This is a genomic window from Mucilaginibacter aquariorum (assembly GCF_024498135.1).
In the GTDB taxonomy this organism is placed as follows: Bacteria; Bacteroidota; Bacteroidia; order Sphingobacteriales; family Sphingobacteriaceae; genus Mucilaginibacter; species Mucilaginibacter aquariorum.
The window spans coordinates 1-115,343 of the sequence record NZ_JANHOH010000007.1; the positions used below are offsets into that span (position 1 = coordinate 1).

93 protein-coding genes (1 of these 93 running past the window's edge) are annotated in these 115,343 nt (G+C 43.2%); 52 read left to right on the forward strand and 41 right to left on the reverse strand.

Annotated features, from left to right (window positions below; genetic code table 11):
- Both NPE20_RS19970 and ffh read right to left on the reverse strand, forming a co-directional pair.
- Positions 1 to 175: helix-turn-helix domain-containing protein (locus NPE20_RS19970; protein ID WP_256540661.1), on the reverse strand; the 175-nt coding region annotated here is incomplete at its 3' end.
- Positions 176 to 275: 100 nt separating this feature from the next.
- The gene (ffh, locus tag NPE20_RS19975; RefSeq protein ID WP_256540470.1) at positions 276 to 1,604 is read right to left on the reverse strand and encodes a signal recognition particle protein; all 1,329 of its coding nucleotides are present in this window, start codon (positions 1,602 to 1,604) and stop codon (positions 276 to 278) included.
- A 173-nt stretch (positions 1,605 to 1,777) separates the two neighbouring features.
- Between ffh and NPE20_RS19980 the strand changes: the two genes are divergently transcribed.
- Positions 1,778 to 4,228: a DUF5916 domain-containing protein gene (locus tag NPE20_RS19980; protein WP_256540471.1), complete on the forward strand. Its 2,451-nt coding sequence runs from the start codon at positions 1,778 to 1,780 to the stop codon at positions 4,226 to 4,228.
- A 3-nt stretch (positions 4,229 to 4,231) separates the two neighbouring features.
- Here the strand turns inward: NPE20_RS19980 and NPE20_RS19985 are convergent, their stop codons facing one another.
- Complete coding sequence (locus tag NPE20_RS19985; protein WP_256540472.1) at positions 4,232 to 5,020, reverse strand: LytR/AlgR family response regulator transcription factor; 789 nt, start codon at positions 5,018 to 5,020, stop codon at positions 4,232 to 4,234.
- A gap of 275 nt (positions 5,021 to 5,295) precedes the next feature.
- On the opposite strand from NPE20_RS19985, the gene NPE20_RS19990 reads away from it, so the two are divergent.
- The 6 genes from NPE20_RS19990 (at position 5,296) to NPE20_RS20015 (ending at position 10,841) form a co-directional block, all read left to right on the forward strand.
- On the forward strand, positions 5,296 to 6,870 hold the full coding sequence (locus NPE20_RS19990) for a M1 family metallopeptidase (RefSeq protein WP_256540473.1): 1,575 nt from the start codon (positions 5,296 to 5,298) through the stop codon (positions 6,868 to 6,870).
- 250 nt (positions 6,871 to 7,120) lie between these two features.
- Positions 7,121 to 7,498 (forward strand): hypothetical protein, encoded by a 378-nt coding sequence (locus NPE20_RS19995; RefSeq protein WP_256540474.1) that lies wholly within the window; start codon positions 7,121 to 7,123, stop codon positions 7,496 to 7,498.
- A gap of 181 nt (positions 7,499 to 7,679) precedes the next feature.
- Positions 7,680 to 8,159, forward strand: coding sequence for a SecDF P1 head subdomain-containing protein (locus NPE20_RS20000; protein WP_256540475.1), 480 nt, complete (start codon positions 7,680 to 7,682; stop codon positions 8,157 to 8,159).
- Positions 8,160 to 8,358: 199 nt separating this feature from the next.
- The gene (locus NPE20_RS20005) at positions 8,359 to 9,900 is read left to right on the forward strand and encodes a YifB family Mg chelatase-like AAA ATPase (RefSeq protein ID WP_256540476.1); all 1,542 of its coding nucleotides are present in this window, start codon (positions 8,359 to 8,361) and stop codon (positions 9,898 to 9,900) included.
- The gene (locus tag NPE20_RS20010) at positions 9,900 to 10,322 is read left to right on the forward strand and encodes a hypothetical protein (protein ID WP_256540477.1); all 423 of its coding nucleotides are present in this window, start codon (positions 9,900 to 9,902) and stop codon (positions 10,320 to 10,322) included. Before NPE20_RS20005 ends, NPE20_RS20010 begins: the two co-directional genes overlap by 1 nt.
- A gap of 144 nt (positions 10,323 to 10,466) precedes the next feature.
- Entirely contained in the window at positions 10,467 to 10,841 is a 375-nt protein-coding gene (locus NPE20_RS20015; RefSeq protein ID WP_256540478.1) for a response regulator, read from the forward strand.
- A gap of 67 nt (positions 10,842 to 10,908) precedes the next feature.
- On the opposite strand, the gene NPE20_RS20020 is transcribed toward NPE20_RS20015, so the two are convergent.
- On the reverse strand, positions 10,909 to 13,887 hold the full coding sequence (locus tag NPE20_RS20020) for an outer membrane beta-barrel protein (RefSeq protein ID WP_256540479.1): 2,979 nt from the start codon (positions 13,885 to 13,887) through the stop codon (positions 10,909 to 10,911).
- A gap of 226 nt (positions 13,888 to 14,113) precedes the next feature.
- Positions 14,114 to 14,857 (reverse strand): collagen-like domain-containing protein, encoded by a 744-nt coding sequence (locus NPE20_RS20025; protein ID WP_256540480.1) that lies wholly within the window; start codon positions 14,855 to 14,857, stop codon positions 14,114 to 14,116.
- Between the two features lie 203 nt (positions 14,858 to 15,060).
- On the opposite strand from NPE20_RS20025, the gene NPE20_RS20030 reads away from it, so the two are divergent.
- Positions 15,061 to 15,333, forward strand: coding sequence for a hypothetical protein (locus tag NPE20_RS20030; protein WP_256540481.1), 273 nt, complete (start codon positions 15,061 to 15,063; stop codon positions 15,331 to 15,333).
- 92 nt (positions 15,334 to 15,425) lie between these two features.
- On the opposite strand, the gene NPE20_RS20035 is transcribed toward NPE20_RS20030, so the two are convergent.
- The 3 genes from NPE20_RS20035 to NPE20_RS20045 all read right to left on the reverse strand — a co-directional run bounded on the left by NPE20_RS20035 (position 15,426) and on the right by NPE20_RS20045 (position 20,536).
- Positions 15,426 to 18,038 (reverse strand): zinc-dependent metalloprotease, encoded by a 2,613-nt coding sequence (locus tag NPE20_RS20035; protein ID WP_256540482.1) that lies wholly within the window; start codon positions 18,036 to 18,038, stop codon positions 15,426 to 15,428.
- A 94-nt stretch (positions 18,039 to 18,132) separates the two neighbouring features.
- On the reverse strand, positions 18,133 to 19,371 hold the full coding sequence (locus tag NPE20_RS20040; protein ID WP_256540483.1) for an aspartyl protease family protein: 1,239 nt from the start codon (positions 19,369 to 19,371) through the stop codon (positions 18,133 to 18,135).
- Positions 19,372 to 19,516: 145 nt separating this feature from the next.
- Complete coding sequence (locus NPE20_RS20045; RefSeq protein ID WP_256540484.1) at positions 19,517 to 20,536, reverse strand: YihY/virulence factor BrkB family protein; 1,020 nt, start codon at positions 20,534 to 20,536, stop codon at positions 19,517 to 19,519.
- Between the two features lie 58 nt (positions 20,537 to 20,594).
- Between NPE20_RS20045 and NPE20_RS20050 the strand changes: the two genes are divergently transcribed.
- Positions 20,595 to 21,209, forward strand: a complete 615-nt coding sequence (locus tag NPE20_RS20050; RefSeq protein WP_256540485.1) for a phosphoglycerate mutase family protein — start codon at positions 20,595 to 20,597, stop codon at positions 21,207 to 21,209.
- Here the strand turns inward: NPE20_RS20050 and NPE20_RS20055 are convergent.
- The 3 genes from NPE20_RS20055 to porX all read right to left on the reverse strand — a co-directional run bounded on the left by NPE20_RS20055 (position 21,206) and on the right by porX (position 24,598).
- The gene (locus tag NPE20_RS20055) at positions 21,206 to 22,432 is read right to left on the reverse strand and encodes an alanine dehydrogenase (protein ID WP_256540486.1); all 1,227 of its coding nucleotides are present in this window, start codon (positions 22,430 to 22,432) and stop codon (positions 21,206 to 21,208) included. The two genes, NPE20_RS20050 and NPE20_RS20055, sit on opposite strands and share 4 nt — an antisense overlap.
- Before the next feature lie 50 nt (positions 22,433 to 22,482).
- Complete coding sequence (tsaE, locus tag NPE20_RS20060; RefSeq protein ID WP_256540487.1) at positions 22,483 to 22,902, reverse strand: tRNA (adenosine(37)-N6)-threonylcarbamoyltransferase complex ATPase subunit type 1 TsaE; 420 nt, start codon at positions 22,900 to 22,902, stop codon at positions 22,483 to 22,485.
- A gap of 142 nt (positions 22,903 to 23,044) precedes the next feature.
- Positions 23,045 to 24,598, reverse strand: coding sequence for a T9SS response regulator signal transducer PorX (porX, locus tag NPE20_RS20065; RefSeq protein WP_256540488.1), 1,554 nt, complete (start codon positions 24,596 to 24,598; stop codon positions 23,045 to 23,047).
- Positions 24,599 to 24,737: 139 nt separating this feature from the next.
- Here porX and NPE20_RS20070 point away from each other — a divergent pair, with 139 nt between their 5' ends.
- The 6 genes from NPE20_RS20070 to efp all read left to right on the forward strand — a co-directional run bounded on the left by NPE20_RS20070 (position 24,738) and on the right by efp (position 30,818).
- Positions 24,738 to 25,964: an HD domain-containing protein gene (locus tag NPE20_RS20070; protein WP_256540489.1), complete on the forward strand. Its 1,227-nt coding sequence runs from the start codon at positions 24,738 to 24,740 to the stop codon at positions 25,962 to 25,964.
- Positions 25,965 to 26,081: 117 nt separating this feature from the next.
- On the forward strand, positions 26,082 to 27,125 hold the full coding sequence (gene lpxD, locus NPE20_RS20075) for a UDP-3-O-(3-hydroxymyristoyl)glucosamine N-acyltransferase (protein ID WP_256540490.1): 1,044 nt from the start codon (positions 26,082 to 26,084) through the stop codon (positions 27,123 to 27,125).
- Positions 27,126 to 27,217: 92 nt separating this feature from the next.
- On the forward strand, positions 27,218 to 28,615 hold the full coding sequence (locus tag NPE20_RS20080; RefSeq protein WP_256540491.1) for a bifunctional UDP-3-O-[3-hydroxymyristoyl] N-acetylglucosamine deacetylase/3-hydroxyacyl-ACP dehydratase: 1,398 nt from the start codon (positions 27,218 to 27,220) through the stop codon (positions 28,613 to 28,615).
- 1 nt (position 28,616) lies between these two features.
- Entirely contained in the window at positions 28,617 to 29,402 is a 786-nt protein-coding gene (gene lpxA / locus NPE20_RS20085; protein ID WP_256540492.1) for an acyl-ACP--UDP-N-acetylglucosamine O-acyltransferase, read from the forward strand.
- A gap of 99 nt (positions 29,403 to 29,501) precedes the next feature.
- Positions 29,502 to 30,122: an ABC transporter ATP-binding protein gene (locus NPE20_RS20090; RefSeq protein ID WP_256540493.1), complete on the forward strand. Its 621-nt coding sequence runs from the start codon at positions 29,502 to 29,504 to the stop codon at positions 30,120 to 30,122.
- A 132-nt stretch (positions 30,123 to 30,254) separates the two neighbouring features.
- Complete coding sequence (gene efp, locus NPE20_RS20095) at positions 30,255 to 30,818, forward strand: elongation factor P (RefSeq protein ID WP_256540494.1); 564 nt, start codon at positions 30,255 to 30,257, stop codon at positions 30,816 to 30,818.
- Between the two features lie 187 nt (positions 30,819 to 31,005).
- Here efp and NPE20_RS20100 read toward each other — a convergent pair whose 3' ends face one another.
- From NPE20_RS20100 to NPE20_RS20110, 3 genes are all read right to left on the reverse strand, one after another.
- The gene (locus tag NPE20_RS20100) at positions 31,006 to 31,773 is read right to left on the reverse strand and encodes an exodeoxyribonuclease III (protein ID WP_256540495.1); all 768 of its coding nucleotides are present in this window, start codon (positions 31,771 to 31,773) and stop codon (positions 31,006 to 31,008) included.
- A gap of 89 nt (positions 31,774 to 31,862) precedes the next feature.
- Positions 31,863 to 32,573 carry a peptidylprolyl isomerase gene (locus NPE20_RS20105; protein WP_256540496.1) on the reverse strand — a complete coding sequence of 237 codons (711 nt, stop codon included), beginning with the start codon at positions 32,571 to 32,573 and terminating at the stop codon, positions 31,863 to 31,865.
- 35 nt (positions 32,574 to 32,608) lie between these two features.
- The gene (locus tag NPE20_RS20110; RefSeq protein WP_256540497.1) at positions 32,609 to 32,962 is read right to left on the reverse strand and encodes a hypothetical protein; all 354 of its coding nucleotides are present in this window, start codon (positions 32,960 to 32,962) and stop codon (positions 32,609 to 32,611) included.
- A gap of 525 nt (positions 32,963 to 33,487) precedes the next feature.
- On the opposite strand from NPE20_RS20110, the gene NPE20_RS20115 reads away from it, so the two are divergent.
- A complete protein-coding gene (locus tag NPE20_RS20115) occupies positions 33,488 to 35,788 on the forward strand; it encodes a TonB-dependent receptor (RefSeq protein WP_256540498.1) in 2,301 nt (766 codons plus the stop codon).
- A gap of 165 nt (positions 35,789 to 35,953) precedes the next feature.
- Here NPE20_RS20115 and NPE20_RS20120 read toward each other — a convergent pair whose 3' ends face one another.
- From NPE20_RS20120 to thrA, 5 genes are all read right to left on the reverse strand, one after another.
- A complete protein-coding gene (locus NPE20_RS20120; RefSeq protein WP_256540499.1) occupies positions 35,954 to 36,559 on the reverse strand; it encodes an HAD family hydrolase in 606 nt (201 codons plus the stop codon).
- Complete coding sequence (locus tag NPE20_RS20125; RefSeq protein WP_256540500.1) at positions 36,556 to 36,936, reverse strand: hypothetical protein; 381 nt, start codon at positions 36,934 to 36,936, stop codon at positions 36,556 to 36,558. The genes NPE20_RS20120 and NPE20_RS20125 overlap by 4 nt, the downstream gene beginning before the upstream one ends.
- Before the next feature lie 49 nt (positions 36,937 to 36,985).
- On the reverse strand, positions 36,986 to 38,296 hold the full coding sequence (gene thrC, locus NPE20_RS20130) for a threonine synthase (RefSeq protein ID WP_256540501.1): 1,311 nt from the start codon (positions 38,294 to 38,296) through the stop codon (positions 36,986 to 36,988).
- 142 nt (positions 38,297 to 38,438) lie between these two features.
- Positions 38,439 to 39,425 carry a homoserine kinase gene (locus NPE20_RS20135; RefSeq protein ID WP_256540502.1) on the reverse strand — a complete coding sequence of 329 codons (987 nt, stop codon included), beginning with the start codon at positions 39,423 to 39,425 and terminating at the stop codon, positions 38,439 to 38,441.
- 103 nt (positions 39,426 to 39,528) lie between these two features.
- Positions 39,529 to 41,979 (reverse strand): bifunctional aspartate kinase/homoserine dehydrogenase I, encoded by a 2,451-nt coding sequence (gene thrA, locus NPE20_RS20140; RefSeq protein ID WP_256540503.1) that lies wholly within the window; start codon positions 41,977 to 41,979, stop codon positions 39,529 to 39,531.
- Between the two features lie 347 nt (positions 41,980 to 42,326).
- Here thrA and rsgA point away from each other — a divergent pair, with 347 nt between their 5' ends.
- Both rsgA and dtd read left to right on the forward strand, forming a co-directional pair.
- Entirely contained in the window at positions 42,327 to 43,244 is a 918-nt protein-coding gene (gene rsgA, locus NPE20_RS20145) for a ribosome small subunit-dependent GTPase A (protein ID WP_256540504.1), read from the forward strand.
- 107 nt (positions 43,245 to 43,351) lie between these two features.
- The gene (gene dtd, locus NPE20_RS20150; RefSeq protein ID WP_256540505.1) at positions 43,352 to 43,804 is read left to right on the forward strand and encodes a D-aminoacyl-tRNA deacylase; all 453 of its coding nucleotides are present in this window, start codon (positions 43,352 to 43,354) and stop codon (positions 43,802 to 43,804) included.
- A 651-nt stretch (positions 43,805 to 44,455) separates the two neighbouring features.
- On the opposite strand, the gene NPE20_RS20155 is transcribed toward dtd, so the two are convergent.
- Entirely contained in the window at positions 44,456 to 45,988 is a 1,533-nt protein-coding gene (locus tag NPE20_RS20155; protein WP_256540506.1) for a Do family serine endopeptidase, read from the reverse strand.
- A gap of 182 nt (positions 45,989 to 46,170) precedes the next feature.
- Here NPE20_RS20155 and dapF point away from each other — a divergent pair, with 182 nt between their 5' ends.
- On the forward strand, positions 46,171 to 46,956 hold the full coding sequence (gene dapF, locus NPE20_RS20160) for a diaminopimelate epimerase (RefSeq protein WP_256540507.1): 786 nt from the start codon (positions 46,171 to 46,173) through the stop codon (positions 46,954 to 46,956).
- Between the two features lie 199 nt (positions 46,957 to 47,155).
- Positions 47,156 to 50,050 carry a DEAD/DEAH box helicase gene (locus tag NPE20_RS20165; protein WP_256540508.1) on the forward strand — a complete coding sequence of 965 codons (2,895 nt, stop codon included), beginning with the start codon at positions 47,156 to 47,158 and terminating at the stop codon, positions 50,048 to 50,050.
- A gap of 59 nt (positions 50,051 to 50,109) precedes the next feature.
- Here the strand turns inward: NPE20_RS20165 and NPE20_RS20170 are convergent, their stop codons facing one another.
- Positions 50,110 to 51,333 (reverse strand): PQQ-dependent sugar dehydrogenase, encoded by a 1,224-nt coding sequence (locus tag NPE20_RS20170; RefSeq protein WP_256540509.1) that lies wholly within the window; start codon positions 51,331 to 51,333, stop codon positions 50,110 to 50,112.
- 262 nt (positions 51,334 to 51,595) lie between these two features.
- Here NPE20_RS20170 and NPE20_RS20175 point away from each other — a divergent pair, with 262 nt between their 5' ends.
- The 3 genes from NPE20_RS20175 to NPE20_RS20185 all read left to right on the forward strand — a co-directional run bounded on the left by NPE20_RS20175 (position 51,596) and on the right by NPE20_RS20185 (position 55,012).
- Positions 51,596 to 52,570, forward strand: a complete 975-nt coding sequence (locus tag NPE20_RS20175; RefSeq protein ID WP_256540510.1) for a lysylphosphatidylglycerol synthase domain-containing protein — start codon at positions 51,596 to 51,598, stop codon at positions 52,568 to 52,570.
- Positions 52,554 to 53,684 (forward strand): glycosyltransferase family 2 protein, encoded by a 1,131-nt coding sequence (locus NPE20_RS20180; RefSeq protein WP_256540511.1) that lies wholly within the window; start codon positions 52,554 to 52,556, stop codon positions 53,682 to 53,684. Before NPE20_RS20175 ends, NPE20_RS20180 begins: the two co-directional genes overlap by 17 nt.
- A gap of 89 nt (positions 53,685 to 53,773) precedes the next feature.
- Entirely contained in the window at positions 53,774 to 55,012 is a 1,239-nt protein-coding gene (locus tag NPE20_RS20185) for a PP2C family protein-serine/threonine phosphatase (RefSeq protein WP_256540512.1), read from the forward strand.
- 122 nt (positions 55,013 to 55,134) lie between these two features.
- Here the strand turns inward: NPE20_RS20185 and radA are convergent, their stop codons facing one another.
- The 5 genes from radA to NPE20_RS20215 all read right to left on the reverse strand — a co-directional run bounded on the left by radA (position 55,135) and on the right by NPE20_RS20215 (position 60,044).
- Positions 55,135 to 56,580 (reverse strand): DNA repair protein RadA, encoded by a 1,446-nt coding sequence (gene radA / locus NPE20_RS20190; protein ID WP_256540513.1) that lies wholly within the window; start codon positions 56,578 to 56,580, stop codon positions 55,135 to 55,137.
- Between the two features lie 95 nt (positions 56,581 to 56,675).
- Positions 56,676 to 57,008, reverse strand: coding sequence for a DUF4359 domain-containing protein (locus NPE20_RS20195; RefSeq protein WP_256540514.1), 333 nt, complete (start codon positions 57,006 to 57,008; stop codon positions 56,676 to 56,678).
- A gap of 102 nt (positions 57,009 to 57,110) precedes the next feature.
- Positions 57,111 to 58,661 (reverse strand): Rne/Rng family ribonuclease, encoded by a 1,551-nt coding sequence (locus NPE20_RS20200; protein WP_256540515.1) that lies wholly within the window; start codon positions 58,659 to 58,661, stop codon positions 57,111 to 57,113.
- A 226-nt stretch (positions 58,662 to 58,887) separates the two neighbouring features.
- Entirely contained in the window at positions 58,888 to 59,736 is an 849-nt protein-coding gene (locus NPE20_RS20210; RefSeq protein ID WP_256540516.1) for a tetratricopeptide repeat protein, read from the reverse strand.
- Between the two features lie 5 nt (positions 59,737 to 59,741).
- Complete coding sequence (locus NPE20_RS20215; protein ID WP_256540517.1) at positions 59,742 to 60,044, reverse strand: HU family DNA-binding protein; 303 nt, start codon at positions 60,042 to 60,044, stop codon at positions 59,742 to 59,744.
- 174 nt (positions 60,045 to 60,218) lie between these two features.
- Here NPE20_RS20215 and mutY point away from each other — a divergent pair, with 174 nt between their 5' ends.
- Together mutY and NPE20_RS20225 are read left to right on the forward strand one after the other, a co-directional pair.
- Positions 60,219 to 61,262 carry an A/G-specific adenine glycosylase gene (gene mutY, locus NPE20_RS20220; protein WP_256540518.1) on the forward strand — a complete coding sequence of 348 codons (1,044 nt, stop codon included), beginning with the start codon at positions 60,219 to 60,221 and terminating at the stop codon, positions 61,260 to 61,262.
- Between the two features lie 23 nt (positions 61,263 to 61,285).
- Positions 61,286 to 61,711, forward strand: a complete 426-nt coding sequence (locus NPE20_RS20225) for a single-stranded DNA-binding protein (protein ID WP_256540519.1) — start codon at positions 61,286 to 61,288, stop codon at positions 61,709 to 61,711.
- 102 nt (positions 61,712 to 61,813) lie between these two features.
- On the opposite strand, the gene NPE20_RS20230 is transcribed toward NPE20_RS20225, so the two are convergent.
- Entirely contained in the window at positions 61,814 to 64,039 is a 2,226-nt protein-coding gene (locus NPE20_RS20230; protein WP_256540520.1) for a S9 family peptidase, read from the reverse strand.
- A 103-nt stretch (positions 64,040 to 64,142) separates the two neighbouring features.
- Here NPE20_RS20230 and NPE20_RS20235 point away from each other — a divergent pair, with 103 nt between their 5' ends.
- On the forward strand, positions 64,143 to 65,678 hold the full coding sequence (locus tag NPE20_RS20235) for a serine hydrolase (RefSeq protein ID WP_256540521.1): 1,536 nt from the start codon (positions 64,143 to 64,145) through the stop codon (positions 65,676 to 65,678).
- 284 nt (positions 65,679 to 65,962) lie between these two features.
- Here the strand turns inward: NPE20_RS20235 and NPE20_RS20240 are convergent, their stop codons facing one another.
- The gene (locus tag NPE20_RS20240; protein WP_256540522.1) at positions 65,963 to 66,277 is read right to left on the reverse strand and encodes a low molecular weight protein tyrosine phosphatase family protein; all 315 of its coding nucleotides are present in this window, start codon (positions 66,275 to 66,277) and stop codon (positions 65,963 to 65,965) included.
- A 3-nt stretch (positions 66,278 to 66,280) separates the two neighbouring features.
- The gene (locus tag NPE20_RS20245) at positions 66,281 to 67,588 is read right to left on the reverse strand and encodes an amidohydrolase (protein WP_256540523.1); all 1,308 of its coding nucleotides are present in this window, start codon (positions 67,586 to 67,588) and stop codon (positions 66,281 to 66,283) included.
- Between the two features lie 141 nt (positions 67,589 to 67,729).
- On the opposite strand from NPE20_RS20245, the gene NPE20_RS20250 reads away from it, so the two are divergent.
- The 3 genes from NPE20_RS20250 to NPE20_RS20260 are packed head-to-tail and all read left to right on the forward strand — an operon-like array spanning position 67,730 to position 71,399.
- Positions 67,730 to 69,220 (forward strand): sensor histidine kinase, encoded by a 1,491-nt coding sequence (locus NPE20_RS20250; protein ID WP_256540524.1) that lies wholly within the window; start codon positions 67,730 to 67,732, stop codon positions 69,218 to 69,220.
- Entirely contained in the window at positions 69,217 to 70,716 is a 1,500-nt protein-coding gene (locus NPE20_RS20255) for a TlpA family protein disulfide reductase (protein WP_256540525.1), read from the forward strand. Before NPE20_RS20250 ends, NPE20_RS20255 begins: the two co-directional genes overlap by 4 nt.
- Positions 70,713 to 71,399, forward strand: a complete 687-nt coding sequence (locus NPE20_RS20260) for a LytR/AlgR family response regulator transcription factor (protein ID WP_256540526.1) — start codon at positions 70,713 to 70,715, stop codon at positions 71,397 to 71,399. Before NPE20_RS20255 ends, NPE20_RS20260 begins: the two co-directional genes overlap by 4 nt.
- 56 nt (positions 71,400 to 71,455) lie before the next feature.
- Here NPE20_RS20260 and NPE20_RS20265 read toward each other — a convergent pair whose 3' ends face one another.
- The 3 genes from NPE20_RS20265 to aspS are packed head-to-tail and all read right to left on the reverse strand — an operon-like array spanning position 71,456 to position 74,231.
- Positions 71,456 to 71,953 (reverse strand): FKBP-type peptidyl-prolyl cis-trans isomerase, encoded by a 498-nt coding sequence (locus tag NPE20_RS20265; RefSeq protein ID WP_256540527.1) that lies wholly within the window; start codon positions 71,951 to 71,953, stop codon positions 71,456 to 71,458.
- A 34-nt stretch (positions 71,954 to 71,987) separates the two neighbouring features.
- A complete protein-coding gene (locus tag NPE20_RS20270) occupies positions 71,988 to 72,455 on the reverse strand; it encodes an FKBP-type peptidyl-prolyl cis-trans isomerase (protein WP_256540528.1) in 468 nt (155 codons plus the stop codon).
- Positions 72,456 to 72,476: 21 nt separating this feature from the next.
- Positions 72,477 to 74,231 (reverse strand): aspartate--tRNA ligase, encoded by a 1,755-nt coding sequence (gene aspS / locus NPE20_RS20275; protein WP_256540529.1) that lies wholly within the window; start codon positions 74,229 to 74,231, stop codon positions 72,477 to 72,479.
- 432 nt (positions 74,232 to 74,663) lie between these two features.
- On the opposite strand from aspS, the gene NPE20_RS20280 reads away from it, so the two are divergent.
- The 5 genes from NPE20_RS20280 to NPE20_RS20300 all read left to right on the forward strand — a co-directional run bounded on the left by NPE20_RS20280 (position 74,664) and on the right by NPE20_RS20300 (position 81,380).
- Positions 74,664 to 77,129 (forward strand): TonB-dependent receptor, encoded by a 2,466-nt coding sequence (locus tag NPE20_RS20280; protein WP_256540530.1) that lies wholly within the window; start codon positions 74,664 to 74,666, stop codon positions 77,127 to 77,129.
- A 9-nt stretch (positions 77,130 to 77,138) separates the two neighbouring features.
- On the forward strand, positions 77,139 to 77,780 hold the full coding sequence (pnuC, locus tag NPE20_RS20285; RefSeq protein WP_256540531.1) for a nicotinamide riboside transporter PnuC: 642 nt from the start codon (positions 77,139 to 77,141) through the stop codon (positions 77,778 to 77,780).
- Positions 77,777 to 78,871, forward strand: a complete 1,095-nt coding sequence (locus NPE20_RS20290; RefSeq protein ID WP_256540532.1) for an acyl-CoA dehydrogenase family protein — start codon at positions 77,777 to 77,779, stop codon at positions 78,869 to 78,871. The genes pnuC and NPE20_RS20290 overlap by 4 nt, the downstream gene beginning before the upstream one ends.
- Before the next feature lie 89 nt (positions 78,872 to 78,960).
- Positions 78,961 to 80,616, forward strand: coding sequence for an alkaline phosphatase PafA (pafA, locus tag NPE20_RS20295; RefSeq protein WP_256540533.1), 1,656 nt, complete (start codon positions 78,961 to 78,963; stop codon positions 80,614 to 80,616).
- A 140-nt stretch (positions 80,617 to 80,756) separates the two neighbouring features.
- Positions 80,757 to 81,380, forward strand: coding sequence for a thiamine phosphate synthase (locus tag NPE20_RS20300; protein ID WP_256540534.1), 624 nt, complete (start codon positions 80,757 to 80,759; stop codon positions 81,378 to 81,380).
- A gap of 118 nt (positions 81,381 to 81,498) precedes the next feature.
- On the opposite strand, the gene NPE20_RS20305 is transcribed toward NPE20_RS20300, so the two are convergent.
- The gene (locus NPE20_RS20305; RefSeq protein WP_256540535.1) at positions 81,499 to 82,017 is read right to left on the reverse strand and encodes a GNAT family N-acetyltransferase; all 519 of its coding nucleotides are present in this window, start codon (positions 82,015 to 82,017) and stop codon (positions 81,499 to 81,501) included.
- 75 nt (positions 82,018 to 82,092) lie between these two features.
- Between NPE20_RS20305 and NPE20_RS20310 the strand changes: the two genes are divergently transcribed.
- The 5 genes from NPE20_RS20310 to infB all read left to right on the forward strand — a co-directional run bounded on the left by NPE20_RS20310 (position 82,093) and on the right by infB (position 89,936).
- The gene (locus NPE20_RS20310; RefSeq protein WP_256540536.1) at positions 82,093 to 84,462 is read left to right on the forward strand and encodes a S9 family peptidase; all 2,370 of its coding nucleotides are present in this window, start codon (positions 82,093 to 82,095) and stop codon (positions 84,460 to 84,462) included.
- A gap of 109 nt (positions 84,463 to 84,571) precedes the next feature.
- Positions 84,572 to 84,994, forward strand: a complete 423-nt coding sequence (locus tag NPE20_RS20315) for a hypothetical protein (RefSeq protein WP_256540537.1) — start codon at positions 84,572 to 84,574, stop codon at positions 84,992 to 84,994.
- 137 nt (positions 84,995 to 85,131) lie between these two features.
- A complete protein-coding gene (rimP, locus tag NPE20_RS20320; protein WP_256540538.1) occupies positions 85,132 to 85,596 on the forward strand; it encodes a ribosome assembly cofactor RimP in 465 nt (154 codons plus the stop codon).
- A gap of 3 nt (positions 85,597 to 85,599) precedes the next feature.
- A complete protein-coding gene (gene nusA, locus NPE20_RS20325; protein ID WP_256540539.1) occupies positions 85,600 to 86,835 on the forward strand; it encodes a transcription termination factor NusA in 1,236 nt (411 codons plus the stop codon).
- A 59-nt stretch (positions 86,836 to 86,894) separates the two neighbouring features.
- Positions 86,895 to 89,936: a translation initiation factor IF-2 gene (infB, locus tag NPE20_RS20330; protein ID WP_256540540.1), complete on the forward strand. Its 3,042-nt coding sequence runs from the start codon at positions 86,895 to 86,897 to the stop codon at positions 89,934 to 89,936.
- Positions 89,937 to 90,138: 202 nt separating this feature from the next.
- Here the strand turns inward: infB and NPE20_RS20335 are convergent, their stop codons facing one another.
- Positions 90,139 to 92,727, reverse strand: a complete 2,589-nt coding sequence (locus NPE20_RS20335) for a ligase-associated DNA damage response DEXH box helicase (protein WP_256540541.1) — start codon at positions 92,725 to 92,727, stop codon at positions 90,139 to 90,141.
- 71 nt (positions 92,728 to 92,798) lie between these two features.
- Here NPE20_RS20335 and NPE20_RS20340 point away from each other — a divergent pair, with 71 nt between their 5' ends.
- Positions 92,799 to 93,467, forward strand: coding sequence for a hypothetical protein (locus tag NPE20_RS20340; protein WP_256540542.1), 669 nt, complete (start codon positions 92,799 to 92,801; stop codon positions 93,465 to 93,467).
- 51 nt (positions 93,468 to 93,518) lie between these two features.
- On the opposite strand, the gene NPE20_RS20345 is transcribed toward NPE20_RS20340, so the two are convergent.
- The 4 genes from NPE20_RS20345 to nagB all read right to left on the reverse strand — a co-directional run bounded on the left by NPE20_RS20345 (position 93,519) and on the right by nagB (position 99,303).
- Positions 93,519 to 96,383: a M16 family metallopeptidase gene (locus NPE20_RS20345; RefSeq protein WP_256540543.1), complete on the reverse strand. Its 2,865-nt coding sequence runs from the start codon at positions 96,381 to 96,383 to the stop codon at positions 93,519 to 93,521.
- A gap of 61 nt (positions 96,384 to 96,444) precedes the next feature.
- The gene (locus tag NPE20_RS20350) at positions 96,445 to 96,909 is read right to left on the reverse strand and encodes a DUF2059 domain-containing protein (protein WP_256540544.1); all 465 of its coding nucleotides are present in this window, start codon (positions 96,907 to 96,909) and stop codon (positions 96,445 to 96,447) included.
- A complete protein-coding gene (locus NPE20_RS20355) occupies positions 96,899 to 97,315 on the reverse strand; it encodes a DUF4279 domain-containing protein (protein ID WP_256540545.1) in 417 nt (138 codons plus the stop codon). The genes NPE20_RS20350 and NPE20_RS20355 overlap by 11 nt, the downstream gene beginning before the upstream one ends.
- Before the next feature lie 11 nt (positions 97,316 to 97,326).
- The gene (nagB, locus tag NPE20_RS20360) at positions 97,327 to 99,303 is read right to left on the reverse strand and encodes a glucosamine-6-phosphate deaminase (protein WP_256540546.1); all 1,977 of its coding nucleotides are present in this window, start codon (positions 99,301 to 99,303) and stop codon (positions 97,327 to 97,329) included.
- 55 nt (positions 99,304 to 99,358) lie between these two features.
- On the opposite strand from nagB, the gene NPE20_RS20365 reads away from it, so the two are divergent.
- The 7 genes from NPE20_RS20365 (at position 99,359) to hflX (ending at position 107,259) form a co-directional block, all read left to right on the forward strand.
- Positions 99,359 to 100,552, forward strand: a complete 1,194-nt coding sequence (locus tag NPE20_RS20365) for an anhydro-N-acetylmuramic acid kinase (RefSeq protein WP_354003281.1) — start codon at positions 99,359 to 99,361, stop codon at positions 100,550 to 100,552.
- A gap of 173 nt (positions 100,553 to 100,725) precedes the next feature.
- Positions 100,726 to 101,187, forward strand: coding sequence for a cytochrome B (locus NPE20_RS20370; protein WP_256540547.1), 462 nt, complete (start codon positions 100,726 to 100,728; stop codon positions 101,185 to 101,187).
- 221 nt (positions 101,188 to 101,408) lie between these two features.
- Positions 101,409 to 102,818, forward strand: coding sequence for an anthranilate synthase component I family protein (locus tag NPE20_RS20375; RefSeq protein ID WP_256540548.1), 1,410 nt, complete (start codon positions 101,409 to 101,411; stop codon positions 102,816 to 102,818).
- A gap of 90 nt (positions 102,819 to 102,908) precedes the next feature.
- A complete protein-coding gene (locus NPE20_RS20380) occupies positions 102,909 to 103,478 on the forward strand; it encodes an anthranilate synthase component II (RefSeq protein WP_256540549.1) in 570 nt (189 codons plus the stop codon).
- Between the two features lie 130 nt (positions 103,479 to 103,608).
- On the forward strand, positions 103,609 to 104,394 hold the full coding sequence (gene trpC, locus NPE20_RS20385) for an indole-3-glycerol phosphate synthase TrpC (protein WP_256540550.1): 786 nt from the start codon (positions 103,609 to 103,611) through the stop codon (positions 104,392 to 104,394).
- A 196-nt stretch (positions 104,395 to 104,590) separates the two neighbouring features.
- Positions 104,591 to 106,000: an ATP-dependent DNA helicase gene (locus NPE20_RS20390; protein ID WP_256540551.1), complete on the forward strand. Its 1,410-nt coding sequence runs from the start codon at positions 104,591 to 104,593 to the stop codon at positions 105,998 to 106,000.
- A gap of 74 nt (positions 106,001 to 106,074) precedes the next feature.
- Positions 106,075 to 107,259 (forward strand): GTPase HflX, encoded by a 1,185-nt coding sequence (hflX, locus tag NPE20_RS20395; protein WP_256540552.1) that lies wholly within the window; start codon positions 106,075 to 106,077, stop codon positions 107,257 to 107,259.
- Between the two features lie 112 nt (positions 107,260 to 107,371).
- Here hflX and pepT read toward each other — a convergent pair whose 3' ends face one another.
- A complete protein-coding gene (pepT, locus tag NPE20_RS20400; protein ID WP_256540553.1) occupies positions 107,372 to 108,625 on the reverse strand; it encodes a peptidase T in 1,254 nt (417 codons plus the stop codon).
- 80 nt (positions 108,626 to 108,705) lie between these two features.
- Between pepT and NPE20_RS20405 the strand changes: the two genes are divergently transcribed.
- The 4 genes from NPE20_RS20405 to NPE20_RS20420 are packed head-to-tail and all read left to right on the forward strand — an operon-like array spanning position 108,706 to position 112,127.
- Entirely contained in the window at positions 108,706 to 109,425 is a 720-nt protein-coding gene (locus tag NPE20_RS20405) for an outer membrane beta-barrel protein (RefSeq protein WP_256540554.1), read from the forward strand.
- The gene (locus NPE20_RS20410) at positions 109,425 to 109,778 is read left to right on the forward strand and encodes an MmcQ/YjbR family DNA-binding protein (protein ID WP_256540555.1); all 354 of its coding nucleotides are present in this window, start codon (positions 109,425 to 109,427) and stop codon (positions 109,776 to 109,778) included. The genes NPE20_RS20405 and NPE20_RS20410 overlap by 1 nt, the downstream gene beginning before the upstream one ends.
- A gap of 4 nt (positions 109,779 to 109,782) precedes the next feature.
- Positions 109,783 to 111,525: a M14 family zinc carboxypeptidase gene (locus tag NPE20_RS20415; protein ID WP_256540556.1), complete on the forward strand. Its 1,743-nt coding sequence runs from the start codon at positions 109,783 to 109,785 to the stop codon at positions 111,523 to 111,525.
- Entirely contained in the window at positions 111,522 to 112,127 is a 606-nt protein-coding gene (locus tag NPE20_RS20420; RefSeq protein ID WP_435529215.1) for a rhomboid family intramembrane serine protease, read from the forward strand. Before NPE20_RS20415 ends, NPE20_RS20420 begins: the two co-directional genes overlap by 4 nt.
- Here NPE20_RS20420 and NPE20_RS20425 read toward each other — a convergent pair.
- Positions 112,124 to 113,131 (reverse strand): hypothetical protein, encoded by a 1,008-nt coding sequence (locus tag NPE20_RS20425; RefSeq protein ID WP_256540557.1) that lies wholly within the window; start codon positions 113,129 to 113,131, stop codon positions 112,124 to 112,126. The genes NPE20_RS20420 and NPE20_RS20425 overlap by 4 nt on opposite strands.
- A 24-nt stretch (positions 113,132 to 113,155) precedes the next feature.
- Between NPE20_RS20425 and NPE20_RS20430 the strand changes: the two genes are divergently transcribed.
- On the forward strand, positions 113,156 to 114,184 hold the full coding sequence (locus tag NPE20_RS20430; protein WP_354003282.1) for a dipeptide epimerase: 1,029 nt from the start codon (positions 113,156 to 113,158) through the stop codon (positions 114,182 to 114,184).
- A 225-nt stretch (positions 114,185 to 114,409) separates the two neighbouring features.
- Here the strand turns inward: NPE20_RS20430 and NPE20_RS20435 are convergent, their stop codons facing one another.
- Positions 114,410 to 115,343: the 3' portion of an ammonium transporter gene (locus tag NPE20_RS20435; protein WP_256540558.1), read on the reverse strand. It continues 374 nt past the right edge of the window; 934 of the gene's 1,308 nt are visible here — the last part of the coding sequence; its start codon lies off the right edge, out of view — the gene reads right to left on this strand; it ends in the stop codon at positions 114,410 to 114,412.

Below are 115,343 nucleotides of genomic sequence, written 5' to 3' on the forward strand. Positions count from 1 at the left end.
TACCATGTTTTCTTAACCAAACCAATACTGTACTTCTTCCCTGGATCCCATAATGGCGTTGGGCTTTTTTGTAACTGAGCTCGCCTTTTTCTACTTGCTGAACAACCTGCAATTTAAAGGCAAGACTGTAATCGCGCTGACTGCGCCTTGTGATACTGTTTTCCTGTTTTTTCATATTAAGTCAACTTAGCTGTCAACTTATTTCAGGACGGGACAACAATAAAACAAAAGCCCCGATATTATACCGGGGCTTTTTGCTTTATTTATTATGGTGATTACATCTTCGGCATCCGGCGCATCATATTGGCCATGGCTGCGGGGTTGCTCATTTGTTTCATCACCTTACGCATATCGTCAAACTGTTTCATCAGGCGGTTAACCTCCTGCAGGTCTGTGCCTGAACCTTTGGCAATGCGATTACGGCGGCTTGGGTTGATCAGGTCGGGGTTTTCTTTCTCCTTTGGTGTCATAGAGTTAATAATAGCTTCGATGCCCTTAAAAGAGTCGTCACTAACCTCTACGTCCTTCATCATTTTACCAACACCCGGTATCATGCCCATCAGATCTTTCATGTTACCCATTTTTTTGATCTGTTGTATCTGGCTGTAAAAATCGTTAAAGTCGAATTTGTTCTTGCGGATCTTGCGTTGCAGCTCGGCAGCTTCCTTTTCGTCGAACTGCTGTTGTGCACGCTCAACCAACGAAACCACGTCGCCCATACCCAAAATACGCGATGCCATACGATCTGGGTGGAAAACGTCAAGCGCTTCCATCTTTTCGCCGGTACCAATGAATTTTATCGGCTTGTTAACAACCGACTTAATAGATAACGCAGCACCACCACGGGTATCACCATCCAGCTTGGTTAAAACAACACCGGTAAAGTCAAGGCGATCATTAAACACTTTGGCGGTGTTCACAGCATCCTGGCCTGTCATGGAGTCAACCACAAATAAGATCTCGTGTGGGTTAACGGCGGCTTTAACCTGCTCAATCTCAACCATCATGGCTTCGTCAATAGCTAAACGGCCGGCGGTATCTATAATAACCACGTTATGGCCATTCTGCTTAGCTAATGCGATACCCTCGCGGGCAATAGCAACCGGATCTTTCGATTCCAGGTTAGCATAAACCGGAACGCCAATTTGCTCGCCTAAAACCTGTAATTGGGTAATAGCCGCGGGGCGATAAATATCATCGGCAACCAATAATGGTTTTTTGCCTTTTTGTGTTTTTAGGTAGTTGGCCAGTTTACCGGTAAAAGTTGTTTTACCCGCACCGTTCAAACCTGCTATTAAGATGATGGTTGGCGATGCTTTTAGTTCCAGCTCGGCAGTGGTACCGCCCATAAGCTCGGTAAGCTCATCGTTCATTAGCTTAGTTAAAAGCTGGCCCGGCGATATCGAGGTTAATACGTTTTCGCCCAATGCCTTTTGCCTTACATCATCTGTAAAGGTTTTGGCTGTTTTATAGTTAACGTCGGCATCCAGGAGCGCTTTGCGTATCTCCTTCATGGTTTCGGCCACGTTTATTTCTGTAATTGATCCCTGACCCTTCAGTACTTTAAAGGCCCTGTCGAGTTTATCCGATAAATTTTCAAACATTATTAATTCCTAATTTTTGAGGACACAAAGTTAAGATTTTGAAGCATAACCAGTTCCTATTAAATAAAAATCAATTATAAGCATAGTTTACACTCCTTAACTAACATTTAACAAAATATCCTGTAACGTTTAGTCATCTCAATGCATCTTATGAAAACTATTAACCACCCTAAATGAAGGTCTTTTTACTTGCCATATTGTTTTCTGCTATAACGTTAAATGCCTTTTCCCAAAAAACAAAAAAAACGTTAGTTGCTATCAAAACCGAAACGCCGCCAAAAATGGATGGTGTTTTGGATGACGCCGTATGGCAAAATGTACCCATAGCTACTGATTTTGTTGAATTGCAGCCCAACGCCGGAAACCATGAGAAACAGGAGACCCGTACCGAGGTAAAGATCATTTATGATAATACGGCTATTTATGTAGGGGCGCGTATGTATGAAAAAGACCCAACTAAAATAGCACGTGAATTTGCAACAAGAGACCAGGTAGGGAATGCCGATTTTATTGGGATAATTTTCGATACCTATAAAGATGGCATCAATGGCTCCGGCTTTTTTGTTACTTCAACAAATGGACAATTTGATGCCAAATACGCACCTAATCCCAACGGAAATACGGAGGATGAAACCTGGAATGCGGTATGGACAAGCAAGGTAAACATTGACAGCCTTGGCTGGACATGCGAAATGAAGATCCCTTACTCGGCCCTGCGCTTTGCTAAAAAAGATGTGCAAACCTGGGGCATGAACCTGATACGTAAACGCCAGAATTTACAGCAGCAACTTTTTTGGAACGAGTTAGACCCTAAAATGACCGGCCTTATGAATCAGGAAGGGATATTAACAGGGCTGGAAAAAATTGTGCCGCCGGTGCGTTTGGCTTTCTACCCCTATTTTTCTACCTACTTAAACCATTATCCATACAACACCCCTGGACTGGCTAACACAACAACATCTGTAAACGGTGGTATGGATGTTAAATATGGCATTAACGAAAGCTTTACCCTCGACCTTACCCTGATTCCCGATTTTGGACAGGTACAGTCTGATAACAGAATATTAAACCTTACCCCCTTTGAAGTAAAATATAACGAGAACCGCTCTTTTTTCACCGAGGGAACAGAGTTATTCAATAAAGGCAACCTGTTTTATTCGCGCAGGGTTGGCGGGCAGCCGCTGCATTACAATGATATAACGCTGAATGATCATGAAGCTATTATCAGCAACCCAACGGAAACTAAGCTGATAAACGCGGTAAAGCTATCCGGCAGGTTATCCAATGGTTTGGGTATCGGTGTATTTAATGGATTAACCAACACTGCCTATGCAACAATAGAAGACTCTACTACGGGCAATCGCCGGGTAGTGCAAACCAGTCCGGTTACCAATTATAATATCATTGTGCTGGATCAAAACCTAAAAAATAATTCGGCCGTAACATTTATCAACACCAATGTTAACCGTTTTGGTAAAGATTATTCTGCCGATGTAGGCGGCGTTGTTTTTAATTTGAATAACAAAAAGAACACCTATAACCTGGCAGGTTATGGCTTAATGAGCAATAAGTTTTATAAAGGCGAGCAAACCGTAACAGGCTATAATTATGAAGTAGTTTTTGGTAAGGTAGCTGGTAATTTTACCTGGAATGTATCGCAGGACAGGGTTGACAGTAAATACGACCCTAATGATCTGGGGATATTGTTCAACAACAACTTTTTAGATCATAACCTAAACCTGCAATACGCCAACTACAAGCCCAAGCACCTGTTTACTCAATGGAACGTTTGGACAAATACTTACTCATCTTACAGGGTATCGCCGTCTGCTTACCAATACTTTAACCAAAACTTTGGCGCTAACGGCAGCTTTAAAAACTTTTGGCAGGTAAATATTAATGGCCATTACAGGGTAGAAGGGAATGATTTTTATGAGCCGCGTGTTGCCGGGCGGGTTTTTAAAGCCCCTCAAAATTTTGTGCTCAACTGGAATTTAAGTACTAACCGAGCTAAAACGCTATCGGGTGGGTTCTGGTATTCAGACCAATGGATGGCTAACGGGCACGGCGGGCATGGCAACGATCTGGAACTTTTTTATAATGTGCGCCTCAGTAATAAATTCTCTTTCGGGCAGGATGTAACTATTAGTCCGCGGATAAATTATACCGGCTTTGCAACATTTGATGATAGCGGGGCCGATGTTTTTGCTTTACGAAATGTGCACACGGTTGATAATATTTTCACCCTTAAATACACCTTTAGCAGTATAATGGGGTTAAACCTGCGCTTAAGGCATTATTGGAGCAAGGTGAACAATAAAGAGTTTTTTAGCCTGGGGCAGGACGGGTATCTGACAAGTTTAACTTCGAACGATTTTAACCATAACATAGATCAGAATGCCAATATCTGGAATGTGGATATGATATATGTTTGGCAGTTTTCGCCCGGTAGCGAGCTAAGCCTGGCCTGGAAAAATTCGACTTATACCAACACAAACATTGCTACACAAAGCTATTTACGTAACCTTAACGATACCGTGAACCAGCCGCAAAACAATAACTTTTCGTTAAAGGTGCTGTATTATATCGATTTTCAAAGTTTGAGGAAGCATCATAAAGGGTAAAAATTAAAACCCTTCCAGTCGATCCTGAAAATTCCTGCCAACTGGGATAGCTACCTGCCCGTTCAACAATACCCTGCTGCGCTCAACCGCGGCTATCTTGCTTTTGGCAATAATGTATGATTTATGCACCCGCAGAAAAGCGCCAGCGGGTAAAATGCCTTCAATATGTTTTAGCGATCCTTTGGTGATAACCTTATCTGCATTGGTGTAAATGATAGAATAATCTTTAAGCGCTTGTATGTAAATGATATCGGCAATACAAACTTTTATGGTTTTAACCCCCGACTTTAGATAGAGGTGCTCGGGCATTTCAGGTTTTATTTCAACCGCATCTGCCGCAGTCGCTATTTCTTTTTTATGCCGATACCAGTCAAGGCTTATTTTAAAGCTCACGGTTATCAGCAAATACCAGGCAGAACTTACCGTATTATAAGGGAGCGAATACCAAAAGTTTCCGTAGCGGATATCGCCAATTATAAAACCAAACAGGAACACATCATAGGCGCTTTGCAAGCCCACGTATAAAGCAAGCGACAAAATTAGCAGTACCCCAAAAAGCCAATACCGCTCTTTATTCAAAAACCGGGGAATAAGTACATACAGGTTCAAATAAGCCAGCGCCATTATCAACAGCAGCCTTACACTTACACAGGCAAAAAGGTGTGGTAATCCAATTTTGTGTAACAGGTAACGGCGTTCATACAAAAACAGCAGGGTTATCAGTACCCAAAAGCATACCTGCGGCAGGGCGGTTTGCCATTTATTGTTTCTTATGTGGGTTGCCTGTTGCATTGCTGATGTAAAAATAAAGTATTAAAGGTTAATAAGTACCAGGGTATATTGCTGTTTGTCTATTAAACTTAGTGTTGGTCTACTAAATGTTTTTTTACGATAAAAACCGGCCATAGCTAACCTCGCTCAGGGTTACGGGCTGGGAGGTGTTGTGGAAATAATTAAAGTAACCAGCACGCTCCTTATGTTGCTTATTGCAGGCGGGGGGAGGTTTACGTCGAAAGAAATACTAAGCAGGCAGGTAGCCTAAATAGAATTTTTTTGTAATATTACCTATGCGTAAAAACCTATACCTGCTGCTTTTTGCACCGCTTGTTTTTAGTTTAACTGTTAAAGCCCAGCAACCAGGCGCAACTATTGATGTGCAGCACTACCGCTTTGCCATTACCTTAAATGATGCAGACAATGTGATAAAAGGACAGGCAACTATTACGGCCAAATTTTTAAAAGCGGCAAGCAATTTTGAATTGGACCTGGCTAAAAAGAACAGCGAAGGCAAAGGCATGTTGGTAACCGCCTTAAAAGAAAATGGCAAGGCACTGAAGTTTACACAGGATAGCGATAAGGTTATTATCAATACAAATGCAATTGCAGGTTCCATGCATAGTTATATTATTACTTATCAGGGAATCCCTACAGATGGGCTTATTATATCTACCAACCAATATAAGCACCGTACATTTTTTGGCGATAATTGGGCTAACCGTGCCCGCAACTGGTTACCATGCGTTGATCACCCTGCTGATAAGGCATCAGTAGAGTTTTTAGTGACCGCCCCCGCCCGATATAAAGTTGTTGCAAATGGGTTAAAGGTTTTAGAAAAACCCCTGCCGGGCAATAAGAAACTTACCCACTGGAGCGAAACCGCTAAACTGCCTACGAAAGTTATGGTAATTGGTGTTGCCGATTTTGCGGTGTCTAGTCCGGGCAGTCCGGGAGGCACGCCGGTGTACACCTATGTATTCCCCGAGGATAAAGAAGTGGGCTTTAAAAGCTATGCCGTAGCGACTAAGATATTGCCATGGTTTGTAAAAAAGATCGGTCCGTTCGCTTATAAGAAGCTGGCTAATGTGCAGTCTAAAACTATTTTCGGGGGGATGGAAAACGCAGGAGCCATATTCTATTATGAAAAATCGGTAAATGATAAAGGCATTGAGGCGTTAATGGCGCACGAAATTGCTCATCAGTGGTTTGGCGATGCCATTAGCGAGAAATCATGGGAACACGTATGGCTAAGTGAAGGTTTTGCCACCTACATGGCTAACTTGTACCTGGAGGGCACCTACGGCGCAGATACTTTAAAAACTCGCCTGGCCGCCGATAGAGAAGTGGTTTTCAGTTTTGAAAAGAAGTACCTGGCCCCGGTAGTTGATTCTACATTTAAAGGGACAATGATAAGTATGCTAAATGCCAATGCCTACCAAAAAGGTGGTTGGGTATTGCATATGCTGCGCCGTAAAATTGGCGATGAAGCATTTTGGAGAGGTGTTGCTAATTATTATAAACAATACAACGGCGGCAACGCCAACACGGATGACCTGTGTGTAGTAATGGAAAAAGCCAGCGGGGCAAACCTGAAACAGTTCTTCGCTCAATGGCTGCGAACAGCGGGGCACCCGCAATTAAAAATAACCTGGGATTATAACGTCGCTGGCAAAACAGTTGCCATACACATAAACCAATTACAGGAAAAACCTTATCAGTTTTCGCTGGAGTGCTCGGTAGATGGAAAGCTGTACAAGTGGGACGTTAAAGCTTTAGCTACAACGTTTAGTGTCCCGGCAGCATCGGCAAAACCAGAGATAAAAATAGACCCAAATGTTAACTTACTGGCAACGTTTGCGGAATAAACGGGGTGATTAAACCTTTGTAATGGTGTGCAGTCAAATTAGAAAAGTACTACATTTGGTAATTCAGGGACAACCGCAAAGTGTAATTTAGTTCCGATAATTTTGTTTTTACCTATATATAATTTTGATAATTAAAATAATTCAAAACAATATATCTTTTTAAAATGTTTTTTGTATAATTGAACCATACAATAACCCGAATATAACTATTGTATAATTAACCCAATCTGTTCACTTAATTATTAACACCATGACAAAAGCTTATCAATCCATTTATGTAATGTTTTACAGGTGGAGCTTCAAAAATTTCGGTCAGGGCAAACTGCCTCAGTTTAAATCGTTGTTTAACGTGAGCTTTTTATTGGTTGTCGTGTTAACAAATGCCATGCTGCTTACAAAGCTGATGGTTAAGGCACAATGGCTAAAACTTGATATGGCGGCGTATGTGGCTATTTTGTTTGGTGCAGTATTTTTCTTGTTGATAAACCACTTTATCCTGTTAAATAACCGCATGTTTAAACAATTGAACAGTCGCCTGGCCACTATAAGCGTACATAATAAAAATCTTTTTTCGGTAGTGCTGTTGGTAAATGTATTATTTGCCTGCGGCCTTTGCTTTATCAGATAAACAATATCATGCAGAACAAAAAACCCGCGCCATAATAGCGCGGGTTTTTTGTTGGTAGTAGCTGTAATTCACTACATCGCCACATCAAATTTTTTGGCAACGTTATGCATGTAGGCTGGGTCTTTCCCTAACATTTTTACTGACCGTTGCCGATTTTTTAAAATACCTAAAATCTAGTACTATGTTCAAATCACTTGCTTTAATATTGGCAATTTTATGGGTGCCATTAAAGTACAACACCAAACACACTATAGCGTCAAATGCTAAACCTGTTTTAAAAACGGGCTGGTATTATGTTGCAGATAAAAAGAATAACTATCAAAGGCAACAGTTAAATAATAAAGAAAGCTATTTCATCAACCCCCGGCTTATCATTCCTGTTAACAATTTTAAAACGTTAGAGATAAGAGACGCTCTAGAGCCGGGCGCATCCGAGATATTTATACAATTCAACGAACGGGGTACAAACGCATTTCGGATGGCTACGGGGAATTCCATAAACAAGAGATTGGCATTTATAATAGATGATAAACTAATTTACACAGCCATTGTGAACGCGCAGATAAGTTCGGGGTTGGCAGTTATAAACGGATACTCAAAAACCGAATTGGAGAAATTTGCTACTCAGATTAAATCAGAAAATAATTCTGCCGGCAAATAAACCCTCATAATTATCCCGGTGCTGCTGCGTACTGTGTGCAGCACCAGAATTGCATTAGGGATTGAAGCGGATACCGGCCTTGCGCCTAATGCCCGTGCTGTATGAGCGTAAGCCCGGGCCGAAGGTAATGCCCAACTATATTTAACAATTCCTCCCCTCAAATAAATTCTATATCTTTCGCATAACAAAAACCTATCATGTGTTAGTTAAGACCTTTGGAAGTGCGGTTTATGGTATAGAGGCTATTACCATTACAGTTGAAGTGAATATAAGCGGAGGCAAACTGGCTTATTTTATTGTTGGTCTGCCGGATAATGCTGTACGCGAATCTATGCAGCGGGTAGAAACGGCTCTGCAAACAAACGGTTACCGTATGCCAAGGCAGCGTATTGTAGTAAATATGGCGCCGGCAGATATCCGTAAAGAGGGTTCTGCATATGATTTAACAATTGCCGTTGCGATACTTTCAGCATCAGGACAGATCCAATCTGAGGACTTAGAGAAATACCTTATCATGGGCGAACTATCGCTTGACGGTGGCCTGCAGCCCATTAAAGGCGCGTTACCTATTGCTATACAGGCGCGTAAAGAAGGTTATAAAGGATTCATCCTGCCCAAACAAAACGCTCGCGAAGCCGCTATTGTTGATAATCTGGAAGTTTATGGCGTAGAGAACATTAAACAGGTTTCCGATTTCTTTAATGGCGATACCGCCCTGGAGCCGGAAGTAGTAAATACCCGCGATGAGTTCTTTAACAGCCTTACCGCTTATGATAGCGACTTTAGTGAGGTGCGCGGACAGGAAAATATTAAACGCGCTTTAGAGATAGCCGCAGCAGGCGGGCATAATGTGATATTAATAGGCCCGCCGGGAGCTGGTAAAACCATGCTGGCCCGCAGGTTGCCCTCCATATTGCCCCCATTGAGTTTGTATGAATCGTTAGAGACTACCAAGATCCATTCGGTAGCAGGAAAGTTATCTGCCGCAGATGCGCTGGTTACTACAAGGCCGTTTAGGTCGCCGCACCATACTATTAGCGATGTTGCTTTGGTTGGCGGCGGCAGTAACCCACAACCAGGCGAGATCTCGCTGGCGCATAACGGCGTTTTGTTTTTAGATGAATTGCCCGAATTTAAGCGCAGCGCCCTTGAAGTAATGCGCCAACCGCTTGAAGAACGTAAGGTTACTATATCTCGTGCTAAGTTTACGGTTGATTACCCCAGTAGCTTTATGCTTATTGCCAGCATGAACCCCTGCCCTTGCGGTTATTATAACCACCCCGAAAAGGAATGTATTTGCCCGCCGGGCACAGTGCAAAAATATTTAAGTAAAATATCGGGGCCGCTGTTGGATCGGATAGACCTGCATGTGGAAGTTACGCCGGTTAACTTTAATGAGCTGTCATCTGAACGATTGGCCGAAAAAAGTGAGTTTATCCGAGACAGGGTAATAAAAGCCCGTGAAATACAAATAGAACGTTTTGGAGAACGGCCAGATTTGCACGCCAATGCGCAGATGAGCCCGCAAATGGTAAGAGATGTTTGTAAAATAACTGCCGCCGGCCAGGCGCTGTTAAAAAAGGCGATGGAAAAGCTGGGCCTATCCGCCCGTGCCTACGACCGGATCCTGAAAGTTGCCCGCACCATTGCCGATCTTGCAGGTAGCGAGGAGATCATGTTAGAGCATTTGGCCGAAGCCATACATTTCAGAAGTTTGGATAGAGAAGGCTGGGCGGGCTAATGGAAAAGGATCGGAACATAGCGGGCGCTTTCAAACTTAAGGTTAAAATTTACTTCACCAACTGGATAAACGTATTGGGTATCATAATAGGCACCTATGTGTTTTTGGTAGTTACTGAATTATTTAAAACGGGTATTTCGGCGCTACCACAAATGCTTATAATGGCGATGGTTGCAATTGTATTATACGGCGGTATTTTCTTTACCGGGTTCTTAATAAGTATGCTAATATTAGACCTGATACTGATGAACGATAACACAAAACATCTGAGGTTAAAACTTATTGTTGAATGGGGATTAATTAGTGTGCCATTTGTATACTGGTTGTTAGAATATTCGGAATGGATATTTTTAGTTGCAGTTATATTTTTCTTTATTATGCAGTTTATAAGAGAGAAAAGGATTCTAAAAATATTGGCGTAAAACTAATTTGCCAATTGCCGGTTTTAACACTGCACCATTAATTACAAAAAAACACGATAGAAGGCTAACGGCTTCATTATACCCTTAATTAAAAAATTTGCTTTTTTTAAAACTTATTTATAGCTTCACCCTCCTACATTACCCATGAACGATAAAACAAAAAAGATCATCATATTTGATGATGATGAGGACATTCTGTCTATCTGTAGCTATATTTTAGAAGAACAAGGCTGGGAGGTTCACACCTTTACCGACTGTAATGATATTACCGAAAAAGTTGCCGGGATATCTCCTGATGTGATACTCATGGATAATTGGATACCCGATGCCGGGGGCATTATCGCAACACAAACCCTTAAAAAAGAAGAAGCTTTAAAAAACATTCCTGTGGTATATTTTTCGGCTAATAGTGATATACAATTACTTGCCGACCATGCCGGTGCCGAATCTTATCTTGCCAAGCCTTTTGATCTGGAAGAGCTGGAACGGGTTATTAACGCCGTACTTATCCATAACTAAAAAAACATTATTATGCATAAAAAAACCCATTTGCAATTTGCAGATGGGTTTTTTGTTTTATATCTATTTAAAATGCGCCGCCACCCGGAGGGTTGCCGCCACCGCCGCCGGGTGGCCTGTCTCCACGGCTGCCGCCATCTCTCATACCCCTTTCAGGATTTGATGCCGGGGCTTTGCCCGAGAATTTTTGCAGTCGGAAAGTAAAGCTTAATAAATAATAACGGCCAAGCCTGTTCACATTACTTTGTGTTACAATACTTCCATTAGGTACTGTTGTATAGCCGGTATTTTCATTGAATATATCGTATGCGGCCAAACGTAATGTACCCCTGTGGTCTTTAAGGAACCTGCGCTCTAAGTAAGCGTTGAAAATATTGGGGTTTTTAATACCGATACTTTTATCATATCCGTAGTTTAATGTTTTAGTGTAATCATAGCTTAAGGTCCAGTCCTTCCAAACATAATTTTTACCATTTACGCCCAAATCAACCGAACGGGTATTTGTGTTTTGGTTGAAAACTCCTGTATTTAGAGAGTTGTTGATTTTATTTAATGTAAGCCTCGAAAATAATTCGGCGTCAATAACATCGGTAATGTTAACTCTAAAACGAAGTTGAGGCGCAACGCTAAATGTCTTTGCTATGTTTTTATCAGAGCTGATCACTGCATTAAGTGAATCTAACTGTTGGGTAAAACCAATGTTGTTGGTATAGTTTACCTGACCACCAAAAATCATCGTGTATTTACGGTTGCTCCATGGTTTCGAATATAGAAGATTAGCTCCAGCAGTATAATAACCATCGGTATTTAAATACTGAATAAGGTTGGAGCCCTGGAGTTTTGCTAAAGTTGGGTTGGCAGCTAATGTTGCCGCGGTAAATTTAGCCGGATAGTACACTATATTTTGAGCAATTTTATGATCTGTTTTCGTATAGTTTAAGCCTATCAGGAAAATATTACCCGTTTGAAAACTAAACATATTATACCGCAACGATAGGTTGTTAGTAAACTCGGGCCTTAAATTAGGGTTACCCTGTACCGGGTATAAAGCATTGGTAAGATCTATTACCGGCTGCAATTGGTTAAATGCCGGCTGATTGCTGCTTCCGTTATAGTTAAAACGTAGGGCCTGGCTGCGGCTAAAGTTATAATTGAAGCTTGCTGCAGGTATTATATTAAATGTAGATATGCTTGTAGCAGCCCCTGTTTTTAAGTTAACACCATCAAGTGTTGCAGGTTGCCCGCCCAGCCCCAATGTTAGGTTATATTTACTTTCAACCACGCGATAGTTAAGGCCGAACCGGTTAGTGGTAAATGTATAATTATAGTTATTGCTTAAAAGATCGTAGTAATGGTACCTATCCGGATTGGTGGTGTAAAGTGTATCTGTTTCTATATTACTTGCTGTATAGTTGTGATTAAATGCATAGTTAAGCTCCAAGAACGATTTTTTTCCTAAAGGCTCCTGGTAAGAAAAGTTTAGCCCATAAGTGTTAGTACGGCTATCGGTATAAACAACTTGGTTTTCAGGCGATGAACGCAGCACACTACCAGTATCAGGATAGTCATAAATTGGATTATCAAATTGGGTTATCTTGCTGATATTTGCGTTAAAGCCAATATTTAAATTACGCCTGCTGCCTTTAAAACGGTGATTAAAAAAGCCACTAACGCCATAATTTGGGGAGGTAGAGTTACTTACCGAAGTTGATGAATAAGCCTGGAATGGTCTACCATCCCTGGTTGACGATACATTATCAACACTATTAACATCGCTGCCTGTATACGTAAATGTTGGTGTTACTTTTAAGTAATTAAGGGTGTCTGGTTTCCACTCCAGGTTGAAGTTAAACCTGTGGTTAGTTGGAGAACTTGTTTCCTGGCTTGATTGGTTACTTGTACTTTGAATTGCAGAGGTATTGGTTTGCAATATAGTAGAATTTGTAAACGTAGAGTTACGGCTAAAGCTATAGCTACCATACACTGATAATGCCTTACCCCACTGATCCCTAAAATTTAATCCAATTGATTTTGCATTGGTGATACCATTTGCATTGGTTGTTGACCCGCTTGAACCACCGCGCAAAGCGTTTCCACGGCCGCCACCGCCACCTCCGCCGCCAAAACCACCACCTCCTGCGGCGCCGCCCGTTGGGGTGCCGTAGCTAAATGTATTAACGTTGGTGTTATTTAGGTTACCTAAAACAGAAATCTGCTGGTCGCCTTTAAATTTAAAAAAGTTTACAAGGCCTATATAACGGTTATCGTTCTTAACATCAACATCCTCTTGTTTGGGTAACCAATCGCGGCCATCGCCGGCTGTTGCCTGGCCAAAGTAACCGTAATTTTTATCCTTGCGGACGGTAAAGTTTAAAATTTTGTTGGGCTCGCCGGTTTTTATGCCGGTAAGGTTTGCCTGGTCGCCGTAATCGTCAACTATCTGTACACTTTCTATCACATCGGCAGGTAGGTTTTTAGTTGCACTTTGTACATCGCCGCCAAAAAAATCCTTACCGTTTACACGCACCTTGGTAATTTGCTTGCCTTGCGATGATACATTACCGTCTTTATCAACATCAACGCCGGGTATCTTTTTCAGCACGTCTTCAATAGGGGCATTCTCGCGCACTTTATATGCCGAAACGCTGTATTGTACAGTATCATCACCTTTAAATACTACAGGGTTAACGCCCACTATATTAACCGCCCCTAATTGTTTAGTTGCCGATTTTAAGATTATTGGATCAAGCACAATAGCCTTATTATCTGCTGGCAGCGCATAGCGCCGGGTAAGCCCCTGATAGCCGATAGAGCTTATGAGCAATGTTATTTTGGTGCCTCTTACTGCCGGGAAAGAAAATTTACCATCAACATCTGCAATAGTAGTGGTGCTGTCGCCAAGTTCATTACGTAACTTTATGTTACTGCCCGGGAGCGATAGCTTGGTCGAATCTACGATACTGCCACTTATTTGCCTGGCTGCCTGCGCATTTGACTTTGTGATATTTAAGCAAACAAGTGCTAATATTAAATAGAGGTATTTCATAATTTTTTTAAAACATAGGGGGTGTTACCGGCTCCCTGCTTAAGACACATTTATTGTGCAAATGTTCACTTTATTAGTTTTAAATATTTAATAATCATAGCATTGTTACATATTTTAATAAGCAAATAATAGGATTGTTACACTACAACACAAAAGCCCCGCATAGCGAGGCTTTTGTACAAACTTTAAAAAATGCTGTATACATTTATGTACAGCTATAATAACATTAGTTTAACCTGAAAGTAGAAGCTACCTGGTTAAAATTTCTCACGTTTAATCCCGGGTGTGTAAATGATAGGGTAGTAATTGAAGTGCCTTTTATTACCACAACCCTAAAATCTAAGCCGCCGGCTGTAAAATTAGCTTTGACATCTACATAACCAACACCAAAATTTGATACGCTAAGCGCGCGATCGTTTTCGCTGTATGGCAGGGCATAATAAGCATTACCAGAGCCGGTTACCCTAAAGTAAACAAGCACCAGCCCCTGATCAACAACATCTTGAGTAATTGCAGGAATAGAAAGCCTGGTTAAGCCAGTTAATGTCACACTTTTATTCAACAGCAGGAAATTTTGAACATTGGCATTGCCATCCTGGCCATCCTGGCCGTTTTGGCCTGGGGCGCCGTTTTGTCCGGCTGGGCCTTGTGGTCCCTGTGGGCCGGCCGGGCCTGTAGCGCCTGTTTGACCGGTTGCTCCTGCCGGGCCTTGTGGGCCTGTTGCTCCGGCTGCTCCTGTAGCGCCTTGTGGACCGGCTGGGCCTATAGCACCCGTAGCTCCCGCTGGGCCTGCCGGGCCTGTAGCTCCTGTTGCACCCTGTGGGCCGGCAGCTCCTGTAGCGCCCGTAGCACCGGTAACTCCTTTTTGGCCTTGTACCCCTTGTGGGCCGGGAGTTGTGGATTTTTTACACGCGCCCATACTTAAAAGGCTAAGTGCTACAGCAGTTAAAAAAAGTCTGTTTTTTTTCATATAAAGTTTATAAGTGATAGTGTCTTGTACGGAGTTATTAACATTTGGTTTCATAATTAATTAATGTGGAAATTTTTTAATTTAAAATGCCGCATAAAATGATATGGATATCCACAAACGCTATCCACTTTTGTTTAAAACTTTATTTTGTCTGCGAAACCTTTATTGCATTTTTTTCGTTACACATTAAAAACATTTAACCTATGGATAATTTTAGAGGGTCTTTGCACGCAAAAGTGCATAAGTGGATGGATGCTATTGGCTTTAGGCTCAATGCATCGCAAACGAGTGGAAAAAGTAAAGTAACCACTAACCATTATTTTTTTGAAACCTTTAACTTTTTTGAAAAATGGAAAGATAATGATCCGGCAAAAGCAAAGTTTCTTTGTTTTGATACCTATGGTGAAAAGGTGAGCGTTAAAACATTATTAGACTTGCAAGCCGCTTTTTTTGAAAATATTAGTCAGTTAAAATAATATCGCTGTCCGTAATCTGCGGCCCTCTAAAAGTGATATAATTGAAAAGCCCCCGTAGTTAGCGGGGGCTTTTATTTTGATAGGCTTGTTTCTTATTTTGTTTGTGGCCAGCAACCGTTATCCGCTTGTGTAACATCTTCACTTAAACGGCCCGGGGTGCCAGCTGCAATACTAACAATAGGGCGGGTTGGATATAATGCTTCCTTAATGCGCAAACGCAGATCGGCATAATGTGCTGATATTAAAGCGTCGCCACCTTTTGGCAGGCTTGTGCTTATTTTAGCTAATTCGGCACGCACCATCGGCCTTATATCTGATAAAGCAATGTTAATTGGCGTTAGCCCAATGCTGGCCAGCTGTGCTGATGTTGCACCCGGGAAGCTCCTGCTTGCATCTTCGTTTAACAGGCTTTTTAAGTTATCAATATAACCACGCTGTAAATTGCGTTTGTATTCATCAGGTGCGCTGTTTACAAATATGCCCGAACGCAGGTCATTAAACATATCTGCAACCGTATAGGCCTTAACCCCATTTTTTGATTGATTATCAAACATACGGGCCATACGCGATGCATTAAGCACGTTGGCAACGGCATTTACCTGTAAGGCTTTAATACGGCCAATAATAACACCGTTATCAAACTTGCTTAATTCCTGGTTATTTATAAGCCAGGTTGGTGTGGTAAATACCTGTTGGTTCAAAAATACAAGCGCGTCGTGTTGCAGGTTTTTGTTAACAAAGCCATAAACAGGGCCGCTTTGGTCGTAGGTTTTAAAGTTCTCGTTCATGCCGCCAACGTTCATAGTAACGTGGCCTATGTAACGGTTAAACTGGCCTATAACCTCGTTATACAAGGTTTGCACATCATCATAGTCTTCGCCCTTCTGAAAAGTCCATTTTTCGATGTTTGGTAATATTCTTTTCAGGTTGGCAATACCATATGTACTTGCCTTCATAGCGTTATCGCCCAAGTCCTCGTTTTGTAAACGCGGGTCAATAGAAGTACCCTGCCTGCCATAATAGTAAAGCGGGTTGCCGGCTCTTTCTTTTGTCCAAACATCCAATACTTCTTTTTCCTGATTTGGTGTTTTCTTGCCCGGGAAATAACTGTAGCCCCATTTTACAGCCCAAAGATCATACTCGCCAATTTGTGGGTAAAGGTGGGTTACACCATCGCCCGGCTGTGCTATGTAATTAAAGCGGGCGTAATCCATAATAGACGGCGCTGTACCATGTTTATCAGTAAATGATTTTGAACGTAATGAATCTACCGGGTAAGCGTAGCTTGAACCAAAGTTATGCGGCAGGCCCAATGTGTGGCCAATCTCATGTGATGACACAAAACGGATCAATTCGCCCATTTGCGCATCGGTAAATTTAGCAGCGCGAACGCCTGGATTAACGGCAGCCGTTTGTATAAAAAACCAGTTGCGTAAAAGGCTCATCACGTTATGGTACCAGCCAACATGGCTTTCTAATATTTCGCCACTGCGTGGGTCTGATATATGCGGGCCATAGGCGTTCTGTACATCAGATGCAAAGTATCTTATAACGCTGTAACGTGCATCTTCGGTACTAAACTCAGGGTCTTGCTTTTTGGTTGGCGCTTCTTTGCCTGCAATAGCATTTTTAAAACCGGCCGCTTCAAAAGCTTTATTCCAATCATTTATCCCTGCAATTAAATAAGGCACCCATTTTTTTGGTGTAGCTGGGTCTATGTAATAAACAATTTGTTTTTTGGGTTCAACCAGTTCGCCACGTGCATAAGCGGCTTCATCTTTTGGTTCCAGTTTCCAGCGGTGGATATATGCGGTGGCTTCTGCCTTTTGAGCATCGGTACCATAGTCAGTTTGCCTTTGACCGAAAAAGCCTACGCGATCGTCATTCAAACGCGCTTTCATTGGCGTTTTTGGCAACAGCAGCATAGAGGTGTTTAACTCAAAAGTTAAGGCCGCATTGCTGTTATCGGTTGGCGATTCTGCCGCGCGGTATGTTTTTAACGTATGTACTTCGATATTAATAGGGAAGCTCTTTACGGTATCTATGTATGACCTTGTGTTGTCAACACCGCTTATTTTATAAAGCTTTTTGATGTTATCAGGCAAACCTATTGCGGCAATATCACCATTGTATAAATCGGTAACATCAATTAAAACGCCGGTAGTGTCTTTGTTGTATGCTTTTACATCGAATGAAGCCAGTACAGCGTCAAGATTTGAGTTTTTAACCGACTGATACATGTCACTTGTGCTATCGGCCCTTACCGAGTAGCTTGGTACGCGAACAAAAACTTGTTTATCGTGGCGTTCCCATTTCCAAACCTGGTTGTTAACTTCTTCGCCGCCATATTGCTGGCCAAAAGATTTTAAGCCCGTTGGTGTTTTTACAAAACGGGTAACTACCAACATTTCCCGACTGACAAGGCTATCCGGTATTTCAAAATAGTATTTGCCATCAACCTTGTAAGTGTTAAAAAGCCCGGTATCAGCCTTAATTTTTCCAATAAGATCGCTGAATTTTTTAATGCCCTCTTTTTTACCTGTACCAATTGTGGCCGTGGCAGATGAGCCGCCCGGTGTGGCTGTAGTTTTTAGCGTAACAATGCGGTCTGCCGCTTGTTTTTTTGTGGCGCAAGAACTTGCAATGGTTGCTAAACCCAAAATTGCAACGCCCAGGTATGTATTAACCCGTAAAGATCTGTTCATTGTTTGTTTAAAAAAATTAGTTAGGGATAAAAATATAGAAAAATATTAGTAGAATACTAACGCAACAAGTTCGTTACGACAGCATATTTAAGGCTTATATGCGGCGCTTTAATGTTATAACAACCCTGTCGTATCTTTTATCGTGATATACCTCAAGCAACAGGCTGCGTTCGGTTGTTTTAAAGTATGCATCAATTTCTTCGGTGGTCATTTTTGATACGGGTTTAAAATTAATGGATGTTATTTCGTCATCCTTGATCAGCCCAATATCATCAGCAGGCGAACCCGGCGCTACGCGGCCAACTATTAAATGTGAAAGATTTTCTCCTGCTAAATAATATTCTATGCCGCTCATGTCATGTTCAAACGGAGCTTTAAATTTATCGTTGGATTTTAAATAAAGCAGGCCATTGGAATAATCGAATACCAGATTGAATTTTTTTAGTATTCCGGTACCTATATTGCCATCGCGCGGGACACTATATGTTCTTTGTACATAGTCTTTATCAGGGAATGAGGTAATCACATTCTTAATTCTATATTTCCCAATATCAATTGCCTTTACCCTACTTAAATAACCCGTTATAGGCCCGTTGAGTGCTACCCCTAAATTTGCCGGAACAGATTTTTTAGGTAGTCCATGTTTTTGCAGCATATTTTCGAGCGATAAAGGATGCCCGGCACCAAGGTCAATAATAAGCTTATTTGGTACTTCGCTGCCATCGGGGAAAGTAATTGTGGTTGTTAGATATGGTTTTTTATCCTCAATTGTTATAGGCACCTTTTGGCTTTTTCTAAAAGGTTTAATGTCTTTAGGGCGGCAAACGGTCATTGTAGTATCGCTAAAATTTATTTTAACCCCCAGCGCGCTAAAAAACTCATACCCCAAAAGCCCATGTATTGGTAAGCCAATGTAGCCGGATAGGTTAAAATAATCCGTCTTTAATATTGCTGCTGATACATTTTCACTTTTTAGGCCGGATATCTGGACATTTAAGGGAGGGGTAACATAAGCCTCAAAGGCATCGCCTTCGCCAAGCCCCGAAAGTTTAATGGTGCGTTTAGATGTAATATTTATGGAGTCCACAAGTTTCGGCTCAGTAATTATCATGAGCCCAACCCCGGTATCTAAAACAAAATTGAACGGCCCTTTATTATTGATGTTGAGTTTGATCACCACCATATTACGTATAAGCTTGAAAGGGATATCTACATTTTTGCGGCCACTATCAATCTCAAAAGATTGTGCGCTTGCCGATATAAGGAGGCAATTGAATATGGCAGCGAGCCATATATGTTTAAACTTTAGATATTTGTATAGACCGGCTAACACCTGGTTTGAATTGGAAGCTAAATCTACGTTATTATTTTATAAAATAATAGAATAGTTTACACAGATGCTGCCTTTGTTTCCGGGGTATATTATTTAACAGATTAAATACAGTTTATAGAACACTTAAAGCATGGTAAGAAAGAGATCACACTTTTTTATTAATCTTATCATCACATTTAAGGGCGCCTTCCAGTTCGGGGTTTTGCAATGGCATTTCATGCATTTTTCGCTCTACTTCAGTCTGTTGTATCACTACTGCATAATCGGCCGGTTCAATGTGGCTGCCTTGGGCCTCGGCATATACTTGTGTAAATTCCGCGCCTATGTATAAAATTGCGGCCGTATAATATATCCACACTAAAATCACTATAAGCGAGCCTGCGGCACCATAAGCAGAGCCCTGGGCCGTGTACTGGATATATAAACTGATGATATATTGGCCAATAATGAATAAGATGGCCGTAAATATAGCGCCGGAGCGCACATCCTTCCATTTTATTTTAACATCAGGCAGCACCTTAAATATGATACCAAACAGCACAGAAATAACAATGAGCGTTACTCCGAAATTAACTACAAATAAGAACGTTTCACCGATAACGCCGGCTAGGTCTTTCCCTAAAAGTTTTGGCAGGAATGCCACTATTTTATCGCTAACGGCACTGATAATAATATTTACCAGTAGGGACACAAGTAATAAAAAGCCGAGACTTACTATCAATGAAAAAGAAAGGAACCTGTTTTTTAACATCTTAACCCATCCCTTTTTAGGTTTTGCTTTAACCCGCCATATAGCATTAAGCGAATCTTGTATCTCCAGGAAAATACTGCTTGCGCCAAGTAACAATGTGACTATGCTTATACCCAACCCTATTCCGCTCTTGCCTATAATATCCTGCGACTTAATAGTACTTTGTATTTGCTCCGTTCCTTGTTTACCTAAATAATGTTGTATCTGATCGTAAAAATCCTGTCTGTAGCTACCATCTTTCAAAAATATACCTGCCAAAGAAAGTATTAATAGCAGCAATGGGGTCAATGAGAAAACGGTATAATAAGCTAAAGATGCACTAAGCTTTAATCCATTGTCGTTAGAGAAGCCACTAAAAGTGGCTATTAACACCTTCCATAGCTGTTTTAAATATTCCTTGCTAAAAAATTTCATATCAAAAATCGAATATATTTGTTAGAACCTTACCCATTAAAACAGATAACACCGTTTTATGAAAATTGTAATAATGCCCGCTAACTTTTTTAAGTTATTGTTTATTTGTTTGTTACTAAGCAATTTTAATGCCTCGGCCCAGAAAACCAATATTTGGATAGTGCGCCATGCCGAAAAAGCAACCCTTATGGCAAAAAATGATGACCCGGTTTTAAGTACAGCCGGGCAAAAGCGTGCCGAAGCATTGGCTAAAGAGTTAAAGCGCGCGCACATAAAGGCTATATATGTTACCAAATATAAACGTACCGGGTTAACTGCACGCCCATTAGCTTATAAAATAAAAGTTTTGCCGAGGGTATATGATACCGATACGGCCGTACTTAAAAAGTTTGCCAAAACTGTTTTAAAGAATTTTAAAGGGGATAACGTTTTAATTGTTGGGCACTCTAATACCATAATGGTACTGTTGGATGCTTTTGGCGCCGAAATGCCCTTTACCGCGCTTGATGAGGAAGATTATGATATGTTGTTTAAAGTAACCGTAAAAGAGAACGGAAAGGTAGAACTTGCTATTGATTACTATGGCGATAAACACCATACCAATGAGATACCCGAAAAATATCAACCCGAAATTAGTCACCCGGAAAATATAAGGCCGTTCACCAACTATTAATGGTTAGACACCACCAGCAGGTCAAGGTCTTTGCTTGGGATAGAGAAGCGCTCGCCCATGTACTTGTTGGTTAAGTGCCCCTGGTAAATGTAAACCGCATTGCGGATACCGGCCTTTTGCCATATTACATTCTTTAAACTACCCTGCTCGCCAATGTCCAGTAAAATAGGCGCGAATATATTGGTAAGTGCATAGGTTGCCGTACGCGCCACGCGCGATGCAATGTTGGGCACACAATAATGTATTACATCATATTTACGGAAAACGGGATGTGTGTGGTTGGTAACTTCTGATGTTTCGAAACAGCCGCCCTGGTCAATGCTCACATCAATAATAACCGAGTTTGGTTTCATTTTACTTACCGTAGCTTCGGATACTATACAGGGGCTGCGGCCGTCATCAGCACGAATAGCGCCAATGGCAACATCGCATGATGTTATGGCTTTTTCCAGCACAATTGGCTGCACTACCGAGGTGAAAATTCTGGTGCCTATATTATTTTGCAGGCGGCGTAGTTTGTAAATAGATGGATCGAATACTTTAACCTCGGCACCAAGCGATATGGCAGTGCGCGCGGCATATTCGCCAACGGTACCTGCTCCTATTATTACAATCTCGGTTGGTGGTACGCCTGTTATTCCACCCAGCATAAGGCCTTTGCCTTCAAAAATGTTACTCAGGTACTCGGCAGCTATAAGTACCGATGTAGCACCTACAATTTCGCTCATGGCACGCACAACGGTAAGCGAGCCACCCTCGTCTTCGAGGTGCTCAAAGCAAAGGGCTGTTATTTTCTTTTTGATAAGCGCATGCAGGCATTCGGCTTTTAAGGTAGATAGCTGCAGGGCAGAAATAAGCAACTGGCCGGGTTTCATCATTTCTATCTCCTCCATAGTAGGCGGGGCTATTTTAATAATGATATCGGCTTCGTAAACTTTTTTGGTATCATAAACTATTTGGGCGCCTTGTTCGCTGTAGTTATTATCAGAGAAATTAGCGGCCTGGCCGGCATTGCTTTCCAGCATTATTTCGTGGCCATTATTTATAAGCAATGCTACCGACAGGGGGGTAAGCGGGATGCGGTTCTCCTGGAAAGAAACCTCCTTGGGGATGCCAATATAAAGCTTGTTCTTTTTACTTTTAACTTCAAGCATCGACTCCTGGGGCTGCATCATTGCCTGCCTGGCAATATTGGAGAACCCGCTGTATTTCCCTGTACTCATGATCGTTGTTTTTCCGGCTGATGAAGATAAGAAAAAAATAAGTTTGATTATTACGAAATGTTTTCGACTGTTATTTGCCTTGAACTGGCATCTAAAACATGGATGCGCACGCCGGTAAAGCTATCCGGAACCAGGTTGGCTATCTTTTCCGGCCATTCTATAAAACAGTAATTGCCCGAGTAGAAGTATTCTTCATAACCCATATCCAGCGCTTCGTTTTGGTCTTTTAACCTGTAAAAATCGAAATGATATACCGGCCCGTCAGCCCCTTTGTATTCGTTTACAATGGAAAAAGTAGGGCTGGTTACGGAGTCGCTAACCCCCAATTTTTCGCAAAGCGATTTAATAAGGGTGGTTTTACCCGCGCCCATATCGCCGTAAAAAAGAAAAATTCGGCTATTGCCGGCAAAGTTTAGGATCTGGTTCGCCGTTTTTGGCAGGTCTGCTGTGGATGTAATGTGTAAGTCCAATGGTCTTTTACTTAGAACGTCATTGCGAGGTACGAAGCAATCTCTTTAGGATAGTTGTACACCTTGCATGGTGGATTTGCTCAAAGAGATTGCTTCGTACCTCGCAATGACGGGGTTATTATTTCTGCTTCAAAAATAAATTTTATTTTGGCCCGTAGGTAACTATCGGGATGATCATTTCTTCTAATGAGATACCGCCGTGCTGGAAGGTCTCGTTATAAAAATTCACAAAATGATTGTAGTTGTTTGGATACACAAAATAGCTGTCGCCCTTGGCAAATACAAAGCTGGAACTTACGTGAAGCTTAGGCAGCATGGCATCGTGCGGGTTGCGGATGTGGAATACCTCTTTGGCGTTATAGTTAAGGTTTTTACCTTGTTTATAACGCAGGTTGGTATTCGTGTTACGGTCGCCTATTATTTTGCTTGGGTTTTTAACACGAATGGTACCGTGGTCTGTTGTAATGATAACCCTTACCTGTTTCGAGGCCAGAAACTTCAACAGATCAAACAATGGCGAGTGTTCAAACCACGATAGTGTTAATGAGCGGTAAGCCGCATCATCACTGGCCAGTTCACGTATCATTTGCATATCGGTACGGGCATGGCTCAGCATATCAACAAAATTGTATACCACCACATTCAGCTCGTTGTTCATCAGGTTATTAACCGATTCATTCAGCGCGCGGCCCTCATCAATATTTAATATTTTATTGTACGAATGTTTTACGTCCCGGCGTAAGATCCTTTTTAACTGATCGGCAACAAAATTGGCTTCATAAAGGTTTTTGCCACCTTCGTCTTCATCGTTTTGCCACATTTGCGGGTAACGGGTTTCCATCTCTAAAGGCATCAGGCCCGAGAAGATAGAGTTACGGGCATATTGTGTGGCCGTTGGCAGGATGCTGTAATAAGTATCTTCTTCTTCTAACCTAAAGTATTCTGATATGATGGGATTGATGATCTTGAACTGATCATAACGCAAATTGTCTATCAATATAAAGAAAACCGGACCTTTGCCATCCAGCTTAGGGAACAGCTTCTTTTTAAATAATTGTGTGGAAATAGTTGGCCCGTTCTCGGGGTCTTTTATCCAGTTTAGATAATTACGTTCAACAAACTTGCAAAACTGTACGTTGGCCTCGGCTTTTTGCAGGGTAAGTATTTCGTGCATCCCGGCATCTTCCAAAGTCTCCAGCTCCAGCTCCCAGTATATCAGTTTTTTGTAAACATCAACCCATTCCTGGTAGCTTAGGTTATCATTAAGGGTCATGCCCAGGTTACGAAAATCCTGTTGGTAAGCCATCGTTGTTTTAGCGCCCACCAGTTTTTTGTTTTCGGTAAGTTTTTTAATGGTAAGCAAAATTTGCTTGGGGTGTACCGGCTTTATCAGGTAGTCATCAATTTTCGAACCAATGGCATCCTCCATTAAATACTCCTCTTCATTTTTGGTGATAAGTACTATCGGGACATCGTTATTTATATTTTTTATTTGCTGCAGTGTTTCTAACCCGGTAAGCCCCGGCATGTTTTCATCCAGGAAAACCAGATCAAAGTACTGCTTCTTAAATTCTTCAACAGCATCGTTACCGTTGGTAACAGTTGTTACTTTATACCCCTTTTCGCTTAGGAAAAGTACGTGTGGTCTCAGCAGATCAATTTCGTCATCGGCCCATAATATTGTGGTATCCTGCATAATATCTTTAATTTTACCCTCCTATAACCTTTAGGCAGTGTATTTTGTTGTAAAAATATGCAAAGGATTAACATTAATTAACAAATAGACCGTGCTTGTTTTGTCATAATTCAACACTTTTGTATTCTTAACAGCTACCTTGAACAAAAAGAAAATTATAAACGACCCGGTTTACGGGTTTATCAGCATCCCAACCGAGTTGGTATATGACCTGATAGATCATCCTTACTTCCAGCGTTTACGCTATATTAAACAACTCGGGATGACGCATTTGGTTTACCCTGGCGCGCTGCATACCCGTTTCCATCATGCCTTGGGTGCCATGCACCTGATGAGCCTGGCTATTGAAACGCTTTGCAATAAAGGGGCAGATATATCTGCCGAAGAAAAAGAAGGCCTTACCATAGCCATTTTGCTGCACGATATTGGCCACGGGCCGTTCTCGCACGCGTTGGAGCATACCATTGTGGAAGAAATTAGCCACGAGGACATTTCTATACTGTTGATGAATAAGCTGAACGAAGAGTTTGGCGGTAAGCTAACATTAGCCATCAGCATATTTAAAGGCGATCATCCCAAACACTTTTTGCATCAACTGGTATCGAGTCAGCTTGATATGGACAGGATGGATTACCTGAATAGGGATAGTTATTTTACCGGTGTATCTGAAGGTGTGATAAGTTCTGACCGCATCATAAAAATGCTGAACATAAAGGATGACAGCATTACGGTTGAAGAAAAGGGAATTTACTCGATAGAAAAATTTTTGATCGCCCGCAGGTTAATGTACTGGCAGGTATACCTGCATAAAACTGTTATAGCCGCCGAGCAGGTGCTTTGCAAAATATTTTTGCGCAGCCGCGAACTGGCTTTGCAGGGAACACACTTCCCACTAACCCCCGCTTTAAACTATTTTTTAAAGAACGTTATTACCAAAGAGGAATTTATGAGCGGTGACGCGCATTTAAAAACCTTTGCCCTACTGGATGACACCGATGTAATGGCGGCTGTAAAAATATGGGCCGATAGTGATGATGACGTATTGGCTACCCTTTGCCATAACCTGATAAACCGCCGGCTGTACCATGTAGATATTACTGCCGAGAAACCCGACGAAAACTTTGTTAAACAATTGACTGTCAGCGCGGTTAAAAAGTACGGCATCAGCGAGCACGAGGCTTCGTATTATGTATTTACAGATACGATACGCAATAATGCCTATAATAAGGGTGATGGTAACATTCACATATTAATGAAAGACGGCAGTATTAAGGATATTACGCTGGCCAGCGATAATTCAAACCTGGAGGCACTATCAAAAACTGTAAAAAAATATATACTTTGTTATGCCAAAGACCTGTTATAGGATGGTGAGTGGTGAATGGTTGATTGGTGAGTAGTTAACATAAACTACTTATGAGCGGCTATTTGTGCCCATTTATTAATAATTTGTTGCTATGGTTTTAACATTTAAATTTGTACGATGCAATTTACCGCAAAGGATATAGCCTTTATGCTAAATGGAACAGTTGAAGGCGATCCGCTTGTTGCGGTTAACCACCTGGCCAAAATAGAAGAAGGCAGCACTGGTTCGTTATCATTTTTAGCTAACCCTAAATATGAGCCATACTTATATACAACCAATGCATCGGTTGTAATAGTGAACAATAGCCAGGAATTAACCGCGCCGGTAAATACTACACTTATACGGGTAGAGAATGCCTACGGCGCTTTCTCGCTACTGCTCGAAAAATACAATACCATTAAGTTGAATAAATCGGGTATAGAGCAGCCAAGCTTTATACACTCCTCTGTTAAAATAGGTGCAGAACCTTACATAGGTGCCTTTGCGTATATTAGCCAGGATGTTGTAATGGGCGATAATTGCAAAATTTACCCCGGCTGTTATATTGCCGATAATGTAAAATTGGGTAATAATGTAACTTTGTTTCCCGGTGTTAAAGTGTACTTTGACTGTGTAATTGGCAACGATGTTGTTATACATTCGGGCGCTATAATTGGCAGCGATGGCTTCGGTTTTGCACCAAATGCCGATGGTACTTTTAGCAAAGTTGCACAAATAGGCAACGTTGTTATTGAAGATAACGTTGAAGTGGGTGCAAATACAACCATAGACAGGGCCACAATGGGATCAACCTATATCCGCAAAGGCGCAAAGCTGGATAACCTGGTGCAAATTGCGCATAATGTTGATATTGGGCAAAATACCGTGATAGCCGCGCAAACAGGTATAGCAGGCAGTACCAAGCTTGGCGAAAATGTAATGCTTGGCGGGCAGGTTGGTGTGGTTGGCCATATTACTATTGCAAAAGGCACACAGGTGCAGGCGCAATCGGGCGTTAGCCGTAACATTACCGAAGAGGGTAAAAAGTGGGCGGGTTCGCCGGCTATTGGTTACACTGCCGATATGCGATCAAACGTTGTAGTAAGCAGGTTGCCCGAATTGGAAAAAAGAGTTAACGAACTGGAAAAGATAATTACAGAACTAAAGAAAAAAGGCGATTAGATCCTTGTTCATTAGTTATTAGGCCTGTATTAAGGTTAATAAACTAATACCAATGAACAATTGAACTAATGAACCAATGAACGTCATTAAATATGAATGTAAAACAAAGAACTATTAAAGAGCCCGTTTCGGTTTCGGGCACTGGCCTGCACACCGGCGAAAGTGTTACCATGACCTTTAATCCGGCCCCAGAAAAACACGGCTATAAATTTCGCCGGATAGATTTGCCTGGCCAGCCAATTATTGATGCCGATGTTGATAATGTTACTGATACATCAAGGGGTACAACCCTTACCCAAAACGGCGCCAGTGTAAGCACTGTTGAACACGTGCTTGCCGCTTTAGTTGGTTTGGAGATAGATAACGTGCTGATTGATATGGACGGGCCCGAAACGCCTATTATGGACGGCAGCTCGATACAGTTTATAAATGCTATTGAAGAAGCAGGCTTTCAGGAGCAGGAAGCAGACCGGGAATATTATCATATCCCGTATAACATCCACTATTCGGAGCCCGACCGCAAGGTTGACATGGTGGCTATGCCTTTAGATGGTGATTACCGCTTTACCTGTATGGTTGATTATAACTCGCAGGTTTTGGGTAGCCAGCATGCAACCATATCAAGCCTGGCAGAGTTCAAAAAAGAAATTGCATCCAGCCGCACATTCTGCTTTTTACACGAGTTGGAAATGTTGGTTAAGCACGACCTGATAAAAGGCGGCGACCTTAACAACGCAATTGTGGTTGTTGATAAAGAAGTTGACGACGAAGAGCTTGCCCACCTTGCAAAAATATTTAACCGTAAGGATATCAATGTTGCCCCGCAGGGGATCTTGAATAATATAGAACTTCGCCACCAAAACGAACCCGCACGCCACAAGCTGCTGGATATGATTGGTGACCTGGCATTGGTTGGTGTTCCTTTGAAGGGGCATATTATGGCTGCAAGGCCGGGCCATGCGGCAAACGTTGCATTCGCCAAAAAAATAAAAACATTGATAAAGAAAGAACGCAGCCGCAAACATGTAAAAGTTTACGACCCTAACATGACACCAGTGTACGATACTGTTCAGATCATGAACATATTGCCGCACCGCCCGCCAATGTTACTGGTTGATAAAATATTAGAGTTGACCAAAACCCACGTTGTGGGCTTAAAGGCAGTAACCATGAATGAGCCTTTCTTTGTAGGCCATTTCCCGGGGGCGCCTGTTATGCCGGGCGTTTTACAGATAGAAGCTATGGCACAAACCGGCGGTATATTGGTACTGAACACTGTGCCCGATCCTGAAAATTGGTTAACGCTTTTCCTTAAAATTGAGAATGCGAGATTTAAAGACAAGGTTTTACCGGGCGATACGTTAATATTCCGTTGTGACCTGATAGCACCTATCCGCCGTGGCATTGCACAAATGAAAGGCATTGGTATGGTTGGCGAAAAGATAGTTGTCGAGGCCGAGCTAATGGCACAAATAGTTAGATACAAATAATATGATACAGCCCTTAGCATATATACACCCACAGGCAAAAATTGCCGATAACGTGGTTATTGAGCCCTTTGTTACCATCCACAAGGATGTGGAAATTGGCGAAGGTACCTGGGTTGGCTCAAACTCCGTTATTATGGATGGCGCCCGCATTGGTAAAAACTGCCGTATTTTTCCGGGTGCTGTAGTATCTGCACCACCGCAAGATCTAAAATATAAGGGCGAACCAAGCACCGTAACCATTGGCGATAATACCGTTATCCGCGAATGCGTAACGCTTAACCGTGGTACCGCGCTTGATAAAAACACCACCACTATAGGCAGCAATTGCCTGCTAATGGCATATGTACACGTTGCGCACGATTGCGTTATTGGCGATAATGTTATTATAGCGAACGCGGTGCAGCTGGCGGGCCATATTAATGTGTACGACTATGCATTTATAGGCGGTACATCTGCCGTGCATCAGTTTGTTGAAATTGGTGCGCATAGCATGATATCCGGTGGTTCACTGGTGCGTAAGGATGTTCCTCCGTTTACCAAGGCCGGTCGCGAGCCCTTATCTTATATCGGGATCAACTCTGTTGGTTTGCGCCGCAGAGGGTTTTCTGCCGAAACCATTAACGAGATCCAGGAGATCTACCGCATCATCTTCCTGAAAAAATATAACATGACCAAGGCCCTTGATATTATCGAGGCCGAATTTAACCCGACTGTTGAACGCGACGAGATCATCAATTTTGTGCAGAACTCGCAACGCGGTATCATGAAGGGATTTGGAAGCTCTTAAAGAAAGTTTGCAGTTATTAGTTAGTGGGCAGTTTGCAGTTAAAGATAAACCAATCGCTACTACGCCTGCAAACTGCCTACTAATAACTGCCCACTAATAATGAACATCACCCTCCAAAACATAGGCCGTCGTTTTAACCGTGAATGGATATTCAAGGGGATAGACCATACTTTTGAAGGTAGCGGTAACTATGCCATATTGGGGCCAAATGGTTCAGGAAAATCTACCCTGTTACAAGTTTTAAACGGCAGCCTGGTGCCATCAGCCGGAACGATCAAATACTTTGATGGCGGTAAGGAAATTGATGCCGGCGAGATCTTCAACTACTTAAGCCTGGCTGCACCTTATTTAGAAGCGATAGAAGAGTTCTCGTTGAACGAGATGATCGACTTCCATTTCAAGTTTAAAGCATTTAAACCGGGCATGGATAAAAGTGCCGTAGCCGATATCTTAAACCTGGAGGGTAGCCGCAATAAACTCATTAAATACTTTTCATCCGGCATGAAACAGCGGCTTAAACTGGCGCTTGCCTTTTGTGCCGACACCCCTATGTTAATGTTGGATGAACCCACCTCCAACCTGGATACTCAGGGCATTGACTGGTACCTGAGCCTTGTAGAAAAATTCAGCGAGAACCGTTTAACCATTATCTGCTCTAACCAGGAGCACGAGTATAGTTTTTGCGATAACAGGTTGAGTATATCCGATTACAAAGGTTAGATATTAGACGCGAGATATGAGATTTGAGACCACAGGATGAAATAATGATATTATCCTAATGGCATTATCTCACATCTCATATCTAAAATCTCAAATCTATTCTATAATTTTGACGGCTCAATTATAAGATTTATGGCAAAAGCATCTGATGTAAAAAATGGGAATGTTCTTCGCTTTAATGGCGAACTGGTACAAGTAGAGGAGTTTTTACACCGCACCCCGGGTAATCTGCGTGCGTTTTACCAGGCCCGTATGCGTAATGTAAAATCAGGCAAATTGGTTGAATACCGTTTCCGTACAGATGAAGAGGTGGACATTGCACGTGTTGAAACCAACGACTATCAATACCTGTATGAAGATGGCGATTCGTTAGTAATAATGGATAATGCCACCTACGATCAGCATAATGTACCAAAAAGATTATTCGGCCCTGCGGTTAGGTTTTTGAAAGAGGGCATGAACGTTATTGTAGCTTTTGAAAGCGAAGAGCCTATCATGGCATCCATCCCGGGTTCGGCCGAGTTAGAAATTACCTATACCGAACCGGCCGTAAAGGGCGACACCTCAACGGGTGCCCTTAAAAACGCCACAGTTGAAACCGGCGCCGAAATAAAAGTGCCTTTGTTTATCAACATAGGCGATAAAGTAAAAGTGGATACCGCTACAGGTTCTTATGTAGAGCGGGTGAAAGCGTAAGCGTCCAGCCCCTGAAATGAGGAGTAGGATATAAACAAAGAAGCCGCGAATTTCGCGGCTTCTTTGTTTATCCATGCGTCATTGCGAGGTACGAAGCAATCTCTTTAGGACAGTTGTACACCTTGCATGAAGGATTTGCTTAAAGAGATTGCTTCGTACCTCGCAATGACGGTTAGTTTATTAGGGGCTAAAACTCCAGCTCCAATAACACCGGGCAGTGGTCCGAGTGCCGGGCTTCTGCTAATATCGCGCAGCGTTTAATGTTACCTTCCAGCTCTTTACTGGCCAGTGCATAATCAATACGCCAGCCCAGGTTTTTAGCGCGCGAATTTGCACGAAAACTCCACCAGGTATAATTATGCGGTTCTTTATTACAATGGCGAAACGTATCTACAAAGCCCGATTCAATAAAGTTCTCCATCCACTCGCGCTCCTCGGGCAGGAAGCCGGATGAGTTGGCGTTTGATTTGGGATTGTGTATATCAATAGGGCGATGGCAAATATTATAATCGCCACAAATAACCAGGTTGGGGATGCTTGCTTTTAATAAGGTAAGGTATTTACCAAACTCATCCAGAAAACGGTATTTGAAGATCTGCCTTTCATCGCCGCTGGATCCTGACGGGAAATAGGCGCTCATTACCGATACCTCGTCAAAATCTACACGGATACAACGACCTTCCTTATCAAAATCGGGGATACCGCAGCCGTACTCCACATGGTTGGGCAGGCGTTTGGTAAAAATAGCAGTGCCGCTATACCCTTTCTTTTCGGCCGGGAACCAAAAGTGCTGGTAGCCCATATCATCAACCAGTCCCAGTTCTTTTATTACATCAGGCGTAGCCTTAATTTCCTGCAGGCAAACCACATCGGCATCGGTGGCCTGTAGCCATGCCAGCCAGTCTTTATTTATCGCAGAGCGGATGCCGTTAACGTTGTAAGTAATTATCTTCATGTTATTTATTTGTCATGGTGAGCCTGTCGAACCATTAGTGGACAGTGTTTAGCGTACAAGTTTTCGACAAGCTCACCATGACATCTGTTTTATTTTACTTTAGGCCACAGGAGTTTATCCAATTGCTTACACTCTTTTTTGCTCAGCAATTCAACGGTCATGGGTATATCTGTGTTAGGCCTGTCGCGTTCATCTTTTTTAACGGCGGCAATTTGGTCAACCATATCCAGACCGGTAACCACTTCTCCATAAACTGTGTAATTTTGGTCCAGGTGTGGTACACCGCCAACAGTAGTGTAAATATCACGCTGCCATGCCGGTATTTTGCGGCCTTTAAGTCGGGTAGTTTCTAAGGTGTCCAGTTTGCCGGGGGTAAAGCGTTTACCTTCTACAATGTAGAATTGGCACGCACTTGATGCCTTTTTAGGGTTATCATCCCGCGCGGCGGCCAACACGCCGCGTTTATGAAACAGGCTATCCCTAAACTCGGCAGGAACGGTGTATTTCAAATCGCCATTACCCAATTCAACGCCCGGTTTGTTTTTAGCCGTATCGCGCGAATCAGGGTCGCCGCCCTGGATCATAAAGTTTTGTATCACCCTATGAAACAGCGTGCCATTATAAAAGCCCTGTTTGGTAAGCTTTATAAAATTATCGCGGTGCAAAGGTGTTTCGTTATACAGGCGGATGATAACACTGCCATAACTGGTTTTTATCCGCACGTATTGATTTTTTGGTGGTTTAGCAAAGGCTGTGTTAATAACAAGCAGCAATACACAAAAAGTAAAAAGTTTTTTCATCGTGTTAGGTTGTAAAGGTTATAGCAATTGGGGTATTAAAACTCCCACTCCATCTCCGATTCAAAATAATCAATTATTAATGATTTTATCAGCATTTCCTGTTCCAGTATGGTGTAGTTAGGAACAGTTTTTACCAGTTTCCAATGTGGCCAGCCATCCTGGTCAAGGCCTTCCAGTTCATAAAAGCCCATTTTGCTAAATAGTTTGCAATTGGCAATATGCATCAATTCTTCCTTCTGCCTTTTGCTGAATTTTTTTGGCCCCTGGCCAAGTTCCTGCACGCCTATCAAAAACATAACTACTTTAATATCCGGTTTCTCGTTATCAAACTCCGTAGCTATGCGGTCTTGCAGTGCCGCCCATTTCAAGTTAATTTCAGCAGGTTTCATATGGGCAAATATACTGATGCAATGCGGTTAAAAGCATTTTTCCTTACATCCAATTAACAACATTGTTACGTTTTAAAAATATGTTTAAGTATTTATTAGTTACTTTTGCCATGTAATTAAGCACATGCTTGTTTTGAAAAGAAGTACTTACCATATATTTTGTGCCTGGGCGCTGATGTTCTGTTTCATAACAGGGCAGTATATGGTATTTGCCCACCAGCATAACATTATCAAAACAACACATACCGCTAATTGCAACGATTGCCATAACACGGCAAAGCAAACGGTTAAAGAGAAGTGCCAGTTGTGCGATAGTATGCACCATACCCATATGGAGCTGCTGACAAATAATTATTACACCCCCTTTTCGGCTGTAAATCATGTTTTCATCACTTTTGAATATGATTTTAAAAGCATTGCCCTCGTCCTTTCCCAAGGCCGTGCTCCCCCTGTAATTTCATAATAATTACCATCCAAACAAACGCCGCTTGATGTGGCATTTTCTTGAATTTTTAATTTTTTATTATGAAACTTAAGCTTATTTATTGCTTTTTATTTTTGTTCGTTCAATTTTCTGCATTTGCAGATGCTATAGATTTTAAGGGTAAAGTTGTTGACGCTAAAACCAATCAGCCGCTAATTGGCGCAACGGTTAATATACCAGATCTCCGCTTGTCAGTCGCCACCAATATTAACGGGGAGTTCGCAATTAAATCAATCCCTACTAAGGGCCGCTTTGTGGTGCAGATTCAATACCTCAGCTATAAAACTTTAACCCAAACGGTAGATTTTTCATCAACCGACCCAATGGTATTCGCGCTGCAACCCAGCGTTATCGAATCGCACGAGGTGGTTATAACCGGTACACCTATAACATCGGGCAGCCGTAGTAACAGTACATCGGCATCGGTTGTTACCAAAGAGCAATTGCAGGGGTCATCAACAAATTTAATTGATGCTTTGGCCAGGCAGGTACCGGGTGTAAGCCAGATAACTACCAGCCAGGCTATTTCAAAGCCGGTTATTCGTGGCTTAAGCTACAACCGGGTAGTAACCCTAAACGATGGTGTTAAGCAACAAGGCCAGCAATGGGGGGATGAGCACGGTATCGAGATGGATCAGTTCGCGGCAGGCCGTGTAGAGGTTTTACGTGGTGCTGCATCATTACAATATGGATCTGATGCATTAGGTGGTGTCATCAATGTAATTGACCCGCCAACCCCCGGCGAAGGAAATATACAGGGTGAGTTTCTTACAAATTATTCCAGCAACAACGGACTAAGCAATACATCGGTTATGCTAAGCGGAAACGACAACGGTTTTGTTTGGCGAGGCCGCGGCACCTACCAAAATGCCTACTCCTTTAATACACCTGCAGGCCGGTACATAAACAGTGGCTTTAACCAAACCAATGTAAGCGGAATGTTTGGGTTGAACAAAGCATGGGGTTATTCGCACGTAAACTTCTCTTATTTTAAAGACAATATTGGCTTTTACGATGCTGAGCCGGGCGACCCCTTATACAACGAAAATACCAGCCGTACTTTAGATTACCCACGCCAGGACATTCGCCATTATAAAGTGGCCTTGAACAATAACTTTCTGTTTGGTTCAAGCTCGTTAAAATTAGACCTGGGTTTCCAGAAAAACCAGCGCCGCGAATTGGAAGACAGCCCAACCCCATCGCTGTTCTTTGATATGAACACCTACTCGTTAGATGCGAAATATTACCTGCCCGAAAGCAACGGATGGCACCCGGTTATTGGTTTAAGCAGCAGCCTTAGCCACAGCATAAACCTGGGCGAAGAATTGCTGATCCCTGCTTACGATGAGTACAGCACAGGCGCATTTATCTATGCCAAAAAGGTATGGGGACAAAATACATTCAGTGCTGGTGCAAGATTCGATTATATCAAAAACAAAGGTAAAGCACAAAACGATGAAGCCGGCGACCCGATATTTACAGGGTTCGATAACAAATTCTCGAACGTAAGCGCTGCCTTAGGTTACACCCATATATTTAATGATGTATTAAGCTTTAAAGCAAACGCGGGTTCTGCTTTTCGTGCGCCAAACCCTGCCGAGCTGGGCTCGAACGGTGTGCATGAGGGGACAAGCCGCTACGAGATTGGTAATGCCGGCCTAAGCCCGGAAAGAAGCTACCAGGCCGATGCTACCTTAGAGTATGGATCTGGTTTTGTAACCGGTAGTTTTGGTATCTACGAAAACTACATCCACAATTACATTTACGCCTCGAACACCAATAAAGAGCAGATAACCGTTACCGACGAAGAAAGCGGCGAGCCAAGAAATTATGACGTTTACCGTTACGGACAGGTTAACGCAAACCTTTACGGTTTTGAGGGTAACTTAACCCTGCACCCTGTACCATTTATCCACATAGAAAATACTTTTAGCTATACCGAAGCAAAGAACACGTCGTTTGACAGGCCATTGCCGTTAATACCTGCAGGTACATTGCACAACACCCTGCGTTTTGAGCCTAAAGTAAAGGGCATTAAAGACTTTTACTTTTACGCTGGTATTGATAACTACTTTAAGCAAAACCGTGTTGATGCAACCTTTGAAACCCCTACAGATGGTTACACCTTGCTAAACGCGGGTATTGGCGCAACATTTAATATTGGTAAACAGCCGCTGAAACTTTATGTATCGGGCACTAACCTTACCAATAAAGCATATTACGATGCCCTTAGCCGCTTAAGGCCGGGCCGTTACAGCCAGGAAGATCCCACTTATGGGGTTTATAATATGGGCCGTAACATAACCTTCGGGGTGTACATCCCTTTTGGAACCAATAAATAGTACAGTTAGTTAGTTTAGTTAGTAAGAGAGCCCCGATTAGTTACCGGGGCTTTCGCTTTTTATGGCATTTTTTAACCACAGATTGAGCAGAGATTGTTCACAGAGGGCTCTGAGTTTAGATAAAAGCTTCTGTGTTCTTCGTGTTTTTCTTTGTGCCCTTTGTGGTTAAATTAAGTGTAGCTTCTCTAACTCAACTTTTAATTGTTCCGGCGATGTAAAATGGATACAGGTTATGCCCATTTTCTCGGCAGCTAAAATATTTCGCAGGTTATCATCTATAAAAAGCGCTTCCTGCGGATTGACATTATAGCGATCTAATAGCAGCTGATAAAATTCCGGAGCGGGCTTGCGCATTTTTTCAGCGCCCGATACTACAATACCGTCAAACCAACGCATAAAATCATAACGCTCCAAAGCCACCGGGAAGGTTTCTGCCGACCAATTGGTGAGCGCATAGATCTTATATTTGCCACTTTCTTTAAGTTGTTTAAACAAATCTATTGTGCCCTGAAGGGGATCGCCAAGCATCTCATCCCAGCGGTCGTAAAAAGCGCGGATATGGGCTTCGTGCTGCGGGTGTTGCTGTATTAGTAAATCGGTGCCTTCCTTTAAAGACCTGCCTGCGTCTTGCTCTTCGTTCCAGTCGGGCGTGGTAATATTGGCCAGAAAATCCTGCATTTCCTGCTCATCAGTAATTAGCTTGCGGTACAAATAGTTGGGGTTCCAGTCTACCAGTACCGACCCCAGATCAAATATGATGGTGTTGATCACTTCTTCTTGTTTTGTTCTTCAAATTTCAATTTTAGCTTTTCCTTGTTGTCTTTCTCAATAACTTTATAATCGCTAACTATCGAATCCTGGTTTAGGTATAGCACCAGGCTTTTAGCATATACAGTATCAATACCATCCATTTTCCTGATGATCTCGTACTCAAGGCTTTTATCTGTTAGGCCGGTGCGCTGCGGATAGCGCAGCAGGTATAACGCCTGTTTATAGGTTAAGCCTTTTAGCTTTTGGGTAGCAAGCAGATCATCTAACATGCCGGCTCGTTTTGGGAAAGTTATACCATCACCGTCATCCCATTTCCTGCGATCAAACTTTTCCTTTTTTATACTATCACAGCCGGATAGGGTGACGATGATAAGCATTATCACAGTAAAAATTTTAAAAAAGGCACTTTTAAACATATTGGTATCGCTAAGCATTATTTAGCAAATATCCTTTAAATCCTTCAAAGTCTGTACCTAAACTTGTGGCATGATGCTCTTTTTTCTCCAGCTCTTTTACCTGTGCCGGGATCTCAATTTTATCAGAGATCTCCTTTGTAAATACATCCGGGAATTTGCAAGGGTGCGCGGTTGATAAAAATACACCCGCAGTATCCGTAGCAGAATGCTCCTGCTGATATGCCTTCAAAGCCTTCCAGGCAATTGCGGTATGCGGACAGGCAACGTAATTGTATTCTTTAGATATCGTTTCAATAGATTGCACCGTTTCCTCATCGTTGTAAGTATAGCCAACGATTAGCTTTTTAAGCGCCTCGGGGTCTTCTTTAAACAGATCGGCAATACGCACCCAGTTGCTTGGGTTACCAACATCCATCGCGTTTGATAGGGTGGCTACAGATGGTTTTGGTTGATATACACCTGTTTTTAAAAATGCAGGCACGGTATCGTTAACGTTTGTTGCAGCTATGAAGCGTTCTACAGGCAGGCCCATTTTCCAGGCTAATAAACCTGCGCCAATGTTACCAAAATTGCCGCTTGGTACCGCGAATACAACTTTGCTAATGCCCCTACGCAACAACTGCGCATAGGCATTAAAGTAATAGAAGGTTTGCGGGATAAGCCTGGCGATATTAATAGAGTTAGCCGATGTTAAACGGAATTTCTCGTTCAGTTCTTTATCAGTAAAGGCTTGTTTAACCAATGCCTGGCAATCATCAAAAGTGCCATCAATTTCCAGCGCGCGAATGTTTTGGCCGTTGGTGGTTAATTGTAGTTCCTGGATCTGACTTACCTTGCCTTTGGGATAAAGGATGGTTACCCTTGTGTTGGGCACACCTAAAAAACCAAGGGCTACCGCGCCACCGGTATCGCCGGATGTGGCTACCAATACGTCGAGCTGTTTTTCGCCTTCTTTTAAAAAGTAGCTCATAACACGGCTCATAAAGCGGGCGCCAAAATCTTTAAATGCTAATGATGGGCCGTGGAAAAGTTCCAGCACGTAAACGTTATCTTCCAGCTTTACAATTGGGGCGTAAAAGTTGATGGCTTCATGGATAATAGCCTTCAAATCATCCGAAGGGATATCATCGTCCAGCAGATTTTGTGCCACGTGGAACGCAATTTCGGGCAGCGAGTATTGGTCCAGATGGTTCAGGAATTTATCATCCAGGCGGGGAATTTCGACCGGCATGTATAAACCTTTATCCTGTGGCATGCTATTGAAAACCGCTTCTTTGAAGCCAACTCTTAGATCTGTATTGTTAGTGCTGTAGAATTTCATTTTAATATTTAATATCTTCTTTTTGTTTACATCCCCCACGTCATTGCGAGGTACGAAGCAATCTCTTTAAGCAAATCCTTCATGCAAGGTGTACAACTATCCTAAAGAGATTGCTTCGTACCTCGCAATAACGGTTTGGTGACTACCCCAATACCCTTGGCCCTGCATCATTTATGGTTGATACATAACCGTTAGAGCCTATTTTTATATTGGTTAAATGTTTTTGCAATTTAGTAGTAATGCGTTTTGCTGTTTCTTCATCGCGGGTAAAGGCGAACACCGATGGCCCCGAGCCGGAGATACCGAAACTAACCGCACCCAGTTCCATGGCCATTTCGCGCATCAGGTAAAAATCGGGGATCAGCATAGAGCGAACCGGTTCTACCAGCACATCTTTCATGCTGCGGCCAATCAGGTCAATATCCTGCATAAACAAGCCGCTTACCAAACCGGCTATATTGCCCCACTGGGTTACAGCATCCTTCATTTGGATGTTTTTGCGGATGATCTGCCTAGCTTCCCTTGTAGGTACATCCACATCCGGGAAAACAATGGCACACCATAAACCTGCAGGATGCGGCAAACGCACCACATCCAGTGGGTCGTAACTTCGTATCAACACAAAGCCACCCAACAAAGCAGGTGCAACATTATCGGCATGACCGTGGCCGCAAGCCATTTCTTCGCCTTTCATGGCGAATGGTAACAGGGTAGACGGATCGGTATCATCGCCCAATAAAGTTTTAATAGCGAACAAGCCCGCAACCGTACTGGCCGAACTGGAACCCAGGCCACTGCCAATCGGCATTTTTTTGTGCAGCTCTATGTCCAAGCCAATATCCAGCCTGTCAATGCTGCGCAGGTAATGCTCAACGCTAACACTTACCGTGTTTTTGGCGGGGTTAAGCGGCAACCTTCCATCGTCACCTGTAATTTTACTGATGGTGATACCCGGTTTATCGGTTAAACGCATGATCACCTCATCGCCGGGTTCGTTTACCGCGAAACCCAGCACGTCAAATCCGCAAACCACATTAGCCACGGTTGCCGGGGCGAAAACATGGATGCTATCCAATGCTTTTTTGCCGGATGATGCCGGTTTTTGTAAATCTTGTATATCGTTACTCATAATAATTATCTATCATTAAGGACACACCCTTGTCCCTCTCAAGAGGGGAACCCAGCGCTGTACCTTTTTGTCTTATCTCTTGATTCTAAAAATCTTGCATCTCTTAATTCGCACCCACATTTATCAGATCGGCAAATACACCTGCGGCGGTTACTTCGGCACCTGCACCAGGGCCTTTTACTACAAGCGGGCGTTCTTTGTACCTATCGGTAGTGAACGATATAATATTATCGCTACCACTCAGCATGTAAAAAGGATGGTTCTCATCAACACTTTGCAGGGTGATGGATGCCTTGCCGTTTTCCAGTTTGCCAATGTAGCGAAGTACTTTCTTGTCTTTTTCTGCCTGTTCTTTCAGGTTGGTGAAATAGGCGTCTTCGGCTTTTAAGGCCGCGTAAAAATCTTCAACCGTTTGCGCATCTAAACAGGCTTGCGGCAATATGTTTTCTATATTAACGTCTGCTTCTTCCATTTCGTGGCCGGCATCACGGGCAAGGATCAATATCTTGCGCATAAAATCTTTACCGCTCAGGTCATCGCGTGGGTCTGGTTCGGTGTATCCTTTTTCCTGTGCCTCTTTTACCACATCGTGGAAGTTGGCATCGCCTTTAAAATGATTAAAGATGAAAGATATAGTTCCCGAAAGGATAGCCTCTATACGCTGGATCCTGTCGCCGCTGCTCATCAGGTCTTTTAATGTACGAATGATAGGCAAACCTGCGCCCACGTTGGTTTCGTAAAAGAAATCGACACCATGCTTGCGGGCGGTATCCCTGAATGTTTTGTACTGCGCAAACGAAGCCGAATTGCCTATCTTATTGCAGGTAACCACCGATATATTCGATTTAAAAACCTCCTCATAAAACGCGATAGGCTGTGGACTGGCGGTATTATCAATAAACACACAGTTGGGCAGGTTCATTTCTTTCATTTTGGAGATGAAAACCCGCAGGTCGGCCACGTTATCGGATGCCTGCAGATCATCCTGCCAGGTATCTAAAGATAATCCATCAGCATTAAAAACCATTTTGCGGGTATTGCTGATGCCGGCTATTTTAACCTGGATACCGTTATTTTTTTGTAAGAAATCTGTATGCGCGTTCAGCTGGTTAAACAAGGTTTTGCCAATGTTCCCTGTTCCTAAACAGAAAGCATGCAGGGTTTTAGTCAACTCTATAAAGAAAGCATCGTGCACGGCGTTCAGGGCTTTAGCCAGATCATGGGCCGAGATGATAACAGAGATGTTGTATTCTGACGAACCCTGTGCGATTGCCCTCACGTTAACACCATTACGGCCCAATGCATGGAACAGCTTACCGCTCATGCCCGGGGTTTGTTTCATGTTTTCGCCAACCACGGCTAATATAGCCTGGTCTTTTTCTACAACCAAAGGCTCCAGTTTATTGGCCAGCAGTTCCAGTTCAAATTCCTGCTCTATTAATAGTTTAGCCTTGTCAACCTCGTTTGGTTGTACGGCAAAAGTGATGCTATGTTCTGATGATGACTGGGTGATGAGGATAATGTTGATCTGTTCCCTCGCCAACAGCGAAAACAACCGGCCGCTAAAGCCCGATTTGCCCACCATGCCGCTACCCTCTAAATTAAGGATGCTGATATTGTTGATAGACGAGATCCCCTTTATAGGCAGGTTTGATGCCTTGCAATCATGACGGATAACCGTACCGGCAAACGCCGGCTCAAAAGTATTTTTGATCACGATAGGGATCTTTTTCAAAAACGCCGGGATCATAGTTGGCGGATATATCACCTTGGCGCCGAAGTAGGAAAGCTCCATTGCTTCGGTATAGGTAAGCTCCTCCAGCGGGAACGCTTTTTGAACCATACGCGGGTCGGCGGTCATCATGCCGTTCACATCAGTCCAGATCTGTATCTCCTCGGCATTTAGTGCCGAACCGAATATAGCCGCGGTATAATCGCTGCCGCCACGCCCCAGGGTGGTTATCTGGCCGGCATCGTTACCTGCAATAAAGCCGGTTACAATAAGCAGCTTATCGCTGTTTTGCTGGTAAAAGGTTTTTATCAGCAGATGGCTTAGCTCGTTATTCACTTTGGCCTGGCCAAAAGCGCTGTCGGTTTTTATCAGTTCAGATGCATCTACAAACAGCACATCGTTAAAGTGCTGCGCTGCAATTTTGCTCACCATTAAGGCCGAGCAGCGCTCACCGTAGCTCAGTATCTGGTCGCGGGTTTTAGGGGTAAGCTCGCGCAGGGTAAGTACGCCCTGTAACAATTCTTCCAGATGGTTAAAGTTAATTTTTAAGCGGGTGTATGCCGGGTTTTGATTTTGCACGGTAAGTAATGCTTTCACCGCATCAAAGTGACGTTTTTCCAGCTCGGCTAATTTCGCGGTAAATTCTTTACCATTGGCAGCATCTTCGGCCATAGATACCAATAGGTTAGTTACCCCGCCCATGGCAGATAAAACCACTACCGGGCGATTGCCGGGTGTATCCTCTGCCTTTAAAATGTTAAGTAAAGTTTGGATACTGCTTACTGAACCTACCGATGTGCCACCGAATTTTAGAATCTTCATTTTTAATATCTAATAAAATAGTCTCCTTATTTGCCTCACCCTGCCCTCTCCAAAGGAGAGGGTTCCCAAACTCAATTTCAAGTCCTCTCCTTTGGAGAGGATTTAGGTGAGGCCAATAAAAAAGCCTTCCTCTTTGCGGAGGAAGGCTTTCATTTGGTTTTGTTTATGTTTTTACACCATACGATTATCTTCCTCCGAAATTTATCCCGGTGGTAATAATAGTAATAATTGTGGTGTTGTTAATTGTCATATATAATGTCGGTAAAGTAAGTAGATTTTATTTTAATTACCAAATGGAATTGGTTTTATTTTTTCAAAGCCTTTAATCTTTCCTAAATTGCGCACTTATGCAGGGACTGATAACAAAATCAACCGGGAGCTGGTACCAGGTACGATCTGGCGACGAAACTATCGATTGCCGTATCAAAGGTAAATTCCGGATCAAGGGTATAACTACCACCAACCCACTGGCGGTTGGCGATGTGGTTGATTTTGATATGGAACCGGAACAAGGCACCGGTGTGATCACCAATCTGCACCAGCGCAAAAACTATATCATCCGTAAGGCTATCAACCTTTCTAAGCAGGCACAGATCATAGCGGCTAACCTGGATAGGGCGCTGTTGGTAGTCACCCTTGCATCGCCACGCACCTCATTAGGCTTTATCGATCGCTTTTTGGTTACCGCCGAAGCCTACGATATCCCCGCCTGCCTTATATTTAACAAGCTGGACCTGTTTAGTGAGGAAGGTTTAGAGATACTGGACGAGTATAAAGCCATTTATGAAAATATAGGCTACCCTTGTTATTCGGTATCAGCTTTAGAGGGCACTAATATTGAGGAAGTAAAAAGCCTGCTGAAAGATAAGGTGACACTTATTTCAGGCCACTCGGGCGTGGGAAAATCCAGTCTGATCAACCGTTTGTTGCCCGACCTTGACCTGCGCACCCATATGGTATCTGAATGGAGCGACAAAGGGATGCACACCACCACCTTTGCCGAAATGTTTGAACTACCGCAGGGTGGATACATTATTGATACCCCTGGTATCCGCGAATTGGGTGTTATCGACATAGAAAAAGAAGTGCTGAGCCATTTCTTCCCCGAGATGCGCGAGCGGATGAACCAATGCCGTTTTAACAATTGCCGCCATATAAACGAGCCCGGCTGCGCGGTGCTGGATGCTTTAGAAGAGGGCGAGATCTCGCCATCCCGATATAATAGTTATTTAAGTATTTATAATGGGAATGATACGAGAGCATAAAAGAGATTCAAGACTTTTGGAATCAAGAATCAAGAGGGGAAAAATAAGTATATAATTATAATAAAGGGTCTTGATTCTTATGTCCTGACTTCCTGAATCTATTAAACATGCGAGCAGTAATACAACGTGTTTCAGAAGCATCATGCAAAGTTGATGGCGAAATAACCGGGCAAATTGGCATCGGCTTTATGATCTTATTGGGCGTTGAGGACGCCGATACAGACGAAGACCTGCAATGGCTCGCCCAAAAAATAACCGGTCTGCGTGTTTTTAGCGATGAGAATGGCCTGATGAACAAAGCCCTTGCCGATATTGGCGGGGATATTCTCCTGATCTCTCAATTCACACTATTTGCGCAAACAAAGAAGGGCAACCGTCCATCTTTCATCCGCGCGGCAAGGCCGGATAAGGCTATTCCGATGTACGAAAAAATGATTTCGGTGCTGGAGAGTATCACCGGTAAAAAAATAGCCACCGGTATTTTTGGTGCCGATATGAAAGTAAGTTTAGTGAATGATGGGCCGGTAACCATAACGATTGATACGAAGGTTAGGGAGTAAAGGCATATTAAGGGTGCCGTCGCTTGGCTCCAGCCGAGTGACCGTTATTACACGGCGTCCCGCCGCGGTTGCAAATAATTATGGTGGCGGCCGGAGGCCTTAAAATAGTCGTCACCCGGCTGGAGCCAGGCGACTGCAAAAGGGGTTTTACTCACCCCGACTGCGCTACGCTGGGTGACCCTCTCTTCGCTACGCGCAAAGAGGGTGAAGAAAGTTTTCCTCCAACTCGAAAAAAAACTGTCAGTCCGAGCTTAAAAATTCATGCGGCCTTTGTAGGTGCAATGACATTATATTTGCGAAGGCATGCAGCGGGGCCGATTATATTAGTACATTTTTCTGTACGAGGTTTGGATTTAATGGTGTCGTTATTTCGTCAGTAGCTTAATTAGTAAATCCCTTGTTATCAGTTGATTATGTGTTCACGAGGGTGTTCACGGTCGTGAACGTGAACACTTCTCATGTCATTTACTAACAATTTGTCATGGGTAGCGATAGCGAAGCATCTTATTCGCCACTATGCAAATCGCTATGAACAGTTTGTTAATAGATCCTTCACTATCGTTCAGGATGACAACGTAGATGGTTGGATATATCCCACAAAAAAACCCGGCCTTCCGACCGGGTTTTCATTATAAGAATAATACTTATTAATTATTGAACTTCAAAAACGTTGCTGAAGCTGCCACCATCAGGATAGTAACCGGTGATGATCAGTCGGCCATTTTTAAGGCTGGTAATTACTTTGTCCATATCGGCAACGCTGTTAATTGGTTGCTTGTTGATAGATGTAATTACAGAACCTACAGGTATTTCGGTATCATCAAATATACCACCCGGGCGAACCTGGGTAACCAATACACCAGAGTTTACACGGAACTTAGCTTTTTGCGCAGCGTTTAACGGTTGGAAGCTTGCGCCCAGTTTGTTAAACAATTCGGCTGCTGATTTTGATACCGCTGTTGTACGTGCTGCAGGAGCATCAGCTTTAAGGGTTACGGTAAAATTCTTTTCGCTGCCATTACGCAAAACGGTAAGGTTAATTTTATCGCCGGGCTGTAAACGGCCAACGCGTTCTTGCAAGTCAGACGATTCATAAACCGGGTTGCCTTCAACCTTGGTAATAATATCACCTGTTTTAATACCTGCTTGTTCGGCACCGCCGCCTGTTACAAGGCTGTTAACATACAAACCATTTGTTTTATCGCTGTTTACACTTTTAGCAGCCTCTGGGTCGCTCAGGTCGGCAAAACTTACGCCTATGTAGCCACGTTTAACCGCGCCGTATTTTTTAATGTCATTTAATACTTTTTTAGCCAGGTTGATAGGGATGGCGAAACCATAACCTTCGTACGAACCTGTATGTGATGCGATAGCGGCGTTAATACCAATCAATTCGCCGGCAGTGTTTACTAATGCGCCACCGCTGTTACCAGGGTTAATAGCGGCATCTGTTTGAATGAACGACTCGATACCTCTTTTTAAAGAAGGGTTTTCCTGCTGCCTTACCGGGAACGGATTATCGTCATCATCATCGCCACGGCCAATAATACCAATGTTACGCCCTTTAGCGCTAACAATACCTGCCGTTACGGTCGAGTTAAGTTTGAAGGGGTTACCTACAGCTAATACCCACTCGCCTACACGTACCGCGTCAGAGTTGCCCAGTTTTACTATTGGCAAATTGGTTGCCTCAATTTTTATCAGGGCTAGATCGGTGTTGGGGTCGGTACCAATTACTTTAGCTTCAAAGCTACGGTGATCATTAGTAACGATGGTAATTTTTTCTGCCTTGGCCACAACGTGGTTGTTGGTTACAATGTAACCGTCAGGAGAGATAATTACACCAGACCCTGATGCCATTTGCGGCCCTTGTGGGCGCATACGCTGTCCAAACATCTGTCCAAACATTTGCTCCAACTGATCCTGCTGGCCGTTGCTTTTGTCGGCATAGGTTGTACGGATATAAACTACCGCGGGGGTTACTTCGGCTGCTGCCTGCGTAAAATCTGCGGCGCCTGCAGATGAAACAACGGCTGCTGTTGAAGGGTTGCTGGCGAAGTAAACTTTCTGTTTATCCTCCAGTGTCATATTATCGGCGTACTTATTTTCGGCAAGTTTATATACGCCTAACGCCATGGCACCACCTACAAAGGCGGTTAATAATGTTAAACCAATTTTTTTCATGTTTTTATTCACTTTCTTTTATATATCGATATTAGGGATTCAAATTTAATACCATATAGACGACAATATCAATAATAAGTTATATGTAATTTTGTTAAAAATTGTTAAATTGAGATGAATAGCAGGCTATATTTGTTACATATTGTTAGCTAATTATTTAACGACTAATATAATAAACTGTTGTGCAGATAAACTTTTATAAATACCAGGGCGCCGGGAACGATTTTATACTGATCGATAATAGAAGAAATGTTGTAAAATGTATTGATAAACAGGCTGTTGCAAAAATATGCGACAGGCGGTTTGGTATTGGTGGTGATGGCCTTATGCTATTGGAGAACGAGCCTGGCTTTGATTTTAAAATGGTTTATTATAATGCCGATGGTAACGAAGGCAGCATGTGTGGTAATGGCGGCCGTTGTATAGTGGCTTTTGCCAAACACCTGGGTATTATTAACGATGTGACAAAATTTCTTGCTACCGATGGCGTGCATCATGCCAAAATTTCAGAAGCTGGCAATTGGGTTAGTCTGCAAATGATAGATGTAGCCGATATAAATAACGATGGTGAAGCCTATGTGCTTAATACAGGCTCCCCTCATTATGTAAAATTAACCGCCGACCTGGAAAGTAAAGATGTTTATAACGAGGGTTATGCTATCCGTAATAATGATACCTACAAACAAGACGGTATTAACGTAAACTTTGTAGAGAAAAATGGCGATGGCTACTTTGTGCGCACCTTTGAGCGTGGTGTAGAGAACGAAACTTACGCATGCGGCACAGGTGTAACCGCTGTAGCATTGGCCATGGCTAAACACGATCATCAAACCGGCACTATAACTACACCCATAAAAGTTTTAGGCGGCGATCTTAATATTCGCTTTGATTACGATGGCGAAACATTTAGCAATATCTTCTTAGAAGGCCCTGCGGAGCTGGTTTTTGAGGGTGAGATAGCGATCTGACACAAGGTCCCAATGTCAGTCTGAGCCTGTCGAAGACTTCGCCCATCTATAATAATCACAAAATTTAATGTGATAAGCGCGCTTTAATAAACATGTGTTAGAAAAATTCATGCCCGAAAATTTTCAGGTGTGAGTTTTTTAGTTTACGTTTGAATTTTTTGTTGATGTAGCTTTCTTTAATTTTTTACCGAAGAAGTTAATGTTACGCGTAGACAGCAGCAAACCTTGCCAAATTATTTATGCCATTGCCCGGCACGATTTCTTGTCGTACGTTATTGAGCCGCATATAGTTCAGCTAAACCCCAACGGCGAATTTTCATTTACCCATCAACGCATTTTCTCTAATACTGCCGAGGAATTTGCCCATTGTATTGACGATACCGACCGCAAGCTGATCAAAATACTGGAGGATATTGAGCAGGGTAACATCATCAAAAAGTTTTATAAGAAGCCTATTCGCCCGTTCGAGTTTTTTGCCAAGATCTTTAATGAGCAGATCTTCGATACCATCCGCCCAAAAATTGAAAAAAAGCTGGTAGAGGCTTTAGGGCTGATGGATAATAAACAGATCTACCTAATGAGCAAGGAAGGTTATCCCGCCGGCCGTAAGCTGCACATAGCAGACGAGGCAGCTTCGGTGTTGTTCCATTTCAGGCGTAGCGAGGAGGAGATCCGCTACTTCCCTACCATAAAGTACCAGGGAATGCGCATCGAATTTATGTTTAAAGATGCCGAGATCATTTGCAACCACCCCGCCTGGATGCTGCTTGACGATACCTTGTACTATTTTGATAAGGAAATAGAAGGAAAAAAATTGCAGCCGTTCCTAAACAAACGTTTTATATCTATTCCAAAATCATCAGAGCAATCGTACTTTGAAAAGTTTGTTGCCCCGCTGATAGAAAAACACAATGTATATGCGGAAGGCTTCACCATTAACACCGAAAAGTACGATGCCACACCTTTCCTGAAACCTATTTATGTAGAAGGGGGTACATCGCAACTTCAACTATATTTTAAATATGCCGGGTATATTTTCCCTTACGGGGATGGCAGGCATGTATCGGTAAGGATGGAAAAAAACGGCGATGACTACCTGTTCCATCGTATCAAACGCTCGGTAACCTGGGAAAAAGGCAAACTGCAGCAGTTGGAAGCCATGGGGCTGAAAACGGTATCATCGCTGTTCCAAAACCTGGAAGTTGTGGCCCACGATGAAGAAGGCGATCGCTCCTTCCCCGTTTTTGAATGGCTTAACCAGCACCATGATGAGCTGATTGAAAAAGGCTTTGAGCTGGAACAACCCGACGGGCAAAAGCGCTACGTATTTGGCAACACCAAAATAGACCTGGAGATTAGTGAGAATAACGATTGGTTCGATATTAACGCGGTAGTGTACTTTGGGCCTTATCGTATCCCGTTTATCCAGCTAAAGAATCATATCCTCAACCATAAAAAGGAATTTGTATTGCCATCCGGCGAGATAGCGGTTATCCCCGAAAGCTGGTTCTCGCAATATGGTAACCTGCTGCATTTCTCAGAAGGCGGCGAGCATTTAAAGCTGCGCAGGCACCACATTGGCTTGGTGAATGATCTATCTGGTGGTGAAATGGCCGAAGTAGCCATGAACCGCAAACTACAAAAGCTTACCGATTTTGAGGAAACGGAAGATGTGCCAATGCCTGTAAATTTTGCAGGTAGCTTGCGCCCATATCAAAAAGCAGGGTATAACTGGTTCCATTTTTTAAAGGAATACCACTTTGGCGGTTGCCTTGCCGATGATATGGGTTTAGGTAAAACCATCCAAACCCTTGCCCTGCTGCAAAAACATAAAGAAGATACCGAAAACGCCGGGAGCAAAGCCACCTCGCTGGTGATAATGCCCACCTCGCTGATATATAACTGGCTTAACGAAGCCAAAAAATTCGCGCCGCAATTAAGGTTGATGGTACACACGGGTGCTTTTCGCTATAAATCGGCAGAGGTATTTGCCAATTACGATGTAGTGATCACCACGTACGGCATCAGCCGCATCGATATTGAAATGTTTAAGGCCTATTATTTCGACTATGTAATATTAGACGAGAGCCAGAACATCAAAAATCCGTCGTCAAAGTCATTCCAGTCGGTACGGCAGTTAAAATCGCGGTTTAAGCTGATATTGAGCGGGACACCGGTAGAAAATTCGGTTAACGACCTTTGGACGCAGATGTCGTTCATTAACCCGGGGTTATTGGGTACACAGCAGTTTTTCCTTAACGAGTTTGTGACTCCAATAGAAAAGAAAAAGGATGAGGATAAGGCCCGAAAATTGCAAGCTATTATTAAACCATTTGTATTACGCCGTACCAAAGAACAGGTAGCAACCGAGCTCCCGCCAAAGACAGAAAACCTTTTCTACTGCCAGATGAGCGAGGAGCAAGCCGAGGTGTACGACAAAGTAAAATCGGAATACCGTAACGAGTTGCTGCGAAGCATTGAAGAGGGTACTTACGCTAAAACTCAGATCCAGGTATTACAGGGCTTGATAAAACTGCGCCAGATCGCTAATCACCCGTCAATGATAGATGCTGATTATGAGGGCGACTCGGGTAAGTTTGAGAACGTGATACATACACTGGCAAACGTATTGGATGGCGGGCATAAGGTGTTGATCTTCTCGCAATTTGTAAAGCAGCTAAGCATTTACCGTAACCATTTCGATAAAGAGAGCATCCCGTATGTTTACCTGGATGGCAGCACCCAAAACCGTGGCGATGTGGTAAAACAGTTTCAGGAAGATGCTAAAACACGGGTGTTTCTTATCTCGATAAAAGCAGGCGGCGTTGGCCTTAACCTAACCGAAGCAGACTATGTTTTCATCCTTGATCCGTGGTGGAACCCGGCTGTAGAGCAACAGGCTATTGACCGTACGCACCGAATAGGCCAAACTAAAAATGTGTTCATCTACAAATTCATTACTAAAGATACCGTGGAAGAGAAAATACTGGCCCTGCAGCAGCGCAAGCTGAGCGTAGCCCGTGCACTTATCACCACCGAAGAAAGCTTTATCAAGTCGCTTTCGGCAGATGATATTAAGGAGATTTTAGGATAACAAAAAAGGGTTGGTGAAGACACCAACCCTTTTTTATTGCGGTGTCCTCACCGAAACATTTATTTCTTAGCTATCCGGTAAAGTTTCCCGCTATCGGTTAGGCCGTATAAGGCGCCGTCTTTACCTGTTACAAGGGCACGCCAGCGCTCGTTCCTGTCCCTAAGTAAACGCTCTTCGCCAACTACTTTATTCGCCTTAATAATTAACCTTGCAATGTGCGAGCCACTCAGTCCACCTACAAACAGGTTATTCTTCCATTCGGCAATATTACCTGTATAAAAGGTAATGCCCCCGGGCGATATGGTAGGGTCCCAATAGTAAATGGGTTGGGTAACGCCCTCTTTTTGCTGTATGCCGTCGCCTACTTTTTCGCCGCTGTATTCAATGCCATAGGTAACAATAGGCCAGCCATAATTACTTCCGGGTTTAATAATGTTGATCTCGTCGCCACCGCGCGGGCCAAATTCGGCCTCCCATAATTCGCCGGTTTGCGGGTTCCAGGCCAAACCATCCGGGTTACGTAAGCCGTATGCATATATCTCTGGCAAGGCATTGGCTTTCCCTGCAAAGGGGCCACCTGCAACAGCTTTACCCGTTTTGGTGATGTGGATGATCTTACCAATACCCGCACTCAGGTCCTGCGCCTTCATGCGGATATCGTTGCCGCTTCTTTCGCCTGTACTTACAAACAGGTTTCCTTGTTTATCAAACACAATGCGCGCGCCGTATTGCAGGTTGCCTTTATAAGCGGGTGTTGCGCGGTATATCACCTCTACATTTTCCAGCTTGGTTTCATCTGCCGATAGTTTCCCTTTGGCTATCGCCAACAATGAACCACCCTCCGCTTGTTCTGAGTATCCCCAATAAACCATGCGGTTTGTGGTAAACGCAGGGTCTATGGTGACATCAAGCAAGCCGCCCTGGCCACGGAACAGTATTGTAGGAAAACCGGTTATTTGTTTATCAAACCCGCCGGTTGCTTTTAATATCCGCATGGTACCACCCTTTTCAGTTATCAGGAAGCGACCATCCGGCAGCATGTGAATTCCCCAGGGGTTTTTTAAGCTGCTGTTTATAACGGTTACTGCAACAGGTGTTTTAGTTTTTACACCACCTATGCGGGTTTGTCCTTTAAAGGCAGGTTTGTAATTGCTGTTGGGGCTTTGTGTTTCTACAGGTGCGTATGTGGTATCGCGGGTTGCAACGTTAGTGGCAAATCCCGTTGATATAGCAGCAGAAAAACTCACGGCCAGTAGCAGGGCTTTGTTATAAGGCATCATCATAAATTATTTTCGTTTAGTTAAAGGTACTATCATTTATACCGTATTTGGTTAATGGCAGGGCATCGTAACAAATAAAATACCTTTAGGGGATAAGGCAGGCGCAATATATAAATTCCTTTTCTTTAGGAAAGAATGGCCAAACAAAACAAGGCGCCGCGTTGTATTATCACAATATTACCACAATTTAAAGGCATGCTTAAAATTACCGCTTATTGCCCCCGGCTTATAACTTGCTTTTTGTAACATTGCACAAATTTTCAGATTGACAGCCGCAACTAAAAAAATATTTTCGTACCTCATTAAAGCAACCATACTTGTTTTAGCTTCCCTGTTTATTTACAATAAATTTTTAGGTAAGAATGATAGCCTGCAACAATTTGAGCGTTTAATATCCGTAATTAGCCACCGGCAGGTTATTTATACGCTATCGGCAGTAGTGCTGTTAATGATATTAAACTGGTTCCTGGAGAGTTTAAAGTGGCAATACCTCGCTAAAAAATTGACCGAGATATCTGTATGGGTAGCCATTGAAGCCGTTTTCTGCGGATTAACCTGGGCCATATTTACCCCAAACCGCATTGGCGAATATGGGGGGCGGGTAATGTTCCTGCCAAACCGTAAACGGATCCATGGCATTTTCGCTATGGCAGTTGGCGCATTTTCGCAAAATGTGATAACTAACCTGGTTGGGGTAAGCGCCTCGCTATGGTTTATCTATTACTTCCTTAATATCAATCCGTGGCTTTATTTAGGCCTTGTGGTGTTGTCGGTTATTTTTTTAGGGTTGTTCCTGATATTTTACTTTAACATTAAGTGGCTGGTAGGGCTGCTCGACCGGATCAAATTCCTGAAAAAGTATCACCGCTTTTTTGAAATTATGGGCCGGTATAATATCGATGAACTTTTGGTAGTGATTGGTTACAGTCTGGCACGTTTCTTCGTGTTTTCGCTTCAGTATTACCTGATCATCCACTTACTATTGCCGGATATCCCATTTATCAGCATGATGTTAACGGTGTTTGTGTTTCTGTTTATCCAGTCGGCAATGCCGTCACTTGATCTGTTAGACATTGGCGTGCGAAGCTTTACCGCGATGCATTTATTTTTATATATAACCAACCAGCAAATAGCTATAATTGCAGCGGTTTCATCCATCTGGCTGATTAACCTTATCATCCCTGCCATTATAGGTTCGGTATTTGTTTTTAAAATGAGATTTTTTGACCGCGCTATATAGTATCATTTCGTTATTGCTGACAGGCTTATACCTGTTGGTGGTTGCCTATTTAATAAAAGGATGGGCCGCATTGAAGCGCCCAAATGTTAGCACGGTCGGGTTTATTACCCCGGTAACTGTACTTATAGCCGCCCGTAACGAAGCAGAGCGGATCCGTTATACTATTGATGATATTATTGCACAAGATTATCCCAAGCATCTTACCGAAATTATTATTGTAGATGACCATTCTACCGATGATACCGCGGCCATTATTCGTAGCTACGCAGATAGGGGAGTTAAACTGTTGCAGTTAAATGAAGATAAGCCGCTAAACTCTTACAAGAAAAAAGCTATTGCCGAAGCCATTGCCCTATCGCAAGGCGAATTAATGGTTTGTACCGATGCCGATTGCCGCATGGGTAAAAGTTGGTTATCATCAATAGTTGGCTATTACGAAACACAGCAGCCGGTAATGATATCATCGCCGGTTACCTACTTTGAAGAGAAATCGTTGTTTGAGCGTTTACAAACGCTGGAGTTTTCTTACCTGATTGGTATTGGGGCAGCCTTTATAGGTAACGGCCGGGCATCTACCTGTAACGGTGCAAATTTTGCCTATCGCAAGGATGTTTTTTACGAGGTTGGCGGTTTTAAAGGGATAGACGATCTTGCATCTGGCGATGACGAGCTGTTGCTGCAAAAAGTTGCCGAAGTTTACCCTAATAAAATAGGCTTCTTTAAAAGCCGTGATGCAATTGTATTTACCCATGCCAAACATACCTTGCAGGAGTTTTTACAGCAAAGGCGCCGTTGGGCATCAAAATCTACAAGGTATAAAGATAAAAAGGTGGTGGCCCTTGCTGTATGTATATGGTTGTTCAATCTGTCGTTGCTGGTAAATGCAGGACTTAGCTTTTACAGCCTGGTTTATTTTAAACTTTTCCTGATTCAATTCCTTTTAAAATATTTTATAGAAGTGGCTTTTTTGCTGCCCATTACCGCCTTTTTTAAGCGGGTTAACCTGGTAAGCCTGCTTATTGTTTTAGGGCCTATTCACATTATTTACTTTGTATATGTTGGCCTTATTGGCAACACCCGCAAGTATGCGTGGAAAGGTCGCATTGTACGATAGAGCTGTTCGTTTTAATATCTGGTAAAAAAAAAGCGCTATCCTACACTATCAAAAAGAATATTTCACTATTTTGGGCTACCTAAAATGTAATGCAAAGTAACCACGATAGTTCTGGCGAAGATGAATTGATTAGACTGCTGCTTAAACGGCAGTCGGAGTTAAACTCGCTATTAGAGGTTACCAGGGCTATTAATAAAAATACCCCAACCCCCACATTAATTCAAATGCTGGAGGTTATACTCAAGAATTACTTACAGGTTGGCAAATTTCGTTTTTTGATAGAAAAGAGTGGCGCTTATAGCTGTATATCAAAATATGGTGGCAATATTGAGTCGCCGCTTACGCTCAATAATACCTGGGTTCATTTAAACAAGATTAAATCGCCGGCCCGGCTCATGGATCACACCGATGAGGTATTGTGCCAGTATAACTACTTTATCCCTATCTACCACAAAAACAAGGCCCTGGCTTTCGCTCTTATTGGCGATTTCAATACGTCGGGCGATATGTTGAACAATGACCTGAATTTTATTCAGACATTGATAAATGTAATTGTAGTAGCGTTAGAGAATAAAAAACTTTTCCGTGAACGCTTACAAGCCGAACGTTTTCAACGCGAAATGGAACTGGCTGTTGAGGTGCAAAACATGCTGATACCCTTAAGGGAGCATAAAGAAGAGGGTGTAGAAGTTGGCGCCAAATATTTGCCGCATCAGGACATAGGCGGCGATTATTTCGATTTCTTCCGCCTTAACGAAAACGAATTTCTATGGTGCATAGCCGATGTGTCTGGCAAGGGTATTTCTGCGGCTTTATTAATGGCCAACTTCCAGGCCAGTCTGCAGGGTTTGGCCGCAATTGAAGATGAGTTAACAACAGTTGTTGAGCGCCTGAATAAAATTGTAGTCCGCAACACTAAAGGCGAACGCTTTATTACCTTGTTCCTGGCTAAGTATAACGAGAAAACCCGCAAGCTTAATTATATAAATGCCGGGCATAACCCAAGCATACTATATTCTGAAGGGGGGGCGGTGCTGCTGAAACTGGGAACAACCATGATAGGCGCTTTTGAAGAGCTGCCTTTTCTGAATGAGGGTGAAATAGATATTGAGCCGGGCAGCCTGCTATTTAATTATACCGACGGCTTAATGGATCACGAGTCGCAAAATTTAAAGAATTGGGACGAAAATAAATTGCTGGAATTTGTAATAGCCCATGGCGAACTAAGCCCCGATGAGTTTAACGAATCTTTGATGAACCATATTAATACGGTAATTAAAGGTAAACCTATTGATGATATTACGCTATTGGCGTTGAGGATATCGTAAGTGTGTTTAATTGTCATGCTGAACATCGTGAAGCATCTAATCGCCGACATACAATTTCGATATGCAAAGTTCGCCAATAGATCCTTCGCTATCGCTCGGGATGACAAAGCGGAATAACGATATTACCCAAACAATAACCCAAATACTTCCTCTATCCTGCCAACAACCTTTACGTCAATGGTGTAACGGGATAAGTCTAATCGCTTCTTATCCTTAGCCGCGGTCGGCATATTGTATTTTGATATAAATATTTGGTCGAAACCGAGTTTTTGCGCTTCGGCAATGCGTTGCTCTACGCGGTTTACCGCTCGGATCTCGCCTGATAAGCCTATTTCCCCCGCGAAACACGTTTTTGACGGAATGGGGATATCCTCATGCGAGGAGATAATAGCCGCTGCCAAACCCAGGTCGATAGCGGGGTCCTCAACACGGATGCCGCCGGTAATATTCAGGAATACATCTTTAGCGCCTAACCTAAAGCCGCAGCGTTTTTCCAGCACGGCCAATAGCATGCTCATACGTTTGGTGTCAAAGCCCGTAGCGGTGCGCTGTGGCGTTCCGTATGCCGATGTGCTTACCAACGCCTGGGTTTCTATCAGCATGGGCCTCATGCCCTCTAATGTGGCCGATATGGTAACACCACTTAGGGGCTCGTCGCGTTGCGATAGTAATATTTCTGAAGGGTTAGACACTTCGCGCAAACCCTCACCCAGCATTTCGTAAATGCCCAGCTCTGATGAAGAGCCGAAACGATTTTTGATAGTACGCAGTATGCGGTAAACATGGTGGCGATCACCTTCAAATTGTAGAACGGTATCAACCATGTGTTCCAGTATTTTTGGTCCGGCTATCATACCATCTTTGGTGATATGGCCTATCAGGAATACCGGTGTGGAAGTTTCCTTGGCAAAGCGCAATAGTTCTGCAGTACATTCCCGTACCTGCGATACACTTCCCGGGGTCGATTCCACATGCGATGAATGCAGTGTTTGAATAGAATCTATCACCAGGATATCCGGCTGCAGTTCTTCTATCTGTTTAAATATGTTTTGGGTTGATGTTTCGGTGAGGATAAAACAGCCCTTACCAAATTCTTCTTTTAATTCTTTATTCCTGGCCCTTGCTTCATGTGTTTCTAAGGAAACCAACCTTTCCGCGCGCATTTTTATCTGGTGGTCGCTTTCCTCGCCCGATACATACAGCACTTTTACGTTTGGCATATTTAAAGCCAGCTGCAGCATCAGGGTTGATTTACCTATCCCCGGTTCGCCGCCAATTAATACTAATGAGCCGGCAACAATACCGCCACCTAAAACACGGTTAAACTCTTTATCGGGCGTAAGCAGGCGGTGTTCTTCCTTAAAAGTGATATCAGCTACCTCAACAGGTTTATTAGCCCGCTGTGATGAAGCCGGACTCGCCTTCCAGTTAGGAACCGATGCGTTTGATTTCTCTAAGATCTCTTCAACAAAAGTATTCCATTGCTGGCAGCTCGGGCATTTACCCAGCCACTTAGCCGATTCGTAACCACAGCTTTGACAGAAATAAGCGATTTTAGATTTAGCCATTATTTAATGTGCAGATTTCAGATGTGCAAATATGCAGATTGTTTTGCTAATAAAAATAGCAATTAATTATTAATGGCGATATAATGTGGCGTATATTATTTTTCTGTAGCTAATTCGTTGATTTTTCCGAATGTAAATACGTTTCCAAATACGCCTATTCCTACCACTTTAGATTCGCCTTTCCATGTTGCTTTGGTAAGTGAAAAAAACACATAATTATCACTATTTATTATGGTATCTATTGTTCGTTCTACGAGTGCCGTGGCAATAAATAAGCTAAGCGCGCCCTCTTTATCAGCTTTTTTCTGAATGTATTCGTTAAGCTTCTGTTTAACTGCGTCCCTGTGCTGCGATAGGTTGGGGTTGGTAAACACCGCGGCAATCAAAATAAGGGCAATAACAAGAAATGAAATTTGACTTTTCTTCATATCGGTTTAGGTTTTAATTTTGTAAGCTAAGAAAATATCTTTTAAACAAAAAGAGCAAATGCTATTAACATCTGCTCTTTCTATATCTGCCTATAAGCACATTTACAACTTTATCTCTTCGTCTTTATTAGAGAAGAAGTGGAACTCGGTGATCTGGTAAGCAGGGTTGCTCTTGATCTTTATCCACTGGTTATATTTAAAGTACCATTTCATCTGGCGGTTAAATAAACCCTTTTTAATGTATGCCTCAATGTACGGGTGTACACAAAGCGTAATATTTTTCTCGTTTTGCTCTTCCAGGATGTAGTTGAAATTGTTTTCAATATCATCCAGCAGCAAAATGGTTGGCCTTATAGTACCTGTACCGCCACAAGCAGGGCAAACCTCGCTGGTAACAATGTTCATTTCGGGCCTTACCCGCTGACGGGTAATTTGTATCAAACCAAATTTACTTGGCGGTAATATGGTATGCTTCGCACGGTCATCGGCCATCTGGGCTTTCAGATAATCAAAAAGCTCTTTACGGTTGGTTGGCTTGTGCATGTCAATAAAATCGACAACCACTATACCACCCATATCGCGCAGGCGCAACTGGCGGGCAATTTCTTTGGCGGCTTCCTTATTTACCTGGTAAGCGTTCTCTTCCTGGTTCTCTTTATTAGCTGTACGGTTACCGCTGTTCACGTCAATAACGTGCAGGGCTTCTGTATGCTCAATAACCAGGTAGGCGCCACCGGCAAGGTTAACCGTTTTCCCAAAGGTTGATTTTATTTGCTTATCAACGCCATGGTGCTCAAAAATGGGCTCCTTGTGTTTGTGCAAACGAACAATGCCTTCCAGGTCCGGAGAAATCTCGTGTATGTACGACCTTACCTCTTCATACATACTCTGCTCGTTTACATAGATGTTCTGAAAATCGGGGTTCAGGATATCCCTAAGGATAGTTGATGTACGGCCAATTTCACCTAAAACCTTTTTAGCAGGTTCGGTTCCGTGTAGCTTGGTAACAAACGTTTCCCATTTAGATATCAGGTCTAACAGATCTTTCTGTAGCTCAGACACACCCTTACCTTCAGATACGGTACGTATAATAACGCCGAAATGCTTTGGTTTAATGCTTTCAACCACCTTACGCAGGCGGTTGCGTTCTGTATTGCTTTTAATTTTCTTCGAGATAGATATCACCTCAGAAAAAGGCACAAGTACTACATACCGGCCTGCTATTGACAGATCAGAACTCAAGCGGGGGCCTTTTGTAGAAATTGGCTCCTTTGCTATTTGTACAGGTACAAGCAGGCTTTTTGATAATACATCAGAGATCTTGCCCCCTTTGTTAATATCAGCTTCCGGCTTAAAATTATCTAAAAGCTTCGATTGGTACCCACCGCTACGTACTTGTTTAGTAAGCTTAAGCAGGCTTTGAACCTGCGGCCCCAAATCAAGGTAATGCAAAAAGGCATCCTTCTCGTAACCAACATCCACAAAAGCGGCATTTAGGCTCGGCATAATTTTTTTAATGCGGCCTAAATATATATCGCCAACAGTATAATTGTTAGTGATTTGCTCTTTATGGAGTTCTACAAGTTGTTTGTCCTGTAATAATGCAATAGTAGCCCCGTTGGGGGATGAATCGATAATTAATTCTTTTATCAACTGCTACTCCATTTCTTAAAACGGTGCAAAATTGCACCGCAAGTTAATAAGTGGGTAATAAAACTCACATAAAAACCCCGACAAAAGCCGGGGTAATAAACTACTTAAGTAGCTTATTTTTTCTTATGTCTGTTTTTTCTTAAACGTTTTTTACGTTTGTGGGTAGCCATTTTATGTCTCTTACGTTTTTTACCGCTTGGCATAGTAATAATTTTTAAATGTTAGTTTATTTTTTTAATTCCTTTATATACTCATCTATGCGCTGTCCGGCAGCCGGATCGCCCATTAATTCTTTGCATTTTTCATAAGCTGCAATCGCTTCTTGTTTTTGGCCCAGTTGTTTATAGCTTTCGGCTAAATAAAAATAGGGCTCAATTTCTTCCTTTTGCGCAATCATGGTTTTAAACCTGTCAACCGCTTTTGCGTACTGCCCGCTTTTCATGGCAAACATGCCTAAATTAAGCAGTGCATCGTGGTTCTTTGGGTCTTGCTTTACCACATCAAGCAAAAGTGTAATACCTTGCATTGGCATAGCGCCACCGTTTACATAAGCAACGCCTAAACCTGTTTTAGCCTCAAGGCTGTTGGGTTGTAGTTTGGTAGCATGGTCAAACGCTTCCACAGCGTTGGCAACATACGTACCCTGTGCAGATGTATCCTGCGATAACTTATAAGCAGCATTAAAATTTTTACCTGCGTTTAGCCAATCTGCCATTTCATTGCTTTTGTGGGCAATATCAAAATAGTAGAAAGCTGCAGGTGCCGGTTGGGTAACGCTATCCCATGCTTTGGCTAATTGCCTTTGCAGGGTAAGTTTATCTGCCTCGCCGGCTGTTTTAAGTTTACTTTCAAGCGCGCTTATTTCAGTTGCAATAGAAGCATCAATATTGGGTTTAGCCAGTGCTGATACCGAAGCCGCATTTATATTAGCGTTTGCTTTTACCGCCGGGGCCATTGCCGCGGCACCGCCGCGTGTTGCTTCCTTTGGTTTAACCAAACCCTTAACGGGTAAAGAATACAAATAGCCCATAATAGCAATTACTGCTACGCTAACAACTATTTGATTCCTCTTCATACTAATTATTTTGCTGCTTTAGTGGTTTTGTTACCAGAGCGTACTTTCTCAACAAAAGTTTTAGCTGGTTTAAAGCTTGGCACAAAGTGCTCAGGGATAATAATAGCAGTGTTTTTTGAGATGTTACGGGCTGTCTTTTTAGCTCTTTTTTTAACAACAAAGCTGCCGAAACCTCTTACATATACGTTTTCGCCGCCAACCATTGAGCTTTTAACTACCTTAAAAAACGCCTCAACAGTTTCCTGCACGTCCACTTTTTCAATTCCTGTTTTAGATGAGATTTCAGCTATTATTTCTGCCTTGGTCATATCCTGTTTTCTTTTATTTAAATGTATAAATACTTAACTGTTTTGGGGTTGCAAAAGTATCGCTTTATAATTAAAGAATAAAATAAATAGCAGATTTTTTTTCGAAGAGGCCTAAATGAGCAATTTTCGTTACAAATTATGATACAGAGATGATAAGGTGTTAATTTGCATTCAATGGATTTTTCTGCAGAATTGATAAGCTGGTATGATGATAATAAGCGCGATCTGCCATGGCGTAATACTACCGATGCGTATATAATATGGTTGTCTGAAATTATACTGCAGCAAACCCGGGTTGAGCAAGGCATGCCCTATTTTTATCGCTTTTTAGAAAAGTATCCAACGGTAACTGCCTTTGCAGCAGCGCATGAGGACGAAATACTAAGGTTATGGCAAGGCCTGGGTTATTATTCACGCGGCCGTAATATGTTGAAAACAGCTCAACTGGTTCAGGAAAAATATAACGGTGTATTCCCCACCAGGTATGATGAATTAATTAAGCTTAAAGGGATTGGCGAATATACAGCTGCTGCCATATCGTCCTTCGCGGCTAACGAGGTACGAGCGGTGGTTGACGGGAATGTTTATCGTGTGTTGGCCAGGTATTTTGGGGTAGATGAGCCTATAAATTCGCCAAAAGGAAAAAAAATGTTCCAAAAAATTGCCGATGATGTGCTTGATAAAGCCCGCCCGGCAATGCACAATCAGGCCGTGATGGAGTTTGGGGCGATGCTTTGCAAGCCTAAAAATCCCGCTTGCGGTATTTGCCCGGTACGCTTAGACTGCACTGCTTTTAAAACAAATGCGACGACATATTTACCCGTAAAAACGAACAAGGTTAAAGTAAGAGAAAGATTTTTTAACTATATGTTAATATCCGATGGCGAAAAGATATTAATGAACAAACGCGATGAAAGTGATATTTGGGCGAATATGTACGATCTGCCATTGATTGAAACAACCGAATTAATAGAGCCGGCCGAATTATTAAAACTTCCGCAGATGCATATTTTTGGTCAAAATATTGTGTTAAAAGAAAATTCAGCTATAATTAAGCATGTATTAACCCATCAAAATTTGTATATTAGGTTTTTGATATTAAAAGATTTCCCTGAAAAGTTGCAGGGCAATTGGTTTTACACGGATGTTACTAATTTGAAAAATTTAGCGCTTCCACAACGAATTTTTATATTTATAAAATATTTTTTTAATTTCTAAATAATTCTCCGTTAATTTATGGCATGTCTGGAATTAATAAAGTGATACTTGTTGGGCATTTAGGTAAAGATCCCGAAGTACGACATTTAGAGGGTGGTGTAGCTGTTGCAAGCTTTCCTTTGGCAACATCTGAAACGTTTAATAAGGATGGCCGTAAGGTTGAACAAACCGAATGGCATAACATTGTTATGTGGCGTGGTCTTGCAGATGTAGCAGCTAAGTTTTTGCAAAAAGGCAAACTTGTTTATATTGAAGGTAAACTGCGCACCCGCTCTTTTGAAGATAAAGAAGGGGTTAAAAAATATACAACCGAAGTTGTTGCAGAAAACTTTACTATGCTGGGCCGCAAAACTGATTTTGAGAACGACGGCAATCATCGCCCGGCTATAGCAAAAACCACTGATACCGAGGGCTATCGTAATAACGATGCCGACGATCTTCCCTTTTAACCAATTATAAACTTATTTAATATAAAGAAGCCCCGCATCATCTGCGGGGCTTTCTTTTTAGCCTCACCCAACCCTCTCCAAAGGAGAGGGCTTTGCGGAGGGTTATCTTGCTCCCGGAGGGCAATGCTCTCTTAAATAGTTTGTATACAGGGTGCGTAAATGGATCCCTGTGCCAGGCCCTTCAGATATGCTGTGGGTACGGTTAGGGTATAACATCAGCTGAAATTGCTTGTTGTTTTTAACCAGTTCGTTTATCAACAGCTCCGCATTTTGGTAATGCACATTATCATCGCCGGTGCCATGTATGTATAGTAAGTTACCTTTTAGGTTTTTAGCATAGGTAACAGGTGATCCTTTTAAGAATGCTGCCTTGCCTGCTTCATCAACAGGCACACCGGTGTAACGTTCCTGGTAAATATTATCATAAGTTAACTGGTTGCCCACTGCTGCAATAGCAATACCGGTTTTAAAAATTTCGGGGTATTGGAACATCAGGTTTAAGGTTGATGATCCGCCGCCACTCCATCCCCATACCGCTACACGTGAGGTATCCAGATAAGCGCGTTCTTTTAACAATTGTTTGGTGCCCATAGCCAGATCGCGAATGTTAAGCGTGCCAATACCTTTATAGATAGATTTACGCCATTCGCGGCCTTTAGGAACAGGTGTACCACGGTTATCAATCGACATGTAGATGTAGCCATCCTGGGCCATATTGCCGGTGTACATAAAGTTATCGCTGCTGCCGTTCTCGTCCTTTACGTTCTGGCCCCATGGTTCGCCATATACATATAAAACAACAGGATATTTCTTAGCCGGATCAAAGTTATCCGGTTTCACCATCCAGCCGTCCATCTCTACGCCTTCCTCGGTTTTTACTTTAAAGAACTCAACATTCGATTTTGCCTTTAAACCAGCTGATGCGGTTAGCGCTTTGGCCACTTTTTCGTCGCCGCTAAAGGTTTTATGGTCTGGCAGGGAAACTACTTCGTTAATACGTTCGGTATAATAGTTAGAGAAGGTATGTGTAGCAGCCTTCCCATTTGGTGATACATCGTATTCATGCGTGCCCACCTGGTTGGCCGGCGAAAGGCGCTCGGCCTTGCCGCTGCCATCTAATTTTGTACGGTATAAATACTTTTGCGTAGCATTATCCGGCGAAGCCGAAAAGTAAACGTACCCCGATTTTTCATCTATAGCGTTTATCTGCATCACATCGTAATTGCCTTTGGTAACCAACTTTTCTTTTTTACCATCGTGGCTTATGCGGTATAAATGGCGCCATCCGTCTTTTTCGCTTGCCCATAAAAAATCGGCGCCGTTTTTAAACCAGTCCCAGCCACCATAATAATAGTGCTCTTCCCACTCAGGTAAAATATCTACCCATGCAGCATCTTTTTCCTGATAAATGGTTGATGATTTACCACTGGCAACATTACAAAGCATCACCTCTGTTTGGTTTTGCGCCCTGTTCAGGTGCTGAATGATCAGTTCGGTATTATTTGCAGCCCACTCCATTCGCGTCACATACGATTGTAAAACAGGGTCGGTTGGGATATCCATCCATTTGGTAGTGCCGCCCGCCGCACTTATCACGCCTATTTTAAAAGGAGATGGCGCCTCGCCTGCAACGGGGTACTCAACCGGTTTTACATAAGGGTAAATTGAATCGGTTGTGTTGAGCATTAAATAGTTTTTGGTATTGCTGGCATCTATCTGCCAGTAAGCTATCTGTTTGCTATCCGGGCTCCAGCGGAAACCATCGCGACAGAAAAATTCTTCCTCGTACACCCAGTCAAATGTGCCATTTATAAGCTTTGTAGTACCATCGGTAGTTAATTGTTTAACGCTGCCGTCTGCTAAAGTTTCTACATAAATATTATGCCCGCTTACATAGCCCACCTTGCTTGCATCCGGCGAGAACTTGCCAAACATTAATGACGATGCAGGCAGGTTAGCGCCCAATTTGGTTAATTTTTTAGCTGTAAAATCGTACACCCAGTAATCGCCGCGGGTTGGGTAACGCCATACTTTTTTAGCGTTCGTATAAAGCAAAACCTTCTGCCCGTCATCCGACAGGTAAAAATTACGCACCGTTATGGGTTGTTTTCCTTGCGGGGTAAGCATCTCCTTACTTAGCAAAACTGTTTTTTTAGCGGCATCGCGAGCATCAAGCACAACAATTTCGCCGCTTTGTACTTTGTAGTATTGGTACCCGTCTTTTGCCCAATGTGTAGATGGTATTTGAGCCATAACGGCGTTTTGTGCCAGAGTTAAAAGCAAAAACGCAATGGCGAATAGCCCTGTCCGATAGTATTTAATGTTCATGAAAATTGTTTTTTTTAGGATTGTTCCTGATTTTATTAAATAAATAACGCTGATGTAAATTTTGCGTTAAATTAGCATTTTAAAGCCCTTGATATAATATCCTATGAAAAAATTACACTTGCTACTTGTATGCCTTATTGCCGCTGTAACTGTAAACGCCCAAACCGTAGATAGAAGCAAGTTTATAAGGGATAGTCTGGATATTTATATAAACAAGGCGCTTACTAACTGGCGCATTCCCGGTGCTGCGGTTTGTATAGTAAAGGATGGCAAAATTGTGCTGATGAAAGGTTATGGTATTAAAGAGCTTGGCCTGCCAAACAAGGTAGATGTAAATACCTTATTCATGATAGGTAGTAACACCAAAGCCTTTACTGCTACCGCATTAGCCATGCTGCAGGCCGAAAAGAAACTGTCGTTAGATGAAAAAGTAACTAAATATATCCCCGAATTTAAGCTGGAAAACAAAGCCGCGGGCGAGATGGCCATTGTGAAAGATCTGCTGAGTCACCGCCTGGGTTTCCGCACCTTTCAGGGCGATTTTACCTTTTATAATACTAACCTAAGCCGCCACGATGTAATAGAAAAGCTGGGTAAAATGAAGGCTACCTATCCTTTCCGTACCACATGGGGGTACACTAATTCGGCATTTTTAACGGCGGGCGAGATTATCCCGAGGGTTACCGGTAAACCATGGGAGGTGTATTTAAAAGAAAGCATTTTTGCCCCGCTGGGGATGACTAACACGCTGGCGTTAACAGCCGAAATGCCGAAAGCGCTGAACCGTACCGTGCCGCACACCTTGGTTGACGGTAGGTTGACCGCCATACCTTATTGCAATATAGACGGATTGGCGCCTGCGGGCAGCATCAGCTCATCTGTTAGCGATATGAGTAAATGGGTAATGGCTTTGCTGGATAATGGCAAGGTGGGCAATAAACAGGTAATACCGGCGGCGGCAATTGCAGCGACGCGCCAACCGCAGGATGTAGTGGGCAACGTTAACCATTTAAATGGCGATACAGGTTTCCAGCTTTATGGCCTGGGTTGGTTTATACAGGACTATGATGGCCGCCGTTTGGTAATGCACGATGGCGGGGTTAATGGTTATGTATCATCGGTAACACTGGTGCCGAAAGAAAACTTAGGTATTATCATCCTCACCAATACAGACCAGAACGCCCTTTACGAAGCGCTGCGCTGGGACATAATCGACGCATTCTTTAAAAACAAAAACTATCATTATAACGATACCTACCTGGCCTACAATAAAACCAGCACCGCAAATGAGCTGGCAGCTGATAAAAAGCTGCGCGATAGTACCCTGCTAAATATTAAGCCGGAGCTATCGACAAGTAAGTACACCGGTAAATATGTGAACGACCTTTACGGCAGCCTGGATATTACGCAAGGCGAAGTAGGGAATGACCTGGAGATCCGTTTTGAGCATCACCCTAAAATGTTTGCCCGTTTACAACCACTTGGAGGTAACCGCTTCTACGTAACATTTTCTGACCCGGTTTATGGCAAGGCAATATTCCCATTTACGGTTAAGGATGGCAAAGTAACGGGCATAAGGGTTAAGGTAGCCGATTTTGTAGAATATAATGCCTACGATTTTAGGAAGGTGGATAAGTAAACACATGTCATGGTGAGCCTGTCGAACCATTAGTAGGGTGGCGAATCTTCGACAAGCTCAGATTGACACATCGTATTCTTGCGCTCGTCTGCGACGAGTGCTTAATATGGTTCAGCATCTCCAGATGCGATACAGAATGGCGATGCAATCGCCCAAACACCTTAAGCGCTCGTAGCAGACGAGCGCAAGATAAATAAACACATGTCACGGTGAGCCTGTCGAACCATTAGTAAAGCAGCTAAGTCTTCGACAGGCTCAGACTGACATACCGCCTTCAATTGATTCTACAACCAATCCGCCAGCCCGGCTTTTAATATCTCCACTAATTCCGGGTCGTTAAACTGGTAATCATCTTCAATATTTAAAACCAGGAGCTGTTTGTGGCGAGCATCAAAATGCTCTTTAATGATATCCCGGTGTTTATATTCCATCACAAAAACAACATCGGCCCAATCAATTAACTTTTGATTGAGTTTGATACGGGCTTTGTCGCTTGTACCGGCAGAACGGGCATTATGCAACTGATGCCCTTTAAATAATAGCTCGGCCGTTGGGCTACGCCATTGGTTTTTACTGCAGATGAAAAGTAGGTTGGGCATTTATTACTTCCCTTTCCCCGCCATATAATCTAACGTTAAATTACAAAGGGCTTTAACACCCAGGGTAAACCCGCTTTCGTCAATAAAAAAATCGGGCGTATGATGCGATGGGGCTGTTATACTGTTGCCGCCTTTGGGCATACCGCCTAAAAAGAAGAATATGCCCGGTACCTTTTGCTGATAAAAACTAAAATCCTCGGCACCGGTTACAGGTGGGCGAAGCAATACATTTTCTTTACCTGCGGTAGCTTCTAATGTAGGCAGCATTTTGGCGGTAAGGGCTATATCATTAAAGGTAACAGGATATTTATTGCTATAGGGGATCTGTACCTCGGCTGTCGCGCCATAGGCTTCGGCAGTTTTGGTGGCGATTCGTTTTACGTTTTCGGTGATCGTTTTCTCGTCAGCATCGGTAAAGTACCGTACGGTACCCTGCATTTTAACACTCTCGGGGATGATATTGAAGCGCGAGCCTCCATTTATTAAACCGATGGTTACCACGGCGGGGTTTTCGGTAACATTTATATTGCGGCTAACAATGCTTGGCAAGCTACTGATGATCTGTGCCGAAACTACAATAGGGTCGATACTGCTCCATGGGTAAGCGCCATGTGCCGAGCGCCCTTTTACAATGATCTGAAGATCTTTCACCCCTGCCATTGTACCGCCCGGGCGGTAAACTATTTTACCCGCTTCGGTCTGCGAGTTTATGTGTAAGCCAAATATAACATCAACCTTTGGGTTCTCCATTACACCCTGTTTCACCATCTCTTCGGCACCACCCTTTTCGCCTACCGGCGCACCCTCTTCTGCCGGCTGAAAAATGAATTTTACAGTACCCCGCAGGTCTTTTTTCATAGATGATAGTATCTCGGCCACTCCCATTAATATGGCCATGTGCGAATCGTGCCCGCAGGCATGCATTACGCCAACCTCCTGCCCGTTATACTGGGCCTTTACTTTTGAAGCGAATGGTAGATTAACCCGCTCGGTAACAGGCAAGCCATCCATATCGGCACGTAGTGCAACAACAGGGCCCGGCAAACCGCCTTTTAAAATGCCAACAACGCCGGTAGTGGCAATGCCGGTTTGTACCTCTATACCTAACGACTGCAGATGCTTGGCAATAATACCAGATGTGCGTACCTCGCGGTTCCCCAGTTCCGGGTGTTCATGAAAATCGCGCCGCCAGGCAATTATTTTGCTTTCCAGGGCATCGGCTTTTGTGCTTATTGTTTTTCTTAAGGGTGTGTTTTGCGCGCTTACTGTTAGCGAAAAAAACAGGACCGCAGGGATGAGTATTTTTTTCATGATCAAAGGGCTTAGGCCTGCTAAATATAAGTATTTATACCCAAAATCATTGTCCGTCACATTTTACAATGCCTTCGTCACATTTATTTTATACCTGCTGTAGTTTGGCTTAAGCTTGTATCATAATTATCAAAACCTATCATGAAATATAGCAAAATAGAGCTTTGGGTATCAACCGTGTTTTTTATACTGATCCTGTTCTCCAAAATTTATTACGGGTTAAACGATTATGGTTACACCATTACACGCAGCCATTTAAGTACTGATACTATTTTTAACCAACTGCTACCGCGCCTGTTTTTTATTATAGTTACTTACTGCGGGTTCCTGGTGTTAAATTTTTATGTTTTGCCTAAACTATGGTGGCGCAAAATGTACCCGGCTGCTATAGGTGCAACATTAGGTGTGTTAATAGGAATGGGCCTTTGCTTTATGGTAATACAAAGCTACCAAAGCAGTTGGATATATGATCAGTACCCTAAAGGGCAAGCTGCGAACATGGCGTTTTTTAGTCGCGGTTTTAGTACGGCAACCTTGTTTTTTTTGATATACGGAGTATACTTATTGATACGGGAAGGTATCATTTATCAGTTTAGTATTTATAAAGCAAAGCAAAACCTGTCCTCTCGCATTTTAAGGGAAATTATATTGGTAGTTTCAGCGTGGCTTGCCTTGTTGTTTCCTGTGTTGGTCATTAATGGTCCTTTTTTAACCGGAATAGGTCCGTTTTACCTGGTGGTTTTGCCTTTTTGCTTCTGTATCTATTTTATCAATTTATACTGGTTGATCCCGCTTTATAAAAAAGGTGTTTTCCCACAGATGGGTACCTATCTATTGGGGTTAATTACGGTAGCCGTAATGCTGGGTATGTTAGAGATAGCCATGCTTATGCAGTTTGCGCCAGGCCTGTCTTTGTTAGGTCACATTGTTATTTATTGGCTGCCGCCATTAGCTTTAACAGTTGGTTTATCGTGGGCGGTATACCTCACCAATGCCAAAACGTATCAACAACTATCTACTTTAAAAACAGCTTTGGGCGCTTCGGATGCCAACCTGCAGTTTTTGCGCTCGCAGATAAACCCGCATTTTTTGTTTAATGTACTAAACACTCTTTACGGAACAGCTCTTACAGAAAAGGCCGAAAAAACAGGAGAGGGCATCCAGAAATTAGGGGATATGATGCGCTTTATGCTGCACGAAAACAACCAGGATATTATACCCCTATCGCGCGAGATGGAATACCTTCACAACTATATCGATCTGCAAAACCTGCGCGTTGCCCTATCGGATAATATCGAAATAAAAACAGACATCACAGATAAATACAATACGGTAAACATTGCACCCATGCTGCTTATCCCTTTCATAGAGAATGCCTATAAGCATGGGTTGAGCTTTAAACAAAGATCATGGATAAATATCAGCTTGCAGTTAACGGATGGTGTTTTACAACTGGATGTTTACAACAGCCTGCATCAGGCGAAAGAGAACGACCCCGAAAAGGAACGATCGGGCATTGGGCTGGAGAATGTAAAACAGCGCCTGCAACTCCTTTATCCCCATAAGCATGAGCTTGTTATCCGTCAAAATGCAAACGAATTTTTTATCCACCTAACCCTGCAATTATCATGAAAAAACTAATTATACTCGTGCTTATCATCGGCACGACAACTAACATTTTTGCCCAGTTTAAACTAAGCGGCAAAGTAAATAATACTACCCGGGCCGACACGCTTTACTTGAATATCCCCTTTATTTATGGCTACTATCATGATAATGACATAGCTATACCTGTTGACGCGCAGGGGAATTTTAATAAAACCATTAACGTACCGCAGCAAAAATTTGCTACTATAAACTTTGAGGGCAAAACATCAACCTTGCTGCTTACTCCCGGCAAGTCACTTCATATAACCCTAAACCCCGCGGATACCAGCATTACCAACTTTAAAGGTTCGGCTGCAGAAGAGAACATGTTGTTGTATGGCGTGAGCTTAAATGCGATCCCGTTTTTCGCAAAAGATAATAAAACCAACCCGTATGAAAAGCTTACGAATACCGAACTGCAGGAGCAAATAATAAAGCCGTGGGCTGCTATGCGCGATAACAACATAGGGTTAATACGGTCGTCCGGCTTATCTATAAACGATAAAAAACTGATAATTCAGGAGATAAAGGCAAATTACATTACCCAGCTAAACTTTTTTGCACGTGCATATATGAAGGGCGAGAGAAGCCAAATCTTTAGTTTTATAGAGAGCTTTTATAAAGATGTACTACTGAATCCCGAAATACTGCCTGCAGGGCAACAGTATTATTTTTTTGCCGATAGCTACATTGGTTATTACGAAATTATGGCGTTTAAAGATCTGCCTGCCGAGAAAGTTAAAGACCCGTCAACTTTTCTGAAGTATTACAACATTACCATTGATAGCGGTAATAGGGTAGCAAAGCTAAAAGGCAAATCATTCATCAACTGGATATTGGTTAAAAACAATTACCCGAGGGATATAGCCGAGAGCTGGCTAGCACAAAATATTTTCACAAAATGCAGTAGCAAGGACTTAGCCTACGCCAAACCTTTAATGGAGGAGTTGAAAACACATTATCCGCAGAGTAAATATATTCCTTACCTATCCGCCAAGATGGAAACGCTGGAGGTTTTACTTGCCGAAAACAGGGCCAACAAGGATATTATTATTGCCGATGGTTACGAAAAAATGACGTCCATTTACGAGATTATTAATAAGCTAAAAGGCAAGGTTGTTTATTTAGATATTTGGGGCACATGGTGTGGCCCCTGCAAAGAAGAACTGCGCTATAACCCGCAACTAAAACAATATTTTAAAGGTAAAGATGTAGCTTTTGTTTACCTTGACATGGATGATGACATGAAAGACAGCCAATGGCGCGATTTTATAAAAGTGAACGGAATGACGGGGTTACACCTACGCAAAAGCAATAAAGATATTCAACAGTTTTGGACCGAGCTGATGCCAAAAGACAATGCCACAAGGTATTACCCTATGTATTTCATTTTTGATAAAGAAGGGAAACTGGTACAGGCCAACACCAAACGGCCAAGTGATAAAGCCGGGTTATATAAAGTGATAGAACAATATTTATGATAACAGCCATTGCCATTGATGATGAACCTTTAGCCCTCGAGGTTGTACGATCACACGCGGATAAGGTGCCTTTCCTGCATCTTACTGCTTGTTTTACGGATGCTTTTAAAGCCATTGAATATTTAGCGAAAAATCCCGTAGAGCTGCTTTTTCTGGATATTAAAATGCCCGATATATCGGGCTTGGAATTAATGGAAAGCCTTCAGCAAAGGCCAATGGTTATTTTCACTACGGCCTATGCCGAGCATGCAGTGCAAAGTTATGAGCTAAACGCTATTGACTACCTGCTTAAGCCATTTGCATTTACACGGTTTTTAAAAGCGTGTCACAAAGCGAATGATCTACTGCAAGCAAAAGGCAATAATCAGCCGGAAACTAACGGGAGTATATTTATAAAAGCCGGGTATGAGCAGGTTAAAATTAATTTTACAGATATACTTTACCTGGAAAGCGGCGGCAATTATATGAGCTTTATTTTAGCCGATGGCCGCAAAATATTATCAAGGCTGACCATTAATGATACGCTTGCACTGCTGCCAAAACAACAATTTGAAAGAGTGCACAGGTCATACATTGTAAATAAGGATAAGATTGACAGGATAGAGCGCCACCAGGTGCATATAGGTACCCAAACTATTCCTGTGGGCAGTGCATTCAATAAAACACCGTTTACAGGGTTATAGCAAATAAAAAAGCGCTTTAGTTTAGTAAAGCGCTTTTTAAAATATTGTATCGGATATTATATTGCTGGGATTACCGGAGTTACGTCCTTAACCGTAATAGTAAATATAATAACAGAGTTTGGGGCAATAGGCCCGTTACCAAATGGACCGTAAGCTAATGCAGAAGGTATGATCAATAATATTTTTCCGCCCCCTTTAATCTTTGGAACGCCAATTTTCCAGCCTGTAATTATATTGGTGGATGCAGAGAGTGCTGTAGTATAATTTTCATTAGCATCAAACTGGGCGCCCTGTAAAGTGGTGCCTACATAACTTACTTTTACTGTTGAGGCATTGGTTATAACTGAACCTGTGCCTTCAGTTATAACCTGGTAATATAAACCCGACGAATCTTTGGTAGCTGTAATATTGCTATGCGCGGCTAAATAACTTTTTATAGCGGCATCGTCAAGTTTGGCTTGTGCAACCGGATCAAAGGGAGGAGGCGTCTCGGTTTTCGAACATGAACTAAGGCCTAAAGCGACCATGCTTAAAATAAATAAGTACTTTTTCATAATTAGTTATTGATGTTTAAAATTAAGATGTTTATTACTGAATACTCAATATGTCAATGGTAAATACTAATACCGAGTTTGCCGGAACTTTAGCGCTTGGGGATGTATTGCCATATGCCAAACCAGAAGGAATGATAAGCAATAAACGACCGTTAACTTTACCATGAAGCAAGCCGGTTTTCCAGCCTTTAATAATGCCACCTTGTAAGTTAGCTGCCAACCCGGTACCGGCATCAAACTGGGTACCATCTAACAATTTGCCAACGTAGTTTACTGTAACAGTACTTGTAGCTGTAGGATTTGCACCAGTACCTTCGGTTATAACCTGGTAATAAACGCCACTCGCATCTTTAGTAGCATCAATGCTGGGGTTAGCGGCCAAATAAGCCTGTATCGCTGTCTCATCTTTTGCAGCCTGTGCGTTAGCATCAAATTTGCTATCCTTTTTGCATGAGGCAAAAACCGCCAGGAACAAGCTTAGTAGTAGAAAATGTTTCTTCATATTTTTATAATACGTATAAAATTACGCTGGTGATACAGTTGTTTTAATTTTTAGTTCATTTAGTTGCGCATCAGCTATAGTTGATGGCGAATCTATCATTACATCACGGCCCGAATTGTTTTTTGGGAACGCGATAACATCACGGATAGAGTCTAATCCGGCGAAGATGGAGGTCAACCTGTCGAACCCGAAAGCGATACCACCATGCGGAGGCGCGCCATATTCAAAGGCGTCCATTAAAAAGCCAAATTGTTTTTGCGCTTCTTCCGGCGAAAAGCCCAGGTGTTTAAACATTAACGATTGCAAAGCACGGTCGTGGATACGGATAGAGCCACCGCCAATTTCGGTGCCGTTTATAACAAGGTCATAAGCGTTTGCACGAACATTTTTAGGATCGGTATCTAACAGGGCGATATCCTCTGGTTTAGGCGAGGTGAACGGATGGTGCATCGCGTGGTAGCGCTCGGTTTCTTCATCCCACTCCAACAGCGGGAAATCCAACACCCAAAGCGGCGCGAATTTATTTTTATCGCGTAAGCCTAAACGGCCGCCAACCTCTAAACGCAGCTCGTTTAATTGCTTGCGTACTTTATCAGTTTCGCCGGCTAATATTAAAATTAAATCGCCTTTTTCTGTTGAAAAAGCTGCGCTCCATTTAGCCAGTTCTTCTTCGTTATAAAATTTATCAACTGATGATTTTATCGTGCCGTCTTCGTTATGGCGGGCATAGATAAGGCCGGTAGCGCCAATTTGCGGGCGTTTCATCCACTCGGTTAGTTCATCAATTTGCTTGCGGGTATAATTGGCACAGCCTTTAGCGTTAATACCAACAACAAGTTCGGCATTATCAAAAATGCTGAAGCCTTTACCTTTTACCACATCGTTCAATTCAACAAACTGCATCCCAAAACGGGTATCAGGTTTATCAGAACCATATAAACGCATGGCGTCAGCATATTGCATGCGCGGGAAATCGCCAAGTTCCAAACCCTTAACGGTGCTGAACAGGTGACGGGTTAGCCCTTCAAAAATATTTAGGATATCTTCCTGGGTAATGAACGACATTTCGCAGTCAATCTGCGTAAACTCCGGTTGCCTGTCGGCACGCAGGTCCTCATCCCTAAAGCATTTTACTATCTGGAAGTAACGGTCGAAACCGCTAACCATCAGCAATTGCTTAAAAGTCTGTGGCGATTGCGGCAGGGCGTAAAACTCGCCCGGGTTCATGCGGCTTGGCACCACAAAATCGCGCGCGCCTTCCGGGGTTGATTTGATCAGTACCGGGGTTTCTACCTCAATAAAGTCAAGCCCGTCTAAATATTTACGGATCTCCTGGGCCATTTTGTGGCGCAGAACAAGGTTATTGCGTATTGGGTTACGGCGCAGGTCAAGGTAGCGGTATTTAGCGCGTAGCTCTTCGCCGCCATCTGTTTCATCCTCGATAAGGAACGGTGGAATCTTGGACGCGTTTAATATTTCCAGTTCGGTAACGGCAATTTCAATTTCGCCGGTTGGGATCTTGGTGTTTTTATTAGAACGCTCCAGCACCTTTCCAGTTACCTTAATAACAAACTCACGGCCCAGTTGCTTTCCGGCTTCGCGCAGGTCGGCATCTGTATCGGTATTTAAAACCAGTTGTGTTAAACCATAACGGTCGCGCACATCTATAAAAGTTGTACCACCCAAATCGCGCGATTTTTGAACCCATCCGCAAAGGGTTACCGTTTCACCTAAATTGCTGATATTTAATTGTCCGCAGGTATGTGTTCTAAGCATAATTCCTTCTTTTAAAAGTCAGCAAAAGTAATGTTTTTTGAGATATGAGGTGTGAGATGTGAGTATTGAGATAGAAGAAAGTTTGCAAATTTGATAACTATTGACGCTCACAGCAGTATTTCTCATATCTAAAGTCTCACATCTCATATCTATTTTCCTATATTTGCCCCATAATTCTCAAGGGGTGCCTTGCTTTGAGCAATCAAACTGAAAGACAGGCTGAGATCAAACCCATTGTTTTTTGAAAAGTTAAAAGTCAAATTAATAAGTCGAAAAGTGTGCACGCTTTAGATTTTATGAGAGGCTTCCAACTTTAAAAAGAACATGCACCTGATCCGGGTAATGCCGGCGTAGGGAGAGGTAACAAGTTAAGTGTACTGCCATTATACCCTGGTGAGCAGATGGTTTAACTAATTTATTGTTTAACAAAAATTGAAAAATTTATTCACGGCGCTTATCGCCCTGCTGCTGCCTGTTTTGGCATCGGCTCAATTTTCCATCAGCGGAAAAATCACGAATCAGGCCGGCGAAGCATTGCCCGGCGCAACCGTAAGCATTACCAGCCCGGCTATTAATACACAAACAGATGTAAGAGGCAGCTACCAAATTGCCGGCCTTCCCGGTGGTACTTACACGGTTAAAGTCAGTTATATAGGCTACCAGGTAACCACCCAAACCATTACTTTAAAAGGCAACCATACGCTTAACATAGCACTTACAAACGCCACGTTCAGCGCCGAAGAAGTTACGGTAACCGCCACCCGCGCGGGCAAAAACTCGCCAACGGCATTTACCAACTTAAGCAAGAAAGACCTGCAAAAAAACAATTTTGGGCAGGATATGCCTTATTTGTTAAACCAAACCCCATCGGTAGTGGTAAGTTCTGATGCCGGGGCGGGTGTTGGCTATACGGGTATCCGGATCCGTGGCAGCGATGGCACAAGGGTGAATGTTACCGTTAATGGCATCCCTTTGAACGATGCCGAAAGTCAGGGCTCGTTCTTCATCAACCTGCCCGATCTGGCATCGTCTGTTAATAATATACAGGTGCAGCGCGGCGTGGGTACATCAACAAACGGCGCAGGCGCTTTTGGTGGTAGTATCAACATACAAACCGCTACCCGCCGCGATACCGGTTTTGCAGAGATCAACACAACCGCGGGCTCCTACAATACCATTAAAAATACGGTAAGTATGGGTACCGGTTTATTGGGAGGGCATTTTAGTGTGGATGGCCGCCTGTCGAGGATTAAATCTGACGGGTATATTGACCGCGCATCATCCGACCTGAAATCGTTTTTTGTGAGTGGTGCTTATTATGGTAAAAGCAGCACCTTAAGACTTAATGTTTTTTCGGGTATCGAACGTACCTACCAGGCTTGGAACGGTGTTCCTGATACTGTGATCAACAATAACAGTATCCCTAATAACCGTACCTATAACGAATTGGGTTTAATGCCCGACGGCTCTTATTACAAAGACCAGGTGGATAATTATCAGCAAAACCATTACCAGTTATTGTATGATCAAAAACTGTCTGATAAATTATCATTTAGCGGGGCCCTGCATTATACCAAAGGTTTTGGCTATTATGAAGAGTTTAAGAAGGATGCTGCGGTAGCAAACTATGGCTTAACCCCCGTGGTTGTTGGCGATTCTACCATTACCAACACCAACCTGGCCCGCCGCCTTTGGTTAAATAACGATTTTTATGGCGTAACCTATGCCTTAAAATATCAGCCCAAAAGCAATCTTAACCTTACTTTAGGCGGTGCCTACAACCGCTATACCGGTGCACACTACGGTAACATAATTTACACTCAGCAGGATGCGGGCATCCCACCTAATTATGAGTACTATCGTGATGATGCCGAAAAGAGCGACTTTAACATATTTGGCCGCGGCGAATATAAATTAGGTGATGTAACCCTGTTTGCCGATCTGCAATACCGCCGTATTTATTATTCGTTCCTTGGGTTCGACAGGAACCTGAATAACGTGCAGCAAAATGCTACGCTTAACTTTTTTAATCCTAAAGCGGGTATAACTTACGAGCTGGATGAGCACAATAACATTTATGCATCATTCGCGGTAGGTAATCACGAACCTAACCGCGACGATTACACCAACTCTACCCCGGTCAGCAGGCCTAAGCCCGAAAACTTGAAAGATTTTGAAGCCGGCTACCGCACCAGCGGAGATGTATTTAAAGGCGGTATCAATCTGTTTTATATGTTATATAAAAACCAGTTGATATTAACAGGCGCTTTAAACGATGTAGGCTCGGCAACACGTATGAACGTTGATAACAGCTACAGGGCCGGTATCGAATTTGACGGGCGGGTTAAAATAACAAACCAGTTAAGCTGGGCAGCCAATGCTACTATCAGCACCAATAAAATTAAGGACCTGAACCGGTCATTAGCCAGCTACGATCCTGATTTCAATCCGTTGCCACCAGTAGTGCAATCTTTTAAAAAGACCAACATCGCGTTTTCGCCATCATTAATAGCCGGAAGTGAGATCGCTTACTCGCCTGTAAAAAATGGGAGTATTGCATTTATCAGCAAATACGTGAGCAAACAGTATCTGGATAATACAAGCAACATTAACCCAACTGGTATTACAACCTCGCCGGATGTGGCTGATAACCCATACGCGGTTAACAGGTATTTGAAAGCATATTTTGTAAATGATGTAAGGCTGAGCTACAATTTCAGCACAAAAGCCATCAAGAATATTGGCATAGGGTTACTGGTTAATAATGTTTTCAGCAAAAAATATGAGGCAAACGGAGCTACCTATCCGGAGGTGGATGGCGGGACGCTGGTAAACTACAATTACTATTTCCCGCAGGCAACGCGCAATTTCCTGGCATCGCTTAATTTAAGCTTTTAACCGATAGCTATGCAAAATTGGATAGACCTGTTCATAGAGCAGGTAAAAGCTACCACATGGCTGGAGTGGACGGCCGTACTGTTGGGCGTAACGGAAGTATTGCTTGCCAAGGCTAACAAGGTGTGGCTATACCCAACAGGTATAGCCGGCACCTTAATTTCTATATATCTGCTGCTTAATGTTGCCCTTTATGCCGAATGCCTGCTGAGCTGCTATTATGTAGTAATGAGCTTTTATGGCTGGTATCATTGGGTAAAAAAACGGAACGAGCCACCTGTAAAGGTATCATACGCCAACCGGCAGGAATGGATAGTTACACTGCTGATCGTTTTTGCAGGCTGGGGCATACTGTACCTGTTGCTTATCAATTTCACACAATCAACCGTGCCGGTTTGGGATTCGTGGGTGTCATCAACCGCATGGGCGGGTATGTGGCTTTTGGCCCGGCGCAAAATAGAGAACTGGGTATTGCTTAATGTAAGCAACCTGTTTGCTGTACCCCTGTTATTCCATAAAAACCTGGCGTTGTTTGCCTTGCTTACGGCGTTTTTGTTTGTGGTGGCCATTTTTGGTTACCTGGACTGGCGAAAGATCATTAAAGAAGAACGGTTAAAAGAAGAACAATTATTACTTAATGTGGAGGTAGCATGAAAAAAACAGATCATCCATCATTAATAATGCAGCCCCAGTGGGTTGAAATTATACGCGATAACGCGGCCGAAGCAGAGCAATTAGGCAAACTGAATGAGGCGCAACTGGCATTGGTTTATGAGCAGCAATGGTTTAACCTGGTATCGCCTGCCGAATACGGCGGCTTACAAACGCCATTGCCTCAACTGGTAAAAATAGAAGAAGCTTTAAGCTGGGCTGATGGCAGCCTGGGCTGGGTAGTTACCTTGTGCTGTGGTGCCGGCTGGTTTGGCGGGTTCCTTGATCCCGAAATCGCGAAGCAAATTTATAAAGACCCCAAGGTTTGTTTGGCAGGCAGCGGCGCGCCTACGGGTACGGCAACAATTTCCGGCGATGGCTATATGATAACTGGTAGCTGGAAATACGCCAGCGGTGTGCACCATGCTACCTATATTACGGTTAACTGTAATATAATGAATGGCGATGCACCTGTTTTAAATGCAGACGGTACACAACTAATATTACCATTTGTATTGGACAGGAAAGATGTAGCGCTTGTATCCGGCTGGAAATATATAGGCATGATAGCAACAGGCAGCGATGCCTATAAGGTTGAAAATTTATATGTTGATAGTAACCGCTGCTTTAAAATTGACCCGGCGGCAGCTGTAATTGATGCGCAATTATACACTTACCCATTTTTTCAACTGGCCGAAGCTACGCTGGCCGCGAATATATCAGGCCTGGCGGTGCATTTTACTGATCTGTGCGTAGCAGCCTTTGCAAATAAGGCAACCAATATACGGCGGGTTAACCAGGCAAATGTTTTGGTGATGGAAGAAGCGCTGGAATCGGCAACAGCATTATTAAACCAGGCCCGCGCAAGCTTTTTTGAAGCGGTTGAAGCTTCATGGAACGAACCCATGAACGAAGTATTATTGAAAGCAGTTAGCCATACCAGCAGGGTATTAGCCAAAATAGCACGCGAATGTGTGGATGAATTGTACCCCTATTGCGGTTTGATGGCGGCATCGCCGGATACCGAGATCAATAGGGTTTGGAGGGACCTGCATACCGCGAGTCAGCATGCTTTGCTTACTTTTATAGAATAGTTTTACCTTGCTTTATAATTAAAAGTAACACAAATATCACATTGTTTATATATTGCAATTGTGATATTTGCCTTTTAACATCTAATACTATGAAGATAAAAGTACTGCTTACGCTAACCTTTGCAACCGCTGTATTTAGCTTATCGGCGCAAGCCCAAAAAACAGTGACCGCCAAGACGGCAACCTTACCACGGCCAAAACTTGTTGTAGGTTTAGTAGTTGACCAAATGCGCTGGGATTACCTGTACCGCTATTACGACCGCTACCAAAGTGGTGGTTTTAAACGGATGCTTAATGAAGGTTTTACCTGCGAAAACACACTGATACCTTATATCCCAACGGTTACAGCCATAGGGCACTCTACTATTTATACAGGTTCGGTACCTGCTATACATGGCATAGCCGGGAATGATTTTACGATACAGGCAACCGGTAAAGAAATGTATTGTACCGAAGATAGTACCGTTACAGCGGTAGGCAGCGATTCAAAGGCAGGCAAAATGTCGCCCCGTAATTTGCTGGTAAGCACAGTAACTGACGAACTACGGTTAGCTACAAATTTCCGATCAAAAGTAATAGGTATAGCATTAAAAGATCGCGGCGGTATTTTACCCGCGGGCCATGCAGCCAATGCGGCTTATTGGTTTGACGATGCCAACGGCGCATGGATTAGCAGCAGCTATTATATGACCGACCTGCCGGCCTGGGTTAAAACCTTTAACGCTACCAAACCAGCAGAGAAGTATCTGAAACAAGACTGGAACACCCTTTACCCGATAAATACTTACGTACAAAGCGCGCCGGATAACAGCCCTAAGTATGAAGGTAAATTCAGCGGTACCGATGCACCAACTTTCCCTATAAAAACATCCGAATTATATAAAGGCAAAGCCGGGATGATCCGCTCTACCCCTTATGGTAACAGTATGACGCTTGACCTGGCTAAAGCGGCCATCGAAAGTGAAAAATTGGGTGCCGGTTCAGTGACCGACTTCCTGGCAGTAAGCCTTTCTTCCACAGATTATATTGGGCATCAGTTTGGTCCAAACTCGGTTGAGGTTGAAGATACCTACCTGCGTTTAGATAAAGACCTGGCAGCTTTCTTTACTTATTTAGATGGGAAGCTGGGTAAAAGGAATTACAGCGTTTTTTTAAGTGCCGACCATGGTGCCGCGCATAATCCCAGCTTTTTAATAGACCATAATATCCCGGCAGGTGTTTGGAAAAGCGGCGATGTGCAAACGCGGTTAAACAAAATGCTGGAGGATAAGTATAAAGTAAAAGGCGTGGTATTAAACCTGGATAACTACCAGGTAAATTTTAATAATGCAGCTATTAAAAAGGAGAACCTGAACGCAGACGCTTTAAAATTGGATTGCATCCAGTTTTTACAGCAGGAACCCCAAATTGCTTACGCGGTTGATATGCAGCACGTACAAACGGCCACCATACCGGATGAACTTCGCACACGCATCCAAAACGGATACAATGCCGAACGCAGCGGCACTATCCAGATCGTCCTGAAACCGGGATGGTATAGCGGAGGCCAAACAGGCACCACCCACGGCACCTGGAACCCTTACGATGCGCATATCCCATTGGTATTTATGGGCTGGGGCATTAAACATGGCAGCCTAACCCGCGAAACCCACATGACAGATATAGCAGCAACAGTAGCTCAATTATTGCACATACAAGCGCCAAACGGCAACATAGGTACAGCTATTGGCGAGGTGTTGAAGTAAGAGAGTCAGCAAAGACAGGAAGTCGGTAAGTCCGAAAGACGAAGCCTTGTTGCCATTTTATAAATCATTGCCGTCGGCTTTAGCCGACGGTTTAAAATAATCTTCCGGACTTTCGGTCTTTCCGACTTGCGGACTAACCTATGAAGAAATACATTTCCAAATTCCATTACCTCACGCAAGACCTGCCCAATCGTACCCATGTTGAGCAAGCCCAAATAGCCTGCGAAGCCGGGGCCAACTGGATCCAGTACCGTTGCATGAGCAAAAGCGATGAAGAAATGGTGGCAGAGATAAACCAGATAGCATCCATCTGCGATGACTGGGGGGCAACACTTATCCTTGCCAATCATTACCATTTGTTAGATAAAGTAGATGCGCAAGGTGTACATATTGAAGATCTTGATGCCGATTTTACCGCTATCCGCGAAGCGATAACCGACGAGAAAACTTTAGGTGCATCGGCCACAAACGTAGAAGCATTACTGCGAATCCAAAACACCGGCGTGGTAGATTATTGCGGCTATGGCCCCTTCGCCCATACCGATACCAAGCCAAATGATAAACCACTATTGGGATACGACGGCTACCGCCAGTTAGAAAAGCAGCCGATAGATATCCCGGTTATAGCAGTTGGTGGCGTACAATTAAAAGATGTAGATCTGTTAATGCAAACAGGCGTTTACGGCATCGCGGTATCCTCGGCGGTTAATTTATCACTTGATCCGGGTGGTATGGTAAAGGAGATTTACAGGAAGATATATTAATGTCCATCCCCTGTTTGTCATCCTGAGCGATAGCGAAGGATCTAATAATAAAGCGACAAGCGGACTATGCATATCGGCGAATAGATACTTCGCTATCGCTCAGCATGACAATGAAGATTTAGATATTCCTATACGCCACATACACATGCTCATCCAACACCTTACCGTTTTTAATAACCGACTGTTTTAACACCGCTTGTTGGGTATAGCCCGCTTTCTCCAGCACCCGCATTGATTTTGGGTTTGTGCTGAAAACAAAAGCCATAATGCAAATGATATCTAACTTTTTAAAGCCATAGCCGGTTACCAGTTTAACTGCTTCGGGGATAATGCCACGGCCCCAGTATTGTTCGCTCAGCCAGTAGCCAATTAGTGGCGATTTGATATAGACATCATCCCTGAAATCCAAGCCTATCACACCCGCAACCTCGCCGTTTATTTCGATAGCAAAATTGGTAACGGGATCCTGGTGAAGGTTCAGGTTGATAAAAAACTCCGCATCGGCCAAGGTATATGGCGATGGGAACCTGTCGAGCAGGCAAGCGGTAATATTGGGGTTATTGGCATGTTTTTGCAGGGATGGCGCATCTGCAGCCTGCCAAGTGCGCAGGGTAAATCGGCTTCCTTTTATTTCCATATTGTAACAATCCAAACGTTAAAAATAGTAATATTACCTAAACTGTTAAATTGCAGCGCTTAACAGCAATTTGTTATGAAGAAAAGCTTTACCTTATTATTCCTTTGCCTTGGATTTGCCGCATCGGCACAAAAACTGGAAGTACTTACCGTTGAAAAAATAATGCGCGACCCCAAATGGATGGGCGTATCACCAGATAATATCCGCTGGAGCGACGACAGCAAAAAGATCTATTTCAACTGGAACCCGGATAAGACTGAACGCGATGAACTGTTCTACATCAGCCCAAACAATATAAAACCACAAAAAACTACGCTAACCCAGCGCCGTGATCTGATCCCCGATAACGGCAAATGGAACAAAAAGCGTACGTTAAAAACCTTCGAAAAAAACGGCAATATCTATCTGCTGGAAGTAGCTTCGGGCAAAACAGTACAGCTAACCAATACTACCAATCGCGAAAGCAACCCAACCTTTAGCGGCGATGAAGGCAGCATTATTTTCACTAACGATAACAATCTGTATGCCTTAAAGCTGAACAAAGGCGAGCTAACTCAGCTGACCAATTTTGTTAAAACAGCAAGCACAGAAAAGAAACCCGCTAAAGATAATGAGCAGGCCCGCTGGCTAAAAAAACAGCAATTAGAACTGTTTGATATTATTAAAGTGAACGAGAAAGACCGTAAACTGGATTCTGTAGAGCGCAGCCAGTTTAAGGTTGCTAAACTAAAGGAGATAGCCTTTGGCGATAAAAGATTAAGCAATGTGCAGTTAAGTCCGGATGGCAGGTACGTAACGTATCGCCTTACCCAATCTGCCGAGGGTGTGAAAAACGCTATCGTGCCGGATTATGTGACCTCGTCGGGCTATACCGAAGATATCCCAAACCGTTCAAAGGTGGGTAGCCCGCAGGCTACATCCGAGAGTTTTATTTTTGATACCCGTCGCGATTCAGTTTATGGCATCGTCACCAAAGACCTGCCCGGCATAAAAGATATCCCGGCGTATTTTAAAGATTACCCCAAAGAATTAGAAGCATTAAAGAAGCTAAATGCCGACCGCAAGGTTGATATCAGCGGCCCGTTCTGGAGCCCGGATAGTAAATACGCCATTGTAAATATAGATGCGCAGGATAACAAAGACCGCTGGCTGATGAAACTGGATGCCGCAACAGGTAAGCTTACCCCGTTGGACCGCCAGCACGACGATGCCTGGATAGGCGGCCCTGGTACAGGGGCATGGTTCGCCAATGGTAGCCTGGGCTGGACGGATAACACGCACTTTTATTTCCAGAGCGAAGCCAGCGGATACTCGCATTTATATATTGCCGATGTAATAACCGGCGAAAAGAAGCAGCTAACATCGGGCAAATGGGAAGTGCAAACCCTGCGTTTATCCAACGATAAAAGAACCTTTTACTTTACCGCTAATATCGAGCACCCGGGCATTACGCATTTTTATAAGATTCCGGTAACAGGAGGCAGCCCGATTAAAATTACTTCGATGAAAGGCGGTAACGAGATAGATCTTTCGCCTGATGAAAAATGGCTGGCTATCCGTTATTCCTACTCAAATAAACCTTGGGAACTGTATGTACAACCCAACAAACCGGGGGCAAAAGCAGCACAGGTAACTAATTCTACTACCGAAGAATTTAAATCGTACGCATGGAAAGAGCCGGAAGTAATTAGTTTTAAGAACCGCAATGGTAAGGATATTTACGCACGGCTTTATCAGCCCAAAAATCCCGATCCGGCAAAACCTGCTGTAGTATTTGTGCATGGCGCGGGCTATCTGCAAAATGTGCACTACTGGTGGAGCAGCTATTTCCGCGAGTACATGTTTAACAACATGCTGGTTGATAACGGCTATACCGTGCTGGATATCGACTATACCGCCAGCTCGGGCTATGGACGCGATATCCGCACAGGTATTTATCGCCACATGGGTGGCGCAGATCTGACAGACCAGGTAGATGGCGTAAAGCTACTGGTAGAAAAGTATGGTGTTAACCCAAAACATGTGGGTTTATATGGCGGCTCGTACGGTGGGTTTATGACATTGATGGCATTGTTCACTCAACCCGATGTTTTTGCATCAGGCGCGGCCATACGCTCGGTTACCGATTGGGCTCATTACAATCACGGCTATACCTCCAACATTCTTAACGAACCCTTTAACGACGAGATTGCCTACCGCCAAAGCTCACCTATTTATTTTGCCGATGGCTTAAAAGGCAGGTTGTTGATGCTGCATGGCATGGTAGATCAGAATGTAAACTACCAGGATATCATAAGGCTTAGTCAGAAGTTGATTGAACTGCACAAAGAGAATTGGGAGCTGGCTTCATACCCGGTAGAAGACCACGGTTTTGTACAATCCAGCAGCTGGACAGATGAGTATAAACGGATCTATAAACTGTTTGAGGAAACGTTAAAGAAATAAAGAAGCCTCACCCCGGCCCTCTCCAAAGGAGGGGGCGTTTGTGAAGTGACAATATAATATGTTTTAAAGTCCTCTCCTTTGGAGAGGATTTAGGTGAGGCTTAATAACTATGAAAAAACTATTCTACATAATCCCTATTCTGCTCGCCCTTGCCTGTAAGCCCGCCAAGCACCCTTCCGCTGTGCAGATCTCCCTTGTAAACAATGGGCAGTCGGTACAGTTTAAGGGTTTGGATTATGCTGTAATGCAGGATATTGGGCGCGATACCACTAAAGATGTATGGCAAAACCTAGTGCCGGTTTATCGCATGCCTGCCGATACGGATATGAAAAATTATCAGCCTGTGCAGCCCGGGCGTTACCAGTTAAAAGATAGTGTGGTGATCTTTACGCCCGATACCCCCTTTGTAAAAGGACAAACTTACTTTGTACGCAATTACCGCCTGGGCGAAGGCGCAATGCTTATCGATTATATAAAAGGCCGCTCCCAACCCGGTAAAGTGCATTTTATTGATTTGATTTTTAAGCAATAAGCTTTGAAAATGAAAAAAACTTGCTATATTTGCATCTGAATTAAAAAAGAGGGGGCGTTTGTCCCCTCTTTTATTTTATCAATCAAATTATCATCCGCCCCATTTATCTATCGGGATACCGGAAAAAACATACGATAATGAATATTGAAAAAAGAACAACTGAACTGGTAGAGGAGAAAATTGCCGACATGCCAAACTTGTTTTTGGTGGATGTTAAAATGCATTCGAACGGCAAGCTGATAGTACTGGTTGATGGGGATAACGGGATAGGGATTGCTGATTGTGTTGCCATAAGCAGGCATGTAGGCTTTCATCTGGAAGAAGAGAACGTTATTGATACTCCATACAACCTGGAGGTTTCATCGCCCGGTATTGATACGCCGCTAACATTAAAAAGGCAATACGCTAAAAACATAGGGCGTACGTTAGCTATTAAAATGGACGACGGTACAAAACGTGAAGGCGTATTAAAAGAGGCGGGCGACGACTCTATTATAATTGAAGAAGCAATAAAAGAAAAAGGGAAAAAGGCTGTAACTGTTGAAAGCACTATCCCGACAGATAAAATAACAGAAACAAAAGTTTTAATATCATTCAAGTAGAAGATGAGCAATATTAATTTAATTGATTCTTTTCAGGAATTTAAAGATTTCAAAAACATTGACCGCCCAACCATGATGAGCGTTCTGGAAGACGTTTTCAGAAGCATGATCAGGAAAAAGTACGGTACCGATGAGAATTGTGATGTGATTGTTAACACAGATAATGGTGACTTAGAAATTTGGCGCACACGTGTTGTTGTTGAGGATGGCTTTAGTGAGGATGATGACCTAGAGGTTGAATTAGCAGAAGCTAAAACAATTGACCCTGATCTGGAGATCGGCGATGAGCAAATTGAGCAGATCACTTTAGAAAGCTTTGGCCGCAGGGCTATTTTAGCTGCCCGCCAAACGCTGGTATCTAAAATTTTAGAACTGGAGAAAGACGAGATCTTCAAAAAATATAAAGACCGCGTTGGCGAAATTGTTACCGGCGAGGTTTACCAGGTTTGGAAAAAAGAAACTTTGGTTTTGGATGATGAAGGCAACGAGCTTTTATTACCAAAAACAGAGCAGATCCCGGCCGATTACTTTAAAAAAGGTGATAGCGTAAGGGCGATAATCAGCAAGGTTGATATGCTGAACAGCAACCCTAAAATTATTATATCGCGTACCGCGCCCGAGTTTTTACAGCGCTTATTCGAGATGGAAGTTCCCGAAATTTTCGACGGACTGATCACCATCAAGAAAATTGTGCGTGAACCGGGTGAAAGAGCTAAAGTAGCGGTAGAATCTTACGATGACCGTATCGATCCGGTTGGTGCCTGCGTAGGTATGAAAGGTTCACGTATCCATGGTATCGTTCGCGAGTTGAAGAACGAGAACATTGATGTAATAAACTTTACAAACAATATTCAGTTATATATACAGCGTGCATTATCGCCTGCAAAAATCACTTCTATTAAATTAGATGATGAGAAAAAAACAGCGGCGGTTTACTTAAAGCCAGACCAGGTATCGTTAGCTATCGGTCGCGGTGGCCACAATATTAAATTGGCAGGTAAATTAACCGGCTATGAAATTGATGTTTACCGTGAGGCTGATGAGCATGACGAGGATGTGGACATTGAAGAATTCTCAGATGAGATTGATAGCTGGATACTTGACGAATTTAAACGTATAGGCCTTGATACAGCGAAATCTGTATTGGCATTATCCGTTGGCGAATTGGTTAAACGTACCGATCTGGAAGAAGAAACAATAAAAGATGTTTTATCAATTCTGCAGGCAGAATTTGAATAAACGTAGAAACAAGAATTAAAATCGTATTTTTGCGATAATTAGCAGAGAAAATTTAATAAATGTCAGAAGACAAATCCATAAAATTAATAAAAGCAGTAAAAGAACTGAACATTGGTATGGGTACCATTGTCGATTTCTTAGCTTCCAAAGGCTACAAGGTTGAAAAGCAACCAATGGCTAAGCTGGATAACGATATGTACACCACATTGTTGAAGGAATTTGCTGTTGATAAAATTATTAAGGAGGAGGCCAAGCAGATCAGTATAGGCAAGATCAGGAAAGAGGAGCCCGGACAGGCGCCAGAAAAACCTGTTGAGCAACGCCGTTCAAGAGATTTTGAGAACGAGGAGATACTGATTAAAAACACCGGCCATTTTACTTCGGCGCCGGCTGAAAAGCCAAAACCGGTTGAACCTGTACAGGCCAAAACCGAAGAGCGCAACGAAGGATTACCGGGTGTAAAGGTAGTTGGTAAAATAGACCTTAATAACCTTAATGCAAAACCACCGGTAGCAGAGAAGCCCGCACCTGTTGCGGAAACTCCGAAAGCACCGGAACCGGTAGCAGAAACCCCGAAAGCGCCAGAGCCTGTTGTGGAAGCGCCAAAAGCACCAGAACCAGTTGCAGAGAAACCTGCACCAGTTGTGGAAACGCCAAAAGCACCAGAGCCGGTTGTAGAAGCACCGAAAGCACCAGAACCTGTTGCGGAAGCGCCAAAAGCGCCAGAGCCGGTTGCAGAAGCACCAAAAGCACCAGAACCTGTTGCGGAAGCGCCCAAAGCGCCGGTAGCCGAAACTGTTGAGCCCGCGGCACCAGCCGAAGGTGAAACTGATGACGTTATCCGTGCAAGTGCAGAGCGCTTAAGCGGCCCTAAAATTATTGGAAAGATAACCTTACCGGTTAATGCGCCTAAACGTGGCGGTGGCCCGGTTGCGTCATCATCAAATGCTGCAGGTAACGCTGCCGATCAAAAACGCAAACGTAAGCGTAAAGATCAGCAAGGCGGTGGCGGCGGACAAGGTGGTAATAACACCGGTCAGCAAGCACCACCAAGCGGTACTATCAATCCAAACCGTCCCGATTTCAGGAACAGGCCGGCAGGCCCTCCGGCAGGTGGTGGTAACCGTCCAGATTTTAGAGGAGGCAGAAATGCACCAACAGGCGGCGGCCCTAAAGAAGAGCCTACAGAAAAAGATATACAAGACCAGATCAAGGCTACACTTGCACGTTTAAGCGGAGCAGGTAAGTCGGGTAAGTTTGCACAACGTGCTAAATTCCGCCGTCAAAAGCGTGATGATGTAGCAGCCAATGCCGATGAACTGGCAATGGAGCAGGATGCAATGTCTAAAGTAATTAAGGTTACTGAGTTTGTTACGGCAAACGAATTAGCCTTGATGATGGACGTATCTGTAACACAAATTATCTCGACTTGTATGAGTTTGGGTATGTTTGTTTCCATTAACCAGCGTTTGGATGCCGAAACCCTTAGCATTGTTGCTGATGAGTTTGGCTACCAGGTTGAGTTTGTAAAACCACAGGACGAAGAGTTTATACTTGATCAACCGGATGAGCCGGAAGATCTGATCCCACGTGCGCCAATTGTGACGATCATGGGCCACGTTGACCACGGTAAAACATCATTACTGGATTTTATCCGCAAAACAAACGTAATTGGCGGCGAGGCCGGGGGTATAACCCAGCACATTGGCGCTTACGAAGTTACTTTGCCGGATGATAAAGGAAAAATCACATTCCTGGATACACCGGGCCACGAGGCGTTTACCGCCATGCGTGCAAGGGGTGCACAGGTAACAGATATTGTTATTATAGTAATTGCCGCTGACGATAGCGTGATGCCGCAAACCCGCGAGGCCATAAACCACGCGCAGGCTGCAGGTGCACCAATTATCTTCGCTTTCAACAAAATTGACAGGCCGGGTGCTAACGCCGATAAGGTACGTGAGCAATTATCTGCCATGAATATTTTGGTTGAAGAGTGGGGTGGTAAATACCAAACACAAGAAATATCGGCTAAAACCGGTTTAAATATCGAGCTATTGTTAGAGAAGGTATTGCTTGAAGCAGAATTGCTTGAACTAAAAGCCAACCCTAACAAACGTGCCGTAGGTACAGTAATAGAAGCAGCCTTGGATAAAGGCCGTGGTATTGTTACTACCATATTGGTACAGGCAGGCCGCTTAAAAGTGGGCGACCCGATATTAGCAGGTTGCTATAGCGGGCGTGTTAAAGCGTTAACAAACGAACGTGGCCAAAGGGTTGAATCTGCAGGGCCATCAACACCGGTACAGGTGTTGGGTATGCAGGGTGCACCTACAGCCGGCGATAAATTTAATGTGTTAGAGACCGAGGTTGAAGCACGTGAAATTGCAAACAAACGTTTACAGTTACAACGCGAACAAGGCTTACGTACACAAAAACACATTACACTTGATGAAATTGGCCGCCGTTTGGCAGTTGGTAACTTTAAGGAACTTAACATTATTGTTAAGGGTGACGTGGATGGTTCTATTGAAGCGTTATCAGATTCGTTACTGAAACTTTCTACCGAGCAGATCCAGGTTAACATCATATCAAAAGCGGTTGGTCAGATCTCAGAATCAGACGTATTGCTGGCTTCTGCATCAGATGCGATCATCATCGGTTTCCAGGTACGTCCTTCGGGAAGTGCGCGTAAACTGGCCGAGGCAGAGCAAATTGATATCAGGCTTTACTCTATCATCTACGATGCTATCAACGAGATAAAAGCGGCGATGGAAGGTATGCTTGCACCAACCTTTGAAGAGAAGATTGTGGCTAACGTTGAGATACGTGAAACCTTCAAGATCAGCAAGGTGGGTACAATTGCAGGTTGTATGGTGTTAGACGGTAAAATTACCCGTAACAGCAAGATCCGTATCATCCGCGATGGTGTAGTAATTCACACAGGTGAACTGGCTTCATTAAAACGCTTTAAAGATGATGTGAAAGAAGTTGCAACCGGTTACGAGTGCGGTTTGAACATCCAAAACTACAATAACATTGAAGTTGGCGACATCGTTGAAGCCTACGAAAACGTAGAAGTGAAACGTAAGCTTGCTTAAGACGCGAAGTATCGCATCTCTATTTAATATTGAAAAGGACGGTCATTGGCCGTCCTTTTTTTGTTTTATTAGTATTTTACACCAAACCTGTCTTGCAAGGCGAAAAATTGGCATTACGAGGACGAAAATTGGCGTTTTGAAGGCGAAAATTGACGGTTGAAAACCCTTAAAAATGCGACATAAGTCAAATGAAACAAGTGGATCAAAAGCCCTTTTTTCTAGCTATTCCGGTCTTCCTGGTTTTTGGCTTAACGTTATCTGCAACTTCATCGGCACCATAACGGCGGGCCATTTTGGCGATGCGTTCTTCCATTGTTTCGGTGGTCAACCGCTCGCGGCCCAGGCTATCTACCAGTATAGGGAAGGCAAAAGGTGTGGGGCGTTCAATAGTTTTTAAGATAATGTTTTGTGTTTGAATGCGTTGCAAAGCCGCGCGTAACCTAAACTCCTCTAACTGAAAAGCCAATGCTTCATTATAGGCTTGCCTAACCAGCAGGTTATCAGGCTCGTACTCGTTAAATACCTCGAACAATAGTGATGTAGATGCCTGTAAATGCTTGTTCTTTACCTGCTGACCGGGATAGCCGGTGAACACCAGCCCGCCGATATGGGCGATATCTCTAAACTTGCGCCGGGCCATTTCATTGGAGTTGAGGCTATGCTGAATATCCTCTATCAGGTTATTGATAGAAAAGAAGTCGGCATCTTCCAAAGCCTGCTCAATGGGTATATCCTCGTCGGTTAGTAACTCAAAACCATAATCATTCATGGCGATAGAGAAACTGGCAGGCTTTATTTTGGAGATCCGGTAGGCCAATAAACTCGCCATACCCTCATGTACCAACCTGCCCTCGAAAGGATAAAATAACAGGTGGTGCCCTTCGCGTGATTTAAAGGATTCTATCAAAAACTCATGGCTTTGCGGCAAATGCGACAATTTAGCCTGCAGATCGAATAGGGGTTTAAGCGCCTTTACCTCTATATCTGTTTCAATGCCATTGGCCACCTCGTCCAATTTATCTCTGAATACGGCCGATAGCTGTGATGATAAAGGCATCCGCCCGCCGTTCCAGCTGGGGATCAAACCTTTGGTTTTGGTCGATTTTTTGACATAGGCTGTCATTTCCTTCACCTTAATAAATTCAAGGCTGCGGCCCGCGAACCAGAAAGTATTGCCCGGCTTTAGTTTGGATATAAAGCCTTCCTCTAAAGTACCCAGGCTTCCACCGCTCAGCCATTTTACACGGATACTCAGCTCGCTGGTTATAGTGCCGATACTCAGCCGGTGCCGCATAGCTACGCGCCTGCTGTTCACTTTAAACAGGCCGTTTTCGACCTCTACCTTTAGGAATTCATCGTACTGGGCAAGGGTTTTGCCACCATTGGTTATAAAATCAAGCAGTTGGTTAAACTCGTCACGGCGCAGGTCGGCAAAGGCAAAGGTGGTTTTCACTTCTCTGAATAATTCATCGGCACGAAACCCATCAGATACGGCCAGCGTCACCATAAATTGTATCAGGACATCCATGGTAAGCAGCATAGGGTCGCGGCTTTCGAATACACCTTTCTTAATGGCACTTTTTAAAGCCGCCCCCTCTAAAAGTTCCAGGGAATGAGTTGGCACAAAGTACGCTTTTGATATCTCCCCGGGACCGTGCCCGCTCCTGCCTGCGCGTTGCATAAAACGGGCTACCCCTTTGGGGCTGCCTACCTGTACAACGGTGTCTACGGGCCTAAAATCCACACCCAGGTCTAAGCTGGAAGTACACACCACAACCTTTAAAGCCTCGGCGTGCAGGGCTTGTTCTACCCAGTTACGGATCTCGTTATCAAGCGAGCCATGGTGCATGGCCATTATACCGGCATACTCGGGGTAGTTATCAATGATAGCATGATACCAGATCTCGCTTTGCGACCGGGTATTGGTAAATATTAGGGTGGTTTTGCTTTTGGCAACTATCTCCATCACCTGCGGGAGTAGTTGTACACCGATATGCCCCGCCCAGCTGTAATTCTCAATATTGTCCGGTATTACAGATTGTATCACCAGTTTCTTGTTCAAGTTGGCGCGTACCATTTTTATCTGTTCCGGCGGGAAATCATTTCCCAGCAAAACCTCCGCGGCCTGCTCCAGATTGCCAATGGTTGCGCTGATACCCCAGATGCGGAGTGGTGTGGTGTGCGAAGTTGACTGAGCGGAAGTAGCGTTAGTATCCGCTCCTCGCTCCAACGCCTCCGCACCTAAGCCTTTCAAACGGCTCAACCCCAGCTCTACCTGTACGCCGCGTTTGGTGCCCAATAGTTCATGCCATTCATCGCATACCATTACCTGCAGGCCTTTAAATATTTTATCGTATTCTTTTTGGGCCAGCATCAGGTGCAGACTTTCGGGGGTGGTAAGCAGCACTTCGGGGAGTTTCCTTTTTAAGGCAGCCTTATCAGCTGCGGATGTATCCCCGGTACGGGTCATGATGCGCCAGGGCAGGCCTATATCGTCGCACACCTCCTGCATTGCCTTTCGGATATCGTTAGTTAGGGCGCGCAGGGGCGTTATCCATAACATAAGCAGGCCGTTGTTTTTTTGTGTGGTATAAGTGTCGGGGTGTTTATTTATAAAATCGGCCAGGAAAGGCAGGAACAATGCGAAGGTTTTACCGCTGCCGGTAGGCGCATTCAGCAAGCCCGAAAAGCCCGACAGATAAGCTTCTTCCATTTCTTTTTGAAACGGGAACTGCTTCCACTGCTTTTGTTTGTACCATTGCTGTATTACCTTTTGGCCGCTCGATGTCATTGATTATCCTAACAAAATATACTATTATTGGTTATACGTATCAACTGTAAATTAAACAAATTGTTACAACCATGAATGTTCCAAGATATTTAATTGTGCCGATACTTGCTGCTGCTATTTCATCATGCCAGCAAAAAAGGGCTCCTGAATCGATAGATACCACTGCAGAGAATGCAGATACCACGGTGTTAGATAAAACCAAAGTTGCTGATACTACGGCAATTGAAATGCCCGGCGATAAACCCGTGCCTCTTGCACAGTTGATAGTACCCGGCATAAGCGTTGGCCAAGCTGCTATTAATGAAAGCTCTGAGGTGGTTCATAAAAAATTGGGCAAACCCGATGCCGGCGACGCGGCAATGGGCAAAAGCGTGTCCATCTGGTATGCCAACCACGATACAACAGGCTATGTAACTCAAATGTATTTTTCGCGGGATATGGGAAACGACGAAACAAGCCGCGTGAAGCAAATACGGGTTACTTCGCCATTGTTTAAAGTGAACAACAAGATCTATACGGGCGTGCCCTTCAAAATCGCAGAATCGGTTTATAAGTTAAAAAAGACAGCGACATTTGAGGATAAAGGTGGCAAGTGCAGTCTTTATGACGATGTAAAGGGCGGGATAGGCTTTGAAGTGGATGATAAAGGTATTATTACCGGCATTGTTGTACACGAAACCGGCCGGGAAGCAACGGGTACTTACCTTGCCTTTTTCTCGAACCTGAAACCAATAAAATAAAAAAGCCCCCGAATTTCTTCGGGGGCTTTCTATTCCTTTTAATATTGAAGTTTATTTCTTCTCTGGCATCAGAATTACTTTTGCCAAATTGTTATTATTCAGATATTTAATAGCTGTTTCTTTTGTGCTTTGTACGGTTACCTGATCCAGGTTTTTAACGTGGCTTAATATCTCATCAGGGTCTTGTCCGTTTTGTGATGCTCCGGCAAGGTAGCCTAACCATGCAACATTTTGCTTTAATTGCACCTGTGTTGAGCGGGCTTCTTCAGCAACAAATTTTTGAATATCGGCAGGCTGTGCACCGGTTTGTTTTATCTTGTTTATCTCATCAAGCGTTGCGGCTATCAGCTTGTCAATATTTGCGGCAGCACAAGTAAAGGCGATGGTAACGGTGTATCTGCCTTCGGGATTTTTAGAGTAATTTGCCCTAATGCCCGGTGCATAGATCCCGCTTTCCTGTTCGCGAAGGCGCTCAACAAGCTTAATGTTCAGTACTTCTTCCAAAGCATCCATTTGTATGTTATTGGCTTCGTTGAAAACGTAAGCGCCGCTGTATATCATTTGTACAGTTGCTTTATCATCTATACCCTTATAAACGGTTTTGGTGTTCTGGCCGGGGGCCGGGTACATCTTCAGGTTTTTAAAAGTTTCTTTTTTATTGGTAGATGGCAAAGCGCCCAGGTAGGTTTCCAACAAGGGTTTTATTAGTACTGGGTTAAATGCACCTACCAAAACAAATGTAAACCCGCTTGCATCAGCAAACCTATCTTTATAAAAATTATAAGACTTATCTAAAGTTGCGCCGGTTAACCTTTCAACAGTAGTAGCACCACCACGGAAGTTGTTATTGCTTAACACCGCCGAAAGTGTATCCTGGTAAACGCTGCCCGGGTCAAGGCCGCGATTGGCTAACAAAGCTTTTGTCTGATTAATAGTACCTTGCCATATATCCGCATCCTTACGTGGCTTTGTAAAATACAGGTATATTAACTGCAGGGCGGTTTCGAAATCACGGGGGGAGGCGCTTGCTCTTATGCCATGCGTAATATCGCTTATATATGGGCTAACATCAACGTTCTTACCAGCCAGCATCTTATCTAGCTGCCCCTGGTTAAACTCTGATATACCGCTGCTACCTACAATTGAGGCGCCAAAACTGGCCGAAGTATAATCGTCATCACTCGCTAACGAGCTACCCCCAAAACTATAACCATTGATCAGGATCTGGTCGTTTTTAAACTCAGTAGGTTTTAATATAACCTTTACGCCATTCCCCAGGGTTAAGGTTGTAGTGCCAATAGCTTCATCTTGTGTTTCAGATACAACTTTTGAACCTTCGGGTGCTTTATCCATTAAAGGTTTGCTGGTAACGTTATCAACATAAGCATTGATATTATTTCCTGCCGTGCCTATCCAGTTTAAAATGGTTTTTTCGTCGGGTAGTTTATCTTTATCCTTCTCGGGGCCTTCAACAATTATTACACGGTTTTGGTCGCTGATGAATTTTCCGGCAAGTTGGTCCATTTCGGCAAGGGTTACCTTGCTAATGTTGCTTACGTAAAAATTGTATTCAAAATCAATACCCGGGATAGCTTCACCATTTAAGAAGTTAAGCTGGTATTCCCTTACATAATTTGCAGAGTTGGTCTTATTTTTCTCGTAAAAAGCATTTTGAATACCGACCAATGCCGATTGTTTGGCGCGTTCCAGTTCAGTAAGGGTAAAGCCAAATTTACGTGCACGCTCGGTTTCGGCAACAATACTTTTTACCGCGTTTTCCAAACCACCGGGTTTTGAAACAACTACCGATGAAAATGCATCCTGCTTACCCAATAATGGGCCATAGCTGGTACGGGCATACAAGAATGGAGGCTCGGGTTTTTGCAGCAGTTCGCCAAGCCTTTGGTTTAACATAAAATTAAACAGGGATGTACGCACACTTTGCATGTAACCCGTAGTTGTTTTTACAACTGTTTGCGGGTGCTTAACTACAATTTGCGCAAGTGTGTATGGAAACTCTTTATCGGTAGCAATTTTAACAACAGTGCCCGGTGTAGGCGCTACGGTATATTCTGTTCGTGGTTTGGGTGCAACAGGATTTTTTAATCCCGAAAAATTAGCTTTTATCAGCGCTTCAACACGCTTTACATCAAAATCGCCAACGGCAATCACCGCTTGCAGGTTTGGGCGGTACCAATCAGCATAAAAGCTTTTTATGGTTGTGGCATCAAAGTTTTTAAGGATCTCTTCTTTACCAATAGGCAATCGCGAAGCATATCTCGAATTATTTAACAGAACGGGTAAAGTTTGCAGGCTTAAACGCTCTTGAGCGTTCTTACCACGCACACGTGCTTCTTCTAAAACAACACCGCGTTCTTTATCTATCTCCGCCTGGTCAAAAGTTACATAACCTGCCCAGTTGGCTAAAATATTAAAGCCCTTTTCAAAAACAGCAGCGCTATCAGTAGGTAGCGGCAACTGGTAAACGGTTTCATCAAAAGAAGTAGAGGCGTTTAAATCGGCACCAAATTTTACGCCTGATTTTTGCAGGTAATCTACCAATGCATTTTTCGGAAAATCGCGTGTGCCGTTAAAAGCCATATGTTCTACAAAGTGGGCAAGGCCCTGTTGGGCATCGGTTTCTAATACAGATCCCGCTTTGTTTACCAGGTAAAGCTCGGCGCGGTTTTGCGGCTGCTCGTTATGGCGTATATAATAGGTTAGGCCATTTGGCAGTTTACCTATCAGTACATTATCATCAACAGGGAGCAAAGTAGCCGGGCGCAATGCTGCTGCCGCGGATGTTGGTTTACTTTTTGGGGATGGAGCGGGTTTTCTTTTTACCTGTGCATTTGCACTGCCGGCTGCTATTAATAACGCCAGTGCTGCTACAGATAAACTTCTGTTAAGGTTCATAGTTTAATTAAAAGGGAATATTTTACTAAGATGCTAAACGAATTTCTTAGTTACAAATTGTTTATTGATCTTTAAATGCATCCTGCATCATTTGCTGTAGTTCCGACTGGTGGCTTTGCACCGCTTGCTGGCCCAGCAAAGCACTTTTTTGCATAATAACCGGTTGTTTTTGATTGAGTTTTTTACCCAGTGGCGTGTTGTAAAAGGCAATAAGACCTTTAAGATCGGCCTCGGTAAATTCTTTAGCGTACATAACCGCTATTTGGTCTTTTAGCAGGTCCCAGCTAATATATTTGGCCATAAACTGGTTCATAACGGTTATGAATTTAGCCCGTTTATCTTCGGGGACATTAGCACTTGCTTGTTTCATCATGGTAGCCATACTGCTTTGAAACAAGGTGTCTGCTCCCGCGGCCTTAAGCATACCCTCGGCCGCTTTTAAATGTGCCGGGGTAATATCTGGTGTGGTTTGTGCCTTTGCTGCTCCACAGAATAGTAAGGCGATTATTAAGAATTTATATTTCATTTTCTGTTTGTTGATAAATAGAAAGCTCTATGCCGATACCTAAATCAGCACAAAGTGTTAATAATGTATTTGGAAGATATTTGGATTGTACAAATTTGTCGATATCATATTCTATACCAAAATTCAACGTTGCAAATTGAATTTCCGAAATAGATGGAATAAGCTTTAGATTTTTCTGATTTAAGTTTAAGTAACTAATGGCATCATCCACCTGTTTATTAAATTCATCGAATCCGGCGCTACTTACCCCTATCGAACAGCCTGAAAATTTATTTTTTTTACTTTTTGGTAAGTCTTTATGTATCAGTTGGTCTTTATAAAATATACCGTATGGCTTCACACCACATTGTGCTATGAAGCTATCAACATCAAAATTCTCTCCGATAATACTAAGTATGCAAGTCATGTTTATCAATATTAAAATTGATACCTCACAAAAGCTTCCATAGCAGCGTATTCTGCCATGCCCAGCCTGTCATAATTTTGGGCTGTCTCACGGTTTCTATCCTCGGCCCTTACCCAAAACTCGCGGGCATCATCCCCCGGGAATACGGGCCTATCCTTTTGCGACTGATGTTTAAATATGGCGTTGCGTTTGCGCAATACCTCGGCAGGCGAAAGCGGTACCGCCATTTCAATTTCGTGGGTAGGGAACTCCTGCCAGGCACCGCGGTACATCCAAACCCAGCAATCATTCACCCAGGATTCGGTTTTGCGCAGCCTGCGCAACGATTCTATCACGATATGGAAACATACTATATGTGTGCCATGCGGATCGGCAAAGTCGCCGGCTGTAAATACTTGTTGCGGTTTTACTTTTTGCAGCAGTTCCATTGTCAGCCTGATATCTTCCTCGCCAACCGAATTTTTCTGTGTTTTTCCTGTTTCGTAAAAAGGCAGTGCCTGAAAATGGATATTGCTATCGGGCACACCTGCATAACGCGCTCCGGAGATGGCTTCGGTTTTACGGATGAACCCTTTTACATCGCGAATCTCAAGCGAATCTATCTGGTTGGGTTGTTTAACCGCCATAAACTGGCGCATATCCTCATAAATGCCTTTTATTTTTGAGGCGTCTTCACCGATGCTTTCTTTAAAATCGATGGCAAACTCTACAAAGCGAAGCACATCATCATCCCATACAGCGGTATTGCCAGATGTTTGGTAAGCCACGTGTACATCATGCCCCTGGTCAACCAGGCGGATAAATGTGCCTCCCATTGAGATCACATCATCATCCGGGTGAGGTGAGAAGACAATAGAACGTTTGCGTGCAGGCTCGGCACGCTCGGGGCGCTGACTGTCATCTGCTCCCGGCTTACCGCCCGGCCAGCCGGTAATGGTATGCTGTACCTGGTTAAAAATATCAATATTCATCTGGTAAACCGGCCCCTGCTCTACTGCAAGCTGTGCCATACCATGGGTGTTATAATCTTCTTCAGTAAGTTTCAGGATAGGTTTGCCCGCTGCGCCCGAAAGCCAGATGACCGCCTTTTTCTTTAGCGGCGCATCCCAAACGCAGTCTTTAACCAGCCACGGGGTATCAAACCGGGTAAGATCTGAAGCGGCATCCACATCAAGCACAAACTCAACATTATCTGAAAGCTGCAGGAAAGTTGCCGGCACCTCGCCCGACATTTCGCCCTCCACCGCTTTGCGGATGATCGGCGCTTTCTTGGCGCTCCAGGCCATCAGGATAATTTCGCGGGCTTTAAATATAGTGCCAATGCCCATGGTTATGGCTTTGGTAGGTACATTCTGCTTACCACCAAAATCGCGCGAAGCATCACGGCGGGTTAGGTCATCCAAAGTAACCAAACGCGTGCCCGAGTTGGGTGCCGAGCCCGGCTCGTTAAAACCAATGTGACCGGTACGGCCAATGCCCAATATCTGCAGGTCTAATCCCCCTAGTTCTTCTATTTGCTTCTCGTAGGCTAAACAAAACGCGGCAACATCATCAGCGGCAAGTGTGCCGTCGGGGATGTGTACGTTAGCTCTGTTTATATCAACATGGTCAAACAAATTCTCGTTCATGAAGGTCACGTAGCTTTGCACGGCATCCGGCTTCATGGGGTAATACTCATCCAGGTTAAAAGTAATAACATTTTTAAAGGACAGGCCGTCCTCTTTATGCAAACGCACCAGTTCGGCATAAACTTTAATTGGGGTAACACCCGTGGCCAACCCCAATACGGCTTGTTGCCCCGCAGCGTCTTTTTTGCGGATAAGATTGGCTATACGCTTAGCAACAGCTACCGCAGCCGCATTTTGGTCGGAGTATACCGTTACCGGAAGTTTCTCGTACCGGGTCTCTTCTAATAAGTTTAATCTTGCCATAGGTTTGCTTGTAATTGGTTTACAGTGCCTCAAAACAAATATATCAGATATTTGCATACAGGGTGTTTTAATTTATCTTTTGTGCAGCACGCCAAAACAGGTAAATTAGCGCATGCCTCAATTGAACCAAAACCTGCAAAAACTATTTAATATCGCCCAAAAAGAAGAAAAGCTGGGCATCGGTTTAATGTCGGGCACATCGTTGGATGGGCTGGATATTGCCCTATGTAAATTCAGCGGGAGCGGCGTAAAAACAGAGTTCAAACTGCTGCAGTTTATTACCATCCCCTACGAGGAAAGCTTTAAGAAAGAGGTGCAGGAGGTATTTGCCAAGAAGCAGGTAAGCCTGGAAAAGGTTACTTTGTTAAACGCTTACATCGGCAACTTTCATGGCGAGCTGGTTTTACAGGCATTGAAGCAATGGAATATCAATCCAAATGATGTTGATTTTATTGCGAGCCACGGCCAAACCATTTATCACGCGCCAAAACATCAGCATAAACAAACGGGCTATGGTAATGCTACCCTGCAAATTGGCGATGCTGACCATTTAGCGGTTAAAACAGGCATATTAACGATTAGCGATTTCCGCCAGAAACATATTGCAGCAGGCGGCGAGGGCGCACCTTTAGCTTTATATGGCGATGTTTTATTAGGCAGTAAACCTGGCGAAGAAAGGATACTGTTAAATATTGGCGGTATAGCCAACCTTACGTATTTACCTGCAGATAGTAATAGCATGGAAGTTTTATGTACCGATATCGGCCCCGGCAATACACTGATAGATGCCGCCTGCCGTAAATATTTCGACAAGCCTTTTGATGAAGATTCGGTGATAGCCAATTCGGGCACGGTGGATGAAACTTTATTGGAGGACATGCTGCATCACCCTTTCTTTAACGAAACCCTGCCTAAAACTACCGGCCCGGAGTTATTTAACTTGGAGTTCGTGGCCGATGCGCAGCAAACATCGCGCACGTTCAACATCAACAAGGCGGATCTGTTGGCTACGCTGAGCGCATTTACTGGGCGCACCATCAGCAATTTTATACTAACGCACTTCAATGTGCCCGGCCTTAAAATATTTGTAAGCGGCGGCGGGGCGCGTAACCCATACGTTATTAATTATCTGAAAAAGGCACTGCCAAACGCCACCATAGCCAACACCAGCGAATTAGGAATTGACCCCGATGCCAAGGAGGCAATATTATTTGCTTTGCTTGGTAATGAGGCGCTTTGCGGAGAGCCGATTGCTATTGGGGACAACCCTGCTGTGTTGATGGGGAAGTTTAGTTTTCCGGCTTAATTATTTTACCACAAAGAGCACAATGGTTTTCACAAAGAACACAGAGATTTAATTTTCTTGGCTTTGTGTGCTCTGTGATTTTTCTCTGTGTTCTTTGTGGTAAACTCGCCAAAATACCCCTCCTTTTAAAATGAAAAACATTTATCTGTATATTCGGGTCAAATTTTAAACGCATGAACGCTTATCAGTTTTTCCTGTACTTCCACTCGGGTTTCAGGTACATCGTATTTTTATTGGTTGTTATTGCAATTTTACGCGCCTTTGCCGATTGGTTCGGCAAAAAATCTTACAGCAATGGTAACCGCAAATTCAACCTGTTTACCATGATATCGGTACACACCCAAATTTTGCTCGGCCTTGTATTGTACTTTTTAAGCCCCAACGTAAGGTTTGGCGCTGGTGTTATGAAAGATGCAACAGCACGCTATTGGACGGTTGAACACATCAGTATGATGATCATTGCCATGATACTGGTTACCATTGGCCACAGCAAATCTAAAAAGGCGGTTTTGCCGGAAGGTAAGCACAAAGCGATAGCGATTTTTTACTCTTTAGCCTTTGTTATTATAGTGATAGCCATCGTTTTAATGACTAAAGATGCTCCCGGACATACTTTTTTTGGGATATCCCACTAAAAAAGTCGACAAAAAATTTGTTAATTCAATTTTTTGTATAAATTTGTTGCCACGATATGAAAAGAACTACCCTTAATACCAATTGGTGGCACTATGTGAAAACATGGCAGGCCGGATAGTTTTTGATATGCAGTACTAATCAAATGTAAACCTAATTTGAAACCCGGCGAACGCTCAATTCGCCGGGTTTTTTTGTTTAATGCGCTCTGAGATAATTACTAATGAAGAAATATAAAATTACCACTACCCATAAAAAGCTACTTGCTGATACCACAACCCCGGTAAGTATTTACCTGCGTTTAAGGGATGTATTTCCCAACTCGCTGCTGCTGGAAAGCTCGGATTATCACAGCCGCGAAAACAGCTTAAGCTTTGTTTGCTGTGCACCCTTTAGCGGTCTGGTTTTAGATGATAATATCCTTAAAAAGAAGTTCCCGGATGGCAGCGAGGAAATAAGCAACCCAGGCGAATTTGATATAACCGACGAGATAAACAATTTTACCGCCCGTTTTGAAGTGGAGGCCAGTACCTCTAAAATATTATCAAACGGATTGTTCGGTTACTTTACTCACGAGGCGGTAGAGCACTTCGAAACTATTCGTTTAAAGGAAAGCAACGATACCACCCGTAAGATCCCGGTGATGCAGTATAATATCTACAGCTACATCATCGCGATAGATCACTTTAAAAACGAACTGTACATTTTCCATAACCAGGTAGACGGCCAACCGCAAACCAACGGGCTGGAGAAAATTGAAGACCTGATCAAAAACAAGAACTTCCCGGAGTACAGCTTTAAAAGCAACGAGGCAGAAAAATCAAATCTTACCAACGAAGAGTTTATTGCCATTGTTGAGAAGATGAAGCAGCACATCTATCGTGGTGATGTGTTCCAGATAGTACCGTCAAGGGCGTTCTCGCGTAAGTTTTTGGGCGATGAATTTAACGTTTATCGTGCGCTGCGCTCTATCAACCCATCGCCATATTTGTTCTATTTTGATTACGGTGATTTCAGGATCTTTGGTTCATCACCCGAGGCACAGATCACCATTAAGAATAATATAGCGAGCATTTTCCCTATAGCCGGAACATTTAAACGGAGCGGAGATGATGACAAGGATGCCGAACTGGCCCGCCAGCTAGAGGCCGACCCCAAAGAATCTGCCGAGCACGTAATGCTGGTTGATTTGGCCCGTAACGACTTGAGCCGCCACTGCGAGCAGGTGAGCGTGAAGGCTTTTAAAGAGGTACAATACTACTCGCATTTGATCCATTTGGTATCCCACGTAAGTGGTAAACTAAAACCCGGCACAACTTCATTTAAGATTGTTGCCGATACCTTCCCGGCAGGCACGCTAAGTGGCGCTCCAAAATACCGTGCAATGGAAATTATCGACGAGAACGAAAAAAGCAAACGCAGTTTTTACAGCGGCGCCCTTGGTTTCTTTGGCTTTAACGGCGATTTTAACCATGCCATCATGATCCGTTCGTTCCTGAGCAAGAACAATACATTGCATTACCAGGCAGGCGCCGGCATCGTAGCCGGTTCTATTGCCGAGAGCGAATTAAAAGAGGTAGATAATAAAATAGCCGCTTTACGCAAAGCGATTGAATTAGCGGAAGAATTATAGTCGCTTCGCGGGTGATTAGTGATTGGAGAATAGTGATTAGTTAAAACGAATTTAGTTCCCCTCTTGAGAGGGGTTAGGGGTGTGTAAAAAATGAAAAATATATTAATAATAGACAATTACGATTCTTTCACCTATAACCTGGTGCATTTGGTAAACGAGTTAGGTTTACAATGCGAGGTTTGGAGAAACGATCAGTTCAAGATAGAGGACGTAGACAAATTCAGTCATATCATTCTTTCGCCCGGCCCGGGTATCCCATCAGAAGCAGGTTTGCTTTTAGCTGTGATAGAAAAGTACGCACCTACAAAAAGCATTTTTGGGGTATGTTTAGGTCAGCAGGCTATTGCCGAAGTTTTTGGCGGTAAACTGTACAACCTGCCACAGCCTATGCACGGCATTGCCACGCCAATTAAAGTAACGGATTTGAACGAGCCGCTTTTTGCCGGCCTGCCTGATACTTTTAAAGTAGGCCGTTACCACTCCTGGGTAGTTGAAAAAGATTTGCCTGCAATACTGGAAATTACCGCCATTGATGAAGAGGACGGCTCGATTATGGCGCTAAGGCACAAAGAATACAACGTGCGTGGCGTACAGTTCCACCCGGAATCGGTACTGACTGAGTACGGTAAAGAAATGATGCAGAATTGGTTGAATGCGTAATCCCACCTGTCATTTCGAACGATAGAGAGAAATCCTGTTCATAAGATAGGTAGCGAACCTTGCATATTGAACAAGATTTCTCCTCGTACCTCGTTCGAAATGACAGGCGTTTATTATAGATTTGAATAAAATGAACATACTCGATAAAATAGTTGCCCATAAAAAAAAGGAAGTTGAACGGGATAAGGTACGCACCTCTTATACCAAACTGGAAGAATCAGAGTATTTCCACCGCGAAACATACTCTTTTAAAGATTTTCTACTGGCGCCCGACAGAACAGGAATTATAGCGGAATTTAAGCGTAAATCGCCGTCAAAAGGTATCATTAATGATGATGCCCTGGTGAAGGATGTTACCAAAGATTATGCGGAGGCAGGCGCTTCGGCATGCTCGGTACTAACCGACTATGGCTTTTTTATGGGCCGCAAAATGGATGTTACCCGTGCCCGCAGGGCTACCAATATCCCTATCCTGCGTAAAGATTTTATGATAGATGAGTACCAGGTTATTGAGGCAAAGGCATTAGGGGCAGATATTATTCTATTGATAGCCGCCATACTTACCCCTGCCGAGATCAAAAACTTGGCTGCTCTTGCAAAAAGCCTGGAACTAAATGTGCTGCTGGAAGTGCATAACCTGGAAGAGCTGGAACGTAGCTTAGACCCTAACCTGGATGCCATCGGCGTAAATAACCGCAACCTGGCCGATTTCACGGTATCGGTAGAAAACTCCTTTAAACTGGCCGATCAGATCCCCAATGATTTTATGAAGATCTCGGAAAGTGCTATTAGTGATACCGAAACTATTAAGCAGCTAAAAGCGGTTGGTTTTAATGGCTTTTTAATTGGCGAGAATTTTATGAAACAGCAAGATCCCGGAGCAGCAATGCGGGAGTTTGTGAAAGGGTTGAAATAATATTTGCCAGCCATTGCGCTCGTCTGCGACGAGTGCTTAACATGGGTTTGCGATTATATCGCTTCTTTTATCGCGCCGCAGACGCTAAGACACATTAAGCACTCGTCGCAGACAAGCGCAAGAGTAGGGGTGACCGATGAGTAAATTATTAATGCTAATTTTTTTAGTTTAATGTATTTTAATATCTTAGCTGTTCATGTCGGCCGAGATCACTTTAAATTCAGAACAAAAAGCAGCTTTTAAGGCTATCGAAAAGTTTTTGGAGCATCCATCTGCCGACATTTTTGTGCTAAAGGGCTATGCTGGTACGGGTAAAACTTTCCTGATGCAGCGGCTGGCAAAAATGCTTACGGATAGCGAACAGGAGTTTTGCATGCTGGCCTCAACCGGCCGGGCGGCCACTGTTTTAAAAGGCAAAACAGGTTTCGAAACTAAAACCGTACACGGCGAGCTTTATAACTTTAGCAAGGTAGATGGCATAGATAACTATATGCATAAGGATAAGGCTGCCGATACCAACCAAATGAGTCTGGAGTTCCTTGTGCGGTCTACAGATGAAAATAAGCGGGTTTATATTGTTGATGAATCGTCCATGTTGTCTTGCGAGGTACCTAAGAATGTATCGTTCACAACCTTTGGAAGCGGCAATCTGCTCGACGATTTTTTTAAGGTGGCGGGTAATAACAAAATAATTTTTGTTGGCGACCCTTGCCAACTGCCGCCGGTTGGTCAGAATATTAGTCCGGCGCTGGATATGGACTGGCTGGCCAAACAAAACCGGGTGGCGGTATCGTATACCCTGCAAAAAATTGAAAGGGTAACTGCGGGGAATGATATACTAAGACTTGCCGGTGCGGTGCGTGAAATGAGCCAGCAAAGCAACTGGACACGTTTTCCAAAACTACCCGCATCTGATTTGAATAATGTAAAACTGCATATAAACGAAGAAACGTTATTCAATCAATATTTAGAGAGCTACAAAGCTAAAGGCGCTAATGAAACGCTGGCTATTGCCCGCAGCAACAGGGCGGTACAAAATATAAACCGCAATATGCGCCGCGAATTATTTGGCGACGAGAATAAGCCGGTACAAATTGGCGAGATACTTTTGGTGACACAGAATAATTATACGGTGCCACTATCTAACGGAGATTTTGTAGAGGTGCGCGAACTGGGTGCTATTACCAATAAGGCGGGCATGAAATTCCAAAAGGTAAAAGTAAGGCCTATCTCAGCTCAGATTGATTACACCCTGATGCTTTCGCTGGATGCGGTAAACCATATTAAGGGTAATTTAACCGATGACCAGACAAAAGAGCTGATGATAGATTTTAGCTTTAGGATGAACGGTAAAAAGATAGAACCAAATTCGCCGGCATATAACCAGGCTATGCGGCAGGATGAATATTTAGGATGCCTTAAAGCAACGTTTGGCTACGCGGTTACCTGCCACAAAGCCCAGGGCGGCGAATGGAATAACGTGTTTTTGTTTTTGGAAAAGAGCATGTACGGAATGGACAGGCTGGAGCTTTGCAAATGGTGGTACACTTCTATAACTCGTGCCCGAATGAATTTGCATTTGGAAAATAACTGGTGGATAGGGTAATTGTACAAAAAACTGTCACAAAAGATAAAAATATATGTTGTTACCTTTGTACTTTAATTGTTAATCATTTTTAAATGAAGCAAAAATTTTATGATACTGCTGTGAAGCAGGAAAAAGTGGTTTTAGTAGGTGTAATTACGCCTAACGAAACCGAGGAACGAGAAAAAGAGTATTTAGAAGAATTAGAATTTTTGGTTGAGACCGCAGGTGGCCTCACTGTGAATACCTTCACCCAAAAATTACAGCGACCAGAACGTTCTACATTTGTAGGTACCGGTAAGCTGGAAGAGATAAGAGAATATGTTGTTGCCGAAGAAATAGATATTGTTGTGTTTGATGACGAGCTTTCGCCATCGCAACTGCGTAATATTGAACGCGAATTAAAGGTAAAGATACTTGACAGAAGCAACCTGATACTGGATATTTTTGCCGGCAGGGCGCAAACCGCGCAGGCTAAAACCCAGGTAGAGCTTGCCCAGTTACAATATTTGTTGCCACGACTTACCCGCCTTTGGACTCACTTGGAGCGCCAGAAGGGTGGTATTGGTATGCGTGGACCGGGTGAATCGCAAATTGAAACAGACAGGCGTTTGATCCTGAACAAGATCTCGCTGTTAAAAGAGCGCCTTAAACTGATAGACCGCCAGAACGAAACGCAACGTAAAAACCGCCAGCAGTTAATCCGTGTGGCATTGGTGGGTTATACCAATGTGGGTAAATCTACCATTATGAATATGCTGGCAAAATCTGAAGTATTTGCCGAGAACAAGCTGTTTGCTACGCTGGATACTACCGTACGCAAAGTGGTTATTGAGAATGTACCGTTCCTGCTTTCGGATACCGTTGGGTTTATTCGGAAACTGCCTCACCATTTGGTTGAGTGTTTTAAATCGACATTGGATGAGGTGCGCGAGGCTGATATTTTGATCCACGTGGTTGATATATCGCATCCTACCTTTGAAGATCAGATCCGTACGGTTAACGAAACACTGAAAGACCTGGGCGCTATCGACAAGCAAATGATAACCGTGTTTAACAAAATAGATGCATTTGTACCCGAGCAACATCACGTTGATGTAACCGAAGAACCCCTAACACTCGACGACTTTAAGCATAGCTGGATGGCCAAAAATAACAGCCCTGCCATATTTATATCCGCAACAGAAAAAGAAAACCTGGACGAGTTTAGGGATATGCTATATGAGTACGTGAAAAAGGTGCATACAGAAAGATACCCGTACGATAATTTGTTATACTAAACCCAACAAAACTGTCATGCTGAACGATAGTGAAGCATCTATTCGCCGCCATGCAACCGTATGCACAGTTCGCTAATAGATCCTTCGCTATCGCTCAGGATGACAAGGTATTTTAGGCTTTCTCTTCCCACACCATGCACAAATGCAAAATGGTTTCTACTGCTTTTTGCATATCCTGTACTGATACCCATTCCTGTTTGCTGTGAAAAGCATGCTCGCCTGCAAAAATATTGGGCGTAGGTAAACCCATGAAAGATAACCGGGAGCCATCCGTACCACCACGGATGCTGCAAAGTTTTGGGGATAATCCGGCGCGCTTCATAGCTTCCATCCCATGATCTACGATCTGTGGGTTTTGCGCCAATACATTTTTCATATTGCGGTATTGTTCGTGCGTTTCCAGCGTATAGGTTGAGTTTGGGAAACGCTTAAGCACTTCGTTAGCTGTTTGGCGGATGATATCTGCATGTGCCGCCAGTTTTTCTTCCTCAAAATCACGAATGATAAAATCAATGGTCGCCGTTTCTACATGGCCGTTAATATCTACCGGGTGTACAAAACCCTGCATGTCTGACGTATGCTCAGGCGATAAATTATCCGGCAGTGCCGCTACTATCTGCCCGGCAATTTTAATGGCGCTTTCCATTTTACCCTGTGCAAAACCGGGATGCGCGCTTATGCCATGTATGGTTAGTTTAGCACCATCGGCACTAAAGGTCTCGTTCTCCATATTACCGGCGCTTTCACCGTCAATAGTGTAAGCGGCAAACGCACCTAATTTTTCAATATTTACCTTGTCAACGCCATGGCCAATCTCCTCATCGGGCGTGAAAAGTATTTTTATGGCGCCATGTTTAATTTCGGGATGCTGCATTAATTGGTAGCAAGCATCCATAATTTCGGCAACACCGGCTTTGTTATCTGCCCCCAGCAATGTATTGCCCGATGCGGTGATAATATCGTTACCCAGTTGATTTTTCAGGTCGGGATGGTCTTTCAGTTTTATGATCTGTGTGTTATCATCCGGTAAAATGATATCACCGCCGCTATAATTTTTATGAATAATAGGCTTTACATCTTTCCCGCTGCAATCGGGAGCGGTATCCATGTGCGAGCAAAAGCAGATCACAGGTATGTTGGGTTTATTGCTATTAGCCAGTATGGTGGCGTATACATAACCATACTCATCTAAATGAGCGTCTGTAATACCTATCTCTAAAAGTTCAGCTACCAATAATCGGCCAAGGTCTTTTTGTTTTTCGGTTGATGGTATGGTTGGCGATGCCGGGTCTGATTGTGTATCGATAACAACATATCTTAAAAATCTATCGGTAACTGTAAAACTTAGCGTTGCGTTAAAATCCATATAAAGCCTATATTAGTGAAATTTATTTGCCGGGATTTTTCACCCGGCAGCCAAATTGTAAATATCAAACATAAAATTCATTGAAAAAGTATCTTTTAGTAATTGTGTTGGCGTTAGTGTTTTATAAAGCAAAAGCACAGAGTAGCTTAAATTATGCAACATATGGCATTGGTGTAAGCGTTAGCTCAAACCAGGCATACGCCGATCTTAAAAGACAAGATAAGAATCTATCATATGCTGTAACTTTCAATTATTTTTATACACCTTATGTGCCAATAGGCCTTGAGTTTCAGCTCGGGAAGCTATCAGGAGGCAGCACTGATTTAAAAATAGATAGGGACGGCCGCGTATTCGAGAACAACTACAAGGCGGTAATACTACATATGGACGTGCAGGCGGGCGAGCTCATAAATTACCAGGGAAGTACACTGTTAAATATTCTGAAGAATTTTTATTTGGGGGCCGGTATAGGTGGTATTTCTAATGATGTTAAAGTGCAGCGGACCAGTGTTATAGACCCTACATATGTATTCCCGGGGAAAGATAGTGGTATTAACCTGATTGTTCCATTGCGTTTTGGTTACGAGTTTAAGTTTTATAACGAGTACGACCAGCCAAACGTTCGCCTTGATATAGGATATCAGCATAACCTAACCTTTGGTGAAGGTATAGACGGCTATGCAGATCCATCAACAAAATTTAAAAATAACGCGCTTGACCAGTACAGGCAAATAACCGTTGGGATAAAAGTTAATTTTGGTGGTCAAAATTCTTATGATAAAGAGATAAGGGGGTACTAATGAACATTGAAGAGCTACGTGACTACTGCCTGCAAAAGCCGGGCGTTACAGAAAGTTTCCCTTTTGGCGAGGATACTTTGGTTTTTAAAGTAGGTGATAAAATATTTCTGCTTACCGGATTAGATTCACCCAGCTTTAACGTAAAGTGCGACCCGGAAAAAGCCATTGAACTACGCGAACAGTTTAGCGAAGTTGAGCCCGGCTACCACATGAATAAAAAACATTGGAACACTGTACATACCGATGGATCTTTAACCAACAAACAACTGCGCGATATGGTAGACCACTCTTATGAACTGGTCTTTAAAAGTTTGCCCAGGAAACAACAAGCCGAAATCATCGACGGTAATTAATTCTATGAAAAAAAATATTTTTTTGTCGTTTTTGCTTTTTTCTTGTCTACACGGATATGCCCAATTAACCCCATTTGAGCAAAGTAAAGATAAAAACTATACAGCCGCTTACGCCGAAGTTATTAGCTACTACCAAAACCTGAGCAAACAGCAACCACAAATGCGGCTGTTTAACTATGGCTCAACAGATATTGGCAAGCCTTTAACGCTGGTTGTATTATCAAAAGATAAGGTGTTTGATCCTGCCCTAATAAAAAAGCAGAACAAGCGTGTACTGCTTATTAACAACGGCATCCACCCCGGCGAGCCGGAAGGTATTGATGCCAGTATGATGCTGGTGCGCGACCTGCTAAAGAAAAATCAATTACCCAAAGATGTAGTGCTGTGCTTTATAGCGTTGTACAACATCGATGGCAGCATTAACCGTGGGGTATCGCGCATAAACCAAAATGGGCCGCGTGCTTATGGCTTTAGGGGTAATTACCGTAACCTTGATCTTAACCGCGATTTTATAAAAGCCGATAGCAAGAACGCTTTGGCCTTCGCGCAGATCCTGAACACCTGGCAGCCCGAAGTTTTGCTGGATAACCATACCAGCGATGGTGCCGACTACCAGTATGTAATGACGCTGATAGAAACCCAAAAGGATAAGCAAAACCCGGTACTGGCCAACTATACGGATAAAACCCTTACGCCCGATCTGTATAAGGGAATGAAAAAAAGTGGCTATGAAATGATACCATACGGTGCCGGCGAACAAGGTCTGCCCGATTCTGGCATAGTAAGTTTTATGGAAACGCCACGCTTTTCTACAGGCTTTGCGGTGCAACACAACATTATCAGCTACATGACGGAAACGCACATGCTAAAGCCTTTTGATAAACGCGTGTGGGCAACCTATGCGTTTATGCAAAACCTTATAAGCATTTGCCAGCGTGATGCAAAGCTGTTAGGCACAATGAAAAAGCAGGTTGATGCCGAAGTGAGTCAGCAGAAAACGTTCGGGTTGAGCTGGGTATTGGATGAAAGCAAGGTAGATACCATAACCTTTAAAGGCTATGCCGCCCAGTATAAAACAAGCGAGGTAAGCGGCTTAAAACGGCTGTATTATGACCGGGATAAACCCTATAGCAAAACCATAAAATACTACAATACTTACAAAGCAAGCGCCACTGCCGATAAACCGGTTGCTTATATTATCCCACAGGCATGGGGGAAGGTTATTGATCTGTTTAAGCTGAATAAAGTTGTCATGAGCCGGCTGGCGCATGATACCACACTTGCTTTGCAGATGTATTACATTGGCGATTACAAAACCGGTGTAAAACCATACGAAGGGCATTACCTGCATAGCAACGTAAAGCTAAATCCTGTTGATACAAAAGTAAGGTTTTACGAGGGCGATTATGTAGTATACGTTAACCAACCCATTAACCGCTACATTGTTGAAACCCTGGAACCACAAGGTGTAGATTCCTTTTTTGCATGGAACTTTTTTGACAGCATGCTGGGTCAAAAGGAATACTTCTCTGATTATGTTTTTGAGGATGTTGCTGCCACTATGCTAAAGAACGACCCCGAACTGCGTAAAAAACTGGATGAAGCAAAGGCTGCCGATCCTAAATTGGCTAACAGTGCCGGGGCGCAATTAAACTTTGTTTACCGCAATTCTCCTTATTTTGAAAAAACTTACCTGCGTTACCCAATAGGCAGGTTATTAAATAATACTAAACTCGATCTGAGATGATGGAAATTTTCATGGCGTCGCCGGTGGCGTCAATTATATTTGCAATAACACTGGCTACTTCTTTGTGGGCCTTTTCTAACGAAAATATATACGCCAATTTTATACTGAACCCCTACGGCGTATCGCGCGGGCAACGGGTTTATACCGTTATTACCAGTGGTTTGATCCATAAAGACTGGAACCACCTGTTCTTTAACATGCTATCCTACTATTTCTTTGCTTTTCAGTTAGAAGTGTTGTTGGGGCACTGGCAATTTGCGCTGCTGTATATTGTAAGCTTGATACTAAGCGACCTCCCATCTATTCAAAAGCATAAAGAGGATATCTGGTATAATAGCCTTGGCGCTTCGGGCGCTATAAGCGCTGTAATATTTAGCTTTATTATGTTTTCTCCCACTTCGCAAATGGGGTTAATATTTATTCCGATACCGATACCTGCCTGGATCTTTGGGATATTGTACCTGGTGTATTGTCACTTCGCATCAAAACACGCACGGGATAATGTTAATCATGATGCCCACTTGTTTGGTGCTTTAAGCGGCATCATCATCACTTTTGCGCTTCATCACAATGTTATAAACGAGTTTATCCAGAAGTTTTAACGGGGCAATTCAATTGAATTTGCGCTTATCTTATTGCCATCTGCGTCGAACAAAAAACTCATGGGTTTTTCAGGGTTTTTGATGATCTCTAACAATAGGAAGCCCCAATTTTTCCAGAAATTTTCAAGCACCTGCCCGTAGATCTTGTTTGTCCATTCGTCAAATAATGGTTTGCTGCTTATACCACGCAGGGGCATGTCTTCAATGTAAACATCTTCACCAACGGGCAAAATATTGTATTCGGGCAGGCGGTTAAACAAATAATTAGAATAGAATACCCTTCCCGAGAATTCTTCGAACTGTATTGGATGCAGAACGTCGTCTTTTATCTGATCGTAAATTTTGCGATGATAACTAAAATTAGTGTTGTTATCCTGCAGGCATATCACCATACCAAAATCTTTTATCCGTAGGGCAAATGTCTGGGTGTTTATCTCGTCGCGGTAGCCAAACTCTGTTTCATTATTATCAACCTTAAACAAAAACAGGCTAAAGGGTTTAAACTCCTCGAAATGTATGGGCAGGTTAACACTTTGCAGCATTAAATGCAGGTGACTAAACTTATGGATGATAGATTGGGAAATATTAAACTCCTCGCCCTGCGCATGCATCATTTTTATACCCGACTGGATCTCATTGAAGATGATACCGTACAATAATTTGCTGGTCCACTGGAACAGTCTTAGTTCATCCAGCGCTTTTACGCCCTCGTAACCTTTGCTGAAAGCTTCGGCAATTTCGTTCTCCAGTGGTTCTAAAAACGCATCATTAATATGGGCCGAGCAGGGTATTTTCAAGTCCTTATAAGTGGCAATGCTTTCGTCAAGCAATTTAAAAGGCTGGTCTTCCAGGTTGTAAAGACTCATTAGCCATTGTGGGAAAACCTGGATCTTTTCTTCCTCGCTTTGCAAAGCATCTCCCGTTAGGAAACACTTGTTATTGCTGAAATTGAACTTTTCGAACGGTGCGTAAATTTGTGCCGGCATGGCCGCAAAGATAAGCATGAATTTAACAGGAATATTTTAGCTTTGAGATTTGACATGCAGCTTACTTATCAATCCTTCGAATTACTGCTAAAGCACCCTTTTACCATCGCTAAATTTTCGCGAACGTCGACACCATTGATGTTGGTGCAGATAGCACACGAGGGTTACACCGGCTATGGCGAGGCCTCCATGGTGCCCTATATGGGCGAAAGCCACCAAAGTGCGAATGATTTTTTGAGTAAAGTTGATGTCAGTCAGTTTAAATATCCATTTGATTTTGCCGCTATCATCAATTACCTGGATAGCATTGCCCCCGGTAACCCGGCCATAAAAGCAGCTATTGATATTGCCCTGCATGACTTTGACGGCAAACTAAAGGGCCAGCCCTGCTGGAAACTTTTAGGCAGCGATCCTCCAAAAATGCCGGTAACCAGTTTTACTGTTGGGATAGATACCAAAGAAGTGATACTTCAAAAAGTTAAAGAGGCCGTAGGCTTGAAAGTGATAAAAGTAAAATTAGGGCGTGATAGCGATAAAGAACTGATAAAAACCATACGGTCGGTTACTGATGTGCCGCTGTATGTGGATGCCAACCAGGGCTGGACAGACCGCAAGCAAAGCCTCGATCTGATCTACTGGCTTGCAGAGCAGGGTGTGCAACTGATAGAACAGCCCATGCTAAAAACCGATATAGATGGTAATGCCTGGATAACCGAACACAGCCCCATCCCTATTATTGGTGATGAAGCGGTACAGCGTTTGGCTGATGTAGAAAAAGCCAAAGATGTTTATCATGGCATCAATATAAAACTGATGAAATCTGCCGGGATGTACGAAGCGCGGCAAATGATAAACAAAGCCCGCGAACTGCGTTTAAAAATACTGATAGGCTGCATGAGCGAAACCAGCTGCGCCACACTTGCCGCCGCCGCCCTCGCCCCACAATGTGATTGGGCCGATCTGGATGGTCCCTTTTTAACAACCAATAACCCTTATAAAATGCCTGGGTTTAATAACGGTAAATGGGTGTTGAATGATGAAGCAGGGTTGGGGTTAAGATTTAATAATTAACCAACCTGTCATTTCGAACGATAGTGAGAAATCCTGTTCAAAGTGATATGTAGCCCGCACGTATATCCAATTTGCATTTCGAACAAGATTTCTCCTCGCACCACCGCTCTACCCAGCCCCGGCTCGTTCGAAATGACACGGATTATAAAACCCCTTAAATCAAAAAAGGGATGCTTTCGCACCCCCTTTTCTTCGTTAGTTAGTCAGTCAATTATAGTTCAGTTATTATAGTTCTTCATCGTGTTGTGTTACGTCCAAACCTGCAAGTTCTTCTTCAGGGGTTACACGTAACGGGCTGATCAGGTCAGTTACTTTAAGCAGGATAAATGCACCTACAAAGGCAAATGCCGATACAGCAACTAATGCAACAACATGTTTGATAAATAATGCGGTTTCGCCATAAGCTAAGCCTTCGGCACCAGCGCCGTTAACCGCTTTGGTAGCGAAGATACCGGTCATTAACATACCAACCATACCACCTACACCATGGCAAGGGAATACGTCTAATGTATCATCAATATTGGTTTTGCTTCTCCAGATAACCACCAGGTTACTTACAACCGCGGCAACAATACCCACAATAAGCGAGCTTGATATGGTAATATAACCTGCAGCAGGTGTTACAGCAACCAAGCCTACAACAGCGCCAATACAAGCACCCATTGCAGATGGTTTTTTACCTCTTAATATGTCAAAGAATATCCACGACATGGCAGCAGCAGCAGATGCAGTAGTTGTTGTACCTAATGCGGTAGCAGCAAGCTCACCTGCACCTAAGGCAGAACCGGCATTGAAACCAAACCAGCCAAACCAAAGTAAACCTGTACCTAATATTACGTAGCTAATACGTGCAGGATGGTGTGCTTCTTCGGCACCGGTACGTTTTTTAAGATATAGTGCAGATGCAAGCGCAGCCCAACCAGCAGACATGTGTACAACGGTACCACCGGCAAAGTCTAACACACCATATTTAAAGAAGATACCTTGCGGGTGCCATGTAGCGTGAGCAAGAGGGATGTAAATTATAATGATGAAAAGGGTGATGAAGATCAGGTAAGAATTGAAACGGATACGCTCAGCAAATGCACCTGTAATAAGCGCTGGTGTAATAACCGCGAATTTTAACTGGAACATAGCGAAAAGAATAACCGGGATAGTA

Coding starts and splice junctions, on each gene's coding strand:
- ffh (WP_256540470.1), bottom strand. CDS start 1,604: ATGTTTGAAAATTTATCGGATAAACTCGACAGGGCCTTTAAAGTACTG.
- NPE20_RS19980 (WP_256540471.1), top strand. CDS start 1,778: ATGAAGGTCTTTTTACTTGCCATATTGTTTTCTGCTATAACGTTAAAT.
- NPE20_RS19985 (WP_256540472.1), bottom strand. CDS start 5,020: ATGCAACAGGCAACCCACATAAGAAACAATAAATGGCAAACCGCCCTG.
- NPE20_RS19990 (WP_256540473.1), top strand. CDS start 5,296: ATGCGTAAAAACCTATACCTGCTGCTTTTTGCACCGCTTGTTTTTAGT.
- NPE20_RS19995 (WP_256540474.1), top strand. CDS start 7,121: ATGACAAAAGCTTATCAATCCATTTATGTAATGTTTTACAGGTGGAGC.
- NPE20_RS20000 (WP_256540475.1), top strand. CDS start 7,680: ATGTTCAAATCACTTGCTTTAATATTGGCAATTTTATGGGTGCCATTA.
- NPE20_RS20010 (WP_256540477.1), top strand. CDS start 9,900: ATGGAAAAGGATCGGAACATAGCGGGCGCTTTCAAACTTAAGGTTAAA.
- NPE20_RS20015 (WP_256540478.1), top strand. CDS start 10,467: ATGAACGATAAAACAAAAAAGATCATCATATTTGATGATGATGAGGAC.
- NPE20_RS20020 (WP_256540479.1), bottom strand. CDS start 13,887: ATGAAATACCTCTATTTAATATTAGCACTTGTTTGCTTAAATATCACA.
- NPE20_RS20025 (WP_256540480.1), bottom strand. CDS start 14,857: ATGAAAAAAAACAGACTTTTTTTAACTGCTGTAGCACTTAGCCTTTTA.
- NPE20_RS20030 (WP_256540481.1), top strand. CDS start 15,061: ATGGATAATTTTAGAGGGTCTTTGCACGCAAAAGTGCATAAGTGGATG.
- NPE20_RS20035 (WP_256540482.1), bottom strand. CDS start 18,038: ATGAACAGATCTTTACGGGTTAATACATACCTGGGCGTTGCAATTTTG.
- NPE20_RS20045 (WP_256540484.1), bottom strand. CDS start 20,536: ATGAAATTTTTTAGCAAGGAATATTTAAAACAGCTATGGAAGGTGTTA.
- NPE20_RS20050 (WP_256540485.1), top strand. CDS start 20,595: ATGAAAATTGTAATAATGCCCGCTAACTTTTTTAAGTTATTGTTTATT.
- NPE20_RS20055 (WP_256540486.1), bottom strand. CDS start 22,432: ATGAGTACAGGGAAATACAGCGGGTTCTCCAATATTGCCAGGCAGGCA.
- porX (WP_256540488.1), bottom strand. CDS start 24,598: ATGCAGGATACCACAATATTATGGGCCGATGACGAAATTGATCTGCTG.
- lpxD (WP_256540490.1), top strand. CDS start 26,082: ATGCAATTTACCGCAAAGGATATAGCCTTTATGCTAAATGGAACAGTT.
- NPE20_RS20080 (WP_256540491.1), top strand. CDS start 27,218: ATGAATGTAAAACAAAGAACTATTAAAGAGCCCGTTTCGGTTTCGGGC.
- lpxA (WP_256540492.1), top strand. CDS start 28,617: ATGATACAGCCCTTAGCATATATACACCCACAGGCAAAAATTGCCGAT.
- NPE20_RS20090 (WP_256540493.1), top strand. CDS start 29,502: ATGAACATCACCCTCCAAAACATAGGCCGTCGTTTTAACCGTGAATGG.
- efp (WP_256540494.1), top strand. CDS start 30,255: ATGGCAAAAGCATCTGATGTAAAAAATGGGAATGTTCTTCGCTTTAAT.
- NPE20_RS20100 (WP_256540495.1), bottom strand. CDS start 31,773: ATGAAGATAATTACTTACAACGTTAACGGCATCCGCTCTGCGATAAAT.
- NPE20_RS20105 (WP_256540496.1), bottom strand. CDS start 32,573: ATGAAAAAACTTTTTACTTTTTGTGTATTGCTGCTTGTTATTAACACA.
- NPE20_RS20110 (WP_256540497.1), bottom strand. CDS start 32,962: ATGAAACCTGCTGAAATTAACTTGAAATGGGCGGCACTGCAAGACCGC.
- NPE20_RS20115 (WP_256540498.1), top strand. CDS start 33,488: ATGAAACTTAAGCTTATTTATTGCTTTTTATTTTTGTTCGTTCAATTT.
- NPE20_RS20125 (WP_256540500.1), bottom strand. CDS start 36,936: ATGCTTATCATCGTCACCCTATCCGGCTGTGATAGTATAAAAAAGGAA.
- thrC (WP_256540501.1), bottom strand. CDS start 38,296: ATGAAATTCTACAGCACTAACAATACAGATCTAAGAGTTGGCTTCAAA.
- NPE20_RS20135 (WP_256540502.1), bottom strand. CDS start 39,425: ATGAGTAACGATATACAAGATTTACAAAAACCGGCATCATCCGGCAAA.
- thrA (WP_256540503.1), bottom strand. CDS start 41,979: ATGAAGATTCTAAAATTCGGTGGCACATCGGTAGGTTCAGTAAGCAGT.
- rsgA (WP_256540504.1), top strand. CDS start 42,327: ATGCAGGGACTGATAACAAAATCAACCGGGAGCTGGTACCAGGTACGA.
- dtd (WP_256540505.1), top strand. CDS start 43,352: ATGCGAGCAGTAATACAACGTGTTTCAGAAGCATCATGCAAAGTTGAT.
- NPE20_RS20155 (WP_256540506.1), bottom strand. CDS start 45,988: ATGAAAAAAATTGGTTTAACATTATTAACCGCCTTTGTAGGTGGTGCC.
- NPE20_RS20165 (WP_256540508.1), top strand. CDS start 47,156: ATGTTACGCGTAGACAGCAGCAAACCTTGCCAAATTATTTATGCCATT.
- NPE20_RS20170 (WP_256540509.1), bottom strand. CDS start 51,333: ATGATGATGCCTTATAACAAAGCCCTGCTACTGGCCGTGAGTTTTTCT.
- NPE20_RS20185 (WP_256540512.1), top strand. CDS start 53,774: ATGCAAAGTAACCACGATAGTTCTGGCGAAGATGAATTGATTAGACTG.
- radA (WP_256540513.1), bottom strand. CDS start 56,580: ATGGCTAAATCTAAAATCGCTTATTTCTGTCAAAGCTGTGGTTACGAA.
- NPE20_RS20195 (WP_256540514.1), bottom strand. CDS start 57,008: ATGAAGAAAAGTCAAATTTCATTTCTTGTTATTGCCCTTATTTTGATT.
- NPE20_RS20210 (WP_256540516.1), bottom strand. CDS start 59,736: ATGAAGAGGAATCAAATAGTTGTTAGCGTAGCAGTAATTGCTATTATG.
- NPE20_RS20215 (WP_256540517.1), bottom strand. CDS start 60,044: ATGACCAAGGCAGAAATAATAGCTGAAATCTCATCTAAAACAGGAATT.
- mutY (WP_256540518.1), top strand. CDS start 60,219: ATGGATTTTTCTGCAGAATTGATAAGCTGGTATGATGATAATAAGCGC.
- NPE20_RS20225 (WP_256540519.1), top strand. CDS start 61,286: ATGTCTGGAATTAATAAAGTGATACTTGTTGGGCATTTAGGTAAAGAT.
- NPE20_RS20230 (WP_256540520.1), bottom strand. CDS start 64,039: ATGAACATTAAATACTATCGGACAGGGCTATTCGCCATTGCGTTTTTG.
- NPE20_RS20235 (WP_256540521.1), top strand. CDS start 64,143: ATGAAAAAATTACACTTGCTACTTGTATGCCTTATTGCCGCTGTAACT.
- NPE20_RS20240 (WP_256540522.1), bottom strand. CDS start 66,277: ATGCCCAACCTACTTTTCATCTGCAGTAAAAACCAATGGCGTAGCCCA.
- NPE20_RS20245 (WP_256540523.1), bottom strand. CDS start 67,588: ATGAAAAAAATACTCATCCCTGCGGTCCTGTTTTTTTCGCTAACAGTA.
- NPE20_RS20250 (WP_256540524.1), top strand. CDS start 67,730: ATGAAATATAGCAAAATAGAGCTTTGGGTATCAACCGTGTTTTTTATA.
- NPE20_RS20255 (WP_256540525.1), top strand. CDS start 69,217: ATGAAAAAACTAATTATACTCGTGCTTATCATCGGCACGACAACTAAC.
- NPE20_RS20260 (WP_256540526.1), top strand. CDS start 70,713: ATGATAACAGCCATTGCCATTGATGATGAACCTTTAGCCCTCGAGGTT.
- NPE20_RS20265 (WP_256540527.1), bottom strand. CDS start 71,953: ATGAAAAAGTACTTATTTATTTTAAGCATGGTCGCTTTAGGCCTTAGT.
- NPE20_RS20270 (WP_256540528.1), bottom strand. CDS start 72,455: ATGAAGAAACATTTTCTACTACTAAGCTTGTTCCTGGCGGTTTTTGCC.
- aspS (WP_256540529.1), bottom strand. CDS start 74,231: ATGCTTAGAACACATACCTGCGGACAATTAAATATCAGCAATTTAGGT.
- pnuC (WP_256540531.1), top strand. CDS start 77,139: ATGCAAAATTGGATAGACCTGTTCATAGAGCAGGTAAAAGCTACCACA.
- NPE20_RS20290 (WP_256540532.1), top strand. CDS start 77,777: ATGAAAAAAACAGATCATCCATCATTAATAATGCAGCCCCAGTGGGTT.
- pafA (WP_256540533.1), top strand. CDS start 78,961: ATGAAGATAAAAGTACTGCTTACGCTAACCTTTGCAACCGCTGTATTT.
- NPE20_RS20300 (WP_256540534.1), top strand. CDS start 80,757: ATGAAGAAATACATTTCCAAATTCCATTACCTCACGCAAGACCTGCCC.
- NPE20_RS20305 (WP_256540535.1), bottom strand. CDS start 82,017: ATGGAAATAAAAGGAAGCCGATTTACCCTGCGCACTTGGCAGGCTGCA.
- NPE20_RS20310 (WP_256540536.1), top strand. CDS start 82,093: ATGAAGAAAAGCTTTACCTTATTATTCCTTTGCCTTGGATTTGCCGCA.
- NPE20_RS20315 (WP_256540537.1), top strand. CDS start 84,572: ATGAAAAAACTATTCTACATAATCCCTATTCTGCTCGCCCTTGCCTGT.
- rimP (WP_256540538.1), top strand. CDS start 85,132: ATGAATATTGAAAAAAGAACAACTGAACTGGTAGAGGAGAAAATTGCC.
- nusA (WP_256540539.1), top strand. CDS start 85,600: ATGAGCAATATTAATTTAATTGATTCTTTTCAGGAATTTAAAGATTTC.
- infB (WP_256540540.1), top strand. CDS start 86,895: ATGTCAGAAGACAAATCCATAAAATTAATAAAAGCAGTAAAAGAACTG.
- NPE20_RS20335 (WP_256540541.1), bottom strand. CDS start 92,727: ATGACATCGAGCGGCCAAAAGGTAATACAGCAATGGTACAAACAAAAG.
- NPE20_RS20340 (WP_256540542.1), top strand. CDS start 92,799: ATGAATGTTCCAAGATATTTAATTGTGCCGATACTTGCTGCTGCTATT.
- NPE20_RS20345 (WP_256540543.1), bottom strand. CDS start 96,383: ATGAACCTTAACAGAAGTTTATCTGTAGCAGCACTGGCGTTATTAATA.
- NPE20_RS20350 (WP_256540544.1), bottom strand. CDS start 96,909: ATGAAATATAAATTCTTAATAATCGCCTTACTATTCTGTGGAGCAGCA.
- NPE20_RS20355 (WP_256540545.1), bottom strand. CDS start 97,315: ATGACTTGCATACTTAGTATTATCGGAGAGAATTTTGATGTTGATAGC.
- nagB (WP_256540546.1), bottom strand. CDS start 99,303: ATGCAAATATCTGATATATTTGTTTTGAGGCACTGTAAACCAATTACA.
- NPE20_RS20365 (WP_354003281.1), top strand. CDS start 99,359: ATGCCTCAATTGAACCAAAACCTGCAAAAACTATTTAATATCGCCCAA.
- NPE20_RS20370 (WP_256540547.1), top strand. CDS start 100,726: ATGAACGCTTATCAGTTTTTCCTGTACTTCCACTCGGGTTTCAGGTAC.
- NPE20_RS20375 (WP_256540548.1), top strand. CDS start 101,409: ATGAAGAAATATAAAATTACCACTACCCATAAAAAGCTACTTGCTGAT.
- NPE20_RS20380 (WP_256540549.1), top strand. CDS start 102,909: ATGAAAAATATATTAATAATAGACAATTACGATTCTTTCACCTATAAC.
- trpC (WP_256540550.1), top strand. CDS start 103,609: ATGAACATACTCGATAAAATAGTTGCCCATAAAAAAAAGGAAGTTGAA.
- NPE20_RS20390 (WP_256540551.1), top strand. CDS start 104,591: ATGTCGGCCGAGATCACTTTAAATTCAGAACAAAAAGCAGCTTTTAAG.
- hflX (WP_256540552.1), top strand. CDS start 106,075: ATGAAGCAAAAATTTTATGATACTGCTGTGAAGCAGGAAAAAGTGGTT.
- pepT (WP_256540553.1), bottom strand. CDS start 108,625: ATGGATTTTAACGCAACGCTAAGTTTTACAGTTACCGATAGATTTTTA.
- NPE20_RS20410 (WP_256540555.1), top strand. CDS start 109,425: ATGAACATTGAAGAGCTACGTGACTACTGCCTGCAAAAGCCGGGCGTT.
- NPE20_RS20415 (WP_256540556.1), top strand. CDS start 109,783: ATGAAAAAAAATATTTTTTTGTCGTTTTTGCTTTTTTCTTGTCTACAC.
- NPE20_RS20420 (WP_435529215.1), top strand. CDS start 111,522: ATGATGGAAATTTTCATGGCGTCGCCGGTGGCGTCAATTATATTTGCA.
- NPE20_RS20425 (WP_256540557.1), bottom strand. CDS start 113,131: ATGCTTATCTTTGCGGCCATGCCGGCACAAATTTACGCACCGTTCGAA.